We start from the raw sequence: 104,440 nt of genomic DNA on the forward strand, positions 1-104,440 counted from the left end.
TACTTGGTTCGTTTCTGTTTTATTCAGTTTTCAAAGGTCTATTTTGTTTCAGCTGTTCTTACGAGACAACTATTTAATTCTACCAAAACTTTTTTGACTTGTCAACACCTTTCTGAAAAGTTTTTTTTATTTTCTTTTCTTTCGTTCGTGACCTGTCGTTTTGAGTACTTTATTATCTTATCAAATCTGACTTAACATGTCAACACTTTTTTTATTTATTTGTCTTTTTTTATTTTTGAGGTCTTCGTTTTGAGGTTATTCATTGTATCTCTATGTTATTCATGGTATATTTTGAGCCATTCACGGTATAGCGACTTTTTATTTATTTTTTTACTTTATACTAGTAACTAGACATTGTTAATAGCACTTTTAGAAAAATGGAGTAAACAAATGGATAAAATTGAAACCATACTTAAAAGTATTGAATCGATTATTATGAACTGTCGGAAAAAAACTAAAATTCCTTCCTGGGAATTAGACGACTATATGCAGGAAGGGATGATTATTGCTTTAGAGATGTACCATCAACTCTTATTAGATCCACCAGATGATGACTTTAACTTCTATGTCTATTTCAAAGTCAGGTATTCTTGTTTCTTAATTGATAACTATCGCAAAGCTATGGCAGTCAAGAGAAAATTCGACCAGCTTGACTATTGTGAACTTTCTGAGTCTGTTAATCTTTTTGATCACAAACAAAATGTGTCTGAAAACGTCATGTATGACTTGTTGTGTCAAGAAATACACTTGGTTTTATCCCCGGAGGAGCTCCAGCTTTTTGAGGCACTTAAAAGAGGAGAGAAGATTGACCGTAATCAAAAGTTTCGTATCAAGAAAAAAATTATTGAGTATATTAAAAAGTTTTGGTGAGTATTAAATTGCGTAATAAAACACCCAGTAAATATACTGGATGTTTAAATATAATTTATCTTAATCTCTTACTCAAACAAGGAAAGCACGGGATTCGAACCCGCGCACATGTTGCCACGTCTAACGCCTTTCCAAGGCGTCCCCTTAACCCACTTGGGTAACTTTCCGCATAAAAATTCTCAATTGAAAACTTTTATTATACCTTCTTAAAATATAAATATATCAAAACAACTCATCTGAGATATTATATTATTCTTCAGTTTCACACGTTTTTTTCAGCTTCTTCGGAAAACTTACTAACGACTGCTTCAAGTTCTAAATCTTCTTCGTCACCTGAATAATTCTCATCACTAATCTCATCTAAATTCGCGTACATCTCAATGTGATTTTTAAAATTAGTTAGCGTAATTGGCGCATCGCCACCGTATTCTCCATCAAGATTAATCATCATACGGTCATCTGACTGGGGCTCAACTTTGATTTGGCTTGTTTTGATATACTCTATTTTTTTATCATCAATATGTTTACCACCATTAAGCACTAAACCAATTAGCCGAATCATTTCAAATAAGTTAGCTGTTTTAACTAAAATAAGTGTAAATAACCCATCATCAAGTTGGGCATCAGGAGCGATTTGTTCAAAACCGCCGACTGAATTAGTCAAGGCAGCAAAAAACATGGAAATTTCACCTTCAAATACGCCCTCATCATGTGTGATTTTAAGGGGGACCGCCTTAACACGAGGTAACAGTTCAGCACCTTTAGCTAGATAAGCTAAATAACCAAAAGCTGTTTTAAGCTGTGAAGGAACACTGTAAGTCAATTCAGTTAAAGAACCACCTGCAGCGATATTGATGAAGTATTTATCATCTCCCGTACAGCCAACATCCATATTTAAAGTTTGTTCCTTACCGATAATTCTTGCTGCAGCAACTGGATTATTACGTGGTATCTTTAATGCACGCGCAAAATCATTGGTTGTTCCTGCTGGAATAATCGCTAGTTTTGGCCGATTTTCAAGCGGTGAAATCCCATTAACAACTTCATTAATCGTCCCATCTCCACCTGCTGCAATAATCAATTCAAATCCAGCCTCTGCCGCACGTCGAGCTTCATTTTTTGCAGAGTGTTTTTCAGCAGTTGTCGCAAAAGCAGAAGTTTCATGGCCAAAATTTTCTAGGACATCTAAAATTTCAGCGATATTTTTTTTCATCGTCTCTTGCCCAGAGGTTGGGTTGTAGATTAGTCTCGTTCTCATAATTTGATTAACTCCTCTTCTGTCCAGATCTCAATGCCGAGGTCCTGTGCTTTCGTCAACTTGCTACCCGCGTCACTACCGGCAACAACAATATCTGTTTTTTTGGAGACACTACCACTGACATTTGCGCCTAAATTCTCCAATTTCTCTTTTGCCTCAGTTCGTGTTAATTGTGACAATTTCCCTGTTAAGACAACAGTTTTACCTGATAAAGGTGCATCATCTCGTTTAACTGGTCCTAGGTAATCAAAATTCACGCCCACAGCTTTTAATTCTGCTAAAAGTTTTTTTGTACCTTCTAGTGCAAAATATTTAGTTAAACTTTCAGCCAATACCGTGCCAATCGTTGGAATTTCTGATAGTGTATCAGCTGTTGCAGTCGCTATGCTATCCAAATTCAATAAATTCTCAGCAATTATTTTTGCTGCTTTTGAGCCAACATGACGGATACCTAATCCAAAAATCAATTTTTCAACTGAATTTTCTTTAGAAGATTGAATAGCTTGATACAGTTTCTCAGCTGATTTTTCTTTAACTTTATCTAGTTTTAGAAGGTCATCTATAGTAAGTTGATATAAATCAGCGACATCAGTAATGAGTTTTTTGTCAAAAAGTTGCGTTACCACTGCAATCCCAAGACCCGTAATATTCATGGCACCACGACTGGCAAAATGGATTAATTTCTCTCGAATTTGGGCAGGGCATAGCGGATTAACACAGCGCAAGGCAACTTCATCTTCAAAATGCAGTAAATCTGACTCACATTCTGGGCAATGTTTTGGAATATCTAGCTCAACAGAATCAGAAGGTCTTTTGTCCAAAAGAACGCGCTGAACAGCAGGGATGATGTCTCCAGCCTTGTAAATCACAACTTTGTCGCCTAATCGGATATCCTTTTCCTTGATATAATCAACATTATGCAAGGTTGCTCTTGCAACAGTTGTCTGAGCTAATAACACTGGCGTCATATTAGCAGTCGGTGTGACGACACCTGTTCTACCAACAGTCCAATCAACACTTAAAATTTCAGTTTCTGCCAATTCAGCTGGAAATTTGTAGGCAATCGCCCATTTTGGAAATTTCACAGTGAAACCTAACGCATCTTGTTGGGCCAATCGATTCACTTTAATGACAACACCATCTATGTCGTAGGCAAGTGAATCACGTTGAGCTGCAACCTTTTCAATAAACGCCCAAATTTCACTTATATTGGTCGCAAAAGCTCGCTGTTCATTGACAACAAGACCTAGTTTTTCTAGATACTCTAGGACTTCTTCTTGTGTGTCATTAGTCGCTGGGCTTGCTTCTTGATAGAGGAAAGTTGCAAGACCACGTTTGGCAACGACTTTCGTGTCGAGTTGTCGCAAAGTACCTGCTGCAGCATTACGCGGATTGGCAAATGACGGCAAGCCTTCTTCTTCACGTTCTAAATTTAATTTTTGAAAATTACGACGCGGTAAATAAGCTTCCCCCCTCACCACGATATCAATAGGTTCGCTCAAGACTAGAGGGACATCTTTGATACGTTTGACCTGTTCTGTAATATCCTCTCCTATACTGCCGTCACCACGTGTAGCCGCTGTCTCCAGTACGCCATTAGCATAGACCAGAGACAAGGATAAACCGTCAATTTTGAGTTCGCAAATATATTCAGGTTCTGGGATTTCTTTGCGTACGCGGGCATCAAATGCTTCAAGCTCCTCTTTTGAAAATGCATCTTGTAAACTGTAAAGCTGATAGTCGTGGGTATACTTTTTAAAGCCTGATAGCACGACATCGCCGGTTCGGTGCGTTGGCGAATCTGCTCGAACGAGATTTGGATTTTCAGTTTCCAATGTGACAAGTTCTCGGTAGAGACGGTCATATTCTGCATCTTCGACGACTGGATTATCTAATGTATAGTATGCATGTGCATATTGATTAAGTTGTTCGGTTAATGTTTTGATTTTTAATTCGGCATTCATACACTAATTTTAACACAATTAAGCGGAAAATATTATCTAAAACCGTGGCAATCCATACGCCCCAAATTCCCATACAAAATGCTGTTCCTAAAATCCAAGCAAGGCCTATTCGAATTATCCACATGCCAAACATCGTGGCATAAAAAGGTGTTTTCGCATCTCCCATAGCTTGCAGGGCAGCTGTATAGATAATGACGCCAGCAACTATCGGTTCGCTGACAAATGAAATCAAAATAACAACATGTGCCGCTGAAACGGCTACCACATCGGTGGTGAAGAAATTCAAAATAAAACTTGAAAAAGCAAAAATCATACCACCAACAAAGGTGCTGATAATCGCTGTCATGACAAAGGATTTTTTAGTCAACGTCCGTATTTCTAGACTATCTTTTGCACCGTAGGCTCTCGCAATTAAAATACTTGCTCCTGTTGCAAAACCAAATGCAGGAAGATAATTATAAGCTGTTATTGTCTCGCCAATAGCGTTACCAGCAAATACTTTACTACCATAAGCAATGACGATGACAAAAATTACAATATCCCCAAGTCGCATCATTAATCGCTCTCCCATAATCGGTAGCGCTCTTTTAACGATTTCAGTTTTGAAAAGCTGATATTTTAAACTAATCACGGGGCCTTTCAAACGATGTGTCGTTTTTTGTAGTTTATGAAAGAGTAAACCCACACCAATTAATCTGGAAAGCGCTGTGCCAATTCCTGCCCCCAGAATGCCAAGTCTTGGCAAACCAAATAAACCAAAAATAAGCACAACATCCAAACAGAAGTTTAGAATATTAACAACTAAATTAATGGTTAAAGGTGTTCTCGGTTGACCTGCAGTCCGGATCAACTGACCTAATACGGTCATTAAAACGATGAGGACACTCGTGCCAGCTATGACGCGAAAAAAAACAATCCCTTGCTGTAAAATTTCACCCCTTGCCCCCATTGCTTGTAAAATGGGTTGGGCTAAAACTAAGGACAAAATCGACAAAATCACGCCAATAACCAAAGACAGTGCTATAGATTGCCTAACGTTTTCTGAAACTTCTTTCGTTGCTCTGGCACCTGCAGCATTGGATACGACGGTTGCGACGGCGACGGCTAAGGCGATAAAAACCGCTTGATAGACAGCCATGACGCCATTGACAAGACTGACCGCAGAGACGGCGACTAGTGAGATTTTTGCGATTAGGACGCTATCCACAAAACCGACGCTCGTTTGCAAAATATTTTCAAACACAGCGGGAAGGGAATAATCGATTAAGCGACGCGTATTTTCTTTCATGGCGGACTTTCTAAATTAAAAACCGTTGACTACGGTTTCTATTATTACTTTGATTTGACTGCTCTACGGTTAATTGTTAGACTATTCTAACTTTTATTATACATGATTTCTAACCCTTTCTCAACACCTCTACCATTTTTTTGGTAAAATAATAGGTATGGATTATTACATATTAGCGAATCCCCATGCAGGCCCTGGGCATGGGCAGCAAGTGACGGATAAGCTGACAGCTTATTTGACGCAACAAAAGATTACTTATCATCTATTTAACACGCATCAACCGCTTGATGAGCATCGGTTGATGACGGATATTCTGGCACAAAAAACCAGGGATGATCGCATCATCATTATTGGTGGTGATGGCACAATTTCCCTGGCTGTTAATGCATTACCAGCAGAAAAGGCCTTTTCTTATATCCCTGCTGGTTCTGGTAACGACTTCGCCAGAGGACTTGAGGTGTCTTTGCAAGATACGATTGAAACATTTGACAATATTCACAAATCGACACCCCAAACGATTTATGTCCTGAAATATGAGTCTGAAGGTTTATCAGGTATTGCGACAAACAATTTCGGAATAGGGCTTGATGCGGCGATTGTTGATGCCACAAATCAAAGTCTAACCAAAGGGTTCTTAAATACTTTAAAACTGGGACAACTGGCTTATCTAACGACTGCTTTAAAAATTATTTTCTCCAAGAAACCATTCCAAGTGACTGTCAATGGCGTGACTTTTCCTAAGACATTTCTTTTTACTTTAACCAAACATCCTTTCTTTGGTGGTGGCGTGCCACTAGCGCCAGATGCTAGTCTCATGGATGCCGATATTCATTTAGTTGAAGTCGACCGCATTCATCTCCTAGGTATTTTTGCTTTGATTCCTAAAGTGCTGAAAGCCAAACATTTAGCTAATAAACATGTTCACCATATGGTAGACGGCTCCTTTACATTAGAGATTACAAGTGATCAGCCTGTGCAAATTGATGGTGAAATTCATCAACTTAAAGCGCATCAAACTTTACGGGTGACAACAGAAAAACGAACGATTCTTAGATAATCGTTCGTTTTTTTAATTATTTAATCCTGATTCAAATTGCGTAATAATTCATCAATTTTGCCACCATAGGCAACAGATTCATCTTTAGCAAAAATCAAATCTGGGATTTTATAAAGTGTCATACGTTTAGCCAGCTCACTTTTAATCGCGCCAGTTGCTTTTTTAAGACCGATTTTAGCTTTTTCATTATCTGATGCTAAATCAGATAAAAGGCTATAATAAACTGTCGCCTGGCTCAAATCACCTGTGATTTGAACATCAGAAATGTTGACTTCTTGGACACGAGGGTCGCAAATTTTTAAACGTAAAATATCATTAATTTCACGCATAAGTTCAACCGCAACACGGTCACTACGATGTGTATTAGACATATCTCTTTCCCTTCTGCGTTTTCATTTCAAGACATCTTGAAACTTAACCTATGTTGGCATTTCATCCAACCGAGGTCATTCTATCAAAAAATGCTTGCTCCTGCAAGCATTTTTAATTGTGCTTATAAATCTCGAGATAACTCGAACGTTTGATTAACGTTTAATCTCAACCATTTCGTAAACTTCAAATGTGTCATCAATAGCAATATCGTTGTAGCCATCAATCATAAGACCACCTTCATTACCTTTTCTGACTTCTTTGACGTCGTCTTTAAAGTGTTTCAGAGATGACAAGTTACCATCTGCGATTACAATACCATCACGAATAACACGGACACTTGCATCACGTTTAACTGAACCTGACAAGACCATAAATCCGGCAATAGTACCGACTTTAGAGACTGTGAAGGTTTCACGCACAACTGCTTCACCGATGACTTTTTCTTCAAACTCAGGGTCAAGCATACCTTTCATGGCAGTCTCAACTTCATCAATCACTTTATAGATAATGCTATGGAGACGAATTTCAACGGCGTCATTTTCAGCCTGTACGCGCGCAAGTGGTGTCGGGCGAACATTGAAACCGACAATGACAGCATTAGCTGCTTCGGCAAGTGAGACGTCTGACTCATTGATGGCACCAACAGCACTGTGGACGATATCAACTTTAACGCCTTCGACTTCAATTTTTTGAAGTGATGCTGCTAAAGCTTCCGCAGAACCTTGTACGTCAGCTTTAATGATGACGTTAACAGACTTGATTTGACCTTCTTTAAGGGTATCAAAGAGGTTCTCAAGACTGACACGATGGGTGTTGTTACGTTGGTTCAAGAGGGCACGTTTGGCACGTTCTTCACCAACTGAACGAGCTGTTTTTTCATCTTCAAAGACAGCAAAATGGTCACCAGCTTGTGGGACATCGTTCAAACCAGTGATTTCAACCGGACTTGAAGGACCTGCAGTTTTTTCACGACGGCCCAAGTCATTAACCATGGCACGGACACGTCCGAAAGTATTACCAACCACGATAGGGTCTTGTTGATGCAAAGTACCTTGTTGGACAAGGAGGGTTGCAATAGCACCTTTTCCTTTATCAAGACGTGCCTCAACAACCGTACCGATAGCTTTAACCGTTGGATCAGCTTTGAGTTCTTGGATTTCTGCAACCAAGAGAACAGTTTCTAGCAAGTCATCGATATTTGTATTGAATTTGGCTGAGATCTCAACGAATTCAGATTCACCGCCCCATGCTTGACTCATAACACCATATTCAGAAAGCTCTTGAATCACGCGTTGTGGGTTAGCACCTGGTTTATCAATTTTGTTAATCGCTACGATGATTGGCACACCGGCTGCTTTAGAGTGGTTAATCGCTTCAACTGTTTGAGGCATCACACCATCATCAGCCGCCACGACAAGAATCGTGATATCTGTGACAGACGCACCACGCGCACGCATGCTTGTGAAGGCCTCATGTCCTGGGGTATCCAAGAAAGTGATTTTTTTGCCACTTTCTTCGATTTGGTAGGCACCAATATGCTGTGTGATACCACCCGCTTCGCCACTTGTCACGCGCGAATTACGAAGTGTATCAAGCAAGGTTGTTTTACCATGGTCCACGTGACCCATGATTGTCACAACTGGTGGACGTTCAACAAGCTCGTCTTCATTGAGGTAACCCTCTTCAATAAAGAGACGTTCGATATCTGTCTTATCTTCTTCGACTTTTTTCTCAGGTGTGACACCATAGTCCAAAAGCAAGAGTTCAATCGTATCGCTATCCAAAGACTGGTTTTGTGTTGTCATGATACCCATCATGAACAATTTTTTCACAAGCTCAGCTGGTTCACGTTTCAAACGTTTTGCCAAATCTGCAATTGTCATACCTTCAGAATAAACAAGACTCTCAGGCAGCTCATGGAATTTACGTTGTACCACTGGTTGTGGCGCAACTTGTTGACCACCACGTTTGCCTTTTTTCTTCTTATTGCTATTCCAGTTAGAGTTACGGGCATTCCGAACTTGGTTACGGTTATCATTCACACGTAATGGTCCGCCTTGACGATTACCGCCACCTTGGTTACTTTGACCTTGACCTTGGGCGTTATTGCCATTATTGCGATTTTTCTTATTTTTATTGCGATTAGCGTTCGCATTACCTTGACTTGCTGGCGCAACATCAGCAGCACGTTGGATAACTTTGATACCACCATTTTTAGGCTTAATATCCTCTGCGCGCTTAATCACTTTTATCCCACCATTGGCCGGACGTTCAGGTTTCTTAGGTATTTCCGCTTTAGTTTTCGTTTCTACTTTACTATCTGCTTTCTTTTCTGATTTGCTGTCAGCTTTATTTTCAGCTTGTTTGTCTGCAACAGGTTGTGATGACTTGTTGGCTACGTTGTCCTGTTTTGCAGGTGCAGCTTGTTTAGTCTCATCTTTTGGCGTTTGTGTTGGTGCAACTGTTTTGCCACCTACTGAGATAACACGGCCACTTGACACTTCTTCATCTGACAAGACTTTTTTACCACCAACGACAATCGGGCGATTGCCTGTTTCTGTTTCAGATACCACTTTTTTGCCGCCAGCCACAATCACACGATTCTGAGACTTTGGTTCTTCTGTTGCTTTTGGCGTAGCCTTGGCAGTTTTTTCTTGTTTGCTACCATTACCCGCAGCTTTAAAAGAACTCAATAATTGTTTCGCTTGTTCAGCATCGATGCTTGAGCTATGCGATTTAACAGGTAAACCGATTTTTTGTGCGTGATCGACAAGTTCTTTATTGGTTAAGCCACTCTCTTTAGCAATTTGGTTAATACGTTTTTTTTCAGACATGTTGATGTCCTCCTTCTTAATCCGGTTCACAATGAGCAGCCCCTAATGAAAAAGATAAATCTAAGAACCTGCGCAAGCGCAGAGCCATGTGATTTCCTATTTTCATACGGCGCTAAGCGCTCATGATCACCTTTTTATTCTTATTTCATAAGACTCTCCATTTTCTTGGCAAATCCTTTATCTTGAACAGCGATGACTTTCCGGTCGCTACCAATAGCGTGAGAAAGTTCGGCCGCAGAAAAGATGTCTAGCATGGGAATTTCATAATAGGTTGTTTTATCAGTGATACGTTTGACAAGATTAGGTGCGCCATCATGGGCAACAAATACTAATCTTGCACGGTCTGCCTGGATAGATTTAATGACAAGTTCTTCACCTGTCGCTATCTTACCAGCTTTCTTGGCCATTCCTAGGGAATTTGCCAACTTTGTTTTATTGAAATCTGTTATTTCAGTCATATTTTAGCCTTAAATTTCTGGTGCCTCATCTATTGAGTAGGTCACCGTTGCTAATTTTTTACGTTCGACCTGATGATCGACGTAAACGATTAACTCGTCATAAAAACGATCCGCAATCTCCGTCTGAAACACACGATCAAATATCCGTTTTTGCTTGGCTTGTTTGGCTTCATCGTTTTTAATGGCGATATATGCACCGCGCCCTGCTGCTTTGCCTGTTGGGTCGATACTGATTTCGCCAGCTTTATTATAGACGATTCGCAACAATTCTTTTTTTGGAAATTGCTCGTTTGAGACAACGGATTTTCGTAAAGGAATTTTTTTGGTTTTCACCATCGTTAATCACTCCTCTCCTGATTCAAAATTTTAGTCAAGCACTTCGTCAGCAAAATCTGCTTCAACTTCTTCAGACACAACATCTGCAGCTTCTTGATCAAATTTTGTTTGAGACTTGATGTCGATTTTATTATTGGTAACGTGAGCCGCCAAACGGACATTTTGTCCACGTTTACCGATAGCCAATGATAATTGGTCATCTGGTACGACAACAACAGTTTCACCTGTTTCCTCATCGATAATCACATCTGAGACTTGTGCCGGTTTCAAGGCATTTTTAATCAATGTCGCACGGTCATCATTCCATTCGATGATGTCCATGTTTTCACCATGCAATTCATCAACTAAAGTCCGAATACGCGAACCGCGTGGGCCTACGATTGTACCGATAGCATCAACATTGGCATCGTTAGATTTAACAATGACTTTCGCACGATCGCCTGCCTCACGGGCAATGCTGACGATTTCAACAGTACCATCGTAAACTTCTGGAATCTCTTTTTCAAACATGCGTTTGAGCAACTCAGGATGTGTCCGACTGACATAAACAATAGGTCCTTTTTTCGACTGTTCAACAGCAGAAACGTAAACCTTAATTTTGTCACCAATTTGGTAGCGTTCACCAGGGATTTGATCACGTTTACCGAGCATGCTGTCAACTTTACCAAGATTGATAAAGATCGCACGATCGTCAACACGCTCAACGGTTCCCTGAATAATTTCATTTTCGTAACGTTTAAATTCATTATAGATGATCGTGTGTGATTCTTCACGCATTTTATTCATAATGACTTGTTTTGCTGCATTCGCTGCCGTACGTGCAAAATCTTTTGGTTTTTCTTCGAAACGGATTTTATCACCAATTTGATAGTGTGAATTGAGTGCGAGGGCATCCTCAAGGCTCATTTCTAAACGGCTATCAAAAACTTCATCCACAACTTCACGTGTTGAGTAGACGATAAAGTCACCTTTAGCATCATTGTACTCAATCGTCACGTTTTGTGATTGATTGTATTGTTTTTTGTAAGCTGCTGTTAAAGCTTCCGCAATGGCACCAATAACAACTTCAGGCGAGATGCCTTTTTCTTCCTCCAAAAGGGTGAATGCAGCTTGCATTTCCTTGCTCATGTGTCTCCAACTTTCTTTTTAATTTTAAATGCTTCTATTTTTATTGATGTTTATAATTTTACTTGCGTCCGTGCCTTAGCAATGTTTGATAACTCAAGTTCAACTGTCTTCTGACGTGTTTTGTCAAGATAAGTCAAGGTGATAAGATTGCCGTCAAAAGCTACTAAATCACCAACAAACTCTTTTTCTCCTGCTACTTTTTGGTAGAGTTTGACAAAAATGTAAGCACCAATATGCTTTTCAAAATCAGCTGGTTTTTTGAGTGGACGCTCGGCACCTGGACTAGCTACCTCAAGCATATACTCCGATGGAAAAAGATCCGGTGAAATTTTGTCCAATTCTGGACTAATGATTTCTGATAAATCAGCTGTGTCTTGTAATGTAATCCCTTCTGGCTTATCAACAAGTACTGATAAAACATGATCTGCACCCATTTTTGACCATTCGACATCCACCAACTCAAAGGGCTCAGGTAAGAGACCTTCAAGATGTGCCAACACAACTTCTGTGATATTTGTAGACATAATGTTTCCTTTCTACACTGATGATCTTAAGATCATTTATTTAAATTCAAACAACAGGAGCGCCCAATGTGAGCGCTCCTTTCTTTGTTCTTTAGAGTTATTATACCATAATTTTAACAGAATGCAAATTTTCGCCTTTATTTTAACTTTTCTACTCTATCTTTTCAGTTATTAGAAATTAAGAATTTTGAGTTTTTTTACATAAAATGGTATCATGAAGATATGACTATAAAAATATTACTTGTCTTAGTAGGCTTTGCACTGATTATCTTTGGTGCAGATGTCCTTGTCGATGGCGCAAGCAATATCGCCAAAAAATATAGAATTCCTGACGTCGTTATTGGTTTGACGATTGTCTCGCTCGGTACATCGTTTCCTGAAATGATGATTACCATTACTTCTGCCAAAAACGAATACCATGATTTAATCTTTGGTAACGCCCTTGGCTCAAATATTGTCAATCTTGGTTTAATTCTAGGAATTATTGCCTTAATCAAACCCGTCTATTTAGACCGTGAAACCAAGAACATCCACCTACCACTTGCTATCACGGCAACTGCAGTCCTTGCTTTTATGGGTAATGGTCTGATTGGCGAGCACTTCATGATTTCAAGATTAGAAGGTTGGCTCTTGATTGCCATGAGTATTGCGTACTTCATCGTACCTGCATATAAATCTTTGCACCGCATTCAGTTAACCAAGCACAACATACGCCCTAATACAGAAAACATCTCTGTTCCTAAGTCCATACTACTTATTGCCTTAGGCTTTATCGCCCTCAAATTCGGTGCAGATTTTGCCGTTGATAATGCTAAAATCATTGGTGAAACTATCGGAATCCCTGATAGCATCATTGGCTTGACCATTGTCGGCATGGGAACAGCACTCCCTGAATTAATCACATCCATTACAGCAACACTAAAAGGAACGGAAGGCTTAGCAATCGGTAACCTCATCGGTTCTTGCATCCTGAATCTCTTCTTGATTATCGGACTAGGTGCCGTGATTAACCCACTCACCTACCTTCCGATTTTCAACTTGGAACTCATGTTCCTATTCGGCCTCACCTTCCTCATCTGGGTCTTCTCATATATTGGGAAACGCAACACCTTATCTCGACTCGAAGGCAGCATCTTAATCCTTGCCTTTGTCGGCTACATGGTCGTGCTATTTATTAGGCTAAGACTGTAAACAAAAAAACTTCTGATGATTAAAACTCAGAAGTTTTTTTCTTGTCCTAAAGACTTATTTTATCTCATTTTCACAATCAACTTTATCCTGTTTCATCAGCTCAGACTGCTCTTGACCCGTTGGGACGAAACGAAAGACGATAAATTGGGCTGGTTCACTTGATTGATTTAATAGCCGATGAATACTTCGCTTAACACGTAAGACATCATTTTCTTGTACTGTTTGACTTGAAACATGGCCATTCTCCAGATACTCAACCGTAATTTCACCAGACGTCACGATTATATTTTCATCAAGTTGCTGATGTTTGTGCCAATCTTGGACAACACCGGTAGGTAAAATATTCACATGAATTTCAAACTCAGGATAGAGATAATAATCAACCTGGGTGCCACTTGATTTTGTTACCGAAATAGCTGATGCCTGTCTTGTAATGTCAATGGCATCGTTTTCTAAAGTCATAAGCCTATTTCCGTTTACGAGCAATTAAATGAATCGGTGTGCCTTCAAAGACGAAGGCTTTACGAATTTGATTTTCTAGCATCCGTGCGTAAGAGAAGTGCATGAGCTCTTCTTCATTTACAAAAACGACAAATGTCGGTGGTTTAATGGCCACTTGTGTGGCATAGAAGATTTTGAGACGACGGCCTTTATCGGTTGGTGTTGGATTAATGGCGATCGCATCCATGATAACGTCATTTAGCACGGCTGATGGAATCCGCATATTTTGTGCTTGGCTGACTGATTTAATCAAGTCAGGTAATTTGTTCAAACGTTGTTTGGTTTCAGCAGAGACGAAAATAATCGGTGCATAGCTGAGGTATTGGAACTCGTCTCGAATTTTTTCTTCCCATTTTTGAAGGGTTTTGTTGTCTTTTTCAATGGCATCCCATTTGTTGACAACGATGATAATGCCACGGCCTGCTTCATGTGCAAAGCCCGCAATCCTTTTATCGTATTCTCGGATACCCTCTTCGGCGTTCAGTACCATGAGGACGACGTCCGAACGATCAATGGCACGCATGGCACGCATGACTGAATATTTCTCTGTTGATTCGTAGACTTTACCACGCTTACGCATACCTGCGGTGTCAATCATGGTGAATTCTTGGCCTTCGGCATCGGTGAAATTGGTGTCAATGGCATCACGGGTAGTGCCTGCAATCGGGCTTGCGATGACGCGGTCTTCACCTAAGATAGCGTTAATCAAACTTGATTTGCCAACGTTTGGTCGGCCAATCAGTGAGAATTTAATGATATCTGGGTTTTCTTCTTCAGTTTCGACTGGTAGGTTGTCGATGATAGCGTCTAGGACGTCACCTGTACCAATCCCGTGAACCGCTGATACAGGGTAAGGTTCACCTAAACCAAGGCTGTAGAAATCGAAGATTTCCATGCGGCGCTCAGGGTTGTCGATTTTGTTGACGACGAGGATGACAGGTGTATCTGTTTTATATAGGATTTGTGCGACATACTCGTCTGCATCTGTCACGCCGTTTTCGCCGTCTACGACGAAAACAATGACATCAGCTTCGTCCATGGCAATCTCAGCTTGTGCCTTAATTTGTGCCATGAAAGGTGTGTCAGCCATTTCGATACCACCAGTATCAATCATAGCGAATTTTTTATTGAGCCATTCACTGGTTGTGTAAATCCGGTCACGCGTTACACCGGGTGTATCTTCGACGATCGAAATGCGTTCGCCTGCGATTCTATTAAAAATTGTCGATTTGCCAACGTTTGGTCGGCCGACGATTGCTACTGTAGGTAATGCCATTGTTTTCTTTTCTCCTTTATGTTGCCGTGCCTGTCCACTTGCTAAGCACTCAAGTCTAAGTATAACACAATATGTTTCGTCCTGCTCATCTTTTTTACGTTAGCTCGAGACAATAACAGATTAAGTTCATATAATGTGCTTATAATTAGTGTATAATTGCAATGTTTTGATTAGTATGATAACATTAATACAAGTATTAGTTAATTTATTTTTTCGCCCTATTTTTCTTATTTTATTTATCTAATTATAAACAAGCCTAAAGACACATGAGCAAATCTTGAACCTCACTAAAAGCTAAGTTAGGAGATTTTTATGAAATCTAAAACGCTTGCACTCACAAACGGTATCTTCGGACTTATCGGTGGTATTGCCCTTATTTTCGCACCATTATTCATTCTTGGTGGGATAACTAATGACGCGCTTAATGATGATGGCAGTGCTACTTCAACAGTCGTTCTATCAGTTATTTTCATTTTAGTTAAAATTGCAATTCTTGTTCTTGGTATTGTTGGTCTCGTTACTTATAAAGGAACTGGTCTGGTTAAAACTGCAGCACACGTTCTTTTAATCGTCGGTGGTGCGGTTGCTTTGATTCCACTTCTAGGCGTAGCCGGTGGTATCGTCTCTATCGTTGGTGGTGCTCTCTACCTTGCAAGTTTGAAAAACTTCAAAATTGATGCACAATAAATAAGGAATTGGGACAAAAATCCCTTCCAAAAAGGCTATGAATGATTTCTAATGTTAATAGAAATCATTCATAGCCTATTTTTTACCATTTGCCTCAAAAATGTAAAACAGCATGATGAGCCATTGAAAACAATGCGAAATTGGTAAGAAAAATGCTGATTTTGTACGAAATTAGTATTCTTTTGCCAAAACAATTCCAAATCGGTTAAAAAAATGCTAGTTTTGTGCGAAATCGGTATTCTTTTGCCAAAACAATTCCAAATCGGTTAGAAAAATGCTAGTTTTGTGCGAAATCGGTATTCTTTTGCCAAAACAATTCCAAATCGGTTAAAAAAATGCTGGTTTTGTGCGAAATCGGTATTCTTTTGCCAAAACAATTCCAAATCGGTTAAAAAAAGTTCATGGCATCAATAAGATGCATGAACTTATTTTTTTATTTATCAGCATTAACAAATGTAAAATCCTTTTCAGTTAAAGCAACTTTAACTGGTTTTTCTGTTGCTTTGGATAGAAATTCACCTAATGCTTTATTTGTATCTTTGACAACTTTTTGCTTGACTGTATCATCTTTTAAAGCATTTTCGCTGGCTGTCACATCGACACTTTTAAAATTATCTTGCATGAATTGATTGGCATCTTTTCTATGTGTAAAGATGTCAACAACCTTATCAAATGCACCATTACTGTCTTTTTCAATTTCTGTTTTGCTATAATCAATTTGTGAATCTACTTCAACAACAAGTGGTTCTGTCACGGTGAAAACATTGTTTTTCACCTTGATAGCATCATTCGAGATTTTCGACAAGTCTAAAGCAAAATCTGTTTCTACAACAGCTCTGATAGACATATTTCGCCCTGAAAAAATAGAAACAAGACCTTTCCCAAGCTCATTCCATTCCTTTACCAATTCTGGTTCTAAGGCGACTTTTTTAACTTCTTTTGAGGTTGTTTTTGTTACTTTTAGTTTAGCTTGCGACTCAATTTTTTGGATGACAAATTCTGTTGTTTCATCTTTTTTCAAAAATCCAAATTTAAAATGTGCCACTGTCGCACCTATTCCCAAGAGCACAATAATAACAGCTCCCCAGAAAATAGTAGCTTTGATTTTTTTCATTTCATTTCCCTTTTTTGATAGACTTTCTCAGCATTCCCCTACTGAAAAAGTAATCATGCTTTTATTTCATCAAACCCTTATCCTGCAAATTCGCAAGTGTGGCTGTTTGTGATGGCGTACCAAATTGCGCAGCGATTCGCTCACTCCAATCGCTACCAAGTCGACGGTCACCCGCAAACACACGTTGCATTTGGTCATAGGCTTTAATCACTTCTTCAGATTGTTCTTGATAACGTTCATCAAAAACAACTGCCTCATAAGGCAAACGCGGTTTAACATCATTTTGACGCGCAGGCACACCCAAAGCCAAGCCAAATATAGGATAGGTGTAGTCTGGTAAATGCAAAACCGCTGATAACTCTGCCGCTTGCTCCCGAATCAAACCAACAAAAACACCACCATAACCCAGACTCTCTGCTGCAAGTAAGACATTTTGCGCAGCCAGACTAGCATCCACCGATGAAATCAGCAAATTCTCAGTCCCTTCTGGGAAAAACTGGTCTGTATGTAATTTTGTCGCCTTTTCAGCCCGATTTAAATCACCCACAAACACAAGAAAGTTGGCCGCATTTTTAATCGACTTCTGTGGTTGCAACTCAAAAATCTTAGCCTTAGTTTCAGCCGTATGCACATTGATAATCGAATACGACTGAAAATTTTTCCAGGTTGACGCAGCACGCCCCGCATCAATTATCAATTTCAGGGTATCAGCAGGAATTTTATCAATCGTAAAATTTCTAACCGATGCATGTGCTTGCATCACCTTAATCATGTCATTAACCATTGCGCCGATTCTCTCCCTCCAAACGAAACTCTCTTGACAGCTTGCGGACACGCTCCATAACCCGCTTAGCAGGCCAAGTTTCATCCCCTTTTTTAGTCATAGCAAGCCGCATCTCAAGCTCGTCCATAGTTAAGTTTGACGTGAAAAATGTCGGTAAATTCTCCTGCATCCGATACTGCAAAATGACTTGCAAAATGTTATCGCGAATCCAGTCGTTATTACTTTCGGCGCCAATGTCGTCCAAGACTAAGACTTGGACTTTTTTAATTTCATTAGCCTGCCACTTTAACTCATCAAAGCCAGTGTTGTCAGAGATAAAAGACGGATAATGAATCAAGCTAGTAGAAATCCCCTTCTCTGCCAATTTATTCGCCATGGCAGCCATCATAAAGCTCTTGCCAACACCGAATTTACCGTAGAGATAGACACCGTTTTGATTGGGATAATCTGCTATGAATTCAGCAACTGCTTGATAGGCAGCAACGCGATTGGCATCATCTAATAGGACATCATCCCAATTGATATCAGCAAAATCTCTCGGCATGCCAATCAACTTAACCCGACGTTTTTTGCTGATTTCAGCCTCTTTTGCTAAGGTTTCTGCCGTTGCACGATAAGTCACATCAGCAAAACCTTCATTATTAAAAAGAATTGGCTCATAACCTGCTATTTTAGTGGGTTCACCTGCAACGAATTTAGCTTTTTCTTTCAGATATTCGTTAAACTTCGACAGAGATTTATTCACCTGTGTCGGCTCAAACGCATTGTCTAGAATAAAGGTTTTGATTTCAGGATTATCCAAAATCTTGGCAGTCAATTCCTGATATTTTTTGACGTCTAAACGATTTGCCATCGCATCTGCTATTGATTCCATTGCCATATTATTCTCCACCATTCATTTTTTCGAGTGCCTGACGTCTGATTTTTTCGAGCTCAGCCTGTTGATCAGTACTGGTTTCATTTTTATAATCAGGGTCATACCAATCCGGTGTTTTACTTCCAACGGGTGCTGCTTTTTGTTGGGGTTTTGTTTTTTTCTGTACTTTCTCTGTCTGCTTGCGCTGATAGGTTGCCAACCACTTGACTGCGAGTTCGGCTGATGTCACCTGGTCTTTCTTCCAGCGGTTAGCCTGCTCTTCTATATAGTCTGAGACATTAGAATAACCTCGAATTTCCAAAAAGTAGATAATCAGCATATTTTGGATTTCTGGTGCGACGCCATCACGTGAAAGGCGCACGAGGAGTTGCTTTTCTTTTTGGGTCGGATGACCGTCAAAACGGCGTTTTTTAATTTGCGATAGCAGTGCCTCTGGTTTTTCGGACTTGGCTGTTCTGATTAAGGCTTGTTCGGCTTTTGAGAAGTCTAATAAACGTGGTTGTTTTTGGTTTTGTGCGATTAAATGGCGAGACATATTGGCTGTGTTGAGCGTTTGGTCGGCATTTTTTGTCGTTTCTGCGATTTTAAAGAGTTTATACCAATCAAGGTCAAATTTATCTGCTAAGGCATAAAGTGCTAACGTGTCCTTGGTTTCATTGGCAAACTTGACGACTTGATCTTGCATGGCTGCCTTGAAAGCTGCTAGATCTAATGTCGTATCTGCAGGAACTGATATGACTGGTGTTTCAGGTACTTCCGCCACACGGTAGACATCTGAAAACTTTTTAGAGATTTTTTGACCTGAAAAGTCAGATTCTCTCACCAATTTGTCAACAGCAGGTTGGCCGATTTTATCCGTTAGCAATTGCTTGTACAGACCATCTGCCAGAAAAAGTTCCGGTGTCAAATGGCTTTGTAAATCAAGCGTCAGCTCGCCATGGTCCTCATAAATGTCTAGTAGATGTAAGGCTGATAGTTGGTCAAAACCATTAATCAGGTCATTCAGGCCGTAATCAAGATGATTGAGTAAGTCTGACAGGCGACCCTTGTGATTTGGAAAAGCACGCAAGAGTTGGTACAAAGCGAAACTTTCTCGTCCGATAATCGGTTGGTAGAACATGACAAAAACACCGGCATCAAAGCTGGTTTTGTCAGCGTTTTTAACTGTGAATTTATCAATAGGACGCATGGTCACTTCCTTACTTAGTTGTTAGTGAGTAGGGCTCATTATCAGCTTTTATCTTTTATCTATTTATTCTTATTCGTAATATTACGCAAGAGGTCTTCAAGATCGCTAACGTCTTTAAAACTGCGATAAACACTCGCGAAACGCACATAAGTGATTTCGTCTAGTTCTGCCAACTCTTCCATAACAAACTCGCCAATGGTGTCAGAATGAACTTCATTTTCCGCAAGCATCCGAACCTTGCGCTCAACACGCTCCACCGCTTTTTCAATTGACTCAGAAGAAACTGGTCGTTTTCGGGCACTGCGAACAATCCCTGTGATAATTTTATCACGGTTAAAGACTTCGCGGGTGTCATCTTTTTTGATGACTAACAAGGGCATTTCTTCAATACGCTCAAAGGTTGTGAAACGGTTGCCGCAATTTTCACATTCTCGGCGACGTCTAATCGCATTTTCAGCCTGACGACTGTCAACGACTTTTGATTCTTCTGATTGACATTTAGGACATTTCATATATTAAAACTGCGCCTCCACGCGGTAGATTACTTGGCCTTTAGAAGAAAATTTTGCCTCGTATTCTGTCATGACATTTTTTTCAGAAAATTCGGTATCTGCATGTAAATCCAACCATACTTGCTGCAAGGTCATACCATATTGACTCATTGATGCTAAAGAGTACTCAAACAAGCCACGGTTATCTGTTTTAAAATGGACTTGCCCATTTTTAACTAAAATTGTTTCATAGGTTTTCAGAAAATCTTTGTAAGTCAAACGACGTTTTTCGTGACGTGTTTTAGGCCACGGGTCTGAGAAATTCAAGTAAACTAAGTCGACTTCACCATCCGCAAAGTAATTGGTTAGACTACTACCATCAACATGCAAGAGTTGCACATTTGGCAGATTCATTTCAAGGACCTTATCCAAAGCGTAGGATAAGACCGTCAGCTGCATATCAATAGCGATATAGTTAATATCTGGATGTCGTTCTGCCATGCCAGTAATAAACGCCCCTTTTCCTGAACCAACTTCGATATGGATAGGATGGTTATTACCAAATTTCTCTGCCCATTTACCTTTAAAGGCCTCTGGATTTTCAACCACATATTGGGTATTGGCTGCCATCATTTCTGGGGCGCCTTTACGATTTCTAACTCGCATCTTTTTCTTTCACTCCTATGTCAACGCATGACGCAATTTATATTTTTTGAGTAGAAAAGCTTAAACACCTGGTTTAAACTTTTTCCCTTTAACTGAAACAAGGAGACGCTAGTCTCCCCATACATTATTTAAAAATGTTACAAAAATTTCGCAAACCTAGAATTTCTAAATTCGCAGCCTGTAAATTATCAGACCATAAATTTTCGTTGATTTGTTTTAAAAATGATAGTGTCCCATACCATTTTATTTTAACAAATGTTTCTTCATCCACCCGATAACCTGAGTATTCTAACCATTCCCGCCACTGATTCGGGGCAATGTAGTGGCTCAACAGATGTGCAACATCTACAAAGGCATCTGATAAAGCTACCGTATCCCAGTCTACTAGGTAAATTTTACCACTATGGTCATTTTTTAACCAGTTGTGGTGGTTAACATCACCATGGACGACGACAGCGTTTTGTGCGTCGAACCTAGGTGTCGCTTCGCGTAATTCTGATAAGGCATTCGACAAGTAGGAATTGTGGATCAAACTTCTATGTGCATGTTGATGTAATTTATCCACCAATTGTTTAGGTGTGGTCACATCGTTGCCGAATTTTTTGAAGGCTTCTACTAGCATTTTACTGTGATGGAGGGTAGCAAGCGTTTGATTGACTTGCATATCACCCATTTCAGTTGCTGCAAGGACCACGCCGTCAACCCAAGATTGTGCCGTTAACATGTCACCATTGCTATTGCGCTTGGTCCAAATAATTTTTGGCGTCAAACCTACTTGTGAAATTGATGCCAGAAGAGGGCTAGCATTGACTTTTACGAATGCCTTTTGGCTACCAAAAGTTGCATAAAAAACGTTATTCACACTTTGACCAAATGAGTTATTGAGTGGCACGTAGTGCCAATCTGCTTCGTTGCCTTGCATCATGCTGATAGACCCCTCCTTTCTTTCTGATATCAAATGACTGCCTTATCCTTTATAATGAATCAACATAGACTGCGTTAAAATGTCAGCGTACATATAAGATTCAACGATTTTTTGACCACGTGGCAATGTTTTTTCAACAACAAAATGTGTATCAAAAACTTCTGTCAAGGTCACTTTATGACGATTTTCACGTTTACGACCGTAATGGTCTGTAATCTCAACATCTTCACCTAAATGTGAGGCTACTTCTTTTTTAATTTCAATGATTTTTCCAACTTCTTGACTATCCATTATCGCTCTCGTTTCTTTGATTTCCTTAGGTATTGTAAGCCAATAAAGTCTCCTTTTTGTCAAGGCAATTTTCCATTGAACAAGGTATAAAAATCCTATTATAGCTGGCTACATGAGATATTTATAGTGTTGCACAACAGGCAATTTGCCGTCAAAAAGGTGAAAGTTATTTGTTTACAGTTCCTTAGTTCACATGCTGTGAACTTTTTACAGTATTTCTATTATAACATGAAAGGCATACTAAAATCTACACTAGATTTTAGTAGCCTTGACTTGCTTCATGATGCGTGTCAATGCTGGTAAACTTGGTAAATTGCCCCACCCACATTAACTCGGCAGTGCCAGTTTCACCTGACCGGTTCTTAGCAAATATAATCTCAGCTTTATTATCAATTTCGACTTCTGGATCATTGGCGTTTTGATAATAAGCCTCACGATGAATAAAGGCAACAATATCAGCATCTTGCTCGATTGAGCCTGACTCCCGCAAATCTGATAATTTAGGCCGTTTGTCTTCTCGTTGCTCAACACCACGGCTGAGCTGACTGAGCGCAATGACAGGGACTTTTAATTCTTTAGCTAAGACTTTCAACTGCCGTGAGATTTCTGATACTTCTTGTTGGCGGTTTTCTTTACCTGTGCCTGAAATCAACTGCAAATAGTCAATTAAAATCAAGCCTAGATTGCCTTGCTCTTGGGCCAATTTTCGTGACCTTGCTCGAATCTCTGTGATTTTAATACCGGGCGAATCATCGACGTAAATACTTCTATCCGCCAAGGCGCCTTGTGCAATAATTAAATTACTCCAGTCATCATCGGTTAACTTACCTGTTCGCAAAGAATGTGCATCAATTAATCCTTCTGATGAAACCATTCGGTTAACTAGACTTTCTGCGCCCATTTCCAGTGAGAAGATGGCAACAGTTTGTCCGAGTTTGCCGATATTTGAGGCAATGTTCAAGGCAAAGGCGGTTTTCCCCATGGCTGGACGGGCGGCTAGGATAATTAGCTCGCCTTCATGCAGACCGGTCGTTTTTTCATCGAGTGATGGAAAGCCAGTCGAAATGCCGGTTACCGTTGATTTTAGCTTGGAAAGGCGCTCAATTTCGTCGTAGTTGGTGTCAATGATTTCAGATATTTTACGAAATCCTGAACGTGTCCGACCTTCTGTGACGGCGACGATACCTTTTTCTGCCTCAGCGATAATGTCATCGGCAGCCTCTTCTTGCGAGTAGGCACGCTCGACTGATTCAGTTAATTGGCTGATTAACTTACGTAGTAAGGATTTTTCAGCGACAATTTTGGCATAGAAAACCGCGTGGGCTGCTGTTGGCGTACTCGTTGCCAATTCAGCGATATAAGAAATACCACCGATTGTTTCCAAATCGCCTTGGTTTTCCAAGAGGGAATGGACGGTTAAGACGTCAATTGGGCTGCGCTCATCTTGTAGGCGCAACATGATGCGAAAAATAATCTTGTGCGATGTCTTATAAAAATCATCAGCTGTGACGTATTCTGATACTTCAATCAAGCGGTCACTATCAAGGAAAATCGCCCCAAGGACAGCTTGTTCAGCTGCTAAATCTTGAGGCGGGGCCTTGAGCACATCAATATCTGCCATTTACTTCTCCGAAATTTTAACGCGAATCGTTGCCGTTACATCTTTGTGCAATTTAACTGGTACATCTTTCAAGCCGATAGCTTTAAGTGGGTACTCTAATTGAATTTTATGTTTATCTAGTTTGAGGTTGAATTGCTCATTGAGCGCATCTGCAATTTTTTTAGAATTGATGGCACCAAAGAGGCGACCGTCTGCTCCAACTTTTTCTTTGATTTCAACAATTGTTGATTCTTTTTCAAGTTCAGCTTTAAGCGCTTGTGCCTCTGCCAAAATTTCAGCCTCTGCTTTTTGCTCTGCTTTGACTTGACCTTTCAGTTCAGCCATAGCTTTGCCTGTTGCCTCTTTGGCTAGATTTTTTTTGATTAAAAAGTTTTGGGCAAAACCAGTTGGGACTTCTTTCACCTCACCACGTTTGCCTTTACCTTTAACATCTTGTAAAAAAATGACTTTCATTTTATATCTCCTTCATTACTAATTGTTTCAATCCTAAACTGACTCAATACCCTTTTATAATAAAATAAATGACGTATGCCCAACTCAACAAACCATGGATACAGGCCCAAGCGATACTGTGCCACTTGACATAAGATATGACGATCGCTAGTGCGCAGCCAAACGTAATACCGCTACTCGCAATTGAACGTGTTCTTTTATCTTGGTTGTTAAAAGCCATGCCTTGCCTCCCTTAGATAGTCTACACCATTTTAAGCTTTACGCTATTTAATTTTATTTTTATTCTCCGGAGCGATTTAAGAGTTTCAGTAAATCTTCTCTCACTTCAGTTGGGGTTTTCTCGTAAATCTGTGCTGCCGCATTATTGAAATGCCCGCCACCACCAAAACTTTCCATGATACGTTGCACATTGAAGTCTCCTGACGATCTAGCTGAAACAGCCACATAACCATTTTCATGGTTGACAATCGTAAAGGAGGCATCAATCCCCACCATATTTAGAAGTGTATCCGCTGCTTTTGCGATTGTAACATTGTCATACATCTTGCGGTAAAGCCCGACACCTATGGCAATGTTGTCATGAAATTCAGCGTTGAGGACAATTTCATTAATCTTCTTGTATTTGTCGAACTCTGTCGCAAGGAATTTTTTGATAAGATTGTTATCTGCACCTTGCGAACGGAGGAATGATGCTGCCTCAAAGGTCCTAGCTGTCGTGCCTTTAGAAAATTTCTGTGTGTCGACTGAAATCCCTGCAAGGGCAATCGATGCCTCGACTTTGGACATTTTTTGTTTCTGGTCATTTTGGTACTGTAAGACTTCGACAACCAATTCAGAGGCTGATGATGCCCCACTCTCGATGTAAGTCAGCAAGGCATTTTTCGGAAAGTCTTCATCACGACGGTGGTGGTCAATCACTACGACTTTATCGAAACTCTTATAGAAATCATAATCCATGGTTTGACTTGTTTTTGAATGGTCAACCATAATCAACAATGAGTTTGATTTTTTCAGCTCGCGTGCCGTATCCATTCGGATAATGTGGGCAAAGCCATCTTTTGATTCATTGAGCTTGGCAATGGCACGCTCAACGTCAGGCAAAAGTTGTTTTTCATCATAAACAACAAAGGCCTCTTTATCGTTCATATTGGCGAAAATCTTCGTAGCAACTGCTGCACCCAATGCGTCCATGTCTGGGTATTTATGCCCCATGACAAAGACGTTCTCAGACTCTAACACAATCGTTCGAAGTGCTGTCGCAATCGCTCTCGCTCGTGTTCGAGATTTCTGAATATGGCTGGCTGAATTGCCACCGAAATAAATTGGTTTGGCTGTGTTGATATTTTCTTTAATCACCACTTGATCACCACCACGAACGAGTGCCAACTCTAAGTTATCAAGCGCTGTTTTACCAATCTTAGAAAAGTTTTCTAAACCATAGGACATCCCGATAGACAAGGTCAGAGAGAAGTTTTTTTCTGTCGCCTCCTCACGAAAAGCGTTAACAAACTCAAACTTATCATCCATGATTTGTTTCAAAGATAGATAATTTGTATAAACATAGTAGCGACTGGCATTATACCGGCTAATATAAACATTATATTTGTTAGAAAAAGCATCGATTTTCGTCGCAATGAAATTATTAATAATCGTTCGACTACTGTCAGAAATCAAATCAGTCGTATCATCATAATTATCGACTGAGATAATCCCAATCACCGGACGGCTTTCACGCGTTATCGTTTTCGCCACAACCTCACTGGTCGCATCTATAAAATAAAGCAGTTTCTTTTTATGGTCAACTTTAACCGCATACTTTTTTTGTCCGACAGACAAGTATTGCATGCCTTGATCATCAATATCCTGCACAATTTCCTTTATTTTATCGGCCTCTAATTTATCTTCATCATTGGCAAAGATAATATCGACATACGGGTTAAACCACTCGGGCGTATAATCAAACTCAGAATACCGTAATACGCCTATCGGCATCGTGTCGAGTGTCGCGTTCAGAGAATTTTCTGCGCTTTCATTCAGCGCACGGATGGTATCCAGATTCTTAGCTGTCAACACTCGCGCGCGCGCTAATAAAATAAACATCACAATCAAATTCACAACTAGCAATAAGACCAGCTCAGTTTGTTGAAATTCTGCCAAGCGCAAGATAATCACTTCGCATAAATACACCACCGTCATCGAAATGATGATAATAAGTGGTAAAAATCTTTCATAACGTTTCACGTCTACCCACCCCGTTCTGAAGTCGCTGACTTTTGTTAACACAGTCATCAGCGCTTTTTGATACCTAACAACTAAGTCATAATGGTTCATTTTACCATGTTTTAGCCGTTTTTTCAACGATTCGAGGCGGTAACTTAGCGCAGACTACAAACGATCCGCAATCTCAGTTAAATTATCAAACAATTCATCCGCCCGCGACTGGTCTAAGCCAAACACATTGTCCTTAATTCCCCAGACCGTCGCACCCGAATCAACCCCAGCCGCAATACCCTTCTCACTATCCTCAATCACCAAAGTCTCCTCCGGCACCACACCTAACCGCGCCATTGCAACCTCATAAATCTCAGGATTCGGCTTAGACTCCTCAAAATCATCACCCGATAAAACTACTTCGAAATAAGGCAATAGCTCCGTCATCTTCATCGGCCTTAAAATCTCTAGTTTAATGGTACTAGACGCAAGCCCAAGTTTGTAGCCCTTGGCTTTCAAATCATCTAAAGTAGACTTAGCATCTGAAAATAAGAGTGTGTCATAAGGAATCGCATGGTCCAGCTTATATTGGGTGTATTCAGCCTTCAAAGCAGGCACATCCCACTTATCATAGTCATTTCTTAAAATCATATACCAAACCTGTTTCATATTGCCACCAATGAAATCAAGTGGTGACAAGTGGGCAATCGAAATCCCCTTGCCATTTAAAAAAGTCTGACGTCTCGTGTAATAATAAGGTTCGGTATCAATTAAAACACCGTCCATATCAAAAATAATCGCTTTAAATTTACTCATGAATACTATTTTACTAAATTTTTTGATATTTCGTATTGAAAGTTTTCAGAATTTTCGCTAAAATAGATATAATACAATCAAAAACCGAGCAACAGCTCGGCATCATGATACAATACCACCCCCTAAGCTGTGATAAGTTTCTACCTCAAGTAGCACAATCGTCACAACATCTTAGAACAATCAAAGGAAAATCTCATCTTGAAAGTTATTAAATTTGGTGGCTCTTCACTCGCAAGTGCCGAACAACTCACAAAAGTCCGCAACATCGTCAAAAACGACCCAACCCGTAAATTCGTCGTCGTTTCAGCACCCGGCAAACGCGATGCCAATGACACCAAAGTAACAGATGCCCTGATTGCTTACTATAAAGCCTACAAAAACGGTGATGACATCACAGCCAACCAAGACTGGATTATCGCACGCTATCAAAGCATTTGTGATGAACTGGGCATCACAGGCAACGTTATGACCAAGATTGCTGCAGACATCAAAGCCCTCGCCACACTGCCAATCAAAGGCAACAAATTCCTCTACGATACCTTCCTAGCCGCAGGCGAAAACAACAACGCCAAACTCATCGCCGAATATTTTAGCGAAAATGGCATTAACGCCAAATACATCCACCCACAAGATGCCGGCATCATCGTCACACCTGAACCAGGTAACGCCCGCCTCCTACCATCTAGTAACGAAAAAATCAACTACCTCAACGAACTCGAAGAAACCCTCGTCATCCCAGGATTCTTCGGTGTCACCGAAAAAGGCGACATCTGCACCTTCTCACGTGGCGGCTCTGACATCACAGGCTCAATCATCGCAGCCGGCGTTCATGCCGAACTCTACGAAAACTTTACCGACGTCGACGGCATCTTCGCCGCCCACCCCGGCATCATCAACCAACCAGCCTCAATCACCGAACTCACCTACAAGGAAATGCGTGAGCTCGCTTACGCCGGTTTCTCTGTTTTACATGACGAGGCTTTATTACCCGCCTACAGAGCAAGTGTGCCACTCGTGATTAAGAATACCAATAATCCTGAGCATCCCGGTACAAGAATCGTTGCTAAACGTAGCGTCACAGGCAGTCCAGTTGTCGGCATCGCAGCCGATGGTGACTTTACCTCGCTCAACATCTCCAAATATCTCATGAACCGAGAAATCGGTTTTGGGCGCAAAGTCCTGCATATCCTTGAAAATCTCGGCATCCGTTTCGAGCATATGCCAACAGGGATTGATGATATGAGTGTCATCATGCGCAACCGTTATTTAACAAAACAAATCGAGCGCTCAGTTATTCAAAATCTGACAGAAAGCTTGCAGCCAGATGTCCTACATTTTGAGAAAAATCTCTCAATCATCATGATTGTTGGTGAAGATATGAACGAACATATCGGGGTCACAGCCCGTGCAGCTAACGCCCTCGCCAAAGCTGGCATCAATATTGAAATGCTATCACAAGGCTCATCAGAAGTCTCAGTCATGTTTATCGTCAAATCAGACCAAGAAAAAGCCGCGATTAAAGCACTTTATGGCGCCTTTTTCCAAGATTGAACATATTTTAATGTGATGCCAAAAGATTTTTTTGTGGCAATATTTCAAAATCATCGAAAGAACAAAACAAACTAGCTATTCAAATACCTGATAACAATAAAGGTACTGGAACAATAACCATTTTAAAATAGGCTATGAACGATTTTTGATATTAATCAGAATCGCTCATAGCCTATTTCCGTATCACTTTTCGATAAATTGCTAATCAGAAAGAAAAGAGAAAAAAACAAGTATTCAATACTTGTTTCATGTCGTGCGCATAGAACTAAACATCCAAAATATGGGTGGTTATTATTGTTCGTCTTTCGCTTTGCTTAATTTACTCATAGCGACGCGAATTTGGCGCTCGAGTTCTGCCTCGATTTTACCTTCTGGGGCGTAGTCTGTTTCCCAGTTATCTGGTTTCATGACCTTATGCGTGACTGGGTCAAAATGTGGTTGACCGTCTGGGAAGATTTTTCCCATGTTGGCTTGATGCACGGCTTTGAAAATCGCGTGTGGGTCAACACCCATGAGGGCAAAAGAGCCATAGGTAAAGTAGAGTAAGTCCAAAAGCGCATCTACTTCGCCAGTCAAGGCGTTTTCGCCTTCTGGTATCGGTTTAGCCTTGACTTTAGCTGCTGCCTTGTCAATCGACTGGTGCAGATTTTCTGTCAGTTCGTCAAAGACGGGTACATTGGCATTGGCTGCCGCAAAGAGAAATTCGACGATTTCCTCAGCCTTGAAACCTGCTCGATTACTTGCCTCTTCTGGTAGAAAGACACGCGGCATTTCCTGTGTCTTGCCGTCCATGACGCGGTGAAATTCTTTGACTTTATTAAAGTTGTCGTCTTTACTGATGAAACTTGCGGCATGCTTAAAGTTAATCAAGCCAAAATGTGAGAGGGCTTTGGCGATACCGTCTGAGTTGTTATTATCTGTGATATAATTAGCGACTTTTTTGACGGCTGGTGTGGCATTGCCCATGCCGATGCCTAGTCCAACACCTGACAGCATCTCTAAATCATTATCCGAATCACCAAACGCCATGACTTGTGAGAGGTCAAAGCCGAATTTTTCCCCGACTTTTTCAATCCCTTTTAGCTTAGAATTGCCTTTGGTAATCAAGTCTGCGGAATAGGCATTGGAACGTGTGGCTTGTAATTCTGGGAAGTTGCCCATGATGACATCTGTTTCATCACTGGTTGCGACCATGATGACTTGATAGACTGGCTGTCTGATGTTATCGGCTAGATTTTTAGATTGGGGTTTGATTTTTCTAATGACATTTTTAAAACCACTTTTTGTTAAGCCTGACATTTTTTGTGGTAAAATGCCTGCAATCACTTGCGCTGTCCGCGTTTCACCGAATTTAACAAGTCCACTCCCATGGACACCGTCCGCCATGCCGAGAGAGACATCTCTGCCGTGCTTGCGAGAAAATTCAATGACGTCGCGCAGTGTTTTCTTGTCGATTGGCGAGGTTGAGATGACGGCCTCTGGCGTGAAGATGTACTGACCGTTGTAGGTTACGGCAAAATCGAGTCCCAGCGTTTCCATTAGAGGCAGGACAAAAGCAGGCCCACGCCCTGTGGCGACGCCGACTAGTGTCTTGTTTTTGTGGAGCTCAACAATCGCGCGTCTTGTCGTTGCGGCGACATTTCGCGTGCTGGTAAAGAGTGTGCCGTCTAAATCGAAAAAAACTGCCTTGATGTTCATGTCTATCCTTCTATCTGCCTGCTTAAAAAACTTCTATTTCTATTATACAATTATTTGTAGCAGATAACTGAAATGAATCATAAAATTTCTGAAAAGCTCAGTGCTTTGTTCGTGTTGAGGTTGAGGTTTATGTACGATTGCTTGTTTTTTACCATTTTTGTAATCTTTTTCAGAAAGATTACCGATTTCGCACGATAACAACGTTTTTTTCTACATTTTGGTAATCTTTCTCAGAAAGATTACCAATTTAGCACGATAGCAACGTAATTGGTAACAAACTGACACAAAAATAGGCGCTGTCCGATGCTGATGCGTATCGGATAGCGCCTATTTTAAAAATTATCGTGTTAACTTGAGCTTAGACTTTTGGGATAAAGAGATGACCTAAAGTCGCAGCCATGACTGCCTTGATTGCGTGCAGTCTATTTTCTGCCTCTTGAAAGACGACAGAATAAGGTGCTTTGAAAATCTCATCTGTCACTTCTAGCTCTGTCAAGCCTGATTTTGCGTGGATGGCTTGCATTGTCGTCGTTTCCAAATCGTGAAAGGCTGGTAGACAGTGCATAAAAATACAGTTAGGGTTGTTAGCTTGCACAAAAAGCGCGGCATTCACCTGATATGGCATGAGTTTCTCAATTCGTTCATCGTATTGGTCCTCTTCTCCCATGCTGACCCAGACATCCGTGTAAATAATATCAGCACCATTGGCCGCAGCAGTGTCAGCGGTAATCGTGATGTGACTGCCTGACTCAACTGCTTTTGATGCCGCAATGGCTTGGATGTCAGTTGCGGGCTGCAAGTCATCTGGTGCTATGATCGTGATGTTGACGCCTAGAATGGCTGAGGTGACTAGGAGAGAATTTGCCATATTGTTTCGACCGTCACCGATATAGACGAGGTTTTTACCTGTGTAATCACTGAAAATTTCTTTAATGGTCATGAAGTCTGCGAGCATCTGCGTGGGGTGCCAAGTATCGGTCAGACCATTCCAGACTGGCACGCCAGACTCAGCTGCTAGAATCTCGACATCGGTCTGCTTGAACCCACGAAATTGGATGCCGTCAAACATTGCGCCTAAGACTTTGGCTGTGTCTGAAGTCGACTCTTTTTTACCGAACTGAGCGTCCTTTGGTCCTAAAAATTCTGGATGCGCGCCCAAATCATTGGCTGCGACAGTAAAGGCAGCCCGCGTCCGAGTCGATGTTTTTTCAAACAAGAGGGCGATGTTTTTTCCAGACAGATACTGGTGAGGAATGTGCTGATTTTTGAGTGCTTTTAAATGAATGGCAAAATCAATAAGATATGCTAATTCAGCTTGGGTGAAATCAATTTCTTTTAGTAATGAACGTCCTTGAAACATAAAATAGACCTATCTTTCTGTCGTCAGCTGCGTGCTATCCTGTCTGGATAGAGCAACTTAAAGTGAATAATAAGTCTATTTTACTGTATATTTATGCAAAAGTCAAGCGTGAATCAAATCGAGAATGATCAATTCATACTTTTAAATTTCACCTTGTTTAAATCGTTTATTATTATGTTATAATTTATAATGACACCTCTTGGTCTAGGGAGGAGGTGTTTAAGATGTTAGAATTCACGCTAGAGGTATTGGCAAATGTCATTGCTGGCATTGTGCTTACTATCATTGATAAGATGATGCACAAGGACGAATAACCTAGACAAGGTTGTTCACACACGCTTAAAAAGTGCAAAAAAAGAGCTATGTATACCAGTACATAGCTCTTTGTGTTAGATTTCACGCTAGAAGTCTTGACTATATTATATCACAAAGCGACATGCTGTCAAATGAAAACTATATTTTCACGACAACAAAATATATTTGACTCAGTAACTAAATATAAATCAAATCGTAAAAGCAATGGCTTGATAAGGTTGCAACTGATTAGGCTGATGGGTTGCATAATTATTAATCAAAATCTCGCTATCTACAAAGTCAGCTAACAGTTCAAAATCAATAACTTGATTTGAAAAGTTAGTCAAAACAAGCAATTGACGACCTTCAAACTCACGGATGAAAGCATAAATATGCTCAGCATCTTGATAAGCTGCCTGATAGGTACCGTCTGAAATCAGCTGGTCAGATTTTCTCAGCTGAATCAACTGCTTATAAAACTGATATACTTCCCCTGATTGCTCATTTTCAACGTTAATCTCCGCATGATTCCCCGTTGCCAGCCATGGTGTTCCAGTTGAAAAACCAGCATTGGCTGTATTATCCCACTGCATCGGTGTCCGCGAATTATCCCGTGACTTGATTTGAATAATCTCGAAAGCCTGCTCTGGCGTATGCCCAGCATCCAACAAGGCTTGATAGGCATTAACCGACTCCACATCGACATAGTCTGACATGGATTTAAAATCTGGGTCAATCATCGCGATTTCCTCGCCCATATAGATATAAGGCGTTCCTCGGCTAAGATGGATACTGGCTGCCAGCATCGTTGCACCTTTCACTCGAAAGTTTTTGTAGTCTATGAAACGATTAATGGCTCGAGGTTGATCATGATTGTTCCAAAACAAAGCATTCCAACCTTGCCCTTCACTCATTTTTTCACCCCAAGTGTGAAAAAGGTGTTTGAGTTGGGCAAAATCAAAGGGTGACTTGGTCCATTTTTGTGCATTTGCATAGTCGACTTTCAAATGATGAAAATTAAAGGTCATTGATAATTCTTGACGGTCAGGACGGCTATATAAGATACAGTTATCAATCGTCGTTGAGCTCATTTCACCGACTGTCACACTCTCAGCATCCTTGCCAAAACTTGCGGCATTTAACATCTGTAAATAGTCATGCGTTAGCGGTTTATCTGTATATTCAGGCTTGCCTTCATTGACAGGATTTGATTTGAGTAAGGCGTCCTTACCAATCAAATTAATCACATCAAATCTAAAGCCGTGTAAGCCTTTTTCACGCCAGAAGTTGACGACATCAAAGAGTTCTTTTCGAACATTTTCATTGCGCCAGTTTAAATCAGCTTGCGTGACATCAAAGAGGTGGAGGTAATATTTACCTGTATCGCCAAAAGGCGCCCAGGCACTACCACCAAATTTTGAAACCCAGTCTGTGGGCTCGTCTTGGATGAAGAAAAAGTCTTGATAGTAAGGGTCTCCCGCTAAAGCTTTTTGGAACCACTCGTGTTTTGTCGATACATGGTTGAGCACCATATCAAGCATGAAATCAATGCCGCGTTTTTTCCCTTCCTGAATCAGTTCTTCAAAGTCAGACATGGTGCCAAATACAGGGTCAATTGAGACATAGTCTGATATGTCGTAGCCGTTGTCACGTTGTGGACTGGGATAAATCGGATTGAGCCAAACCATATCAATCCCTAAATCAGCTAGATAATCCAGTTTTGAGATGATGCCACGAAGGTCTCCGACACCATTTCCAGTTGTGTCGAGGTAAGATTTCGGGTAAATTTGGTATATTACTTGATTTTTAAATGTCATAAGCTTTCTATTTCTATCGCTATTTTTCGATACTAGCGTTTTTAAAATGCCAAAAGGGCGTTACCTTTTCGGTTAGCCCTTTGGTATGCAGTTATATTTTTGTTGCGGTTAGTAGGTCATCACCTGATTGGATGCGACGTGGTAACTGACCTGAAACGTCTGGTTGGAAACTATCTTGGTTGGTAACAATGACGGGTGTTTCAACGATTAACCCTTGACTTTTAATTAAGTCAATATCAAATGTGAGTAGGCGTTGACCTTGTGTCACATGGTCACCTTGGCTGACAAATGCTTCAAAGCCTTTACCGTCAAGTTTCACGGTATCCATACCGATGTGCATCAGAATTTCTACCCCAGCATCCGAAATCAAACCAATAGCGTGTTTAGTCGGAAAAAAAGCTGAAACGATGCCGTCAAACGGCGCTGTTAGTACCCCTTCACTTGGCTCGATGATAACACCTTGCCCCATAATGCCTTGGCTAAAGACAGGATCGGTTGCCGTTGCTAACTCACGAACTTCACCTGATAGTGGGCTAGTCACATTGACCAAAGTGCGTTTAGGAATTTCGGTTTTGGCGATTTGTTGCGCGCCTTCTAGGGTTGCAGGGTCACTTGCAAAGGCTGCATCTCCAGCGCCTACGAGGTCGATTTTGTTAAAGATGCCAGCTTGGCGGAAGAAGAAGGTCAAGATGATTGGGACAAATATCGCAATCACCATTGGAATGGTGAATTTCAACATGTCTTCACCGCGAATGGCAAGGATACCGGGTAGGCCGCCGACGCCGATAGAGTTAGCGCGAACACCCATGAGTGTTGAAACCATGCCTGCAATACCTGAGCCAATCATAGCGGCGACGAAAGGATAGAGGTATTTCAAGTTAATCCCGAACATGGCTGGTTCTGTAACGCCTAACCAAGCTGAGATTGTGGCTGGTACTGAAATTTCTGCTTCTTTTTTGTTTTTCTTGTGTAAGAGGTAGACTGCAAATACTGCTGCCCCTTGGGCGATATTTGACAAGTCAATAAGTGGCCATAAATTGGTTGAACCAAAGTCTGCGATGAGCTGTGAGTCAATGGCAAGTGTTGTATGGTGCAGTCCGGTAATAACAAGTGGCGCATAAAGAATCCCAAAGATACCACCGAAAAGCCATGAAAGTGATGATGTTAAGCCAGTGTTCACGACAAAGGAAATGCCTTGTCCGATTTTCCAACCGATTGGGCCAATGATAGCATGCGCTGCAATAATCGTTGGAATTAGAGCGAATAATGGCACGAAAATCATCGAAACGGCTTCTGGGATGTGTTTCCGGAAGAATTTCTCTAAATAAGCGAGTAGGAAACCGGCAGCCATGGCAGGAATAACTTGGGCTTGGTAGCCGATTTTATCCATGGTGAAAAAACCGAAGTCCCATGACCAGTTTTTAGCAATTTCAGCTGCTGATGTGCCATTTACGGCATAGGCATTAAGCAACTGTGGTGACACGAGCGTAATCCCGAGGACAATCCCTAGAATTTGTGTTGTGCCCATTTTACGTGTGACTGACCAGGCAATCCCGACAGGAAGGAAGTGGAAAATTGCCTCACCTGGTAGCCAGAGAAAACTATTGACACCTGCCCAAAACTGAGAGTTTTCGACAATTGTTGATCCACCAAATTGCACACCCTCAAGAATGTTTCGGAAACCGAGAATCAAACCACCAACAATAATGGCAGGTAAGAGTTGTGAAGATTTCCGATAACGTACCGACTAATCTTTGCACGACATTTTGATTTGATTTCGCCGCAGACTTAGCTGCCTCCTTAGAAACGCCTTCAATACCACTGACGGCAGAGAAATCGTTGTAAAAAGTAGCAACATCATTTCCGATAATGACCTGAAACTGACCCGCATTTGTGAACATCCCTTTAGTTGTCGAAATGTTTTCAATTCGTTTTTTGTCAGCCTTAGCGTCGTCATTTAAGACAAAGCGCATACGTGTCGCACAGTGCGTGACAGCAGAGATATTCTCCTTGCCGCCAATCGCATCCAGTAACTCCTGAGCTTGTTTTTCAAATTTTCCCATGGTGGGGCTCCTTCTTTAAAGTTTGAGTTGACAGGCTTTAAACCAAAGCCACTACTACTCAGATTAAGATTTTGAAACAAAAATTGCAATCATGATGACTTAGTCATCTTTTTGGTAACTTGTACGTACAAGTTGCTTTGTACCTTAATTCTAGCATAAAAAAAAATATTTGCAAGCGTTTTCTTTAACTTTTTTTAAATTTTTTTCAAAAAAAATGCCAAAGAAAAAAGACAACCTCACGGTCATCCTTCTAAACTACGACTTAACCAAGTCAAATACACTGTCAATCAGACTTAACACCTTTCGCACTTCATCATTTTTGACAATAGGTGCTGCACCATTTCTAAGCACATCATAAAAGTTTTGGTAAAATGACGGAAACTCTGGCAAGACTTCAGTGATTGCCACTTTTTTCGTCGCCTCCTCTGACGGTGGTGCCATCGTTTTCGTCAACCCAACACCCGCCTTAATTGGTGCTGGTGCTACAAGGTCTGCCTGATTAGTCGCCACAACGATTTCACCTGACAAGTCCCAATTATCAATTTTAGCAGCACCATTGAGTCCCTTGACATACCACCGTGGCAATTGACTGTAATTCGTCGTCCCAACTTCAATTAGGCTACGTATGCCATTCTCAAATGTTAGATAGAGAATGAACCCATCATCAACCTCCTGTCCGAGTACGTAAGAAAAATCAGCCGCCATGCTTTTAACCGGATTATCAATCAACCACAAAATTTGGTCAATCAGATGAACACCCCAGTCCAGCAACATACCACCACCATGCTCAGCTTGTTCTCGCCAGTCACCTGGAATCCCATTGGCACCCTGAACACGAGACTCAATTTGGAACAAATCGCCAATCTGACCATTTTGGTACAACTCACGAATGACTAGAAAATCAGGGTCCCAACGCCTATTTTGATGCACCATGAAGGTATTACCAGTCTCAGCCGCAACTGCTAGAATATCATCCAATTCTCCAACATTCATAGCAACAGGCTTTTCACAAATCACTTGTTTGCCGGCACGTAGCGCAGCAATCGACAAAGCCTTATGCACATCATTTGGCGTGGCAATCAAGACCGCTTCAACTGACGCATCCTTTAAAACCTGCTCAAGACTATCATAAACCGTCAAGCCAGCCTCACGCGCCTTATCCTGCGCCTTCTGAGCAATATCATAAACCCCAATCACATTAACCAACTCATGCGGCATCAATTCCTTTTGATGATAGCTACCCATGCCTCCATAGCCAATAATCACAATATTAATAGCTGTCATTTTCTTACCCCTTCTCAAACTAACAAGACGACCTCACAACCACCACGGATTTGCAGGCTGGTCATGAATCATAACCGAGCGCAAATTCGTAATCGCCCGATTAAGCCCCTCATCAATCGACATAATCGGATCCTCATGCTCAATACTCAACACATAGTCATACCCATAAATCCGCAAAGCCGACACAATATCAGACCAAACCTTCAAATCATGCCCACAGCCAACCGAGCGGAAAGTCCAAGCCCGCGTTGCCACATTATCATAAGGCTGCATATCCGTCAGACCGTGCATATTAATATTATCCTGATTCAAATACGTATCTTTCGCATGAAAATGGTGGATGGCATTTTTTTCACCTAGAATTTTGATAGCGTCGACAGGATCAATCCCCTGCCACCATAAATGACTAGGGTCGAGATTACATCCGATAGCATCACCAGCAGCGTCTCGCAAGCGCAACATGGTATAGGGTGTATGCGCCAAGAAACCACCGTGTAACTCAATCCCGATTTTAACACCAGCAGCAGCCGCATCCGTGTTAATACCTTGCCAATAAGGAATCAATTTCTTTTCCCATTGATAGTTGTAGGAATCATCATATTCTGTCGGCCAAGGCAGCACCGGCCAGTTGACTTGTGTATCTGTCGCATTACCACCTGCAACACCTGAGAATCCATTGACTACAGGTACATTCATTAGACTGGCTAGCTTGATTGTTTTATGCAAGAGCTCATCTGCCTCTTTGGCAACATTTGCGAGCGGTGAAATCGGGTTATTATGACAAGAGAGAGCTGATATTTCCAGATTTTTATCTGATAATTTATCTAGGTATTCTCTGCGCTCATCACTAGATGCCAAGAGTTTATCAATATCTAAATGCGCATTGCCTGGACTACCGCCAGTTCCGATTTCGACCGTTTGCAAGCCTTTAGAGGCAACCTCAGCAATCATCTCGTCAAATGTTAAATTGTTAAATAATGGTGTAAATACGCCTAATTTCATTGGTTTTCTCCTCAAATTTAAATCTTGAAAACTAGTGTCTTATAAATAAACAGGTTCTCCCGTTTTAGCAGACTGGTAAATACCTTCTAGGATTTGCGTCACGACTAAGGCTTGTTCGGGTTTCACCAGTGGCTCTGTATCATTCATCACCGCTGCATACCAACTCTCCGCTTCTTTTAAAGCGGGGTCGTCCCCTGCACCATCATAAAAATCAACGCCTCCTGTTTCCAACTCGACCTTTTTCTCGTAAAGTAAGCCGTGATCCTCGCCATTAATTGACAAGCCATTATTCATGTCGGCCCCTGCTTTTGTACCCATGAGGGTTGTTTTTGCCTCTTTGACGTCCAGCGAATTGATTGCCCAACTCGATTCCAGATAAATCGTCGCGCCATTTTCCATGATGACAAAACCAATGGCTGAATCTTCGACGGTGAACTTCTCAGGATCCCAAGGCCCCCAAGCATTGGCTGCGTTTTTCGTACTCGATAATTTATGGTAGGCATTGCCGACGACATACTTGGGTTTGTAATTATCCATCATCCAGAGTGTCAAATCAAGCGCGTGGGTGCCGATATCAATGAGCGGACCGCCACCTTGTGCCTCTTCGTCAAGGAAAACACCCCAAGTCGGCACAGCACGACGGCGAATGGCGTGCGCTTTCGCGGTGTAGACTTCACCTAGTTCACCCGCCTCGCAGACTGTATACAAATATTCTGAATCCGTTCTGAAACGATTTTGATAGCCAATTGTAAGTTTTTTACCCGTCTTTTCAGCTGCTGCAATCATGGCTTTAGCCTCTTCAGACGTTTTCGCCATTGGCTTTTCACACATGACATGACAACCAGCCTCAAGCGCCGCAATCGTGAGTGGTGCGTGTGAAGAATTAGGGGTTAAAACATGTACAGCATCTAAGTCAAGTTTTAACAACTCCTGATAGTCAGTGAAAACTACCGCATCCGCTGTCCCGTATGTCTGTTTTGCCTTTTCTGCACGCGCAATCTCTAAGTCGCAAAAAGCAACTAATTCAACAGATTCTACCTGCGCAAGCGCTGGCAAATGCTTGCCATTCGCAATCCCACCACAACCAATAATCCCAACTTTTAAAACCATGATAACCTCCAAATAATTTGTATTAATATTTCATTTGATACCTTTATTTTAGTAAAATTTCCTATCGAATACTTCCCAATTCCCTAACCAAAAGTTCCCAGATTTTGCGCTCATTTTTCTCTTAATAGCCTTCGGCATGTGTCTGGACTCATTGGTCGTTGATATGCTTTTGATATTGTAAAGGGGATATACCCTGTGACTTTTTAAAAACGTGATGAAAGGTTTTAACGCTTGAAAAACCAGACTTCTCAGCCACTGCAACCATAGGCAACCGTTCTTGACTCAAATATATCTCGTCTGCTCCAAACGATAATCACTAAGAAATTGAATGAAAGTTTGACCGATATGTTTCTTGAAAAAGCGCGTGAAATAATAAGGACTAAATCCCACTAAAGCGCTAATCGCATCAAGCGTAATATCCTCTTGAAAATGCGTCTCAATATAGCTGAAAATTTGATTCAGTAGGACCAAATCTTCTTTATATTTTAGCTCAGCATGGTGACCTGCTATTTTCTCAGTTGTTTCTTGAGGCAGTTGTTCTAAAAAAATCCCCATAAGCTGAATCAAATAACCAAGTTGCAAATAGTGAATAGAAATCGTTGGCACTAGCGTTGTTTGAAACAATTTATCTAGTAAATCAGACACAGTCTGCACCAACTCATCTGACCAATTTTTGCTGTCAACTTGCGCATGGTCAAATAACTGTATCAACTCAAGTTGACTAACGCCCAGTAATTTTTCATCGAATATCGCTAAATCAAACTGATAGACATAGCGCACACTATCTGGTGAAGATAAGAAGGCATGCGTCGCACCACTCGGAAAAATAATTATCTCTGATTCATCTAGGACCATCATCTCATTTTGATAGGCAATATTGACACAACCTTTTTTGACATAGATGATTTCGACTTCCTTATGAAAATGCGGAAAACTAGCTAAGGTGTTTTCGTTTTTAAAAATTTTCAGATTGACAGGACTGTCAAATTTCACCAACTCGATATAATGACTCATTTTTTCTCCAACTTATCACTTGTTGTTTACTTCACAGCACCATCTGCCATTCCTTTGATAATTTGTTTTTGCAAGAATAGGAAGAGAATGATAACTGGGATAACAGTAATCAGGACTGCTGGGAACATCAAATCCCAAGGCACTGAATAAGGACCATCTTTCATTTTAGCGTAGTAAAGGGCTAGCGTTAAGGTTTTATTTTCTGAATCCCCTAAAACTAGGAAAGGTAGGAGATAGTCATTCCAGACCCACATGGCATTGAGGATAATGACTGTTACTGTTGTCGGTTTGACAAGAGGCATGACAATTTTAAAGTAAACTTGGAAAACACTCGCACCATCTATAATGGCAGCCTCTTCTAATGAGGCCGGCACACTCTTCATAAACCCATGATATAAAAAAGTTGACATAGCTAGACCAAAACCACCATACATGATAATCAAGCCTGGCACATTTTTCAAACCAACATTTTCAAACATGGCAATGAGTGGATACATCACTGCTTGAAAGGGAATCAGCATTGATGAGGTGAAAAGCAAGAGCACAAACATGGCAAATTTACTTTTCACACGCACCATCATCCAAGCAGCACTTGAAGATAGAATGACAATAAAGCCAACAGCAAGAACTGTAATCAGGACAGTCAATAAAATAGAAGGTACAAGCTTGATTTCAGTCATAGCATGTGAGATATACTTAAAAGTAATCTCTTTTGGTAAAGCCAACGGTGAATCAACAATCTCAGCCTGAGATTTGAAAGAGTTCATGAACATGAAGGCAATTGGGAAAATCGTCACCAAACCCATGATTAATAAGATGATAAACATGACAACTTTGCCAAGCTTTTGTCCGGTTGTTTGTACTGAATTGTTCATTGCATTTCCACCTCTTTACCTTTCAAAATTACGGTTTGCGTAATTGAAATTGCTGCCACAACAAGGAAGAATATCACGGCCTCTGCTTGGGCAATCCCGTAATTACCATTGGTATCATTGGTCACTTTCAAAACTTGTGCCGCTAACATTCGGTAACCTTGCGGTGCGTTATTCGTCAGCGCAATATTTTGGTCCAACAACATGAAACATCTAGATAAGACGAGGAAGAAAACAATGGTAAAACTCGGCATGAGCATTGGAATGGTAATTTTAAAGAATTTTTGAAAGGCATTGGCACCATCAATTGATGCTGCCTCATAATAATCATCCGAAATGTTAGCAAGACCCGTCGTGTAAATGACCATCATATAACCCGACATCTGCCAAACTGCCATGATTAAAATCGCAAACATGAGTTTGTTGGGGTCTTTATCCGTCATATAAGTTAAGAACTTAATCGGAATCACCCCTTCTTTACCAAACAAAACCTTTGTTAAAATGTTGTTAAAGATAAACAACCAGATGAACCCTAAAGATAGCCCCCCTAATAAATTCGGTAGGAAAAAGGTTGCTCGAAAGATTCCGACAGCCTTCCCAATAGCATTCACCAAGAGCGCTTGTGCCAAGGCAACAACATTGACTGCAATTACTGCAAGTACCGTAAATTTCACCGAGAACAAGAAGGCTGAGCGAAAGGATTCTTGTTTGAAAGCTGCGATATAGTTTTTCAAGCCAAGAAAGGCCTCAAAGGGATTGGTCGTCCGACCATTTGGTCCCATAAAGAACGAGCCACGCCAGCCTGTAAATGAGTAGAAAATTCCGATTATGAAAGGAATTAAAACAACAATCAGAAAGACGGCAAAGGCAGGCAAAACAAATGGAAAGAACCATTTTTTATATAATTTTGACATTAAACTCTCCTTGATTCAGTTCGAACATCACTAGAAGATGCGAAAGATAAGCTGATAAGGCTGATAAACTTGAACACCCGTACTGTGTTAGACAATACGGGTAGTCAAGACTGCTTTAGCAGTAACATTTAATTATTGACCACTTTGTTCCTTGAAGTCCACCCAAGTTTTAACTGATTTATCGACATAATCGTCGTAGTCTTTTTCAGTCCATTTTTCTTTCGTCATGTAGTTTTTCTTCAAGAAATCACCAATGGTATCATTGAATGAACCTGGTGTGCCATCAAATGGATTGCCAAGTGTCGGACCTGCTGCGACATAGGCTGCAACTGCATTATTAAGTTTATTTGGCGATGTCGTGTCTTTCAAATCGTTATACATGATAAAGCCAGCCTCTTCTTTGAGGAATTTTTTACCACAGTCAGACGTATAAAGCCAAGCGAGGAAGTCAGCTGCAATCTCTTGTTGTTTTTTGCTTGCTTGTTTATTGATGATAAAGTAATTTGGTACAAAGGCTGGAATTGTCGTATTAAAAAGTTTCGCATCTCGGTCTTTGATTTTGATGTCACTATCTTGGACTGGCCATTTTACTGGAATCAAATCCATCGTGTCAATAATGCCTTTATCAAGTTTTAAAAGGTTCGGATAAATCCAGTTTCCTTGTTTTAAGAATAAACCTTTATGTGCGACAAAGTTTGCGAGTGATGCATCATAGCTCCCCGTAGCACTATCAATGAAGTCTGGACCACGTTTAACGGCACCATTTTTACCAGCCATGTAAGAATATTCAAAGTCAAGTCCTTTGATTTTAGATTTGAGTGCTGCTTTTGCATCCTTAATGCCTTCATCACCTTTGGCATAGTAGGCTGCAGATACATTTTCAAAGACTGTATTGAGTGGGAATGATACCCAGTGGTTTTGGTAAGTCCATAGTTCAGCACCAGATTCAACGAAAACGCCATTTAATTCTTTAGCCAAGCCTTTTTTCTCAGCTGCAAAAGTATAGGTATGACCATTAACAGTTACAGGAGAGACTGTACCGTCTTTGATATAAGTATCAACTGCTTTGACAAAAGTTTGCCATGACGTATAATCAGGTTCAGCTTTTAAGTCAGCTAATAAGGCATAGGTGTCTCCGTCAAACAAATCCTTCAAGACATTTTTATCAACTTGATAACCGTAACCTTCAATATTATAAGGTAATCCGAAGTTTTCACCATTCTTAGCTGTTAAACGTTGGGCTGCAGGAATCTCATCTGCCAATTTTTTAAGTTTAGCATTATCAATTTTATTGATATCTTGCATATAATCTCCCGAGTCAGGTCCCCAGTTAGTGAGTGTACCTGATGAGAAGATAGTTGGTGGTGTTTTAGAGCTAAACTCTGTCGTTTGAACTTCATTACCATTGGTTGTGCCAACAGATAAAGTATAGGTCTTAACCTTAATATTGTTTTCTTTACCGTACTCTTCTACGACTTTTTTGAGTGGGTCAGCGATTTCTCCCTTGCCATTAAAGACATATAGGAAATCATCTCCACCACTTTTTGAACCTGCATTGCCACATGCTGCCAATGACGTTACTGCTGCCACAGTCAGCAAACCTAAACCTAACTTTTGCCATTTTTTCATTCTAATTCTCCTTAAAAATACGAATCGTAATTATCACAAATATTACATCTAAACTTTTCTGTCAACCGTTTTCATAAACCACCAGATTTTATCCTTGTTTCATTTCTATCCTGCTAGCTAAGTTAGAATTGAACTTTCGTTTAAAATCCTGAAAACTGGTTCTGAATCTCCTCTCTGTCCTATTTTGAAAGCGCTTTCATTTTTTTATAGATGAATTTTACTATACTTCCATTTTTATGTCAACCCTTTTCATAAATTTTATTCACGAGCAAAAATCAGATCAAAAAATAAAGATTGTATATTTATATCTCTATTTCATAGGTTAAATAATGCAAATATTATATTAAATAGCACTATCTCGCATTATTGTCATCATATTTTGCCATTTAATATCATTAAATAATCAATATTTATTATTTAAAATATCTTTTAAAACGATAGCATCTTAGCTTTACTGTTTATACTTTTGTTTCAAATTATTTATTAAAGACAAATAAAACCATTATTGTGATAAACGTTTTCATATCCGATTCTAAAAAAAACAGCTGAAAGTCTCAAGCTGTTCCTCTGATAATTAATTTTGTGTTTAACTCTGGCCTTTCCGGTTGTTCACGGTGTTCAATATTAGCAATTATAAGCGCCGCCACATATTCACCCATTTCTTTTATCGGTTGCCTAACAGTTGTCAATCCTGGGTACAGTGCCTCTGCAATAGGTTGGTCGTCAAAGCCAATTATCGCTAGAGTTTCCGGTACTTTAATATTCAATAGATGACATTGGCTTAAAATTCCTGAGGCAACCTCATCGCTGATGACTAAAAGCGCGTCCGGTCGCTCCTCGCCTAGGGCTAAGACGTCTGTCAAGGTACTTTTTCCGTCGCTAATCGTTAACCGTCTCGGAAAGACACAATCTGAATTTAGTTCAATACCAAACTCTTTCAGAGCTTGTACATACCCTTCATAACGTGGGTCCACAGTCAACATACTCCCTCTGTTACCTGTCACATAGCCAATTTTCCGATGACCTTTCGAGAGTAAATAATAGGTCGCCTCATAGGTCGCCTTTTTTTCGTCAACATGAATCAGTGGGATATTTTGCTCACCCAGATAGCGATTGCAGACAACGATTTTTCCTGCCTCAATGAGTTTTAAGACTTCCGGACTATCGTCATCAAGACTAGTCATGATTAAGCCATCTAGCTGACGTTTTTTCAGCATCTCAATAAATTTTTTCTCACGCTCAGGTTCTTCCAATGTCTGCAAAATAACAATTTGGTAACCGACCTGATAAGGCGCTTTTTCAATCGCATCAACCAAGTAAGTAAAAAAAGGATTGGTCACAAAGGAGATAATCACACCTATCAACTTTGTCCCTTTGCCTCTCAGCTGTTGGGCAACGTTATTGGGATAATAATCTAACTCCTTCATAGCGTCAAAGATTTTCTTTTTAGTCTTATCTGAAACATAAGGGTGGTCATTAATTGCCCTTGAAATGGTCGTAATCGAATAGCCTGTTTTTTCAGCAACATCGCTTATTTTTGTCATCTTGCTTTACCTATATTTTCTATACACATCGTCTATCTTCTATGTCACTATTATTATAACGAAAAAAAGCCGAAAAGTCTCCCACCATGTGATAGCGCTCTCATTTAGATACCAAAAAAAACGCTACTCACGTTTTTCATCTCACTTATTATCTCTTATTGCCACTCGCCTGCTAAAATACGCTCAACTGCATGCGCCACACCATTCTCAATGTTCGTCACAGTCGTGTACTTAGCAATCGCTTTGACCTCTTCTTCAGCGTTAGCCATTGCGATCCCAACACCCGCTGCCTCAATCATGCTCATGTCGTTAAAATTATCACCAAGTGCTGCGACTTTTGACAAGGGAAGGCTTAATAGCTCTGTCACTTTTTGGAGGGATTGCCCTTTTTGCGCCGCCTCATGGTTAACTTCAATATTATTAGCACCAGATGATGTCACCGCCAAATTTGGAATCTGTGACAATTCTTCCTTAGCTAATAATAAAGCTGGATCATCAATTTGTCCCATCGCAAATATTTTCAAAACTGTTACTTCAGGATTATCCAGAACCTCTTTGAAATCAGCTACAAAATTAATTGGTAACGTCGCCATATGGCTTTTAGCGACTTCAAAAGCCTCAGCCTCAGACAAATTAGGCGACGTGCTTTTCAGCCAATGTGCCACACTGGCAATTCGGTCATCAATATTTTCAGTAAAGCCACCCTTATCCGTAAAAAGTTCAAAATAAATATCATGGCGACGCAAAATAGGCAAGGCTAAGGCAAGCTTTTCCTTTTCAATCCCAACAGTAAAGATATTTTGACCATTTTCATCAAAAATTTGCGCTCCATTTGACGTAATGTAGCGGCATTTAATTCCAGCTGACTCCAAGATTGGTTGCGCCTCTTCAATTGAACGCCCAGTTGCCACAACAAACTCTAACCCTGCTGCCTGTACTTTTTTAATCGCCGCAACATTTTCCTCTGAAATTTCCATCTCAGCATTAAGCAACGTGCCATCCATATCTGATGCAATAAGTTGAATCATTTTTCTTCCCTTTCTGCTCTTTCATTAAAATGAAAGCTTGAAACTTGACCTACACTAGCGTTCCGCCCAAGCTGGGTCATTCGCGACCTTCGTCCGCTCAAAGTCTTTCTGCGCTACTCTAGTGTTTCTTAAAATTCTGTTTGTTTTAGATAGCTTGCAAACGTTTCCCTTTCATTTTAACATATTTTGCTCTGAATTTTGGTAAAATAAAGATATGAAAAAATATGAACTGATTCTACATGACTTAGAATATAAAATAAAAAATAAAACGTATCAGGAAAATGACCTGCTACCAAGTGAAAATGAACTCGTCAAAATCTATGATGCCAGTCGTGCAACAATCCGACAATCCCTTCAAATTTTGGAAGAAAAAGGCTTAATCCAAAAACAAAAAGGACGCGGTTCTGTCGTCATCGCCTCAAGTAAACTTAATTTTCCGATTTCTGGCTTAACTAGCTACAAGGAGTTGCAAGACTCCCTCGGCTTTCAAAGTGTCACTGAGGTCATTAAATTTGAGAAAATCACTGTCGATAGTGAACTTGCTGCTCGTACACTTTTCGAGCCAGGTATTCCCGTCTGGCATATCATTCGCGTTCGTAAAATTGACGGCGAGGCAGTCGTCCTTGACCACGATTTTGTCAAACACGACATTTGTCCTGATATGAGCAAAGCAGATGTTGCCTTCTCCCTCTACGACTACCTTGAAAAACAGCTGAAAATAGAAATTTCCTTCGCCCAAAAAGAAATCACCATCGATTTTATCAATGACGAAGATCGACAACTTCTAGATCTCAATCAGCTAGACCGCCACATTGTCAGCGTCAAAAGCCATGTTTTTCTCAATGATGCCAGTGTTTTTCAATATACGGATAGCCGACATCAAGTTGATAAGTTTCGATTCACTGAATTTGCAAGACGACAAAAACGTTGAGTTACAAATAAGTTGATACAGACTGAGTAAAGATTGAAAAAAAGATAGCGTCAAGTTTGCTATCTTTTTTTCAATCTTTTTAAATTTCCGATACACTATTTTTGCAATCGCTTTCTTTTTGGTTTATAATAAGTGTGGTATTATTAATACTTGCGTGTTTATAAAAAAAGCACACATTTTTAAAATTATCGATTCAAAACGGAGGTGAAACGATTAGACGCAGTTAAGTACAAAACGAAACATATTTTACTTAGTTTCTACCAACTTATCATCGACTAGGCTTAGCGTATTCTTATGCGCTTTCGAATGATTTTCTTGATTTTTTCTGAAACTATTTCAAAACATTTGTTGCGTTTTCAGACTTGAACGCGTATACTTTTAATTAAGCTACAGCTACAAAACTTCTTCAATCGGCCAAATCATCTCAGGCCATGTCGCTAAAAGTAAAAGGGGCCACTCAGATAGATACAGCTAGTCAGACTTGTCTTAAGACACTTGTCTTACTTCAGTACCTGTCTCATGTTTAACGTATCAAGCGCACCTCTAAAAAAGAAAAGGAAACCTACTACCTATGAAAACAGTTATTATTGGTTCAAACCATGCAGGAATCGCTGCTGCCAATACACTCCTTGACAATTATCCTGGCACTGAAGTTGTCTTAATCGACCGCAATACTAACCTCAGCTATCTCGGCTGTGGTACAGCACTTTGGGTTGGCCGTCAAATCGATGGTTATGAAGACCTCTTTTATACAAACGAAGAAGCTTTCCGCAAAAAAGGTGCTAAAATCTTCATGGAATCAAGTGTGACTAGCATTGATTTTAATAATAAAATCGTTTACTTTGAAAATAAAGCTGGCGAGAAATCTGAAGAAAGCTATGATAAATTAATCTTGGCAACTGGTAGTAAACCAATCATTCCAAATATTCCCGGTAAAGACCTTGAAGGCTTACACTTCTTGAAACTTTTCCAAGAAGGACAAGAAGTTGACCACGATATGTCACGTGAAGATGTCAAAACTGTTGCTGTCATCGGTGCTGGTTATATTGGCGTTGAAATCGCAGAAGCTGCTAAACGTCGTGGTAAAAATGTCCTCCTCTTTGATGCCATGCCAACGTCTCTTGCGTCTTACTACGACCCTGAATTCACACACAACATGGACAAAAATCTTGAAGAAAACGGGATTGAACTTCATTTTGGCGAACTCGCTACTGAATATAAAGGTGATAAACGCGTAACACAATTAGTTACAGATAAAGGCACTTACGATGTGGATATGGTTATCAATGCCATTGGTTTCACAGCAAATTCAGATTTAGGTAAAGACCACTTGGAAACTTTCCGAAATGGTGCTTACCTTGTTGATAATCATCAAAAAACAAGCGACGATAGCGTCTATGCTGTTGGAGACTGTGCGACAATTTATTCAAACGCCCTTGAAGCGACAACTTATATTGCCCTTGCGACAAATGCTGTTCGTAGCGGTATCGTTGCGGGTCATAACGTTGGTGGTACGGAACTTGACGCTATTGGCGTACAAGGCAGTAACGGTATCTCAATCTTCGGCTATAACATGGTGTCAACAGGCCTTTCTGTTGCTGCTGCTAAAAAAGCTGAAATTGATGTTGACTACACTGACTTTGAAGACTTACAAAAACCTGGTTTCATCAAAGAAAATGCACCAGTTAAAATCCGTATTGTCTACGAAAAATCATCACGTCGTATCGTTGGTGCACAACTTGCCTCAACTGAAGATATTTCAGCTAACATCCATATGTTCAGCTTAGCTATCCAAGAGCACGTGACGATTGATAAATTGAAACTATTGGACATCTTCTTCTTGCCACATTTCAATCAACCTTACAACTACATCACAATGGCTGCACTTCGCGCAAAATAATTACTTGAAGACACCTGACTGTTTAGCATTTGGCTAATCCATCAGGTGTTTTTTTGATTATTTTTCTGTAACTGACTCAAGTTCACAAAAAAGAACCTCACAAAAGGTTCTGATTTTTGATTTTTAATTTTTAATTTTATAGGTGACGTCTTGATTAATCAATTCCAATCTCTTCACGAACAACTGCAACGATCGTATCCACATACTCATCTACTTCTTTATCAGTTGGCGCTTCTGCCATAACACGTAATAAAGGTTCTGTCCCACTTGGGCGAACAAGAATACGGCCATTACCTGCCATTTTTTCTTCCATTTTAGCAATGATATTCGCAATCTCAGGCACTTCCATTGCTTTAGATTTCATGCTGTTTTCAACACGAACATTGACTAATTTTTGAGGATAAATTGTGACTTGCGCTGCCAATTCTGATAGTTTTTTACCGGTTTCACGCATAACTTTTACAAGTAAAATCGCTGAGGCTTGACCATCACCTGTTGTATTATTATCAAGATAAATGATGTGACCTGACTGCTCACCACCAAAGTTATGACCATTTTTCTTCATTTCTTCAACGACATAACGGTCACCAACAGCTGTAATCACACTGTTAATCCCTGCAGCCTCCAAAGCTTTATGGAAACCAAGATTAGACATAACAGTCGTCACGACTGTGTCCTGAGCTAATAAGCCCTTCTCATGCAAGTGCTTAGCAACGATGAACATAATCTTGTCACCATCAACAATAGCCCCTGTTTCATCAACAGCAATCAAGCGATCACCGTCGCCGTCAAAAGCCAAACCTAAATCTGAACCATTTTCAACAACTGCTTTCGCCAGATTCTCTGGGTGGGTTGAGCCAACACCTAGGTTGATGTTCAGACCGTCAGGTGTTTCACCAATGACATTGAGGTCAGCAGAAAGGTCACTAAAAACTGTACGAGCGCTAGTATAAGTCGCACCATTGGCTGTATCAAGGGTAATTTTAAAACCGTCAAAACTACCTTCTGCAGTATTTTTCAAAAATTCATCGTATTTCCGAACTGCTTCAGAATAATCATGTAAGATACCAAGTCCTTGTGCTGAAGGGCGTGGCAAAGTGTCACGCTCAGCATCTAACAAGGCTTCAATTTCGAGTTCTTGACTATCTTCTAACTTAAAGCCGTCTGCTCCAAAGAATTTGATACCATTATCCAAGGCAGGATTGTGGCTGGCAGAAATCATGACACCCGCAGATACACCATCTTTTTTTACAAGATAGGCTACACCTGGTGTCGCAATGATACCAAGGTCGTAGACTTCAATCCCAACGCTCAAAAGCCCTGAAATCAACGATGTGCCTAACATTTGACCTGAAATCCGAGTATCACGCGCAACGTAAACTTTCGGTGTTCCAATTTCGTGCTGTGACAACACATAACCACCAAAGCGACCGAGTTTAAAGGCTAATTCAGGTGTTAACTCAACATTTGCCTCGCCACGTACGCCATCAGTTCCAAAATACTTACCCATTTATTATCTCATTTCCTTTTTTTGTGCTACATCTATTATAACTTACTTTTTATTTTATAACTATTATAACCTATTTTTTAACCGGTGTCACTATCACATCAATCACATTTGGCGAAATCGTCACATTATCTTGTGAAAGTGGCACTTTGATTGTCGTTTCTTTTGTAATATTCGTCACGTCGATATTAGCTGTAATACTTGACACATCATCAATGAATTTCTGCTCACCCGAAATATTCGCAGTATCTTTTGAAAGTTTGAAGTTATAATTTGTGAAGGAATTATCTTTTTTACCCGTTATCTTGCCCACTATCGGAACATCTTTGTTAGGTAATTCAACAGCCACTTTCATATTAACAGACGTTGGTGATAATTTTGCTGGTAACACTTTACCTGACTTATCGATAGCTTGTAGATATACTTTACCAGAGTAATCATTGTCCAAAATCACATCACTAGGTAGAACGGCTTGCAATTTATCAATCTGCGTAATAATAGAGGCTCCAGACGTCACCTTAACCGTGTCCTTATCAATGCTGACATTTTTCAGTTGGTAGCCTTCTGGTAATAATTTAAGAGAAACGACTGGGGTAATATCAAAAGTCTTTTCTGCTTTTTTCTCAACTGTTACTGAAATGTTACCTGGGTCAACTTGGGCATTGACACCTGTTGCCAATTCGACTACTCTAACAGGGACTTCAACTGTTCCCTCTTTAACCTTCGTCAAATCAACAACCAGATGAAAACTACGCGTATCTGATGATTTTTCAGCATTGAGTCGAACGAGATTATAAGATGTCAGATAAACATTGGCACTGCCGTCAAAGCCTGAGACAAAATATTTATCGTGATCATATTTCAGTTCAATTGGTACATCATAAAGCGTCGTTGAATGTGTTTCTGACGCATTCGTTCTATCGTTAGAATTTTTCAGTAACACCGTATTGGCATTGAAAAATAAGACAATCGCAAAGAAAAGACTAACAAGTATGTAGATAAATTTTGATGATACGAAATCTTTATTTTTCATTTGATTGACCTCTCTTTGACTTTAATTTCTTCAAGAGTCTATCTCGTTTGTTTGTTTTATTGGTATCTTCTATGTTTTTAATCAAAAAGTCATGAAACTCGCTTTTTGAGAGGTCTGAGTAAAATTCACCATTTTTGGTAATTGACAGGCCTCCTGTTTCTTCCGAAACAATCAGAGTAATGGCGTCTGAGACCTCAGAAATACCTATCGCCGCACGGTGGCGGGTCCCGAATTCTTTAGAAATCTTACTATTTTCGGTCAGTGGTAAGTAGGCTGACGTTACCGCAATTTTATCGCCTTGAATGATAACTGCACCATCATGCAAGGGGGTATTGGGGATAAAGATGTTAATGAGTAACTCGGCTGTAATGTCTGCATCCAGTTTAATCCCGGTCGAGATATATTCTTCAAGGGTTTGAGACTGTTCGATGACAATCAACGCACCGATTTTGCGCTCACTCATGTAGTCGAATGATTTCTCATAGGCTTTGATATGGCTCGATTGTTTTTTCTTGTCGTCCGATAAGCTAAAACTGAAAATATTCGTGGTACGACCGAGACTTTCAAGACCGCGACGAATTTCTGGCTGAAAGACGATAACGGCGGCTATCACACCATAGGTAATCACTTGGTTCAAGAGCCACTCAAATGTGCCCAGTCCTAGCCAACCACTTATGATTTTTAGCATGATAAATAAGAGGACACCGCGCACCAATGTCATCAATTTTGTCCCTTGCACACTCCGCAAAGCGCTATAAATCAAAAAGGTAATCAGACTGATATCGACAATAGCGATAAAAAGTCGCCAAGGGGTCATATTCAGCTGAATTATTTCCTGCCATGATTGCAGGTTGAAAATTTGATTAAAATCATTCATGTTTCAATTCTACCATTTTTGTTTTTTTTTAACAGCGAAAAGAGATGATTCTCTTGAATTTATTTTGAATTAATATAATGTTTTACCAACGAAGTTTGCTTTATAAATCAAGTGTGGCACTTAAACTTCCCATGACAAGATACCCAGAAAATGGTGCCTTTGCTTTTCCGGTGGCGCTGCCTCAAATTTAGCAACATAGGTCTCACTAATCATTTCTGAGCGTTGAGCGACTGTCAAAAGAAAGGCCTGGATAGTAGAGAAATCAAAGGGTTTACCGTAATGTTGCTGTCGATTAAGTTTAAGCAATGGAATTTGATAGTCTTGAAACCAGTCTATTTTAGGATTTTCTAACGGACTTTTCAGGTAAATCAAACCATCAATTCTTCGAGATACTTTAGGCATATCTTCTATTGACAACATGTGGTTATAGCCAAATAAGAGCCTGATATCATAATCACCTTGAGGCTGAAACTGATATAGATTTTCTAGACCATATTTTTCTTGAACAACTCTTAACCCCATACTTTCAAAAGAATGGACCAATTGCTTGGCAACATCACCTTTTCGGTCCAAGCCAGTTAATAAAAGTTCAATATTTTTATCGGCATTTTTCGTTTCAATCATGGCTGCCGACAGATATGAGCGCTCCAAATCCAAATCAACAAGTTCATCCAACAAATCACTCGATGCCCTAACTCCCGCCATTGTCCCAAAAATCTTCTTATCAATTAATTTGACGATAATCGGGTATTCCTTTAATACCACCTATTTTAAGGGCAATAGATAAGCAACTTGAGGCGCTATTAAGATAACATCGATAAACTGATTGAGCTCGAAAGCATTCTCTGGACTGATGACATCAACCCCACCATACACTAATATCAAGTCATATTTATCTCGATAGGTCGTCTCTTTCGACATGACAGTGTCTAAATGTGCTGACGTTACTTTTAAAGCGGGATACATTTCATTCAATGCTGTTACCATTCTGATACAAAATAGACTAGATGACATTCCACCAGCACAACAAATATAAACAAACATTTTTTCTTACCTTTTCATCTCTTATTCACTTATTTGAAAGCGTTTTCTTGTGGTGATTGTAACATAAACATCTAGTAAATGTCTTGACATAAGGGGTGGGACAAAAATCCCTCCCCAAAATTGTAAAACAACATGATGATTCACTGAAAACAATACGAAATTGGTAAAAAAGTGCCGTTTTTTGCGAAAATCGGTATTCTTTTGGCAAAACAATACGAAATTGGTAAAATAAGTGCCGTTTTTGTGCGAAATCGGCATTCTTTTGGCAAAACAATACGAAATTGGTAAAAAAAGTTGTGATGATATGAAAAACTCGGATTCATTCAGTAAATAATATAAAAAAAGAGAAAAGCAAACCTGCCAGTTTACTTTTCTCTTTTGGCGACTGAGGACTTTTATCCCTGCTTTTTTACATTAATCGTTATTTTCGATTGTTAGGTTACTTTCCTGCGCGTTTAGCGGCACGCTCTGCACGTTTGGCAGCACGACGAGCCTCAGCTTCAGGGTCTTTTTCACGCTTTGGAGGCTCTACTTTAGCAGAAGTGACAAGGACTGTTTCTTCACCCTTAGCCTTGGCTTCCTTAGCTAGGAATTTATCTAAGTCTCCAGACATCCGTGCATAGCGAACAAATTTACGACGCGCATCTGCAGTCGTCTTATCAAACAAGGCTTGCGCTGCTTCTGGCTTGATGCGTTGTAGGCTTGCAAATCGAACTTGTTGAGTCATGAACCCTGTCATCTTATCAAAATCAGGTTTCTTAAAGTCTAGCGTAAGGGGATTTTTCCCCATATCTTCCAAGTTTGGATTATAGCGATAAAGTTGCCAATATCCAGACTCTACAGCTTCTTTAGCTTCTCGAATGGTTTGTGACATACCACCACGTAAACCGTGTGAAATACATGGTATGTAGGCGATGATGATTGACGGCCCATTATGACGTTCTGCCTCTTCAAAAGCCTTAATCGTTTGCATTTTATTAGCACCCGAGGCGATTTGGGCGACATAGACATTACCATAGGTCATGGCCATGAAACCTAAATCTTTCTTAGCTGCGGCTTTCCCTGCTGCTGAGAATTTTTCAATCGCAGAGCGTGGTGTGCCTTTAGAAACTTGACCACCGGTATTGGCATAGACTTCATTATCCATGACGAGCATATTCACATCTGCACCAGAGGCAATGACATGGTCAATCCCTCCAAAACCAATATCATAAGCCCAACCATCGCCACCAATCATCCATTGAGTAGGTTTGACAAATTGGTCTTGGCGTGCTCGAATACTGTCAAACTCTGGGCCTAAGTCTGCTAGGGCACTTTTGAGTTTCTCAGCACGTTGGCGTGTGCCTTCAGATTCATCTTTATGGTCAATCCAGTCTTGCATCAGGGCTGCTACTTCTTCTGATACTGCTACTTCATTAAGCAGAGTTGTCAAATCCTTGGCCAACTTCGTGCGGCGCGCTTGCGACGCCAACCACATGCCATAACCAAATTCCGCATTATCCTCCAAAAGGGAATTGGACCAGGCAGGGCCTTGACCAGCATCATTTGTTGTGTAAGGGCTGACAGGTGCTGCGCCACCCCAGATAGATGAGCAACCTGTGGCATTGGCAATCATCATGCGGTCGCCAAACATTTGTGTGAGGAGTTTAACGTAAGGCGTTTCGCCACAGCCAGCACAGGCACCTGAGAATTCGAGTAATGGCGTGTTGAACTGTGTGCCAATAACAGTGTTGGGCTTAGCTGGATTAGCTTTGGTTTTCAGGGTCATTGAAAAGGCCCAATTTGCAGCCTCTGCACGGACTTCTTCATAAGGTTTCATTTCGAGCGCTTTACCTTTGGCAGGACAAGCCTCGACACAGAGACCACAGCCAGTGCAGTCTTCGACAGAAACCTGGATCCGATACATGAGACCATCAGCGCCACGATAATCTTTGACGAGATAACCTTCAGGTGCTTCGTTTAGTTCATCTTCATCCAGTAGGAAAGGTCGAATCGCTGCGTGTGGGCAGACAAAACTACACTCATTACACATGGTACATTTGTCAACATCCCATACGGGTACTTCTAAGGCAACGCCACGTTTTTCAGAGGCGGTTGTGCCGAGTGGCATGCGGCCATCTGTCATGTCGTTATCAACTAAATCCCCAACTGACAGGTTATCGCCTTCTTGAGCGTTGACGTTATTGACGATTTGGAAGACATATTTCTTAACTTTTTCACCACCAACTTCAATGGCTTGTGGCGCTTTTGCTGTTGCCCAATCGGTTGGAATCGTCACTTTGTGCAACCCATCCACTGCCAAATCCATAGCTTGCCAGTTTTGCTCAACAATCTTCATAGATTTGCGAGCATAACTATCATGTGCATCTTGTTTGAGAATGCTAAAGACATCATCAAAAGGCATGATTTGTGATAATTTAAAGAAACCCACTTGCATGGCAGTATTAATCCGTCTACCAAGGCCAGCCTTACCCGCAATTTCAACAGCATTCATGGTATAAAATTGAATGTCGTTTTCAGCGATATAACGTTTCATCCGACTTGGCAAATGATGATTAAGTTGCTCATCAGTCCAGACCGTATTGAGCAAGAAAGTGCCACCTTTTTTGAGCCCTTTCAGAACATCATACTGGTGAACATAACTGGCTGTTGATAGGCTGACAAAGTCGGCGTGTTGAATCATATAGGTTGACTTAATCGGTGTATCACCAAAACGCAAGTGACTAACTGTCAAACCACCAGATTTTTTAGAGTCGTAGGCAAAAGCACCTTGGACGTATTTATCTGTATGGTTACCGATAATTTTAATAGCAGATTTATTGGCACCAACAGTGCCATCAGAACCAAATCCCCAGAACTTAGCTTGAAACGTTGAACTTGGTGTCAAATCAAGCGAAAGGCCTAAGTCGAGCGACAAATTCGTCACATCATCCGTGATACCGATTGTGAAACGTTTTTTAGGCGCGTCTTTAACCAATTCATCAAAAACAGCAACAATTTGGCTTGGCGTCGTATCTTTCGAGCCAATCCCATAACGCCCACCAATCACTTTGATGTCAGATGCATGGTCATACAAAACAGACTTAACATCCAGATAAAGTGGCTCACCATCAGCACCTGGCTCCTTAGTTCTATCCAAGACAGCGATTTTTGTCACAGTTTTAGGGAGCTTTTCAAGAAAATTTTCTGCTGGAAATGGTCGATATAGATGCACATTTAAGAAACCAGTCTTGCGACCTTGTGCATTCAAATAATCCACAGTCTGCTCAATCGTTTCGCCGACAGAGCCAATTGACACAATCACTTCCGTCGCATCTGCTACCCCGTAGTAATTGATCAAATCGTAATCTGTGCCACGCAAATCGTTAATCTTGCCCATGTATTTTTGAACAATCGCAGGCACTTTATCATAGTGACTATTGGTCGTTTCACGCTGTTGGAAATGGATGTCAGCATTCTGATTAGTCCCCGAAACTGTCGGGTGATCAGGATTCATAGCTCTATCACGAAATTCTTGCAACTTTTCTTGATTGATCAGTTGACCCAGATCCGCATAGTCTAAGACCTCAATCTTTTGTAGTTCATGTGAGGTTCTGAACCCATCAAAAAAGTTCATAAATGGCACAGAAGATTCAATCGTCGCTAAATGTGCCACAGCTGACAAATCCATGACTTCTTGAACTGAAGACTCTGCCAACATGACATACCCCGTTGCACGCGCACTCATGACATCTGACTGGTCACCAAAAATATTAAGAGCATTGGTCGAAACCGCACGTGCCGCAACATGAATCACGCTAGGGAGTAGTTCTCCAGCGATTTTATACATGTTTGGCAGCATCAATAGCAAGCCTTGCGACGCTGTATAGGTCGTCGCAAGTGCCCCTGCTTTGAGTGCCCCGTGAATGGCGCCTGCGGCGCCCGCCTCAGACTGCATTTCACTAATCGAGACAGTATCGCCCCAAATATTTTTCCGCCCCGCAGCCTGCCACTCGTCCGTGTACTCTGCCATAGGACTAGACGGTGTGATTGGATAGATAGACGCCACTTCTGTGAAGGCATAAGCCACATGAGCTGCTGCCATGTTTCCGTCCATTGTTTTACGCATGTTTACCTCTTTCTGTGATGTTAAAATCAGGTCTATGAGTATGCTTACTTTGACTAAGTTATACTTTTCTATTCTAACATTTTTTTGAGGCAATTTTTAGTGTTTTTAGATTAAAATTTTGACTATTTTTCATATGTCAAATACCCTTGACATATTTAAAGACCCTTGGTAAATTTGAATTTTCTTGTCCATCAATCAAAATACCAAAAATGAGAAAATATCAGAAATAAACTTTTACGTCTACTTAACCTTTAATATCCTTGCCATGATCCTATTCTATTGGAAATGTTTCTTTTTTAGAAAACTTGGCAATAATTGTCTCATACTGGACATATCTTATCCTATTCGATTCAAGCCTAACTCAATAATAAGACCATGATCAAAACAGTCTTTGCATTGTTAACTAGATGAATGGCAATATTCGTACCCAAACTATCCATTTTACAGTAAGTAAAAGCTAAAACAACACCGGTCCCTCCATACAGAATCCAGCTGCCTAAATTATTCGGACTATGAACGAGAGCAAAAATAATGACCGAAACCACAACTCCAGCCCATTTGTACTTGGGCGAAAGTTTACCAATTATCAGACCACGAAAAATAAATTCTTCCACGACTGGCGCAAGCAATACGGTTACTAAAACATAAGGGATTAAGGGGACTGTTTTTAATAAATTATTAAGCAGTTGTTGATTAACTGAGGTTGCCTCACCACCATTTGTAATTATAATACTACCAATCGCCATAACAATGGAGATCACAACAGCACTTAGGACGACAACGCCAATAAATTTTGGTATCCTCATCTTTAATTTAAAATCCGTTAAATTCATTTTATTCGCTAGCCAAAGTGTAAGTAGACAAAATGCCACAGTCAAACTAGAGAGAATTACCGTTAATGTTGTCGTATATTTTAGATTAAAAAGTTGCGGAAACATGACAACTGAGGTTAAAGTCTGGTCTGCTAAAAACATACCTAACGCGATAAAGACATAGCCTAATTTTAAAAGCGTTACTTTTAGGACTCTTTGAAAAAGATTTGTTTCAATTTCCATATTTCATTTCTCCATTCCTTATTTAAAAATATTGCAAGCGCTTATATGTTAGTATATCGTATTTTTTTCAACTTTTTATCCTGATACCATAAACGACCCGAAATATGCCTCGAATGACCTATAAATGTTACTTTAATGCTCTTAAAAAATATCCAAATCAATCCTAATTTGAATGTTTTCTAGTCCTAGTTATCATCGATACGTGTTTAGGCTGTATTGCAATGGCATATATTTTTTAATGCCCATGAACTGTTGCGCCAATGACGTAACCAACAAATTCCCAAAAACTACCATTACTCCTACCAAGCATATTTTGAGGTATAAACTATTTATGAGTTATGTCATAAATAAGATGAATTAATGAAAGTACACCCATAAAAGTAATTAATATATCAGATATATTAACACTAAAATATTCTTCCCATATAAATTTTATAATCCATAGACAAACCGCTACAATAACTAGTCCATACCTTATAAATTCATCCAATTTCATAATCATGGTTCCTATCAACATTGTTATTAAATTGCTTACCTCTTTGCAGCATCCTTATAACCATTGTAAATCACCAAATTAAAGCTACTTTTAAAAGTGATTGTTTATCAATTCAACAAAAGTTATAATAGCTCATAAAGTTAGTGAAATATCTAATAAATTAATTGATATTTATAACCAAAAACATCCAAACTAAACGTTTAGATGTCCTTAACTTATCGTAAATATCGTAGATATATTCATGAAAAGTTAACAATTTACTTCACAGTTATTTTTTAGCCTTCTAATCACTAAAAATTAATTGTGTTTAAAATTTAATTAACCAGAAAACAGCAGTCATCACAAATTATAAATCGTAAGAAAGAAAATGATGACAAGTGGCGGAGGCAATAAGTTTGCTAAATAATTTGAGTCTATCACATCTCCCACTATTATGGTAAGAATGTAGATGATAAACAGTCCCAAAAAAAATTTCTGTCGATTTTTTTTAACGCTTAGCAATATCTTTTCCAATCGTATAACCCGCCATAAATAACGCAAGAACAAGACCAGGAGTAATTCCGCCTACTACTTCGGTGAGTTCCGTTTCGTCTAATTGGTTAAAATTATTGAAATTAAATACTTGTGTTGACATTTGTCTACCTCCTTCATTATCTGTTTACTAAATATCCTATACCTAGCCCTGCAGCAACTGCTGTTACCCCAATAATAACACCTTTAGAAATTACAATTCCTCCAATAACAATTGGAAGTATGCCACCTTCAACCATTACCATCTCATCTTCAGTAAGCACCGGAAATTTATCTAATGCAACGACATTGTTCAACGTTTTGTTTGTCATATGATTTTTCTCCTACAATTTCTAACTCTATTCCCTAAATACGAAATCTAGTCAATTTCAAAATATGAATTTTCATTCACTGCAACAGCCGACTAAAATAGTTTTTATCAAAAACGATATAACTATTTTAATCAGAAAACAAAATCACTAGTTGGCCAACTATTTACAACTTTTTTGTTTGTGTCCTTAGTATATCGCAATTTCATACTATGAAAATCAAAATGTCATGAACGGTATGAAAGATGACAAATATGACCAAAACTTTGTATGAGTGACTTTCTTATATCACGAATGACCTACTTTTCTAAAAAATAATGTAAAAAAAGAGGATGAGACAAAAGGTCTCAGTCACCAAAAAAGGAAAGTAAACCTGCCAGTTTATTTTCCTATTTTTCCGCATTATTGGGTGAATGAATCCAATTTTCTCACGAGAAATAGCTTATTTTTACCGATTTCGTATTGTTTTGGCAAAAGAATACCGATTTCGCACAAATATGGCACTTTTTTTACCGATTTCGTATTGTTTTGCCAAAAGAATACCGATTTCGTAATTGTTTTCTACGAATGAATTATAATGTTGTTTTCCAATTTTTTCGGAATCGGAAAATGACACAAAAATAGGCTATGACCGATTTCTATTAACATTAGAAATCATTCATAGCCTATTTTGGGAGGGATTTTTGTCCCAACATCTTTTAACCAACATATAAATTAACATAATATGTTCGGACGTCATACGCTGTATGATGATAACGGAAACCGCATTTTTCTTGAACACGCTGAGACTTGACATTACCTTCATAATAAGCACACCACAAGTCAGTCACTTCGAGCGTATTCAGGGCATAATCAATGACAGCCTCAACTGCCTCAGGCATCAAGCCTTGCCCCCAAAATGGTTTGCCAATCCAGTAGCCAATCTCAGCTTCTTGCTTCGTCAATTTAAGGCTACTCTGTTGCCCAATCTTTAGACTGATACTACCGACAACACGGTTTTCACTTTTTAAGTAGATGGCAAAATTACCCGACTCTTGAAAAACAGTGTCAATAATCTCTAAACTATTCTCGACACTCGTATGAACAGGAAAACCAGCAATTGGCCCAATCTCAGGGTCGCTTGCATAGCGATAAAGATCTTCTGCATCCGTTTTTAACCAAGGTCTGAGCATCAGACGCTCTGTTTCCAGTCTTGTCATCCTAATTTCTCCTTCAGATACTTACCTGTATAAGACGCGTCAACCTCAGCTACTTCTTCTGGTGTACCAACCGCCAAAATCGTACCACCACCGATACCACCTTCAGGACCTAAGTCAATGATATGGTCAGCTGTCTTAATGACATCTAGATTATGCTCGATAACGACAATCGTATTTCCTTGCTCAACCAAGCGATTCAAGACTTCAAGCAATGTGGCAATATCCTCAGTATGTAAACCAGTTGTTGGCTCATCTAAGATATAGAATGACTTACCAGTCGAGCGTTTTTGTAGCTCACTTGCCAGTTTCATCCGTTGGGCTTCACCGCCTGAGAGTATCGTGGCAGGCTGTCCTAAAGTCACATAACCCAAACCAACGTCAACAATCGTTTGTAGTTTCCGTTCAATCTTCGGAATGTGCTTGAAGAAATCAACCGCATCAGACACGCGCATCTCAAGCACTTCTGAGATGTTTTTCTCTTTATAGTGCACCTCCAAAGTCTCAGAGTTGTAACGTCTACCATGACAAATTTCACATGGTACATAAACATCTGGTAAAAAGTGCATTTCAATTTTGATAATTCCGTCACCAGAGCAGGCTTCACAACGCCCACCCTTGACATTAAAGGAGAAACGACCTTTTTTATAACCACGAATCTTAGCCTCATTGGTATTAGCAAACAAATCTCGAATATCGTCAAAAACTGAGGTATAAGTCGCTGGATTGGAACGTGGTGTCCGACCAATTGGACTTTGGTCAATATCAATCAAACGCTCAATTTTTTCATAACCTGAAATTGACTTGTATTTACCAGGCTTATCACTGTTATGATTGAGTTTTTGTGCCAAGGCTTTTTTAAGAATGGCATTGACCAAGGTTGATTTACCAGAACCTGAAACGCCGGTTACTGCTGTCATCACACCTAAAGGAAAGGCAACGTCTAAGTTTTGAAGATTATTTTCTGCTGCTCCTTTAACGACAACAGCTTTCTCTAGGTCTATCGGTCGACGAACTTCTGGTACTGGAATTTTTCGTTTACCAGACAAATATTGGCCGGTAATTGATTTTTTATTTTTAGCGACCTGTTTTGGTGTGCCTGCAGCGATAATTTCACCACCCAAATCACCAGCACCCGGACCAATATCAATCAAGTAATCTGCCGCCATCATCGTGTCTTCATCATGTTCAACGACGATGAGCGTATTCCCTAAATCGCGCATTTTCTTCAAGGATTCAATCAAACGATCATTATCACGCTGATGCAAACCAATCGACGGCTCATCTAAAATGTAAAGGACACCGGATAGATTTGAGCCAATCTGCGTTGCCAAACGAATTCGCTGACTCTCACCACCTGACAAAGTCCCAGAATTACGAGATAGGGTCAAATAGTCCAGCCCCACATTTTTCAAAAAACTCAAACGGTCGCCAACTTCTTTGACAATCGGACGTGCAATCATCTCTTCATTTTCTGATAGAGTCAGTGAATGAATCAGCGCCAAATGCTCACCAATCGGCAAATTAGACAAGTCAGCAATATCATAGCCTGATTCACCATTCAACTTCACAGACAAAGCCTGTTCATTCAACCGCTTGCCATGACAAGTTTGACAGGGTAAAGCATTCATATAAGCTCGCATTTGGGTTTTCGTACTATCAGAACCCGTTTCGTAACGTCTGAAGATATTGGGCACAATCCCAACAAAAGCCATGTCCAAATCACGCAGACCAAAATCTCCCTCGTGATAGAAATGGAATAGCTTGTCGCCTGAGCCATAAAAAATCAAGTTTTTTTCATCTTCTGTTAGTTGCTCAAAAGGGGTATCCAAATCAACTTTAAAAGCCTTCATGGCCTGCTCTAAAACAGCGGGATAATAAGTCGAAGTCCCTGAATACCACGGTACAACCGCACCTTCACGAATTGTCTTAGTCCCATCTGGCACAACCAAATCAAGGTCAACTTCCAAGCGCATGCCAAGTCCATCACAATCCGGACAAGCACCTTGTGGCGCATTAAATGAGAACAAACGCGGCTCAAGCTCAGGCACAGAAAAGCCACAAATAGGACAGGCATAGTATTCACTGAACAACAACTCATTGCCATCCATAGTATCGATTTTGACATAGCCATCACCCTGACGCAAAGCAGCCTCAACCGAGTCAAACAAACGCCCACGAATCCCGTCCTTGAGCACAATTCGGTCAATCACGATATCAATATCATGCTTCTTATTCTTCTCCAGCTCAGGAGCTTCAGACACATCATAAACCTCGCCGTTGACCCGCACACGGACATAGCCGTCCTTTTGGATTTTCTCGAAAATCTTCTTATGTTGCCCTTTTTTTGCCCGGACAATGGGCGCTAAAATCTGGAGCCGTTGCTTTTCAGGTAAGGCTAAAACACTGTCGACAATTTCCTCGACAGATTGTGCTGTAATTTTACCATGACCGTTGATACAGTATGGTGTGCCAATCCGTGCGTAAAGCAGGCGCAGATAGTCATGAATTTCAGTTACCGTGCCAACCGTTGAGCGTGGATTCTTAGACGTCGTCTTCTGGTCAATCGAAATCGCAGGCGATAAGCCGTCGATACTATCAACATCTGGCTTATCCATGTTCCCAAGGAACTGACGAGCATAAGCTGAGAGACTCTCAACGTAGCGTCGCTGTCCTTCGGCATAAAGTGTATCAAAAGCTAGTGATGATTTTCCCGAGCCTGAAAGTCCTGTCATCACGACTAATTTATCTCGCGGAATCGTGACGTCTATATTTTTCAAATTGTGGGCGCGAGCGCCATGAATTACGATATTTTCTTGTGCCAAGTTAGCCTCTTTCACGCATCTTATTTGGTATCACTTTTAACTGGAAAGCAATACTTAACTACCACTATTATAACATTTTAGCAATTGAATAGGCAGCATTTGAGTTTTCTCTCTAACAAATTCCCACCTGCTTTAACTCTTGCAGTTTCTCAACCAATCGCTTGATTTCATCACGATTTAATCGCGCAATATTAAGCCGAATGGCAGGTGTTTTATCGCCGAAAACAAAACTGGGCAGACACAAAATACCAGCCGATAAAAAGGCATCCATCTGTTTTTTTGTCAGCGTATCTGTTGACAATTTCAGCCAGACATAAAAACCTCCAGCCGGGCGATGACAGGTGAAATCTTGACCAATCAAGTCTAAGAAATAAGTCATTCTAACATTGATTTGAGCACGCAAACTGGCAAGTTTATCTTGGAAAGTCACATCTGACAAAGCGTAATTAGCCAAGACTTGCGGAAAAATACTGAGCGTCAAATCCAAATCTTGCCGAGCGATTGATAATTTCTCTAACACTGCTAGCGGCGCGCTAATCCAACCAATTTTTGTCGTTGAGCCGATAATTTTAGACAAAGAGCCAATGTAGATGACATTTTGCGGGTCTAATTTTTTTAAAGGTGGGACATTCGTTCGCTTGTCAAATGGTAGCAGGCCAAAAGCATCGTCTTCGATAATCGGAATCTTGTAAGTCTGACATAATTTAATTAATGCCTGTCGGCGTGCTAAAGACATGGTCGTGCCAGTGGGATTTTGAAAGGTTGGGTTGAGCATGACTAACTTGACACGATGCTTTAGTATCTCATTTTCGAGAAAATCTAGGCGCATCCCTTGTTCATCCATCGGTACACCAAATAGGCGAATACCCGCAGTCTGAAACAGATTCAAGGCATATAAAAATGAAGGCTGACAAATCGCAACTGCATCGCCACTATTAAGTAAGGCTTGAACAATCAAAAAAATCGCCTGATGCCCTCCTGAGGTAATCATCAGATGCTCAACTGGTAGCGTGAACCGATAATCTTGTGCCACGAGATTTGATATCGCTTGACGGAGTGGAAAGTAGCCTAGCGCATCTTGGTTTTTATCAGCTTCAATAAAATCTCGCCAATTTGACTGAGGCAAATCAAAAGCCGGTACTAAATCAAGCGGTAACTCACCTGTATAGGCGTCAATCACACCTTCTTCCTGACTTTTTTCTTTGATTTGTGTCATCAACAGTTGATGTTCATCAGTCTGCTGCCCCTGAATCAACTGGTGCCAATCTACTACTGGTTCTTGACTTAACCCCCATTTATCGTCATTAACCATTGTCCCACTGCCTTGTTGACGTTTGATAATGCCTTTAGCCTCTAGCTCGGCCATAACTCTTACAATCGTTGAGCGATTGACACCAATTATGGCTGCCAGTTTTCGCTCAGAGGGTAATTTTTGGCCTGGTAATAGCTGACCATTTTGGATATTTTGGGTAATGTGTTTCATGATTGACTGATAGATAGGTGTTTTTTGTGTTCTCTCGATGTCCCAATTCATCTTGCAAGCCTTTCTTGTAAATTGGATGGTTAAAAAACAATCCAATTGGTTGTTCCATTTAGCATACCAAATGCTAGAATAGATTGCAAGAGAAAAATAAAATAAGAAATGAAGATAAGAGATGAAAACAAAGAAAAAAACACTAACTATTGCCGGAAGTGATGCGACAGGTGGCGCCGGCTTACAGGCTGACTTAAAGACTTTTCAAGAATATGGTACTTTTGGTATGAGTGCCATAACGTCAATAGTGACGATGGATATTAATGATAATTGGTCGCATACCATTGAAACGATCGAACCAGAGATTGTTGGGCGCCAATTAGACACTATTTTTGCGGGTGGCAAGCCAGATGCTCTTAAAACAGGCATGTTGGGCGATATTCGAACGATTGCAGTCGTGCGCGATGCGATTGAACGCTATCAACCGAAAAATATTGTCATTGACCCAGTATTGGCTTGTAAAGGAACAGCCGGCATTCTGCTTTCCGAAAACGCAGATAGCATCCGAGAATTGCTCTTTCCTGTTGCTGATGTGACCACGCCAAACTTAGTCGAGGCAGGTATTTTATCCGGACTTGGTGAACTTAAAACAGTTTCCGAAATTGAAAAAGCAGCTATAATCCTTCATGGCTACGGTGCTAAAAACGTGATTATCAAAGGTGGTCGTCGTTTTGATAATCAGCACGATGAGGCATTAGATGTATTCTATGACGGCCATGACTTTCATCATCTCAAAAGTCCACTCGTTCATTCCGATAACAATCACGGAGCCGGCTGTACTTTTGCTGCTGCCATTACCGCAGGACTTGCTAATGGACAATCAACTCTTGATGCCGTAACAACTGCCAAAGCATTCGTCCATGCAGCGATTACAAACGCCCAGCCCTTTAATCAATATCTCGGACATATTTGGCACGGTGCTTATCGAGATAATGGTCGTTTCAAATTCTGAAATACTCACAATTTTTTCAGCCATTGGCGAATATTTCAGGCTAAGTTGTAAAAATGTAGTAGGTTTTATAATTCAATCAAAAAATACAAGATTAATAAACTGGAGATTATTTATGAATTCTAACAATAAAAAACTTATCTTATTAGCAATCATAATCGCTTTAAATGTTGCAATTTCAAAAATATTATTAATTCCAACACCGGGAGGGTTTATCACGGTAATGGACGGTTTAGTTTTTACTGCAGCATCTCTTTTCGGAAAAAAAGAGGGGGCTATTGTCGGAGGACTGAGTGGTTTTTTACTTGATATCGTGAGCGGCTATCCGCAGTGGATGTTATTTTCACTTGTCATTCACGGGGCCCAAGGTTACTTATCTGCTAGTACCAAATCACGTCCTTTAAATTACCTTCTTGCAACTACTCTTATGGTCATCAGTTACGGTCTTGCAAATATTCTTTTTTATGGACCTGGTGGATTCTTGCCTAGTCTAATTCCTAACCTTTTACAAAACATTTCAGGAATTATCATTGCAACAGCACTTGTACCAGTCTTACAACGTGTTTTAAAACTTAGCACACCATAAGCATCAAAAAGGAGACATCTCATGACAACACGAAAAAATTCTCAAACTACAGTTTTTCTTCCCATCACCCAAAATAAAACAAAAAAAGTCATCTTAGCTGCGCTTTTCGCAGCACTCGCATACGTCTCAATTCAGTCGCTTCACGTTGCTATTTTTGCCCCGATTGGCGCACCATTTTTCCATGTTGGTAATGCCGTTGTGGCACTCGCGGCACTCTATTTAGGTTTTGGCTACGGTACTTTTTCAGGTGCTATTGGTCTTGCAATTTTTGATATTATCAATGGCTACGCTGTTGAAATGCCTATTGTGTTTTTAGGTAACGTCTTAGTTGCTTTAACAATTCAGATTGTGTATAAAGCTTTGCAACAAGTCTTTTCCGATAAACTCTGGTTAGTCACAATCGCTGTATCATCTGGTGTCTTGGTCAAACTATTAACAGATTTTTTAAAAGGCCTCATTCGTGCCTTAGTTGCTGGGGCTAGTTTAGAACCCGCAGCTGCTGCAGCCTTTACTTCTCTTCTTGCCACTGCCATTAACGGGATTGGCACAATTATTTTAGTGACACTTTTATATTTGCCACTGAAAACCATTCTTACCAAATTCGTTAAATAAAAAGAGATTGGGACAAAAGTCTCTAACAAATATGTTGTTTTCATGCCAAATTCGCATTCTTTTGGCAAAACAATACGAAATCGGTAAGAAAATTGACATTTTTATGCGAAATTCGCATTCTTTTGCCAAAACAATACCCATTTGGTAAAAAACATTTACTATTTCGTGATAAACTGATATTCTTTCTGGAAAATTATGTGAATAAAAAAGCAGACTCAGACAATCAATTTGATTTTCTGAGTCTGCTTTTCTCTTTTAGTGACTGAGAGCTTTTGTCTCCGTCTCTTTTTTAGTTGACAATAATTTTATCTTCTAAAGTAGTTGCCAGCTATATATCAGCATCGGTAACGTGGTATCGTTGTATATTGTTTTTATCTCTAATAATCTATTTCCCCAAATAAGCTATGACTTCAACTTCAACCAAAACATCTTTAGGTAATCTGGCAACTTCGACGGCTGAACGTGCTGGAAATTCTACACCAAAAGCTTTAGCATATTCAGTATTAAATGGTACGAAATTTGTCATATCACTCAAAAAACAAGTTGTCTTAACCACATGATTAAAGTCTGTACCAGCTTCGGCAAGAATCGCCCCAACATTTTTCATGACTTGTTGTGTTTGTTCAGTGATTGTCTCACCTACAATATCACCTGTTTTTGGGTCTAGTGGAATTTGACCTGATGCAAAAAGAAAATCACCGACAATTTTGCCCTGAACATAAGGCCCAATAGCTCCTGGTGCTTGGTCTGTTGCGATAGTTTTGATTGGCATAATATTTCTCCTCTGATACATCATATTTTGATATAGTACTTGTTCCTAGTATAACAAATTATCAGAAAATTGTGTCAAAAAGAACAATAAAAAAAGTAGATGTTTTTCAACAGCCACTATTTTTATTAAATCATTAATTACCAACAGAGGCCATAAAACTTGCCTCTGTTTGACCATAAGATACGCGGACACGATTAAGGGCAAAGAGACCATTTGCACTACTAGCAAGACCTGGATTAGTCGTTAAGCCAAGCTTATAGCCAGCCGCTTCAGCAAGTCCAGCAGTTTCAGTGTTATAGCGCCCTGCCGGATAACAAATGACAGACGTGTCTTGGTGTAACAAATTATCCAGATACTTCTTAGAATCAACCAATTCAGCATTGGCCGCTTCATTACTTGAATATTCCAAATCTGGATGACTAACGGTATGACTACCGACAGACATGAGCGGATTGGCTTTCAAATCTGACAACATCACATCCGTCATCGTATCTTCATTCCCCAAATTTCCGGTAATAATGAAGAAACTGCCTTTCATCCCAAGTGCCGTGAGAATCGGCATGGCCGTATCATGCGCATTTTTGTAACCATCATCAAAAGTCACCCAGACAATTTTTTCTGCTGGCTTTTCATTGGTCGTCAAGACACGATAGGCTTCCTCAGGACTCAAAGTATAATATCCAGCATTCTTGAGTGCAGTCATCTCCATTTTAAATTCATCAGCCGGTACAAATAAGGTATTGCCATCAACAACATCTGCAATGTGATGATACATCAAAATTGGAAACTCGATTGGCGTATCAGACTTGACCCATTTGTGTTCTGGTTTCGCTTGTTCTTGCTCACTAGATGTCGACGACTTAGCTTTCTCACTGCTTTCACCAACGACCTTATCAGCCACAGATTTTGTCACTTTTATCGGTCGATTTTCAAGCCTTGCTGATTTTCCTGATACCATTTTGAAAAAAATCATACCAACTAAGGCAACTAGTATGACTACAATCGAAATTTGTAACACTTTTTTCATATTGGTTGATTTCCCCTTAAGGTTTCAAACGGTGGAGGAGACGTGGAAACGGAATCGCTTCGCGGATATGTTCATTGCCTGTGATCCAAGTCACTGCACGTTCTAATCCGAGTCCAAATCCTGAGTGTGGCACACTACCATATTTGCGAAGGTCGAGATACCAAGCGTATTCTTCTTCTGATAGACCAAATTCAACTAATTTGGCTTTGAGATACTCATAGTCTGTCGCACGCTCACTACCACCAATGATTTCGCCATAACCTTCTGGTGCTAACAAATCAGCACAGATGACCACATCATCACGTGTTGGATGTGGTTTCATATAGAAGGCTTTGATCGCTTTTGGATAGTTGAGGATGAAGGTCGGCACACCGAAATGATTTGAAATCCATGTTTCATGCGGTGAGCCAAAGTCATCTCCCCATTCGATTTTTTCATAGTCATTATCAGCCTGATGCTCTTGTAACAAAGCGACAGCATCGTCGTAAGTAATCTTTTTAAATGGTGTCTCGATGTATTTTTCAAGCACTGTTACATCACGGTCAAGCTCATTTAATGCATAGCTTTGATTGTCTATGACAGCCTTGATAATGTGTTTCACATAAGCTTCTTGGACGTCAAGAGATTCTTCATGTGTCGTGAAAGCCATCTCAGGCTCAATCATCCAGAACTCTGTCAAATGACGACGTGTTTTCGATTTTTCAGCACGGAAAGTTGGCCCAAAGGTAAAGACTTTGCCAAAGGCCATAGCACCTGCCTCAGCATAGAGCTGACCAGTTTGTGACAAGAAAGCAGGCTGACCAAAGTAGTCAGTTTCAAACAATTCTGTCGTCCCTTCTGGTGCTGAGCCTGTTAAAATCGGGCTATCAATCTTGATAAAGCCACGCGCATTGAAAAATTCATAAGTCGCACGAATAATTTCATTTCTGACAAGCATAATCGCATGTTGTTTACGGCTACGCAACCATAAATGACGATTATCCATAAGGAAGTCTGTTCCGTGGTCCTTAGGTGTGATTGGGTAATCCACAGATTCACCAATGACCTCAATATCTGTCACATCAAGTTCGTAGCCAAATTTGCTACGATCATCAGCTTTAACAGTCCCTGTAATTTTCACAGAAGTTTCTTGCGCTAAATGTTTGATGATATCAAACTTAGCAAGGCCTTCTTCTTCGCCAAATTTTTCAATGAAATTTGGTTTGAAAGCAACTGCTTGAAAATAAGCTGTCCCATCACGCAATTGTAAGAAAGCAATCTTACCCTTCCCTGATTTATTGGCTACCCAAGCGCCAATTGTGATTTCTTGATCGACATAATTTTTAACGTCAACGATTGATACAAAGTTTCCCATTTTTTCTATTTCCTACTTTCTGCGCTTTCATTTCATGAAAGCTTGAAACTTGACCTCCGCTGGCGCGCCGTCCAAGCTGGGTCATTCACGAACTATCGTCCGTTCAAAGTCTTTCTGCGCTTCCATTTCGTGAAAGCTTGAAACTTGACCTCCGCTGGCGCGCCGTCCAAACTGGGTCATTCACGAACTACGTCCGTTCAAAGTCTCAACTAAAATTATTTTACTTCACAAACTGCATAATAATGGCCATCCGGGTCTGCAAAATTAAAGACACGACCTAAACCTGGTGCTACTACAATTTCACCAACTGCATCACTTACCTCTGTCACTTTAGCATGCAAGGCATCAAAGTCATTGGCTTGAAACATGAGTGATGCCACATTGTCAACAACTTCTGGTGAGACTTCACGGATGAATGCTTTAGCATACAAATTCAGCGTAACTTGACTATCTGCGGCAGGTTTAATTGTCGCTGCGTTATCATCTATTTTTTGACCGACAAAGCCGATCCCTTGCCAAAAGTTTAAAGCATCGTTGATATTTTCAACATAGAGCATGATAGCTAATTCTGATTGAAACATCCTATGCGCCTCTTTTCATTTCTAATTTAGGCTGTCATATATGCTTTAAGGCGATTGACAGCATCTACTAAAGTTGCCATATCTGTTGCGTAACTCATTCGAAGATTGTCGTCAGCACCAAATCCAGCACCTGTTACAACGGCAACACCAGTTTCTTCTAAGATATCATCACAAAAAGCTGTAACATCTGTAAAGCCTTTGATTGCCATAGCTTTGGCTACCTTTGGAAAGAGGTAAAACGCCCCTTGTGGTTTGATAGTTTCAAAGCCAGGAATTTCATTGACTAACGGATAAATCGTATTTAAACGTTGTTCAAATTCTGCCCGCATGGTTTCAATGGCGGTTTGGTCTCCAGTTAAGGCTTCAATCGCTGCGTACTGAGCAACTGCCGACGGATTAGATGTCGTCTGGCTGACGATTTTACTCATGGCACTGATAATCTCAGGATTGCCGACGGCAAAACCAATCCGCCAACCTGTCATAGCATAAGTCTTTGAAACGCCATTGATAATCAAAGTCTGGTTTTTAATGGCATCTGAAAGGCTAGAGATTGGTGTAAAGGCATTACCATTATACACCAATCGGCCATAGATATCATCGGCCAAGATTAAAACATCATTGTCTACTGCCCAATTCCCAATGGCGCGCAATTCGTCTGAGGTATAAATCATACCTGTCGGATTTGAGGGTGAATTAAGGATTAAAACGCGCGTTTGAGGCGTTTTGAGGGTATCAAGTTGGTCAACCGTTACTTTAAAGTCTGTTTCTTGTGTTCCAACGGCAAAGACTGGCACACCACCGACCATTTTAATCTGATCTGCGTAACTTACCCAGTAGGGTGTTGGAATGATAACTTCATCACCAGCATCTAAGACACTCGCAAAGAAAGCATAGAGGGCAAATTTCGCACCAGTTGTCACAACAACTTCTTGACGCGCAACACCATAGCCATAGTATTTTTCGAAATAAGTACCAACAGCATCTTTAAGTTCAGGTAAACCGCCTGCTTGGGTATAGAAACTTGCTTTTCCTGAATCAATCGCTGCTTTTGCTGCTGCTGCGATATTATCAGGTGTTGTAAAATCAGGTTCACCAATGGTTAGCATCAGAATATCTCTGCCTTGCGTTTGCAACTCCTTAGCACGCGCAGAGGCTGCTAGTGTCACCGATTCTTCTAAATTATTGACTAGGCTTGATAATTTCATAAGGTATCCTCTCCCAACTTGAACTACAAAAATTTGCGATTACCTAGAATTATACCAAAAATACCTTGAAAAATCAGCCTTTCCTTGCGATATTCTCAATTTATTCTCAAATACAAAGGCATCCTTTAACACATTACTATTTTTAATATTACTTTGATGTTTTATGCCTTGTATGACTTTAACCTTTTATTTTTTCACCGGTATCAAAAGCATACAAGACCATATCTTTAGTTTGCCAAGCGACTTTACCATCGTAAAGGGTCAATGCTGCTGTTTTTTCAGTTAAATCACTTTTATTATCTGCTAGTTTGACTACTTTAATCTCACCACCCTTAGCAGGCATTAAAACACCCAGTGCTTCTCCTTTACTATCTTGACCAATGAGACTATAAGTCGTTGTCAACGTCGTCGTGATTTCAAAATTCGTAACTTCTTTGACAGGTGTTTTTGCTTTGGCAAGGCTAATAGCATCTGACTTAGCACGACTGTAAGGACTCATAGCTTGCATATAAAAGAAGATTGTACCAATCAAAAGAGACAGGATAATTAATAGCACACCAATCCAAATTTGACTGATTTTTGTCATTCGTTTTTTCCTCATAACTGCCTTTCTTATACTACAAAAAATCTTTTGTTTCTTGTAAAATATCCTCTATCTTGGCAAAATCCACACGACTGGCTTGTCGTAAATTTTTGACCATTTTTTTGGCGTAGGTTTTACCTGCCAAGCGTTTGTCGAGGATAACGACCACTGATTTTTGGTCTTTTCGACGGTTAACACGTCCAATTGCTTGTTTGAGTTGCAAGGTTGCCAAAGGGACAGAAAAATCATAGAAGGGATTCTTGAACCGCTTGGCATATTTTCGAATTAAAATATCATCAGGGACTGTAAATGGCAGTCTCGTCACAAGCAAAATGAGCTCATCTTGTCGTTCAAAATCGACACCTTCCCAGAATTTTTTACTTCCCAAGAGAATAGCCCGTGCACGCTCATCAAATTTTTTCTTAATTCGACTGGCATCCCCTGATGCATCAGCTTGGAGAAAGTCAACTCCCGCTGCTTCTAAAGCTTGCGCTGTTAGCGCAAGGCTATCATTGCTCGTAAACAAGACAACCATTGGCTTGCCAAGTTTTGCGAATGTTTGCACTCGTTCAGCAATAAAATTAGCGTAGGCTTCTGGTGAGAGACTTGTAATATCGGCACTGTCTGTTGCCACAAAAACTTGCTGATTATCGTTTTTTTCCTGGGGCATGGTGTCAAAGGTGTAATCAGTAAAACCTAAAAGCTCTGGAAAAACAGCCTTTTTATCCGACATAGACAAGGTTGCGCCAATCAAATAAGTCTTGGTTTGTTGGGGAATCATGGCCGCAAAATTTAGAAAGTCTGTTGGGCTAGACTTGAGCACATGATTTTGAATCCAGACAAAATCTTCCGGATTGGCAAGGACATCTGTAATCGCTGTTAGACCTAGTTCTTGCGCATCCAAACGGATTTTATCAATATTTAGTTGTCGCCGTGACAACTGATGCGTGAGACTTTCTAACAATCGTTTATGTAACTGCGAGGTATGACGGTTGACTTTGACAAGCTCATCTAAGAGTTTAACTGATTTTTGTTGCGCATTTTCTAAAACAGAAAAGAGTTGTTGCGCTTCATCCACTACTAAAACTTTATCTTCAAACATCTCTGTTTGGTCTGCTATTCGTTCCGCTAAATAAGCATGGTTCATAACAATGACCTGAGCATTCTCAGCTTTCTTCTGCGTTAACTGCCAAAAATCTTGCTCAAAATAGAGTTGTCCTGGACTCACAACGCCCGTATGACGAATGCTATCCAGATAAGCATGACTAGTCATCGTGAGACTCAATTCATCGAGTTCCCCTGTTTTTGTCTCTGTCAGCCATACTAGCACTTTCATCTTGAATATTTCAAAATTTTTGCCTTCATCTGCTCTATACAGTAATTTGCTGAATTTCTCTAATGAAATATAGTTGGCTGTTCCGAGTACTTTAGCAAAGTTAACACCAAATTTCGCCTTAAAAATAGGGGCTAAATCCTGCATGAGTTGATCCTGTAAGATTTTCGTCGGCACTGACAAAATCAGCTTTTTGCCTTGACCTAATAGTGTCAATAAATATGCATAGGTCTTTCCGATGCCTGTTGGCGCTTCAATGAAAGACGCAGCATCATCTGCAAGCCGTGCCTTCACCACTTCCGCAAAAGCTTTTTGTTGCGGGCGTTCTGTTAAGTTAAGCATCTTCAAATTTTGTCTAAAATTCTTTTTGACTAAATTTTTATTTTCCGCAAAATAAGGTTTCAATGTCGAGATATGATTGACCTTAATCATATCGGCATGCTTGCGCTTGGCTTCTGGTAGCTGTTCAGTGATGACAACTTTTGTTTCATAGATGAGATTATCAGCGTGCTGCTCAATTTCTGTCAAAACATTTTTGGGTAGATGACGCATTTTTTCTTGCAGTTTAATCAAAAGTTTGGCTGTCGCATAGGCATCCGAAAGTGCTTCATGTGGTTTATCATGCTGCAAGTTCAGAACACGCGAGAGTGTCTCTAGTCCATACTTCTCCAGAGTTGGGAAGAAAACCCTTGCCAGTTCGACCGTGTCGACTCTAGGCATATCAAGGTTAACACCATGTTGCGCAAAGGTATGAGCTAAGAGATGATAGTCGAATTTCACATTATGCGCGACAAAAACACAGTTTTTCAGGATAGCTGCAACGTCAGAGAGGACATCATAAAAATCAGGCGCGGCCTGAGCTTGAGCCGTTGAGATGCCTGTTAACATGGAGATATGGTAATCCAACGTCTCATGTGGATTGACGTCAGTTTGATAGGTTTGTATGATTTTGCCGTTTTCGACCACGGCAATACCAATTTGGATAATTTTACTCGTGTGGCTAGCGCTTGTTGCCTCTAAATCCACTACTGCGTATTTGGTCATAATTTTCGTTTTCTATCTATAAATAAGTTAAATCCATTATAACATATATTGTTTTTTGATATAATGAGGGAAACAAGCAATAACAAGAAAAATCACTTGCTACGGCTTTATTCTAACGTGATACATCTCAAAGGAGTTTTTATGAACATTAAAATGATTACTAATCCTATCGCCTATGAAAATACTTACTTTCTATCCAACGATGAGGCAACACTCGTCATCGATCCAGGTAACGACACGGACACGATTCTCAGCGTTATCCGAGACCTCGATAAGCCTGTCGCAGCGATTCTTTTGACCCACACCCATTACGACCATATTATGAGTGTCGAGGCTGTTCGTGAGGCAACTGGCGCACCAGTTTATGTCAGCCCACTCGAGGCCGATTGGCTCTACACACCAACACTTAACCTCTCAGGATTACCGCGTCATGAACATGATTTACCCAATGTCGTGGTCAATGCTGCAGAACACACTTTTTCAGAAGGCACAGCTTATCACATCGGTGGCTTTGACTTCACTGTCCTTGCAACACCTGGTCACTCCCAGGGTGGTGTTTCTTTCGTTTTTGAGAAGGAAGAGATTGTCTTTACAGGAGATGCCCTTTTCTCAGGTACCATTGGTAGAACTGATTTGAACACTGGCGATATAGAAGTACTTAAACACTCTATCCGCACGCAACTCTTTACATTACCTGATAATTACCGTGTCTTTCCCGGACATGGCCCACAAACTAGAATTGGTGCTGAAAAACTGCACAATCCGTTTTTCTTAGATTAAGTCAATAAACAGTAGTCAATAGCTGCTGTTTATTTGATTCCCTAACTTTTCTTTCATCATTCTAAACACTATTTATCAATAAACCGACAATTAAATCTTTTACATGTTATACTGAGCATAGCGTCCTTACTAGAAACCATCAGTAGGCGTCCCTCGAATGGAGACTCATGGTCACAAAACAAACAATCGGCTTTTTAAAAAGTCACAAGCCAAATGAACATCGCATTGCCCTACTCCCACAAGATTTAACACACATTACCCATCCTGAAATGATTTACCTGGAAACAGGTTATGGACAAGATTTAGGAATTTGTGATACGAGTTATTCAGACCTAGGCGTACAAATCGTCCCACGTCAAACCGTTCTTGAGCAGAGTATCATTTGTGAACCTAAAATCGGTGAGTCTGATATTCTAAGTCAGCTCCAAGCGCATCAAACCGTCTTTGGCTGGATTCACGCCAAGGAAAGTCTTGATATTACAAATGCCCTACTCGCAACTGGTGTCCGCGTCATCGCTTGGGAAGAAATGTCTGATAACCAACAACATACTTTTTGGAGAAATAATGAGCTTGCTGGAGAATCCGCTATCCTGCATGCCTTTCTATTAACCGGTCAAATGCCGTATGACACAAAAGTCGCTCTGATTGGCAGAGGAAGTGTCGCTTTTGGTGCAACACGTGTCCTGCAAGGTCTTGGCGCCGATGTCACCGTCATTCGGCGCAATCAGGAAAGCTTACTCAGACAGACCCTCGGGAACTTTGATGTCGTTGTGAACGCATCGCTCTGGGATGTGAATCGTGAAGACCATCTAATTACAATAGAGGATTTAGCTTTGATGCAACCTGGTAGTCTAATCATTGATATTTCCGCTGATGCCGGTGGTGGGATTGAAAGTTCACATATCACTACCATGTCATCACCCACCTATGAGGTTAATCAAGTCACACACTATGTTGTCGACCATACGCCAAGTATATTATATAAGACGGCTTCAAAAAGTATTTCACAAGCCATCTCACCGTTTTTAAATGACTTAATCAGAAATCGAGAAAATAGCGTTTTAACTCAAGCAACAATTATTGATAAAGGTAAAATATTAGACTTGGATATTTTAGATTTTCAAGCCTTATAACATCATATAAAAAAAGCAGGAACTGACAACGAAATGTCAGTTTCTGCTTTTATGTTTAATCGTTTGATGCGACTACTTTTGAGTAGTTGGCAACATCAGCTGTGATGGCTGCGACAAAGTCAGTCAAGCTAAATTCAGATGTTTCTTTGCTACCATAGCGACGAACATTGACAGATTTGTCAGCTTGTTCTTTATCACCTACGATAATTTGGTATGGAATTTTATTAGTTTGAGACTGGCGAATCTTGTATTGCATTTTTTCATTGCGCTCGTCTACGTTGACACGGATACCGACGTTTTTCAAAACATCAGCAACTTCCCAAGCGTAATCAACGTGTGCATCGTTGGATACAGGAATCACGGTTACTTGTGTTGGGGCAAGCCATGTTGGGAAAGCACCTTTATAAACTTCAGTCAGATAGGCGACGAAACGTTCCATTGTTGAGACGATACCACGGTGAACCATGACTGGACGGTGACCTTCACCATCAGCACCAACATATTCAAGTTCAAACCGCTCAGGGAGCAAGAAATCAAGTTGAATAGTAGATAAAGTTTCTTCGTTACCAAGTGCTGTCTTAACTTGCACGTCGAGTTTCGGTCCGTAGAAAGCTGCTTCGCCTTCTGCTTCAAAATAGTCCAACTCAAGCTCATCCATGGCAGCTTTCAACATAGTTTGGGCATTTTCCCACATCTCATCATTATCAAAATATTTATGTGTATCTGCAGGGTCACGGTAAGATAGACGGAAACGATAGTCTGTGACATTGAAATCTTCATAGACATCAGTCATGAGTTGCAATGTCCGTTTGAATTCATCCTTGATTTGGTCAGGGCGAACGAAAACATGGCCATCATTGAGGGTCATTTCACGCACACGTTGTAAACCAGAAAGCGCACCAGATTTTTCATAGCGGTGCATCATGCCAAGCTCGGCAATCCGAATCGGCAATTCACGATAAGAATGGACATCATTTTTATAAACTTCGATATGGTGTGGACAGTTCATCGGACGCAAGACTAATTGCTCACCTTCACCCATGTCCATTGGTGGGAACATATCTTCATGATAGTGATCCCAGTGACCAGATGTTTTATAGAAATCAACACTCGCCATAATTGGTGTATATACGTGTTGGTAGCCACGCGCGATTTCTTTGTCAACGATATAACGTTCAATCGTCCGACGAATTGTTGCACCGTTTGGTAACCAGAAAGGCAGACCAGATCCAACTTCAGGGTTAACCATAAATAGATCTAGCTCCTTACCGAGCTTGCGATGGTCACGTTCCTTAGCTTCCTCACGCATTTTTAGGTAGGCTTTAAGGTCTTTTTTATCAAACCAAGCTGTGCCATAGACACGTTGCATCATGGCATTGTCGCTGTTACCGCGCCAATATGCGCCTGCAACATTTAAGAGGTGGAAGATTTGGATGCGACCAGTAGATGGTATGTGTGGGCCACGACAAAGGTCTGTATATTCGCCTTGACTGTAGATGGTTAAGCCACCTTCATCTTCGTTATGTTCTTCAATCAATTCAAGTTTATAAGGGTCAGCTGCAAAAATTTCTTGCGCTTCAGCTTTTGTCACTTCACGACGAATAGATGGCAGATTTTCTTTGACGATTTTCATCATTTCAGCCTCGATACGTGGGAGGTCTTCATTAGAGATTTGACCTTCAGCGTTGTCTGTATCATAGTAGAAACCATCCTGGATTGAGGGACCAACGCCTAACTTGATGTCAGGAAAAAGACGACGTGCTGCTTGCGCAAACAAGTGAGCTGCTGAGTGACGAAGTAAAGGTAAGGCATCTTCGTGGTCAGGTGTCACAATTTCAATTGTCCCATCTTCAGTGATCGCACGGTTTGTATCAATCAACTTGCCATTAAATTTACCGGCAAGTGCTTTTTTAGCTAGTGATTTACTGATCGACTCAGCAATTTCAAAAGTTGTCACGCCACTATCAAAAGATTTGACAGCGCCGTCTGGGAATGTGATTTGTATCATTTACTAATCTCCTTAATTAAGATGTTGAGGCGACTGCTTTGGTGTGTAGGATTTTTCCCCGCGACGAGTAATCGCAGGGGTGAATTAGGAAAAAGACGTCAAGACACGACAGTGTCTTCATCCTTTTTATCTATTTCCCTAACACCAAGGAGTCAAAACTCAGTTGATTAAAAATATAAAAACGTCCTGCGTTCAATTATGAACACAGGACGTTAACACGTGGTACCACCTGACTTTATTTCCATCTCAAAAAGATGAAAAACTCTCTAGCCGTAACGTGGCAACACGTGATTTTTTTCAAAATCAGGTTCAAATAAAGTAGTATTAATATCTTGATTTCACAGTGTTCTCACCATCCACTGCTCGCTAGTTGATACTCCCACATATCTTTGTGAGAACACCTCAAATCAATCAATATTAACTTGTCTTTACTGTTTCATTATAAAACTTTATTGATTCTTTGTCAAAAACAAATCGCGATTTATTTTCTTCCTCTCGATGCGTTCTAAACTTGTCAACTAAAACTTAAAATAAATATTTTTTGTAAAAAAGAGAACTAATTCATAATAACTTAGTTCTCTCTTACCAATGTTCACTTACTGATGTGGCAACCACAAGTTGCTATTTCCAAAAGACATGCCATCAAAATCCTCGTGTTGCAACCCGATGTACATAAAGAAATACTTGTAGTCCGTGGTTGAATTTTTAGTGCAGTACTTGAGACTTTTACGTTCAAATCACAATCTGAAATAATAGCTTAATTCAAACGACTTGATTGAAATACTAAATTATCTTCCAATTCTTTCGAACTATGATAAGTTAATAAATTATGCTCACGAATATCTTCAAGTGTCGGATAATCAATTATTTTGCCATCCGTTAAAATCATTTGAGTAATTTTATAACCAACAGCATTTTCACTCTTAACACTTTTAACGCCATAGACCATCATTGTTGCGTCAATATTTGGTTGTACTTTAATGGCAATCATAGTCCCAACAATAAAAACAATTGGTATTAATGTATACAAAATACACCACCCATTAGATAGAAATTTCTTTTTGAACATTGATTTTCTCCTTAAACATTTTTTTAAAATGGTCTTTACCACCTCAACAATTTAAAATTTACTGTAAAAATATCAAGATTTTATCAAGAAATTAATTATTTTTTAGATTTTTTTCAAACGATACAAATGGTATTTTCAGAAGTACCATTGCACCTGAATGATTACCGTTCATAATGACTAACTCTCCTTCATGCTTCATCATTACTTCTTTTGCAAAAGTAAGACCGATACCGAAATGTCCATTTCTTTCTCTACTATTGTCCCCACGATATAAAAATTCAGTCGCATGTTGTAGCGTTTTCTCATCAAATCCCGAACTATCATCACAAATCGTTATTTCTATCCCTATTTGAGTCGTTTGCAAATTTAAGATAACTTTTTCTTTAGCATGCTCCATTGCATTCATTAAGACATTTAGAATGGCACGATTAACGAGTTCTAAATCTATCAAAAGATTTCCATCGTATTGAAGTGAAAATGTCAAATCAATTTTATTACCTTTATTGAAAGTATGGATTAGATAGGTAACGTTGAAAAATCAATAAAACCTTTGAAATCCAAATCTGTGGCATCCGACTATTTGTTGAGAAGTATGTATAGTACCTCGTCTCTCTTTTTTCAGATTTATCCATGCTACCAGATAAGATTGCAAGAATACACGGAGACAAAAGAATAAACCAGAGATAACTTACCTGACCTTGAAAAAAAGTTGTACCAAGTAAAAATGAGAAGATACTTAATCCTAATGGTAGAAAAAAGAGTTGTTTCAAGGAACTTTGTCCTTTGCTAGAAAGTTTTATAGCTTTAAAAGTATTTTTTAACATCTACTTCACACTCCATTCCTTAACATTTTCCATAAACAGTTCCGTTAAATCTTTTGATCTCTCAAATTTTTCTTGATAAACTAACCGTCCTTCTCGTACAATCCCAATTGTGTCTGCAATCTCTTGCACTTCACTCAAAATATGACTAGAAATAATAATCGTAATCCCTTGCTCTTTAAAGCTCAAGATTAAATCGCGCATTTCTTGAATCCCAATCGGATCCAAACCAATCGTTGGTTCATCTAAAATTAATAGCTTGGGATGATTAATTAAAGCTAACGCAATTCCTAAGCGTTGTTTCATACCAACAGAGAAATACTTGTATTTCTTTTTATTTGTATCAGACAAATCAACAATTTTTAAGACTTCGTCAATATCTTCATAGGGTAAATTCAATAAATCACAACGAACCTGTAAATTTTCTAGTGCAGTCAAATTACCATATAATGGTGCAAATTCAATTAAACTACCGATTTTTTCCAAATTTTCTCGACGCCAAGGATTTTCTTCAAATAATATTTTACCCCGAGTTGGTTTGAAAATCCCAACGAGCATTTTTAATATGGTACTTTTTCCTGCGCCGTTAGCACCTAAAAGAGCATATACTTCTCCTTCGGGAACTTTTAAGTTGATATCATCTACCAATGTTACGTGCTTAACTTCTTTAGTTAAGTTGACTGTCTCTAATATATAGTTTGTCATTTGTATTTCTCCTCTTTATTATTAACAATTTTACTTTTATATGCTAAAGGATACCTTGCCATAAATATGCCCAAGTCATTGTATTTCATAGATTTCCTCCTATTTCTATGTGCTTTTACATATTGTAATTCTCTCAAAAAAATATCAAGATTTTATCAAGAAATTTCTCTCGCACCATTTTCTGAGTTTACAACATGACAAATTTTTCTCAACTTCAATATATTTATTTTTTCAGAAACATATATCAGACATCCTCCCAATAAAAGGGCTAAACACTCTAAAAAATACTTTCAAACTATCATGAGGGCGTACTAAATACCCAAGACCATCAGGTTGGGTAGCGATATCATACTTGTTTGGCTTATATTCTTGCATTGAGTAAAAGAGTTTATAAAAAGTAAAAATGTGAATCATCCCAAAAACGTGAGTGACATTAAATGTTGCGGCGATAATTTTTTATCGGAATAAGTATTCAATACTTTTTTGATAAATATGCCTATTCAAAATATCCAATTATTAAAATTGAAATAGTATCATTCACAAAATATCTTTTCATCTAAAATAAAAAAGAAAACAAAAAAGAAAACAAAAAAGTGGCTGTTAAGTGCAAACATTTTGCAACCTACAACCACTTTTTAATAGTTTTCTATTTTTAATATTTTATAATTCCCTTTATATCAAGGCTCCGTTACGATATAGTCATTTGAAGTAATTCCACCTGACTTTATTTCCACCTCAAAAAGATGAAAAATCCTCAAGTCGTAACGTGGCAACGCGTGATTCTTTGTCAAAAACAAATCGCCTTTTAATTAACATCCGCATCGCAAAATTTAATAATCAGACAATCCCTGATGAATTTTATCTAAATTCCACTTCATCATATCGTAGTAAGTATCACCAATTTCCCCTTTTTTAGCCAGAGAATCTGTCAATATTTTAGAGTAAATTGGTAGGCCCGTTTCTTTTGATACTTGTGCCATTGACTTAGGTGAGACAGATGTTTCAACAAAGAGTGCCTTGACTTCTGACGCTTTAATTTTGGCGAGCACCTCAGCCATTTGCTCTGGGGTGCCTTGAGATTCTGTATTGATTTCCCAGATGTAGGCGGGTGTCACGTGATAGGCTTTTGAAAAATACTTAAAAGCCCCTTCTGATGTGACTAGTAAGCGCTGATTTTCTGGAATATCTAGAAACTTTTCTTTGGCTGCTTCATCCAACTTTTTAAGTTTAGCAACGTAAGCATCTGAGCGATCCTGATAATAACTAGCATGTTTCGGATCTTTAGCCTTTAAAACAGCTGTAATCGTATTGACATACCTGATGCCATTGCCTAAATCCAACCAAGCGTGTGGGTCTTGCTCGGATTGATTCGTTGTTAAATATAGAGGCGTAACAGATTCACTCGCCTCAAAAACTTGCTCCCCATCTTTTTTACGGGCTGTTTTAATCAGCTTGTTGAACCAACCACTCCCACCAGTTTCAAGATTCAAGCCATTGTGAAAAATCACATCAGCCTGCGTCGTCGCCGAAATATCGTTCGGCTTAGGCTCATATTCATGCGGATCAACACCACGCGCAACAATACTGTGAATCACAACCTTGTCGCCCGCGACCTGCCGCACCATATCTTCTAAAATTGAATTCGTGGTCACAACACGCAGTTGCTCACTTACTTGCTGACCAACAGACTTTTGATGATTAACGAAATAGAGGACTCCCCCTAAAAGCATGGCAAGTGGCATCATCGTCAGAATAAGTTTTTTTAACACGCTAAAATTCCTTTTTTCTAATTTATGGTTGTGACAACTTAAAGACCAATCCTTGTTTGGGTGAGAAGATGAAGGATACACCGAAAATGAAGGCTGCCACAAGTACAATAGCTGGACCTGATGCCCAGTTAAAGGTATAACTCAAAAACAGACCAATCAGAGCCGCAAGCGCCCCAAAGATTGCCGAGTCAACGAGCATCCAATGCAATTTATTGGTCCATAGAAAAGCCGTTGCCGCCGGTGTAATCAGCATAGCCACTACTAAGATGATGCCAACAGTTTGTAGTGACGAAACCGTTACAAGCGTTAACATTAACATCAAAGCATAGTGCACCATTTGTGTTTTCAAACCATAAGTTTGCGCAAAAGTCTCGTCAAAAGATGTAATGAGTAATTCTTTATAGAAAATCACGACAAACAAAATGACAGCAATCAACACACAAGTCGTTGTAATCAAATCATTATCACTGACTGCCAAGACATTTCCAAAAAGAATATGGTGTAAATTACTAGAACTCTCGGCGAGTGAAATTAAGATGAAACCTAAGGCATAAAATGCACTAAATACAATCCCAATCGCTGTGTCATTTTTAAGTTTACTATGACTTGCGACATAGCCAATCAGCATGGCAGCTAAAATACCAAAAATTGATGCCCCAAAAAGCAAGTTAATCCCTAACATATAAGCAACTGCAACACCTGGTAACACCGCATGAGAAATAGCATCTCCCATTAAAGACAGACCTCTCAAAATGATAAAACTGCCAATTACACCACTCATAATACCAACTAAAATTGCTGTTATAAGCGCTGTTTGTAAAAAGTTATATTGTCCTAATGCCGATAAAAATTGACTGATACTAGACATGGCCTTCTCCCGTCATATCTTGCTCAAATAATAGTTTGCCAAAATCCAAACTAAAGGCTTTCTGAATATTGACCATTTGATAGGTCTCAGAAACCGGCCCTTGCGCAATGATGCCACGATTAATAATCACCAAATCATCAAAATATTGCGTGACTTTGTTCAAGTCATGGTTGACAACAATCATCGTTTTGCCTGCATCAGACCATTGTTTTAAGATTGCCATAATCTTCTGCTCACTCGCCATGTCAATTCCAACAAAAGGTTCATCTAAAATGACGACAGCCGCGTCTTGAACGATCGCACGCGCAACAAAAACACGCTGCAACTGACCGCCTGACAAACTGCCTATTTGACGGTCTTTAAAATTAGCCAAATCAACTTGTGCGAGTGCGTCAAGTGCTGCTTGTTTTTCAAGTGGACCAGGACTTTTAAAAATCCCCAACTTAGGATAAGTCCCTGTCAATACAAGGTCTAAGACATTGATTGGGAAGGTCAAATCAACAGCAGAGCGTTGTTCAACATAAGCGACTTGATCTCGAACTTTTGTTAAAGGTTTTCCGTTAATGAAAGTTTGACCACTTTGGCTTTTAATTAAACCCAAAGCCCCTTTGATTAAAGTTGATTTCCCAGCACCATTTGGTCCGATAATACCTGTAATTTTCCCTTTTTGACATGTCAATGACACGTGTTCCAAAATCAGTTCCCCTTGATAAGCTACCGTCAGATTTTTGATTTCAAACATTTTTTTACTTTCTAAAATATACCTATGGTGTCAAAAGACTATCTTGACTTAATAAAACATATCTATGATTAACTTGATATTTAAAATCGTCAAGGCAATCGCCGCAAACCACCCCAGACCAGCAATGATTTTTTTATTTTTAAACCGTTTGCCCATAATTTTTTCACTAGAGGTAAAATAAACCAGTGGAATCATTGAAACAGGTAAGGCAATGGACAAGAAAACTTGTGAGCGAATCATCAAGGTATCAAGGCCACCTTCACGACCGTGATAATAAATCGCGGCAATCAAAACTGGAATGACTGATAAGCCACGAGTGATTAAGCGACGTGCCCATGTTGGTACTTTTAAATTAATGAAACCTTCCATGACAATTTGACCAGAAAGCGTCCCTGTAATCGTTGAGTTTTGCCCTGATGCCAATAAGGCAACCGCAAATAAAGTGGACAATACGGGACTCGCAACAGCGCCTGCTAATTTATGGTCTTGCAAGGCGTTATATAGTGAGGTAAAAGTTCCTAGACCTTCACCACGACCGAAAAACATGGCAGCGCCCAAGACGAGTAATAAGGTATTAATAATAAAAGCAACGGTTAATTGAATGTTAGAGTCCCAAGTTAAAAAACGGACGGAACGTGCCACATCATCTTCATCTTTACGGTCATAGCTTCGAGTTTGGGCAATGGATGAATGCAAATACAGATTATGCGGCATAACGGTTGCCCCCACAATCCCTAGAGCCATCGTCAACTGACCACGATTAAAGATTTCCTTTTGGGGGACAAAGCCTTTGAGCATGTCCGCAAGGACGGGATTAGAAATAGCGACTTCATAAACAAAGACGACCATAATCACGAGAATGAGGGTGATGACGATAGCTTCTATCTTGCGAAAACCGAGTTTCATCAAAAAGAGTAAAAGTAGGACGTCAAATACAGTCAAGATGACACCCCAAATGATAGGCAGACCAAATAATAAGTTCAGGGCAATGGCGCCACCGATAACTTCGGCGATATCTGTTGCCATAATGGCGAGCTCCGTAATAATCCAAAGGATGAACCCTACTCTTCTGCTAGTGTGTTTCCGTGTGGCTTGTGCTAAATCCAGCCCCGTGACGATGCCGAGTTTAGATGCCATATATTGTAAGAGCATGGCGATTAAACTTGACACGAGAACAACAGATAAAAGGAGATAGCCGTACTGAGCGCCGCCACCAATTGAGGTAATCCAGTTACCTGGGTCCATATAACCTACTGCGACCAGAGCACCCGGTCCTGAAAAGGCGACAATATTTTTCCAAAAACTATTGTTTTTAGGGATTGGTACTGTATCATTAATCTCCGCCAAACTTGGACCATTGGCGTACTCGACAAATTTCTTATGTTCTTTCATGACAACTCCTATTTAAGATATTCAGACAACTATTTTGCCTGAACTCGGTTTGATTCCTGTTAATGCTAGTGTGCTTTAAGATAGGTATTTTAATGACTATAGTATTTCAACTGCCAACCATTCTTTTGAAAATGAGGAATGACAAATCTAACATCATCATCTGTTCTGACAATGACTGACCCATCACTCAAAACACTTGATAGTGTCATAAATTTAGGTTGGTCTTGATTCAAACAAACTAAAAAGTCCTTTACTTCTTGTGAGAGCGATACAACTTCATAGCGATGCCCAACTTCTGCATGATTTAAATCATGCGTGATAATTTCACCTTCCCAGAAACGTTCTGCTGGAATTTCTGAGCCATGTGGGTCAGTTTTGGGAAAATGCATGAGCGTATACAAGCGTTCTACTAATCTTTTAGAAGAGGAATGCTCCAAATTCTCCGCTTCTTCATGGACTTCATCAATCTGATAACCAGCTTGTTCAACTAAAAAAGTCTCCCAAACACGATGTGATTTGATGATAAACCTAGCTTCTCGATAGCCTTCGGGTTTTAAGAGTACGCCGTAATATTTTTTATGCTCGACTAATTTTTTTTTAGCCAAACGCTTAATCATCTCGGTTGCACTAGGCGCAGAGACTTTTAGATAATTGGCAACATCTGTAATACCAACCATCTTATCCGTTTTTTCTTCAAGCTGGTAAATAGCTTTTAGATAATCTTGTTCAGTTTTTGAAAATTCATCCATATCGTACTTTCTAAATGTTTATAGTTGATAGTTTAGCACTACCTAAAATATTTGTCAAGGATTTTAAGGATTAATTTAGCAGAGATTTTACATATAAATTGATAAGATACAATGGTTCGGTACAGATTTTTTCAGTATTTTAAACTAATAGATAAAATTTAACTACCGATAATTTAGTACTACCTAATCTTTGCTAATAGCAATATTTATAGGTAACACTAAAAAAAGCCTGACTAGTCGTCAGACTTTAGATTTCTAAAAAATATTAATAATAAGAAAATTTTACAGATTTTTCTAATAGATGCTTTAGTTTGGGATACTTGGCTATATATGCAAAACCTTGTGGTGCATTTACACCCAATTCCCTCATGTCAGAAAGAAAAATAGGTTTTATCAGCTCTTCAAAACTAACAATCTCATATGCACGCATACCCCGTTTAATATTTTCGATAAATTTATAGTTTCCAAGACCATATTCTTGGTCAGTACAAAGTTCAGAAATCGGATGTTTTACGGTCATCTTATATTTTATCGCCATAGTTGGTCTTGTTTCATAAACCCACATAACTAAATACTCTGAATCAAATTTTATATCCCAAGAACGAAATTCAAAATTTTTCTTTTTAATTTTTATCAGATCGTTATAATATGGATAAATGCTTAATAAAATCTCTATATTGTTCATAGACTATCTAAATATCTCGTAGAGTTCATTCTAATATATTCAAGATAATTTTCTTCCGTCAAAAGTTCTAAAAGTATATCATCAGCATTGATTAGTTCTGTCAACGCTCTCCAATTTGGTATTGGAATATCCAATCCAGTAGCGACTCTAGGCTTTTTCAAACGATTCCATTTTTTTATTTCAGTCCCCGCTCTTATAGCTGAACTTGAACTATTTTCAGTATTATATTTATTTTTTACTTGTAAAAGAATTATATTATCTTGACTTAGATAGCAGAAGTCGACTGCCCTATAAATTGAGCCAGCACACCAATACCAACCATATGGCTCAAGAACTTCTGAAAGATATTCCTCTAAAATCGCACCATTCATATTTTCAGCACTCATATAAACGAAATGCCCGAATAAATATTTTTCCAAAGTTTCTTCATCGTCACCAGTGTTAGTGGCAACTCTTTGCATTAGTGCAGAATCCCTTTCACCATATACTTTTAAAGGACGCTGTAAAGCTGGATTTTCCCGATCATCTACGTATTTCTTAAACCACTGAAATAAATATAATTCACACATTTCTAATAGAGAGTTTGTTTCCTCTACTCGAATTTTTATAAATAACGAACCACCAGTTGCAACTGCATACTCAAAAAGAGTTTCCAAATTTAATCTATATTCTTCTGACTCAACTGATCCAATTGTTTCGTTAAAACATTCATACGCCTCATCAACAGTTAATCCTTTACTAAACAAATCCTCAATATTGATATTTAATTTCACCATTTTAACACCTCTTTTATAAAATGTATACGCATACAAATATTATAACAACTTAATCAATAAATTACAACTTAGTTAAAATTATAGGACTGTAAATTGTAATATAGTTTATTTTAAAAAGAAAATATAATATGATATAATATAAAAGAAGGGTCTAATAAAAGTTTCGCACGAGGTAGTTAATGAAATTATATGTTGAAGACGTAGCTAGTCAGTTAAAAATATCAGAGCAGTATGCCCGTAGAATAATGAAAGCTAACAAAATAAAGTCTATAAATGAAAATCGGAGTTGGCATACAACTCAAGATGAAATCGATAAATTTTTAGAATCTGGAGAATATGTTGTTAATCCAGATGATAGAAAAAGAAAATCTAATACCCTCCCCGAAATTGTTGCTTTATCTTTTTTTAGCGGAGGAATGGGATTGGATATTGGAATTAAAAACTCTGGAATAGAACCACTTCTTGCATGTGAAATCAATAAAGATGCTCGCGCAACAATTGTAGCTAACAATGATGAAATAGGATTAATCGGAGATATCTGGCAATGTAGTCCTGAAAAAATACGAAAGTATGCACGTATCCCTAAAGATAAACAAATTGATTTTATATTTGGAGGACCTCCATGCCAAGCATTTTCAACAGCAGGTAACCGAAAAGGATTTGAAGATGCTCGAGGAGATGTATTTATCCGTTATTTAGACATCATTACTGAAATGAAACCCAGATATGCAGTTATCGAAAATGTTAGAGGTCTACAAACAACAGAAGCAGTATTAAATGATACAAATGGTCTGCCTGTAAAAGGCGGTGTTCTACATTATGGAATTGATCGTCTTAATAAAGCAGGGTATACTGTTTCATTCGAATTATACAATGCTGCAAATTTTGGTGCTCCTCAAAAGCGAGAACGTTTTGTCATTATTGCTAAATTAGGAAATGAAAAAGTTCCTTATTTAACACCAACTAATTCAGAAACAGGGGAATTTGGACTTCCTTTATGGAACACTCTTGGTGATGCAATATCAGACATACAACAAAAAGAAATGACTTATACAGAAATTCCTAAAAATAGACGAGAGTGGTTTAAAAAAATACCTGAAGGTGGAAATTGGAAATCATTATCAGATAAAGAACAGCGTGAAGCCATGGGTAGAAAATACTATATGGGAGGAGGTAAAACTGGATTTTTTAGAAGATTATCTTTTAGTCAGCCTAGTCCAACTTTAGTTACTGTTCCAACCATGCCTGCTACAGACTTAATACATCCTACAGAATTACGTCCTTTATCAATTGAAGAATATGCACGTATACAAGGATTTCCAGACGATTGGAAATTTTGTGGGAAAATTCAGGAAAAATATAAACAAATCGGAAATGCAGTACCTATTAAATTGGGTGAGGCTATTGGTCACACAATTTTAAATGATATGAAAGGGATAAATGATAACTACTATGCGGGATTTAAATATTCTCGTTATAAAAACACTTCTGACACTTCATTTCCTAACTTATATAAAAAAAATTTCGAAAAAGTTATTCAAAATTCTAAAAATGAACAATTATTGCTTACGTTTTAAAATTCTACCTCAATACTAAGGACTCAAATTAAAAATATTCAGAACAATGAAAACCGTATGGAAATCGTTTATTTTAACGTTAATTCCATACGGTTTTCCTATTTTAAAATAATCTGAATTGGATTATTTTTTCAACTTTTATTTCTATATCTATATCTTATTCTTATAAATCAAACTTATCAATGATATTTCTATCTAATTTTTTCATAAATTCAACTTATTATCAGACTTTTGTTTTTTATACCTATCGCTTTACTCGAACCAGCTATCAACGGTTTTAGCATTAGCTTTAATCCATTTATCAGCCGCTTCATCCGGTTTCATACCTGATTGAATATCAAGCATGACACTTTCCATATCATCCGTTTCCCATTTAAAGTTTTCCAAAACTTTGTAAACTTCAGGATGTTCAGATTTTAAATTCTTACGAGCGAGGGTTTTAATGGCTTCATTGCCACCCATTGCAACTTTAGGGTCTTCCAGATAATGTAGTTTATACTTACTAAACATCCAGTGTGGTGACCAACCAGTGATGACAATATCTTCTTTATTTTTATAAGCTTTTTCAAGTGCTGAAACCATGGCACCACTTGATGAGGCTTGTAAACTCCAACCTGAAAGGTTAGGATATGCCTTGATTGTATTTTCAGTAGAGGCCATAATACCTGCACCTGGTTCAATCCCAGTAATAACTTGTTTAGCTTGAGTTGTCAAATCTGAAATAGATTTAGCTGACATATAATCTGGTACTACAAGTCCTGTTTTTACACCATTTAAGTTCGTCCCAACGACTGTTAAGTCGTCTTGATATTTCTTAAGAAGAGGACCATGTGTATTAGGTAACCAGGCTGATAAGGTGGCATCAATTTGACCATTGGCGACTGATTGCCAGAGAACAGCATTATCAAGTGGCGTTAAGCTAACATCATAACCATGTTCTTTGAGCGCTTGTGCTAGTACATTTGTACTGGCAACTTCCGAATCCCACTCAACATAACCAAGGCTAATTTTTTCATGACTTTGACTAGTTGTCGCAAATGAATTCACGACACCACCACCGACCATCACTAATAATGTTGCGATAACAATCCAACGACGTTTGCGATTTTGTGGCAATTTTTGACCAGGTTTCGTGTTCAATTTTTGTGCAAAACGGTCCATAATAATGGCTAGAATAACCAAGGCAAGACCATTAACAAAACCTGCACCTATATCAGCATGTTGAACTGCTGATAAGACACCACGACCAAGTCCTGGTGCACCAATCATACTTGCGGTAACAACCATTGATAGAGCCAACATAATTGTTTGATTGGCACCTGCTAGAATAGTATTTTTAGCATTTGGTAATTCAAGTTTTAATAATTTTTGCCAAGAGGTTGCCCCAAATGAATCCGCCGCTTCAACCAAATCAACTGGTACTTGACGAATCCCAAGATTGGTCATACGAACTACTGGTGGCAAAGCAAAAATAATAGAGGCAAAGACACCCGGTACAACACCGATACCAAAGAAGGCAACGGCAGGAATCAAGTAAACAAAACCAGGCATGGTTTGCATAAAGTCCAGAATTGGTTGTACAATGGCTTGTGTGCGGTCAGATTTTGCCATACCAATCCCAAGTGGTACACCGATAATTAAAGAAATCAGGGCTGACATGATAACCAAAGTCATGGTATTCATCAAATCTGACCAGAGTCCTTGGTTAGCGATTAGCAGTAAACCTGCTAAAGCAAAAATCGGAAAACCCCATTTTTTAGGTGATGTGACGACAGCGATTAAAAAGATACCTGCAATCATCAAAAACATCGGAATAGCAATTAATCCATCAGTCATGGCTGACATGAGTGCGTTACCGCCATTTTGGATGACATTAAAGAATCCTGACAGATGTTGCGTCAACCAGTCTACGCCATTTGTCACCCATTTTTCTACGGGTAGTTGGCTTACGAGTAAATTATGCATCTTGCGCTTCCTCCTTTTCAATCACTTCAGTTACCATTGTCTCTGTTTCATTAGATTTAATTTCACTAGATTCTGTTTCAACAGCATCCTCATCTTCAGATTCCGTGTCTGCTAAAGCCTCAAGTACAAGTCCTCTAATGATGACACCGCGCAAACGACCCTCTTCAACAACGGCTACTGGCGTTGTCGCATCGTAGATAATTGGTAGAATATCTGAGATTAAAGTATCTGGCGTAATAATTGGCATGTCTACAATGACGTCCAACAAAGGCAATCGTTCTTTACGTGCACGAACTGCCGCATCTGCTGATAGATAACCACGGAAATTCCGATGTCTACCCACTGCAACAAGACCTGAGACTTCCTCCTCTTGCATTCTACGAAGTGCAACAGTAGGTCCATCCACTGCGACATTGGTCGTCAAGGCCGGAATCATGATATTCTCTGCGACAAGGACCTTAGAGCGGTCAACACCTTCTGTAAAGGTTCTGACATAGTCGTTTTCAGGGTTGGTTAGGATTTCTTCACCCGTACCCACCTGCATGAGCTTACCATCTTTCATAATGGCGATGCGGTCACCGATACGCAATGCTTCATCTAGGTCATGTGTAATGAATACAATCGTTTTCTGAACGTTGGCTTGCAAATCTAAGAGCTCATCTTGCATTTCTCGACGAACAAGTGGGTCTAGTGCTGAGAAGGCCTCATCCATGAGCAAGATATCTGGATCATTGGTTAAGGCGCGTGCCAAGCCGACACGCTGTTGCATCCCGCCTGATAGTTGAGCTGGATACTGGTCTTTAAAGGCTAATAACTTAGCATTATCAAGGGCTTGTTCTGCACGTTTTTGACGTTCTTCTTTTGGAACGCCTTGAATTTCAAGACCAAACTCTGTATTTTCCAAGATTGTCCGATGTGGCAACAAGGCAAAGTTTTGGAAGACCATAGACATCTTACGACGTCTAATATCTAGCAACTCTTTTTTATTCAATTTCGTGATATCTTGACCATCAATGATGAGCTGTCCTGCTGTTGGCTCAGACAAGCGATTCAATAGTCGAATCAAGGTAGATTTACCTGACCCTGATAGACCCATGATGACGAAGATTTCACCTTCATTAATAGATAAATTAATGTCGTAAACACCGACAGTACTACCTGTCTTTTTAAGAATTTCGTCTTTACTGACATTTTGTTTGACTAACTCCAGTGCTGCCTTACGGCGCTTTCCGAATATTTTAGTCAATTGTTTAATTTCAACTTTCGGCATAAATTCCCCCTTTTTATTCCGCTTTTGTGATAAAATTATTTTATAAGTGACAACCCTTTTAAAAAAACAAGTTGCCTCCAAGTGACATTTTTAATTTTACACACAAATTGTCACTTTGTCAACCTTTTTTACTTTTAACGGATTTTTAAGTACTTCGTCAATAGAAAGACCCGATATATGAAAACAATTCGAGAACCTCGCTACCGTCAAATTGCTTATGCTATTGCTGAAAAAATCGCTAATGGTGACTATCCAATTGGAACTAAGTTACACGCTAGATCAACACTTTCTGCACAATTTGGTGTCTCATCCGAGACAGCACGTAAAGCCATCAGCATTTTAAGTGACCTTGACATTGTCCAAGCTGTCCATGGCTCTGGTGTCAAGATTTTATCTCAGGAAAAGGCTAAAAATTTCTTAAACCAGGCAGAAGAAACTTCTACAATCCAAACCTTACACGCTCAAATCGATAATATTATGACTGTTCAGAAAACGGCGATTGAGAATCTATCAGAGTCACTTGCCACTTTATTTGAACAAACAGCACGCGTTCAGAAGAAAAATCCGTTGGCACCACATGAACTCCTACTTTCTGAAACATGTGAATATATTGGTCAATCGATTTCGCAGCTTAATTTTTGGCAAACAACAGGGGCCACTATCGTTGCTTTTTTACACAACGATGAATTGGTCTTATCGCCTGGTCCCTATGCGATTTTAGAAAAAAATGATACGATATATTTTGTCGGAAATGAAACAACTTTTCAGAATGTAAAAACTTTCTTTTATCCTTCGTCGGATTAAAGATTTAGCTAATAAAAATGAGGTCGGAACAAAACTTCCTCCTCAAATAAGTTATAAACGAATTCTAATGTAAATAGAAATCGTTTATAGCTTATTTTTGTGTCATTTTCCCAAAAATGTAAAACAACATTATGAGTCATTCAGCGCATAATACGAATTTGGTATTCTTTTGGCAAAACAGTACCAAATTGGTAAGAAAAGTGCCGTTTTTGTGCGAAATTGGAATTCTTTTGGCAAAACAATACGAGATCGGTAAAAATAAGTTGTTTTTTGTGAAAAATTCGGATTCACTCAGCGTATAATACAAAAAAAGAGAAAAATAAACTGACAGGTTTACCTTTCTCTTTTGGTGACTAAGAACTTTTGTTCTAGTCTACTTTATTTTGGATTAAGTATTAATTTAGTTTTGTTTTAAGCGCCAAATACTTTAAAACGATCTTCATCAGCCATAAATTCTTTAGGACCAACTTCTGATTCAGGAGAGCCAACAACAAGTTGACCACGAAGGTTCCAAGATGCTGGAATACCATAAGTTTTAGCAACAGTTGCATTAATCACTGGATTATAGTGTTGCAAATTAGCGCCAAGACCAAGCTCGCTCAAAGCAACCCAAGCATTTACTGACGCGATCCCTGTTGATTGTTCAGACCAAACTGGGAAGTTATCCGCATAAAGTGGAAATTGTTCTTGCAAGCTTTTCACGACATCAGTATCTTCAAAGAAAAGCGCAGTCAAGCCAGCAGCTGCAAAGCTATCTAATTTAGCTTTAGTGCCTTCCCAAGCTGATTCTGGTACACCTTGACGATCCATTTCAGCTTTAAGGTCAGTGGCAACAATTTCTTGCCAAAGTTTATTATGCTCAGCACCAGCTAAAATCAAAACACGTGATGTTTGACTGTTAAAAGCTGATGGTGACAATTTAACCGCTTCTTTAATTGTTGCTGTTGCTTTTTCAACATCAACAGCTTTTCCTAAAGCGTAGATAGAACGACGATTTGCTAATGATTCCAAGAATGACATAATTTTTCTCCTAATTTGAACTTCAAGCTAACTTCCAATCAACGCCTAAGCGACAAATCGCAAAGGCACGTTGCCTCTAGTATTTTCGTAAACCACTAAAGTGGCAACTACAATACCATAGAAAAATAGATGATTTGTAGAACCTACGCAATCGCAGGAGCACCTTCAAATCCCTAATTTTCTACGGAAATTTGCGACCGCGTCGCACCGCTTTCAGTATCATCCGTTAAAATAAATTTAATTTTTTAGGAGACGTCTTCTATGTGGGTTCGCGATTCATTTGAAATCTCAAACACTTTAATACCCTCGTCTCACGTTTACAAATGTAATTTTATCACATTAATTTACACTTGTAAACAATTTAGCTCAGAAAATTTTCTTGACTCCCAATACACGTCCTGAGTCACAAAAGAATACAAAAAAGGATTAGCTACCTAACCCTTTAAATTGACAAATTTTATGAGGCGTCACCCCCGAAGTCTTAGCATATGGCAGCCGATTCTCAAAAGTCTCTACTGGATGCCACTCTTCTAAAAGCGCCAAACCATGATACTGTTGCAAATCCTCTGCACATTCCGTACACCACCGTTTCTCAGACTTCACCCAAAAAGCCGACAAAAAATCTTCCTGACTTTTAAACTCCGGATAATCATGTGCTAAGCGTTGCCACTCCTGCTTATAGGCCTTCAACGCATCGTAAAAATTATCAAATTCATATTTAGCGACAATGTCATCTCGCCAATTTTCAAAAAACCACCATGGCTCATTATCACCACGCATTTCAACTACTCTGTACATATCCCAACCTCTTATATGTTCTCTATTTTACAGAAAACATTAAGATTTTTCATCAAATTTGCTCAGAGATTTTCTCAAGGCAATAATTGGCTAGAAAGGCAACCCTATCGTGCTTGTGGGTCAAATGGTTGAAACCAAAGATAGCCTCAAAACCAGTTGAGATTCGATAGGTGACGACATCCGTGTTTTTGGCTGTCGTTTTACTATGCGCATTGCGCCCTCGCTTGAAATAGACTAGCTCTTCCTCTGTCAAAATATCATCTTTTCCCATTTCAGAAATGAGAAATGCTTGCGCTTTTGCACTGACAAACTTCACCGCAGTTTTTTGTAATTCACCAGGTTTCGTAATCCCCTGTGATAGCAAATAGTCTCGTACAAATACTTCATAGACAGCATCACCAGCATAAGCTAGAGCAATACCATTTAATAAATCAGCTCGAAATTCAGTCACGTGTCCACCTCACACCATCTGGTGTATCTAATAAAGCAATCCCTTGTGCTTTTAAATCATCACGGATTTTATCTGACAAGGCAAAATCACGATTTTCTCTTGCAATTTGTCGCTCAGCAATCAATTGTTCAATCTCAGCATCTAACATTTCTTCTGGTTCAAATTGAATGCCGATAATAGACAGGATTTCTTCAAATAAACTCCGCGCTTCCATAGAAAAATTACCTTGATTGATATATTTTATCAATTCATAAAAAACAGTTAAACCATTTGAAATATTAAAGTCATTGTCCATTTCTTTGATGAAATCCTGACGAAAACCATCAATTTCCTGGTCTGGAATTTGTGCCGCCACTGGATTCTGCGCAATTTCAAATGTTAATTTATCATAAGCATTTTTGATTTTTTTGAGATTATTTTCAGCATCTTTAACCGTATCATCACTGAAAGCAAGTGGCTTACGATAATGTTGTGATACTAAGAAAAAGCGTAAAATTTGCCCATCAACGGCTTGCAACATATCATGAACAGTTTTAAAATTCCCCAGAGACTTAGACATTTTTTCACCGTCTGCTGCTGTTACAAAACCATTGTGGAGCCAATATTTGGCAAAGGTATGACCCGTTTTCGCCTCAGACTGGGCGATTTCATTGGTGTGATGTGGGAATTCTAAGTCCGCACCACCACCATGAATATCAATCGTATCGCCTAAAATACTTGTCGCCATGACAGAACATTCAATATGCCACCCTGGTCGACCAGCGCCCCATGGACTTTCCCATGAGGGCTCGTCTGCCTTACTTGATTTCCAGAGAGCAAAATCAAGCGGGTCTTCTTTGTTAAGCTCAACTGTATCCGTCCGACCAGAAGCTCCAGCTTCTAATTCGTCCAAGTTTTTATTAGCCAAGCGCCCATAGTCCGCAAACTTTTTAACGCGGAAAAATACATCACCATCTGAAACGTAAGCAAAGTCCTTTGCAACCAAAACTTCAATAAAAGCAATGATTTCTGGCATAAATTCAAGCACGCGTGGATTTCTTGTTGCTGCTTTCACTCCAAGCGCTTGTGTATCTGCAAAGAAAGCCTGAATATAAGTCTCAACCAAAGTTTCAATTGACACATTAGCAGTCTTAGCCGCCTGAATGATTTTATCATCCACATCTGTAAAATTAGATACAAAAGTCACCGCATAACCGCGATACTCTAAATATTTACGAATTGTATCAAAAGCTACAACTGACCGGGCATTTCCGATATGAATGTAGTTATAAACGGTCGGGCCACAAACATACATTTTAACCTCACCTGAAACAAGTGGAACAAAATCTTCCTTTTCACGAGTTAAGGTGTTATAAAGTTTAATCATTTCATTCTCCTTGAGTTTATTACCCTCTATAAAAGAAGTGTCTCCTTCATCTGACGACATCTGCAGTAGATAAATTACTAGATGCCACCCATATGGTCATAAAAACTCACGTGGCGTTCACGTTCAAGTTTAGCACGATCACGCTCAGGTGTCACTGGTCCGTGTACACGAACAATCTTAGCAGGCACACCTACAACCGTTACAGCTGTGGGCACATCTTTTGTCACAACAGCACTAGCACCAACTCTGGCATTCTCACCAATCTCAATCGGCCCTAATAATTGGGCATGAGCCGAAATCAAAGCACCACGTCTGACACTTGGATGACGTTTGCCCGTATCTTTTCCTGTTCCTCCCAATGTCACGCCGTGATATAATTTAGCCCCAGTCTCGACAACAGCTGTTTCACCAATGACAAGGCCAGAACCATGGTCAATGAATACGCCATTTTCTATCACGGCACCTGGATGTATTTCAATCTGTGTCAAAAAACGCCAAAATTGCGAATGCATACGACCCAGTAGTTTAAAATGGTGACACCACAAAAAATGCGAAACTTTGTGTGCCGCTAATGCCTTAATTCCTGGAGATGTCAAAAGTATCTCAAAATTATAGCGTGCGGCAGGATCATTTTCCTTCACAGCCTCAAACGCTTCTTGCCAAAAACCCATTGTGTTCTAAACCTCCTGTTCTCTTGTCAAAAAAGTCAAGACAACTATCAACCTCTGCTAATCATTAGCCTCACTTGAAATATTTAAAGCATCCCAGAGAATGACAGACTTTTCGTAGTCAACTGCATCAAAAGGGTCAACCGCAACACCTAAAACGTCTTCTAAATCATTGATGCCCATGCTTGGATGTTGTAAGTCCTTTAACTGCCAAATTAGCACTAAGCCATCATGCTCTTGAAAAGGAATGCCAAAATCAGCATGGTTATACCATTTGGCAAAACTTAGAATATTAGTAAATACTGGTACAAAACTTTCACCATTAGGCTTAGAGAGTGTCGCAAAAATTCGCGCAGTCTCACCATCCGCTGTTGTTCTAGCAAAAGCAGGCATCAAATAATACCGCTCTATTTGTGATTTACCCTGACTAGCAGAGCCTAGGAGTTTATTTAAGACATCCGTATAATAATTAAGAAAAGCAACTAAGTCACTACGGCCTAACATAATCGCATTGTTTGCATCTTGTCCGGTAGGTTGTAAGTTAAAGGCAATCGCATCAAATTCTTGTGACAATAAGTTATCAACAACAGTCATGAATGGTTGATTGACAAAAGTTAAAGGTTCTGTCACGCGTTCTTGAAAGTTTGATAAAGCATCCGCTGATGTAAAAACAGGGATAACATTTTTATCTTCAATCGGTAGGACAAATGGTTCTGCAATTCCAACAACGGTATAGGTATGTAGGGCGTGAACAAAGCCAATATCTATCACAAAGTTACCTGAATCCGCGATAAAATCTCGTAGGCGCTCATCAAGTTCTGGGCTAAATTGGTAATCAGTCATTTTTTCTCATTTCTGGATATCTTGTCTTTTTCTATCTGTTACATATCATGTTTGTGCAATTTATTAGACTTTTTTCAACATCTGACAAGTATCAATTTGATATTATTAGTCCTATTTTACCATAAAATTGCTCTATTTTTGACATCTAGTCACTAAATTAACTTGAACAAAAAAACGCCATCTTGGCGTTTTAAATTGGAAACTTTGATTATCCAATATTATTCAGCTGCTTTAACTTCTGTTTTACCAGTTACGTCATATTTAGCAGTTGCATCTAATTTATTATAAGCATCAAGTTGTTCTTGTGTTGCAAAGTAAAGATTACCATCAATCTTGGCCGTTACTTGTTTGCCATCAACATCTTTACCATTTTGTGCAGCAAAACCAATTGCAGATTTAGTCACATAGACATCACCTTTGATACCACCGTTAGAAATAACTGTAAATGGTGAATTAACAATAACTTTCTTAACAGTTAAAGTATATGTTTTCGTAACTTGATGTTTGTCGTTTTGTGTATAAAGACCAACCTTACGGGCAATTTCTCCTTTAGAACCAAGGAAAGTACCATCAATGGTTAAAGTTTTATCAGAAGCATCGATATCAGCAGTTGCCGCACCAAGCCATGCACCATTTTTACCAAGTGTATCTGCTAAATCATCAAATTTTTCAGTGCCTTTTGTTGCGCCTGTTTTAACGTCAGAAACTTTATCGTAGCTGATAGCGCCACCTTTAGCTGCAACAGAAATCGCACCTGGTTTCACTGTCGTTACATCAGAAGCTTCAACTTTAACTTCACCAGTTACAGTCCCTTTATCAGCAGCATCTAGTGCTTCATAAGCTGTTTTTAGGTCGTCAGAGGCAAAAATCAAATTACCATCAATTTTACCAGTACCTTCAAATTTAAAACCTGATGCATTGACGTACACGTCACCTTTAACTGTACCTTGAGCAATTGCAAAACCTGGTGATTTTACAACTAATTTTTTAACAGTTAAAGTAAAAGTTGCTTCTGGTTTATGGTCAGCACCTGATTTGTAAAGGGCAAGTTCACGGTTGACTTGACCGTCTCCTGCAAATAAACCTTCAACAGTCAAAACTTTGTCAGATGCATCTACATCTTTTGTCACTGCATTTAACCAAGCACCATTAGCTGCAAAACCTTTTGACAAGGTGTCAAAGCTATCTGTTCCTTGTGTTGCGCCAGTGAAAGCTTCAGCAGTCTTAGCTGAATCAGTTGTTTTGTCATCAGTTGTTTTGTCACTTGAACCGCCACAAGCAGTCAAGAATGTCACTGATAACGCAGAAACTGCCAAAAGTGAGATTAACTTCGTTTTTTTCATGAGATAGGCCTCCTTTTTTAGTTCACCGTACAAATAACGGTGAAACTTGCCCTAAATATAATTTTAGTATAGATAAACTTTCAGAAAAAACTCATCTTTTTCTGAAATCGTTTACACATGTTATTTTAGCACTTCCTATTTTTAAAGTCAAGTCATATCCTAATTGCTCATAATCCCCTCCTCATGCCTGATATTATAAGCCTTTTTTCGTCTGAAAATTTACTCAATATTATGGTTTAGTTGTCATTTCCTTAGATGAAACTGGGTATTTTATGCACTTATACTGACAACATTATCTCACAATAAGATAAGACTACTCTTTTCCTCTTTTTTTTGGTAAAATAGAGTCAGTAAATTTATTTGTAGAAATGGACGAAAATGACTTACAAAGACAAGCATATCAAACTCTTCTCACTTAACTCAAACTTAGAATTGGCGCAAAAAATTTCTGAATGCGCGGGTATTCCCCTCAGCAAAATTGAATCTAAACAATTTTCTGACGGCGAAATCCAAATCAACATTGAAGAAAGTGTCCGTGGTTTTGACATTTTCATCGTTCAATCGACATCTTATCCTGTCAACACACATTTGTGGGAATTACTCATCATGATTGATGCCTGTAAACGCGCCAGTGCTAATACAGTCAACATCGTGATGCCATACTATGGCTATGCACGTCAAGACAGAACAGCATCACCTCGCGAACCCATTACGGCTAAATTGGTGGCTAATATGCTGACAACTGCAGGCGCTGACCGTATTTTAACGCTTGATTTACATGCTGTTCAAGTCCAAGGTTTCTTCGATATTCCTGCTGACAATCTCTACACTGTTCCTTTGTTTGCTGAATATTATCAGTCACAAGGCTTAGTAGGCGATGATGTTGTCGTTGTAGCCCCTAAAAACTCTGGTATTAAACGCGCACGTTCATTAGCAGACTATCTGGAAAGCCCACTTGCAATCGTCGATTATGCAGATGACGACCAAAAACGTGAAAATGGCTACATTATTGGCGATGTCAAAAACAAAAATGTCATTTTGATTGATGATATTTTGAACACAGGTAAAACCTTCTCTAGCGCTGCAGTCATCGCAAAAGATGCTGGTGCTATGGATGTCTATGCCGTTGCATCGCACGGCTTATTCACGCCAGGTGCTGCTAACCGCCTAAACGCTGCACCAATTTCAGAAGTACTTGTTACAGACTCTGTCAAAACTGAAACACCTAAACCTGATGTAATTAAATACCTTAGTGCGGCACCTCTACTCGCACACGCCATCATCCGTATCCACGAAAATAAACCTGTCAGCCCACTCTTTCAATACAATAAAGCAACTGATTAACTGACATAGAAATGATAATTAAAGCTCAGGTATTTGACCATATCACGGTTGAATACCTGAGCTTTGATGCAATAGGTAATAACATGATTTATCTTGATAATGCTGCAACCACACCTGTTCTACCTGAAGTTTCACAAGCAATGTTAAACACCCTCAACACAACATTTGGTAATCCGTCCAGCATCCATAGCTACGGTCGTTCTGCCGGTAAAGTGATTCGCGAAGCCCGTAAAACAATTGCAGCTATCTTAGACGCTCCCGCTAGAAACATCATCTTCACATCTGGCGGCTCTGAAGCTAATAACCAAGCTCTTATCGGTTATGCCCTAGCCAATCGAGACAAGGGTAACCATATTGTCGTGACAGCAATAGAACATCACGCTGTACTTCACACCGTCCAATATTTGCAAGACCGCCACGGCTTTGATATCACTCTCGTTAAACCTAACCCAGATGGTAGCTATACTGCAGATTTAATCACAAACGCTCTAAGAGACGATACCATTATGGTCTCAACCATGTATGCCAACAACGAGACGGGTCAAATCCTACCAATCGCTGAAATTGCTAAGCGCTTAAAAACACATCAAGCTGTCTACCATGTTGATGCCGTCCAAGTTATGGGGAAACTATCCGTTCATCCCATCGCACTTGGCATTGACTTCCTCTCTGCTTCCGCCCATAAATTCCATGGACCAAAAGGCGTCGGATTCCTCTACCACGGTGATTTAAAATTCGATAACCTCATACATGGAGGTGAGCAAGAAAACGGACGACGTGCAGGTACTGAAAGCATTCATAATATTGTCGGCATGGCTACAGCACTTGAGATTTCAGCTCAATATCTTGATAGCAATTATGACAAAGTCTCAGCACTCAAGACACACCTTCTCTCTGAACTAGACGGCCTTGACTACTATATTAATGCCTTTGGAGAAACCATGCCACACGTACTTAATCTCGGTTTCCCTGGCTTCAATCAAGATCTTTTACTGATGAAATTAGACCTGCAAGGCGTTGCCATCTCCACTGGTTCTGCTTGTACCGCAGGTGCCATTGAACCTTCACATGTCCTTGAAGCAGTCTACGGCAAAACATCTGCTAAACTCAAAGAATCAGTCAGGGTCTCTTTATCAGATTTAACAACCCCTGAGGATATCTCAGAATTTGTCCGCATCTTGAAATCAATCTTAGCACAAAAATAATCGTATATATTAGAAAGGAGATTTGATTGGTCTAGCTAATTAAACCAATCAAAAACCTACCCATGGCATTTGTCACTGAAAAACACTTGGATGATAGTCAATACACTTATAAACTCTCACCTAGCATCAAAAAATACACACTCATGGATACAACCTTTATTAAAAATAAACTTGGTAACTATGAGCTTACTCGCATTTTAGAAAACGTCCCCAACTCAGGTGACGGCCCACTGCTTAAAATCATCGTCAAATCTGATTTATCAGGTTTTAAACTTTCTATCACTGATAAATCAGGTCTGAAAAACATGAATATTTTCAAATCAGCTGACAACAAAATGATTCAAGAAAAATTCTATTTCCAAATGAATGCACTTGTTGACTGCGGTGTCTTTGTTAAAGCATAATAAAAGGCTCTATAATAAATCGTGTGGGAAAATTTCCCAGGCGATTTTTTTGCATAAAAAAATCCTTCCTTCTATAATGTGAGTTACTAAGCAACACAAAAGAGAAGGAAAGACATGTTTAATTATATCTTA

The 104,440-nt window shown here is 39.6% G+C and carries 93 protein-coding genes, 1 tRNA gene and 1 pseudogene; 17 read left to right on the plus strand and 78 right to left on the minus strand.

Annotated elements, in window-relative coordinates:
• Positions 1-390: 390 nt before the first annotated feature.
• The gene (locus HZR21_RS04845; RefSeq protein ID WP_180746689.1) at positions 391-870 is read left to right on the plus strand and encodes a hypothetical protein; all 480 of its coding nucleotides are present in this window, start codon (positions 391-393) and stop codon (positions 868-870) included.
• Positions 871-949: 79 nt separating this feature from the next.
• Here the strand turns inward: HZR21_RS04845 and HZR21_RS04850 are convergent.
• From HZR21_RS04850 to HZR21_RS04865, 4 genes are all read right to left on the minus strand, one after another.
• A tRNA-Ser gene (locus tag HZR21_RS04850) sits at positions 950-1,037 on the minus strand.
• Positions 1,038-1,132: 95 nt separating this feature from the next.
• Positions 1,133-2,128: a diacylglycerol kinase gene (locus HZR21_RS04855; RefSeq protein ID WP_180746690.1), complete on the minus strand. Its 996-nt coding sequence runs from the start codon at positions 2,126-2,128 to the stop codon at positions 1,133-1,135.
• Positions 2,125-4,092: an NAD-dependent DNA ligase LigA gene (gene ligA / locus HZR21_RS04860; RefSeq protein ID WP_180746691.1), complete on the minus strand. Its 1,968-nt coding sequence runs from the start codon at positions 4,090-4,092 to the stop codon at positions 2,125-2,127. The genes HZR21_RS04855 and ligA overlap by 4 nt, the downstream gene beginning before the upstream one ends.
• Positions 4,049-5,380 (minus strand): MATE family efflux transporter, encoded by a 1,332-nt coding sequence (locus HZR21_RS04865; protein ID WP_180746692.1) that lies wholly within the window; start codon positions 5,378-5,380, stop codon positions 4,049-4,051. Before HZR21_RS04865 ends, ligA begins: the two co-directional genes overlap by 44 nt.
• Positions 5,381-5,537: 157 nt before the next feature.
• Here HZR21_RS04865 and HZR21_RS04870 point away from each other — a divergent pair, with 157 nt between their 5' ends.
• On the plus strand, positions 5,538-6,437 hold the full coding sequence (locus HZR21_RS04870) for a diacylglycerol/lipid kinase family protein (RefSeq protein ID WP_180746693.1): 900 nt from the start codon (positions 5,538-5,540) through the stop codon (positions 6,435-6,437).
• A 20-nt stretch (positions 6,438-6,457) separates the two neighbouring features.
• Here the strand turns inward: HZR21_RS04870 and rbfA are convergent, their stop codons facing one another.
• From rbfA to rimP, 6 genes are all read right to left on the minus strand, one after another.
• Positions 6,458-6,808 carry a 30S ribosome-binding factor RbfA gene (gene rbfA / locus HZR21_RS04875; RefSeq protein WP_180746694.1) on the minus strand — a complete coding sequence of 117 codons (351 nt, stop codon included), beginning with the start codon at positions 6,806-6,808 and terminating at the stop codon, positions 6,458-6,460.
• A gap of 153 nt (positions 6,809-6,961) precedes the next feature.
• A complete protein-coding gene (infB, locus tag HZR21_RS04880; protein WP_180746695.1) occupies positions 6,962-9,643 on the minus strand; it encodes a translation initiation factor IF-2 in 2,682 nt (893 codons plus the stop codon).
• A gap of 140 nt (positions 9,644-9,783) precedes the next feature.
• Positions 9,784-10,101 carry a YlxQ-related RNA-binding protein gene (locus HZR21_RS04885; protein WP_003138352.1) on the minus strand — a complete coding sequence of 106 codons (318 nt, stop codon included), beginning with the start codon at positions 10,099-10,101 and terminating at the stop codon, positions 9,784-9,786.
• A 9-nt stretch (positions 10,102-10,110) separates the two neighbouring features.
• Entirely contained in the window at positions 10,111-10,437 is a 327-nt protein-coding gene (rnpM, locus tag HZR21_RS04890; protein ID WP_003138350.1) for an RNase P modulator RnpM, read from the minus strand.
• Between the two features lie 30 nt (positions 10,438-10,467).
• Entirely contained in the window at positions 10,468-11,565 is a 1,098-nt protein-coding gene (gene nusA / locus HZR21_RS04895; protein WP_003138349.1) for a transcription termination factor NusA, read from the minus strand.
• 50 nt (positions 11,566-11,615) lie between these two features.
• A complete protein-coding gene (gene rimP, locus HZR21_RS04900) occupies positions 11,616-12,089 on the minus strand; it encodes a ribosome maturation factor RimP (RefSeq protein ID WP_180746696.1) in 474 nt (157 codons plus the stop codon).
• Between the two features lie 222 nt (positions 12,090-12,311).
• On the opposite strand from rimP, the gene HZR21_RS04905 reads away from it, so the two are divergent.
• Positions 12,312-13,280: a sodium:calcium antiporter gene (locus HZR21_RS04905; RefSeq protein ID WP_180746697.1), complete on the plus strand. Its 969-nt coding sequence runs from the start codon at positions 12,312-12,314 to the stop codon at positions 13,278-13,280.
• Between the two features lie 54 nt (positions 13,281-13,334).
• Here the strand turns inward: HZR21_RS04905 and HZR21_RS04910 are convergent, their stop codons facing one another.
• Both HZR21_RS04910 and der read right to left on the minus strand, forming a co-directional pair.
• The gene (locus tag HZR21_RS04910; protein WP_180746698.1) at positions 13,335-13,742 is read right to left on the minus strand and encodes a cupin domain-containing protein; all 408 of its coding nucleotides are present in this window, start codon (positions 13,740-13,742) and stop codon (positions 13,335-13,337) included.
• Between the two features lie 4 nt (positions 13,743-13,746).
• Positions 13,747-15,057 carry a ribosome biogenesis GTPase Der gene (gene der, locus HZR21_RS04915; protein ID WP_031366754.1) on the minus strand — a complete coding sequence of 437 codons (1,311 nt, stop codon included), beginning with the start codon at positions 15,055-15,057 and terminating at the stop codon, positions 13,747-13,749.
• Positions 15,058-15,369: 312 nt separating this feature from the next.
• Between der and HZR21_RS04920 the strand changes: the two genes are divergently transcribed.
• Positions 15,370-15,744, plus strand: coding sequence for a hypothetical protein (locus HZR21_RS04920; protein ID WP_180746699.1), 375 nt, complete (start codon positions 15,370-15,372; stop codon positions 15,742-15,744).
• A gap of 433 nt (positions 15,745-16,177) precedes the next feature.
• On the opposite strand, the gene HZR21_RS04925 is transcribed toward HZR21_RS04920, so the two are convergent.
• The 12 genes from HZR21_RS04925 to HZR21_RS04980 form a co-directional block, all read right to left on the minus strand.
• On the minus strand, positions 16,178-16,858 hold the full coding sequence (locus tag HZR21_RS04925; RefSeq protein WP_180746700.1) for a DUF4230 domain-containing protein: 681 nt from the start codon (positions 16,856-16,858) through the stop codon (positions 16,178-16,180).
• A gap of 61 nt (positions 16,859-16,919) precedes the next feature.
• Positions 16,920-17,642: an NADPH-dependent oxidoreductase gene (locus HZR21_RS04930; protein WP_180746701.1), complete on the minus strand. Its 723-nt coding sequence runs from the start codon at positions 17,640-17,642 to the stop codon at positions 16,920-16,922.
• On the minus strand, positions 17,635-18,516 hold the full coding sequence (gene dnaI / locus HZR21_RS04935; RefSeq protein WP_180746763.1) for a primosomal protein DnaI: 882 nt from the start codon (positions 18,514-18,516) through the stop codon (positions 17,635-17,637). The genes HZR21_RS04930 and dnaI overlap by 8 nt, the downstream gene beginning before the upstream one ends.
• Before the next feature lie 7 nt (positions 18,517-18,523).
• On the minus strand, positions 18,524-19,708 hold the full coding sequence (locus HZR21_RS04940; protein WP_180746702.1) for a DnaD domain protein: 1,185 nt from the start codon (positions 19,706-19,708) through the stop codon (positions 18,524-18,526).
• 59 nt (positions 19,709-19,767) lie between these two features.
• Positions 19,768-20,220, minus strand: coding sequence for a transcriptional regulator NrdR (gene nrdR / locus HZR21_RS04945; protein WP_003138334.1), 453 nt, complete (start codon positions 20,218-20,220; stop codon positions 19,768-19,770).
• Between the two features lie 3 nt (positions 20,221-20,223).
• The gene (trmB, locus tag HZR21_RS04950) at positions 20,224-20,865 is read right to left on the minus strand and encodes a tRNA (guanosine(46)-N7)-methyltransferase TrmB (RefSeq protein ID WP_003138332.1); all 642 of its coding nucleotides are present in this window, start codon (positions 20,863-20,865) and stop codon (positions 20,224-20,226) included.
• A 124-nt stretch (positions 20,866-20,989) separates the two neighbouring features.
• Positions 20,990-21,790 (minus strand): phosphotransferase family protein, encoded by an 801-nt coding sequence (locus HZR21_RS04955; protein ID WP_003138331.1) that lies wholly within the window; start codon positions 21,788-21,790, stop codon positions 20,990-20,992.
• Positions 21,791-21,832: 42 nt separating this feature from the next.
• Positions 21,833-22,081, minus strand: coding sequence for a Veg family protein (locus HZR21_RS04960; protein WP_180746703.1), 249 nt, complete (start codon positions 22,079-22,081; stop codon positions 21,833-21,835).
• Positions 22,082-22,340: 259 nt separating this feature from the next.
• Positions 22,341-23,702, minus strand: a complete 1,362-nt coding sequence (dnaB, locus tag HZR21_RS04965) for a replicative DNA helicase (protein ID WP_180746704.1) — start codon at positions 23,700-23,702, stop codon at positions 22,341-22,343.
• Entirely contained in the window at positions 23,703-24,155 is a 453-nt protein-coding gene (gene rplI, locus HZR21_RS04970) for a 50S ribosomal protein L9 (protein ID WP_003138328.1), read from the minus strand.
• Positions 24,156-24,434: 279 nt separating this feature from the next.
• Entirely contained in the window at positions 24,435-26,513 is a 2,079-nt protein-coding gene (locus tag HZR21_RS04975; protein WP_246307809.1) for a GGDEF domain-containing protein, read from the minus strand.
• A gap of 27 nt (positions 26,514-26,540) precedes the next feature.
• Entirely contained in the window at positions 26,541-27,182 is a 642-nt protein-coding gene (locus HZR21_RS04980; protein ID WP_180746705.1) for an HAD family hydrolase, read from the minus strand.
• A 198-nt stretch (positions 27,183-27,380) separates the two neighbouring features.
• On the opposite strand from HZR21_RS04980, the gene HZR21_RS04985 reads away from it, so the two are divergent.
• On the plus strand, positions 27,381-28,733 hold the full coding sequence (locus tag HZR21_RS04985; RefSeq protein WP_180746706.1) for an aspartate kinase: 1,353 nt from the start codon (positions 27,381-27,383) through the stop codon (positions 28,731-28,733).
• 291 nt (positions 28,734-29,024) lie between these two features.
• Here the strand turns inward: HZR21_RS04985 and HZR21_RS04990 are convergent, their stop codons facing one another.
• From HZR21_RS04990 to HZR21_RS05055, 14 genes and pseudogenes are all read right to left on the minus strand, one after another.
• Positions 29,025-30,431, minus strand: a complete 1,407-nt coding sequence (locus HZR21_RS04990; protein ID WP_180746707.1) for a Cof-type HAD-IIB family hydrolase — start codon at positions 30,429-30,431, stop codon at positions 29,025-29,027.
• A gap of 358 nt (positions 30,432-30,789) precedes the next feature.
• A complete protein-coding gene (argF, locus tag HZR21_RS04995) occupies positions 30,790-31,791 on the minus strand; it encodes an ornithine carbamoyltransferase (protein WP_180746708.1) in 1,002 nt (333 codons plus the stop codon).
• Between the two features lie 503 nt (positions 31,792-32,294).
• Complete coding sequence (gene treC, locus HZR21_RS05000; RefSeq protein ID WP_180746709.1) at positions 32,295-33,902, minus strand: alpha,alpha-phosphotrehalase; 1,608 nt, start codon at positions 33,900-33,902, stop codon at positions 32,295-32,297.
• A 91-nt stretch (positions 33,903-33,993) separates the two neighbouring features.
• Positions 33,994-35,965, minus strand: a pseudogene (treP, locus tag HZR21_RS05005) (PTS system trehalose-specific EIIBC component).
• Between the two features lie 255 nt (positions 35,966-36,220).
• The gene (locus HZR21_RS05010; protein WP_180746710.1) at positions 36,221-37,249 is read right to left on the minus strand and encodes a Gfo/Idh/MocA family protein; all 1,029 of its coding nucleotides are present in this window, start codon (positions 37,247-37,249) and stop codon (positions 36,221-36,223) included.
• A 33-nt stretch (positions 37,250-37,282) separates the two neighbouring features.
• Positions 37,283-38,251, minus strand: a complete 969-nt coding sequence (locus HZR21_RS05015; RefSeq protein WP_180746711.1) for a sugar phosphate isomerase/epimerase family protein — start codon at positions 38,249-38,251, stop codon at positions 37,283-37,285.
• A 39-nt stretch (positions 38,252-38,290) separates the two neighbouring features.
• Complete coding sequence (locus tag HZR21_RS05020; RefSeq protein WP_180746712.1) at positions 38,291-39,361, minus strand: Gfo/Idh/MocA family protein; 1,071 nt, start codon at positions 39,359-39,361, stop codon at positions 38,291-38,293.
• A gap of 148 nt (positions 39,362-39,509) precedes the next feature.
• Positions 39,510-39,626: an AraC family transcriptional regulator gene (locus HZR21_RS12145; RefSeq protein WP_374940019.1), complete on the minus strand. Its 117-nt coding sequence runs from the start codon at positions 39,624-39,626 to the stop codon at positions 39,510-39,512.
• Positions 39,627-39,643: 17 nt separating this feature from the next.
• Complete coding sequence (locus tag HZR21_RS05030; protein ID WP_180746714.1) at positions 39,644-40,375, minus strand: helix-turn-helix domain-containing protein; 732 nt, start codon at positions 40,373-40,375, stop codon at positions 39,644-39,646.
• Positions 40,376-40,401: 26 nt separating this feature from the next.
• The gene (locus HZR21_RS05035; RefSeq protein ID WP_031366731.1) at positions 40,402-41,250 is read right to left on the minus strand and encodes a carbohydrate ABC transporter permease; all 849 of its coding nucleotides are present in this window, start codon (positions 41,248-41,250) and stop codon (positions 40,402-40,404) included.
• A complete protein-coding gene (locus HZR21_RS05040) occupies positions 41,247-42,161 on the minus strand; it encodes a carbohydrate ABC transporter permease (protein WP_180746715.1) in 915 nt (304 codons plus the stop codon). The genes HZR21_RS05035 and HZR21_RS05040 overlap by 4 nt, the downstream gene beginning before the upstream one ends.
• 132 nt (positions 42,162-42,293) lie before the next feature.
• Positions 42,294-43,790, minus strand: a complete 1,497-nt coding sequence (locus HZR21_RS05045; RefSeq protein WP_180746716.1) for an ABC transporter substrate-binding protein — start codon at positions 43,788-43,790, stop codon at positions 42,294-42,296.
• Positions 43,791-44,344: 554 nt separating this feature from the next.
• The gene (locus HZR21_RS05050; protein WP_180746717.1) at positions 44,345-45,334 is read right to left on the minus strand and encodes a LacI family DNA-binding transcriptional regulator; all 990 of its coding nucleotides are present in this window, start codon (positions 45,332-45,334) and stop codon (positions 44,345-44,347) included.
• 155 nt (positions 45,335-45,489) lie between these two features.
• The gene (locus HZR21_RS05055) at positions 45,490-46,362 is read right to left on the minus strand and encodes a Cof-type HAD-IIB family hydrolase (protein WP_180746718.1); all 873 of its coding nucleotides are present in this window, start codon (positions 46,360-46,362) and stop codon (positions 45,490-45,492) included.
• 214 nt (positions 46,363-46,576) lie between these two features.
• Between HZR21_RS05055 and treR the strand changes: the two genes are divergently transcribed.
• The gene (gene treR, locus HZR21_RS05060) at positions 46,577-47,293 is read left to right on the plus strand and encodes a trehalose operon repressor (protein WP_180746719.1); all 717 of its coding nucleotides are present in this window, start codon (positions 46,577-46,579) and stop codon (positions 47,291-47,293) included.
• A gap of 571 nt (positions 47,294-47,864) precedes the next feature.
• A complete protein-coding gene (nox, locus tag HZR21_RS05065; RefSeq protein ID WP_180746720.1) occupies positions 47,865-49,193 on the plus strand; it encodes a H2O-forming NADH oxidase in 1,329 nt (442 codons plus the stop codon).
• Positions 49,194-49,347: 154 nt separating this feature from the next.
• Here nox and glmM read toward each other — a convergent pair whose 3' ends face one another.
• The 12 genes from glmM to HZR21_RS05125 all read right to left on the minus strand — a co-directional run bounded on the left by glmM (position 49,348) and on the right by HZR21_RS05125 (position 65,707).
• The gene (glmM, locus tag HZR21_RS05070; RefSeq protein ID WP_180746721.1) at positions 49,348-50,703 is read right to left on the minus strand and encodes a phosphoglucosamine mutase; all 1,356 of its coding nucleotides are present in this window, start codon (positions 50,701-50,703) and stop codon (positions 49,348-49,350) included.
• 70 nt (positions 50,704-50,773) lie between these two features.
• Positions 50,774-51,733, minus strand: a complete 960-nt coding sequence (locus tag HZR21_RS05075; protein WP_180746722.1) for a CdaR family protein — start codon at positions 51,731-51,733, stop codon at positions 50,774-50,776.
• Positions 51,723-52,610 carry a diadenylate cyclase CdaA gene (gene cdaA, locus HZR21_RS05080; protein ID WP_180746723.1) on the minus strand — a complete coding sequence of 296 codons (888 nt, stop codon included), beginning with the start codon at positions 52,608-52,610 and terminating at the stop codon, positions 51,723-51,725. The genes HZR21_RS05075 and cdaA overlap by 11 nt, the downstream gene beginning before the upstream one ends.
• Positions 52,611-52,730: 120 nt before the next feature.
• Positions 52,731-53,375: a hypothetical protein gene (locus tag HZR21_RS05085; protein ID WP_180746724.1), complete on the minus strand. Its 645-nt coding sequence runs from the start codon at positions 53,373-53,375 to the stop codon at positions 52,731-52,733.
• Positions 53,376-53,654, minus strand: coding sequence for a PTS sugar transporter subunit IIB (locus tag HZR21_RS05090; RefSeq protein ID WP_180746725.1), 279 nt, complete (start codon positions 53,652-53,654; stop codon positions 53,376-53,378).
• 439 nt (positions 53,655-54,093) lie between these two features.
• On the minus strand, positions 54,094-57,762 hold the full coding sequence (nifJ, locus tag HZR21_RS05095; RefSeq protein WP_180746726.1) for a pyruvate:ferredoxin (flavodoxin) oxidoreductase: 3,669 nt from the start codon (positions 57,760-57,762) through the stop codon (positions 54,094-54,096).
• 356 nt (positions 57,763-58,118) lie between these two features.
• Entirely contained in the window at positions 58,119-58,817 is a 699-nt protein-coding gene (locus HZR21_RS05100) for a CPBP family intramembrane glutamic endopeptidase (RefSeq protein ID WP_003137661.1), read from the minus strand.
• A gap of 983 nt (positions 58,818-59,800) precedes the next feature.
• Entirely contained in the window at positions 59,801-59,947 is a 147-nt protein-coding gene (locus HZR21_RS05105; RefSeq protein WP_003137660.1) for a class IIb bacteriocin, lactobin A/cerein 7B family, read from the minus strand.
• Positions 59,948-59,963: 16 nt separating this feature from the next.
• Complete coding sequence (locus HZR21_RS05110) at positions 59,964-60,155, minus strand: hypothetical protein (RefSeq protein WP_003137659.1); 192 nt, start codon at positions 60,153-60,155, stop codon at positions 59,964-59,966.
• A 695-nt stretch (positions 60,156-60,850) separates the two neighbouring features.
• Positions 60,851-61,351: a GNAT family N-acetyltransferase gene (locus HZR21_RS05115; RefSeq protein ID WP_180746727.1), complete on the minus strand. Its 501-nt coding sequence runs from the start codon at positions 61,349-61,351 to the stop codon at positions 60,851-60,853.
• Positions 61,348-64,173 carry an excinuclease ABC subunit UvrA gene (uvrA, locus tag HZR21_RS05120; RefSeq protein WP_180746728.1) on the minus strand — a complete coding sequence of 942 codons (2,826 nt, stop codon included), beginning with the start codon at positions 64,171-64,173 and terminating at the stop codon, positions 61,348-61,350. The genes HZR21_RS05115 and uvrA overlap by 4 nt, the downstream gene beginning before the upstream one ends.
• A gap of 112 nt (positions 64,174-64,285) precedes the next feature.
• Positions 64,286-65,707, minus strand: a complete 1,422-nt coding sequence (locus HZR21_RS05125) for an aminotransferase-like domain-containing protein (RefSeq protein ID WP_180746729.1) — start codon at positions 65,705-65,707, stop codon at positions 64,286-64,288.
• Between the two features lie 121 nt (positions 65,708-65,828).
• Here HZR21_RS05125 and thiD point away from each other — a divergent pair, with 121 nt between their 5' ends.
• From thiD to HZR21_RS05140, 3 genes are all read left to right on the plus strand, one after another.
• Positions 65,829-66,659: a bifunctional hydroxymethylpyrimidine kinase/phosphomethylpyrimidine kinase gene (thiD, locus tag HZR21_RS05130; RefSeq protein WP_180746730.1), complete on the plus strand. Its 831-nt coding sequence runs from the start codon at positions 65,829-65,831 to the stop codon at positions 66,657-66,659.
• Positions 66,660-66,771: 112 nt separating this feature from the next.
• Positions 66,772-67,242: an ECF transporter S component gene (locus HZR21_RS05135; RefSeq protein ID WP_180746731.1), complete on the plus strand. Its 471-nt coding sequence runs from the start codon at positions 66,772-66,774 to the stop codon at positions 67,240-67,242.
• 21 nt (positions 67,243-67,263) lie between these two features.
• On the plus strand, positions 67,264-67,854 hold the full coding sequence (locus HZR21_RS05140; RefSeq protein WP_180746732.1) for an ECF transporter S component: 591 nt from the start codon (positions 67,264-67,266) through the stop codon (positions 67,852-67,854).
• Between the two features lie 385 nt (positions 67,855-68,239).
• Here HZR21_RS05140 and HZR21_RS05145 read toward each other — a convergent pair whose 3' ends face one another.
• From HZR21_RS05145 to HZR21_RS05175, 7 genes are all read right to left on the minus strand, one after another.
• Entirely contained in the window at positions 68,240-68,626 is a 387-nt protein-coding gene (locus tag HZR21_RS05145; RefSeq protein ID WP_180746733.1) for a RidA family protein, read from the minus strand.
• Between the two features lie 133 nt (positions 68,627-68,759).
• Positions 68,760-69,653, minus strand: a complete 894-nt coding sequence (locus HZR21_RS05150; protein WP_180746734.1) for a polysaccharide deacetylase family protein — start codon at positions 69,651-69,653, stop codon at positions 68,760-68,762.
• Between the two features lie 16 nt (positions 69,654-69,669).
• Complete coding sequence (asnS, locus tag HZR21_RS05155; RefSeq protein ID WP_180746735.1) at positions 69,670-71,007, minus strand: asparagine--tRNA ligase; 1,338 nt, start codon at positions 71,005-71,007, stop codon at positions 69,670-69,672.
• 215 nt (positions 71,008-71,222) lie between these two features.
• The gene (locus HZR21_RS05160; RefSeq protein WP_003139630.1) at positions 71,223-71,588 is read right to left on the minus strand and encodes a VOC family protein; all 366 of its coding nucleotides are present in this window, start codon (positions 71,586-71,588) and stop codon (positions 71,223-71,225) included.
• Positions 71,589-71,614: 26 nt separating this feature from the next.
• Positions 71,615-72,793 (minus strand): pyridoxal phosphate-dependent aminotransferase, encoded by a 1,179-nt coding sequence (locus HZR21_RS05165; protein WP_180746736.1) that lies wholly within the window; start codon positions 72,791-72,793, stop codon positions 71,615-71,617.
• 178 nt (positions 72,794-72,971) lie between these two features.
• Positions 72,972-73,379 (minus strand): cell wall elongation regulator TseB-like domain-containing protein, encoded by a 408-nt coding sequence (locus tag HZR21_RS05170; RefSeq protein ID WP_180746737.1) that lies wholly within the window; start codon positions 73,377-73,379, stop codon positions 72,972-72,974.
• Between the two features lie 31 nt (positions 73,380-73,410).
• Positions 73,411-75,753, minus strand: a complete 2,343-nt coding sequence (locus HZR21_RS05175; RefSeq protein ID WP_180746738.1) for a helicase C-terminal domain-containing protein — start codon at positions 75,751-75,753, stop codon at positions 73,411-73,413.
• Between the two features lie 141 nt (positions 75,754-75,894).
• Here HZR21_RS05175 and HZR21_RS05180 point away from each other — a divergent pair, with 141 nt between their 5' ends.
• Together HZR21_RS05180 and HZR21_RS05185 are read left to right on the plus strand one after the other, a co-directional pair.
• Positions 75,895-76,533, plus strand: coding sequence for an MBL fold metallo-hydrolase (locus tag HZR21_RS05180; protein WP_180746739.1), 639 nt, complete (start codon positions 75,895-75,897; stop codon positions 76,531-76,533).
• A 167-nt stretch (positions 76,534-76,700) separates the two neighbouring features.
• Positions 76,701-77,666, plus strand: coding sequence for a Rossmann-fold NAD(P)-binding domain-containing protein (locus HZR21_RS05185; protein ID WP_180746740.1), 966 nt, complete (start codon positions 76,701-76,703; stop codon positions 77,664-77,666).
• Positions 77,667-77,721: 55 nt separating this feature from the next.
• Here HZR21_RS05185 and thrS read toward each other — a convergent pair whose 3' ends face one another.
• From thrS to HZR21_RS05245, 12 genes are all read right to left on the minus strand, one after another.
• Positions 77,722-79,674 carry a threonine--tRNA ligase gene (thrS, locus tag HZR21_RS05190; protein WP_180746741.1) on the minus strand — a complete coding sequence of 651 codons (1,953 nt, stop codon included), beginning with the start codon at positions 79,672-79,674 and terminating at the stop codon, positions 77,722-77,724.
• Positions 79,675-80,266: 592 nt separating this feature from the next.
• Positions 80,267-80,410 (minus strand): lantibiotic nisin-A, encoded by a 144-nt coding sequence (locus tag HZR21_RS05195; protein WP_219605574.1) that lies wholly within the window; start codon positions 80,408-80,410, stop codon positions 80,267-80,269.
• A 21-nt stretch (positions 80,411-80,431) separates the two neighbouring features.
• On the minus strand, positions 80,432-80,743 hold the full coding sequence (locus HZR21_RS05200) for a hypothetical protein (protein ID WP_180746742.1): 312 nt from the start codon (positions 80,741-80,743) through the stop codon (positions 80,432-80,434).
• Between the two features lie 91 nt (positions 80,744-80,834).
• Positions 80,835-81,227, minus strand: a complete 393-nt coding sequence (locus HZR21_RS05205) for an ATP-binding protein (RefSeq protein WP_180746743.1) — start codon at positions 81,225-81,227, stop codon at positions 80,835-80,837.
• A 340-nt stretch (positions 81,228-81,567) separates the two neighbouring features.
• Positions 81,568-82,269, minus strand: coding sequence for a lantibiotic protection ABC transporter ATP-binding subunit (locus tag HZR21_RS05210; protein WP_180746744.1), 702 nt, complete (start codon positions 82,267-82,269; stop codon positions 81,568-81,570).
• Between the two features lie 830 nt (positions 82,270-83,099).
• Positions 83,100-84,014, minus strand: coding sequence for a metal ABC transporter substrate-binding protein (locus HZR21_RS05215; protein ID WP_180746766.1), 915 nt, complete (start codon positions 84,012-84,014; stop codon positions 83,100-83,102).
• A 46-nt stretch (positions 84,015-84,060) separates the two neighbouring features.
• Positions 84,061-84,906 carry a metal ABC transporter permease gene (locus tag HZR21_RS05220; protein WP_180746745.1) on the minus strand — a complete coding sequence of 282 codons (846 nt, stop codon included), beginning with the start codon at positions 84,904-84,906 and terminating at the stop codon, positions 84,061-84,063.
• On the minus strand, positions 84,899-85,648 hold the full coding sequence (locus HZR21_RS05225) for a metal ABC transporter ATP-binding protein (protein WP_180746746.1): 750 nt from the start codon (positions 85,646-85,648) through the stop codon (positions 84,899-84,901). Before HZR21_RS05225 ends, HZR21_RS05220 begins: the two co-directional genes overlap by 8 nt.
• Before the next feature lie 48 nt (positions 85,649-85,696).
• Positions 85,697-87,040, minus strand: coding sequence for an Nramp family divalent metal transporter (locus HZR21_RS05230; RefSeq protein ID WP_180746747.1), 1,344 nt, complete (start codon positions 87,038-87,040; stop codon positions 85,697-85,699).
• A gap of 89 nt (positions 87,041-87,129) precedes the next feature.
• Positions 87,130-87,789 (minus strand): metal-dependent transcriptional regulator, encoded by a 660-nt coding sequence (locus HZR21_RS05235; RefSeq protein ID WP_180746748.1) that lies wholly within the window; start codon positions 87,787-87,789, stop codon positions 87,130-87,132.
• Positions 87,790-88,054: 265 nt separating this feature from the next.
• Positions 88,055-88,474: a hypothetical protein gene (locus HZR21_RS05240; protein ID WP_180746749.1), complete on the minus strand. Its 420-nt coding sequence runs from the start codon at positions 88,472-88,474 to the stop codon at positions 88,055-88,057.
• On the minus strand, positions 88,471-89,250 hold the full coding sequence (locus HZR21_RS05245) for a SinI family restriction endonuclease (protein WP_180746750.1): 780 nt from the start codon (positions 89,248-89,250) through the stop codon (positions 88,471-88,473). Before HZR21_RS05245 ends, HZR21_RS05240 begins: the two co-directional genes overlap by 4 nt.
• A 179-nt stretch (positions 89,251-89,429) precedes the next feature.
• Here HZR21_RS05245 and HZR21_RS05250 point away from each other — a divergent pair, with 179 nt between their 5' ends.
• Entirely contained in the window at positions 89,430-90,827 is a 1,398-nt protein-coding gene (locus HZR21_RS05250; RefSeq protein ID WP_180746751.1) for a DNA cytosine methyltransferase, read from the plus strand.
• A 252-nt stretch (positions 90,828-91,079) separates the two neighbouring features.
• Here HZR21_RS05250 and HZR21_RS05255 read toward each other — a convergent pair whose 3' ends face one another.
• Together HZR21_RS05255 and HZR21_RS05260 are read right to left on the minus strand one after the other, a co-directional pair.
• The gene (locus tag HZR21_RS05255) at positions 91,080-92,792 is read right to left on the minus strand and encodes an ABC transporter permease/substrate binding protein (RefSeq protein WP_180746752.1); all 1,713 of its coding nucleotides are present in this window, start codon (positions 92,790-92,792) and stop codon (positions 91,080-91,082) included.
• Entirely contained in the window at positions 92,785-94,062 is a 1,278-nt protein-coding gene (locus HZR21_RS05260; protein WP_180746753.1) for a quaternary amine ABC transporter ATP-binding protein, read from the minus strand. Before HZR21_RS05260 ends, HZR21_RS05255 begins: the two co-directional genes overlap by 8 nt.
• A gap of 177 nt (positions 94,063-94,239) precedes the next feature.
• Between HZR21_RS05260 and HZR21_RS05265 the strand changes: the two genes are divergently transcribed.
• Complete coding sequence (locus tag HZR21_RS05265) at positions 94,240-94,866, plus strand: GntR family transcriptional regulator (RefSeq protein ID WP_180746754.1); 627 nt, start codon at positions 94,240-94,242, stop codon at positions 94,864-94,866.
• A gap of 411 nt (positions 94,867-95,277) precedes the next feature.
• On the opposite strand, the gene HZR21_RS05270 is transcribed toward HZR21_RS05265, so the two are convergent.
• The 7 genes from HZR21_RS05270 to HZR21_RS05300 all read right to left on the minus strand — a co-directional run bounded on the left by HZR21_RS05270 (position 95,278) and on the right by HZR21_RS05300 (position 101,355).
• Positions 95,278-95,886, minus strand: coding sequence for a nitroreductase family protein (locus tag HZR21_RS05270; protein ID WP_180746755.1), 609 nt, complete (start codon positions 95,884-95,886; stop codon positions 95,278-95,280).
• 426 nt (positions 95,887-96,312) lie between these two features.
• Positions 96,313-96,684 (minus strand): DUF1033 family protein, encoded by a 372-nt coding sequence (locus tag HZR21_RS05275; protein ID WP_180746756.1) that lies wholly within the window; start codon positions 96,682-96,684, stop codon positions 96,313-96,315.
• Between the two features lie 52 nt (positions 96,685-96,736).
• A complete protein-coding gene (locus tag HZR21_RS05280; protein ID WP_180746757.1) occupies positions 96,737-97,135 on the minus strand; it encodes a Mini-ribonuclease 3 in 399 nt (132 codons plus the stop codon).
• Positions 97,128-98,501, minus strand: a complete 1,374-nt coding sequence (gene cysS, locus HZR21_RS05285; protein WP_180746758.1) for a cysteine--tRNA ligase — start codon at positions 98,499-98,501, stop codon at positions 97,128-97,130. Before cysS ends, HZR21_RS05280 begins: the two co-directional genes overlap by 8 nt.
• A 77-nt stretch (positions 98,502-98,578) precedes the next feature.
• Positions 98,579-99,172, minus strand: coding sequence for a serine O-acetyltransferase EpsC (gene epsC, locus HZR21_RS05290; RefSeq protein ID WP_003137076.1), 594 nt, complete (start codon positions 99,170-99,172; stop codon positions 98,579-98,581).
• Positions 99,173-99,229: 57 nt separating this feature from the next.
• A complete protein-coding gene (locus tag HZR21_RS05295) occupies positions 99,230-100,012 on the minus strand; it encodes an SseB family protein (protein WP_180746759.1) in 783 nt (260 codons plus the stop codon).
• 218 nt (positions 100,013-100,230) lie between these two features.
• Positions 100,231-101,355: a hypothetical protein gene (locus HZR21_RS05300; protein ID WP_180746760.1), complete on the minus strand. Its 1,125-nt coding sequence runs from the start codon at positions 101,353-101,355 to the stop codon at positions 100,231-100,233.
• 378 nt (positions 101,356-101,733) lie between these two features.
• Between HZR21_RS05300 and HZR21_RS05305 the strand changes: the two genes are divergently transcribed.
• The 3 genes from HZR21_RS05305 to HZR21_RS05315 all read left to right on the plus strand — a co-directional run bounded on the left by HZR21_RS05305 (position 101,734) and on the right by HZR21_RS05315 (position 104,308).
• Positions 101,734-102,699 (plus strand): ribose-phosphate diphosphokinase, encoded by a 966-nt coding sequence (locus HZR21_RS05305; protein WP_180746761.1) that lies wholly within the window; start codon positions 101,734-101,736, stop codon positions 102,697-102,699.
• An 83-nt stretch (positions 102,700-102,782) separates the two neighbouring features.
• Positions 102,783-103,904, plus strand: a complete 1,122-nt coding sequence (locus HZR21_RS05310) for a cysteine desulfurase family protein (RefSeq protein ID WP_180746767.1) — start codon at positions 102,783-102,785, stop codon at positions 103,902-103,904.
• A 62-nt stretch (positions 103,905-103,966) separates the two neighbouring features.
• Positions 103,967-104,308 carry a DUF1831 domain-containing protein gene (locus HZR21_RS05315; protein WP_180746762.1) on the plus strand — a complete coding sequence of 114 codons (342 nt, stop codon included), beginning with the start codon at positions 103,967-103,969 and terminating at the stop codon, positions 104,306-104,308.
• Positions 104,309-104,440: the final 132 nt, after the last annotated feature.

The organism is Pseudolactococcus laudensis (assembly GCF_013449735.1).
Classification (GTDB): Bacteria; Bacillota; Bacilli; order Lactobacillales; family Streptococcaceae; genus Pseudolactococcus; species Pseudolactococcus laudensis.

Excerpts from the sequence above, each read along its gene's own strand:
- HZR21_RS05040 (WP_180746715.1), bottom strand. The coding sequence starts at position 42,161 with ATGTCAAAATTATATAAAAAATGGTTCTTTCCATTTGTTTTGCCTGCC.
- HZR21_RS04940 (WP_180746702.1), bottom strand. The coding sequence starts at position 19,708 with ATGCGTCCTATTGATAAATTCACAGTTAAAAACGCTGACAAAACCAGC.
- HZR21_RS05090 (WP_180746725.1), bottom strand. The coding sequence starts at position 53,654 with ATGTTTGTTTATATTTGTTGTGCTGGTGGAATGTCATCTAGTCTATTT.
- HZR21_RS05275 (WP_180746756.1), bottom strand. The coding sequence starts at position 96,684 with ATGTACAGAGTAGTTGAAATGCGTGGTGATAATGAGCCATGGTGGTTT.
- ligA (WP_180746691.1), bottom strand. The coding sequence starts at position 4,092 with ATGAATGCCGAATTAAAAATCAAAACATTAACCGAACAACTTAATCAA.
- HZR21_RS04930 (WP_180746701.1), bottom strand. The coding sequence starts at position 17,642 with ATGGTTAATGACATGATTAAGGTGATGCAAGCACATGCATCGGTTAGA.
- thiD (WP_180746730.1), top strand. The coding sequence starts at position 65,829 with ATGAAAACAAAGAAAAAAACACTAACTATTGCCGGAAGTGATGCGACA.
- HZR21_RS12145 (WP_374940019.1), bottom strand. The coding sequence starts at position 39,626 with ATGGTTGCAGTGGCTGAGAAGTCTGGTTTTTCAAGCGTTAAAACCTTT.
- HZR21_RS05150 (WP_180746734.1), bottom strand. The coding sequence starts at position 69,653 with ATGAAAAAAGTGTTACAAATTTCGATTGTAGTCATACTAGTTGCCTTA.
- HZR21_RS05055 (WP_180746718.1), bottom strand. The coding sequence starts at position 46,362 with ATGATTCAACTTATTGCATCAGATATGGATGGCACGTTGCTTAATGCT.
- HZR21_RS05035 (WP_031366731.1), bottom strand. The coding sequence starts at position 41,250 with ATGAACAATTCAGTACAAACAACCGGACAAAAGCTTGGCAAAGTTGTC.
- HZR21_RS05010 (WP_180746710.1), bottom strand. The coding sequence starts at position 37,249 with ATGACAGCTATTAATATTGTGATTATTGGCTATGGAGGCATGGGTAGC.
- epsC (WP_003137076.1), bottom strand. The coding sequence starts at position 99,172 with ATGGGTTTTTGGCAAGAAGCGTTTGAGGCTGTGAAGGAAAATGATCCT.
- HZR21_RS05135 (WP_180746731.1), top strand. The coding sequence starts at position 66,772 with ATGAATTCTAACAATAAAAAACTTATCTTATTAGCAATCATAATCGCT.
- HZR21_RS05045 (WP_180746716.1), bottom strand. The coding sequence starts at position 43,790 with ATGAAAAAATGGCAAAAGTTAGGTTTAGGTTTGCTGACTGTGGCAGCA.
- HZR21_RS04870 (WP_180746693.1), top strand. The coding sequence starts at position 5,538 with ATGGATTATTACATATTAGCGAATCCCCATGCAGGCCCTGGGCATGGG.
- HZR21_RS04885 (WP_003138352.1), bottom strand. The coding sequence starts at position 10,101 with ATGACTGAAATAACAGATTTCAATAAAACAAAGTTGGCAAATTCCCTA.
- rimP (WP_180746696.1), bottom strand. The coding sequence starts at position 12,089 with ATGTCTACAAATATCACAGAAGTTGTGTTGGCACATCTTGAAGGTCTC.
- HZR21_RS05230 (WP_180746747.1), bottom strand. The coding sequence starts at position 87,040 with ATGAAAGAACATAAGAAATTTGTCGAGTACGCCAATGGTCCAAGTTTG.
- HZR21_RS04920 (WP_180746699.1), top strand. The coding sequence starts at position 15,370 with ATGAAATCTAAAACGCTTGCACTCACAAACGGTATCTTCGGACTTATC.
- HZR21_RS05140 (WP_180746732.1), top strand. The coding sequence starts at position 67,264 with ATGACAACACGAAAAAATTCTCAAACTACAGTTTTTCTTCCCATCACC.
- cdaA (WP_180746723.1), bottom strand. The coding sequence starts at position 52,610 with ATGAATGATTTTAATCAAATTTTCAACCTGCAATCATGGCAGGAAATA.
- HZR21_RS05240 (WP_180746749.1), bottom strand. The coding sequence starts at position 88,474 with ATGAACAATATAGAGATTTTATTAAGCATTTATCCATATTATAACGAT.
- HZR21_RS05145 (WP_180746733.1), bottom strand. The coding sequence starts at position 68,626 with ATGCCAATCAAAACTATCGCAACAGACCAAGCACCAGGAGCTATTGGG.
- treC (WP_180746709.1), bottom strand. The coding sequence starts at position 33,902 with ATGACATTTAAAAATCAAGTAATATACCAAATTTACCCGAAATCTTAC.
- HZR21_RS05220 (WP_180746745.1), bottom strand. The coding sequence starts at position 84,906 with ATGTCTAGTATCAGTCAATTTTTATCGGCATTAGGACAATATAACTTT.
- HZR21_RS05310 (WP_180746767.1), top strand. The coding sequence starts at position 102,783 with ATGATTTATCTTGATAATGCTGCAACCACACCTGTTCTACCTGAAGTT.
- dnaI (WP_180746763.1), bottom strand. The coding sequence starts at position 18,516 with ATGGAATCAATAGCAGATGCGATGGCAAATCGTTTAGACGTCAAAAAA.
- HZR21_RS05110 (WP_003137659.1), bottom strand. The coding sequence starts at position 60,155 with ATGACAAACAAAACGTTGAACAATGTCGTTGCATTAGATAAATTTCCG.
- HZR21_RS05200 (WP_180746742.1), bottom strand. The coding sequence starts at position 80,743 with ATGTTCAAAAAGAAATTTCTATCTAATGGGTGGTGTATTTTGTATACA.
- HZR21_RS04845 (WP_180746689.1), top strand. The coding sequence starts at position 391 with ATGGATAAAATTGAAACCATACTTAAAAGTATTGAATCGATTATTATG.
- HZR21_RS05245 (WP_180746750.1), bottom strand. The coding sequence starts at position 89,250 with ATGGTGAAATTAAATATCAATATTGAGGATTTGTTTAGTAAAGGATTA.
- HZR21_RS05175 (WP_180746738.1), bottom strand. The coding sequence starts at position 75,753 with ATGACCAAATACGCAGTAGTGGATTTAGAGGCAACAAGCGCTAGCCAC.
- HZR21_RS05225 (WP_180746746.1), bottom strand. The coding sequence starts at position 85,648 with ATGTTTGAAATCAAAAATCTGACGGTAGCTTATCAAGGGGAACTGATT.
- HZR21_RS05255 (WP_180746752.1), bottom strand. The coding sequence starts at position 92,792 with ATGCATAATTTACTCGTAAGCCAACTACCCGTAGAAAAATGGGTGACA.
- HZR21_RS05165 (WP_180746736.1), bottom strand. The coding sequence starts at position 72,793 with ATGAAATTATCAAGCCTAGTCAATAATTTAGAAGAATCGGTGACACTA.
- nifJ (WP_180746726.1), bottom strand. The coding sequence starts at position 57,762 with ATGCGTAAAACAATGGACGGAAACATGGCAGCAGCTCATGTGGCTTAT.
- rplI (WP_003138328.1), bottom strand. The coding sequence starts at position 24,155 with ATGAAAGTCATTTTTTTACAAGATGTTAAAGGTAAAGGCAAACGTGGT.
- HZR21_RS04990 (WP_180746707.1), bottom strand. The coding sequence starts at position 30,431 with ATGAACATCAAGGCAGTTTTTTTCGATTTAGACGGCACACTCTTTACC.
- HZR21_RS05125 (WP_180746729.1), bottom strand. The coding sequence starts at position 65,707 with ATGAATTGGGACATCGAGAGAACACAAAAAACACCTATCTATCAGTCA.
- HZR21_RS05260 (WP_180746753.1), bottom strand. The coding sequence starts at position 94,062 with ATGCCGAAAGTTGAAATTAAACAATTGACTAAAATATTCGGAAAGCGC.
- HZR21_RS05100 (WP_003137661.1), bottom strand. The coding sequence starts at position 58,817 with ATGGAAATTGAAACAAATCTTTTTCAAAGAGTCCTAAAAGTAACGCTT.
- HZR21_RS05160 (WP_003139630.1), bottom strand. The coding sequence starts at position 71,588 with ATGTTTCAATCAGAATTAGCTATCATGCTCTATGTTGAAAATATCAAC.
- trmB (WP_003138332.1), bottom strand. The coding sequence starts at position 20,865 with ATGCGAGTTAGAAATCGTAAAGGCGCCCCAGAAATGATGGCAGCCAAT.
- HZR21_RS05215 (WP_180746766.1), bottom strand. The coding sequence starts at position 84,014 with ATGATGCCACTTGCCATGCTTTTAGGGGGAGTCCTCTATTTCGTTAAT.
- HZR21_RS05270 (WP_180746755.1), bottom strand. The coding sequence starts at position 95,886 with ATGTCATTCTTGGAATCATTAGCAAATCGTCGTTCTATCTACGCTTTA.
- HZR21_RS05030 (WP_180746714.1), bottom strand. The coding sequence starts at position 40,375 with ATGAGTCATTATATCGAGTTGGTGAAATTTGACAGTCCTGTCAATCTG.
- HZR21_RS04910 (WP_180746698.1), bottom strand. The coding sequence starts at position 13,742 with ATGACTTTAGAAAACGATGCCATTGACATTACAAGACAGGCATCAGCT.
- HZR21_RS05105 (WP_003137660.1), bottom strand. The coding sequence starts at position 59,947 with ATGTCAACACAAGTATTTAATTTCAATAATTTTAACCAATTAGACGAA.
- rbfA (WP_180746694.1), bottom strand. The coding sequence starts at position 6,808 with ATGTCTAATACACATCGTAGTGACCGTGTTGCGGTTGAACTTATGCGT.
- der (WP_031366754.1), bottom strand. The coding sequence starts at position 15,057 with ATGGCATTACCTACAGTAGCAATCGTCGGCCGACCAAACGTTGGCAAA.
- nusA (WP_003138349.1), bottom strand. The coding sequence starts at position 11,565 with ATGAGCAAGGAAATGCAAGCTGCATTCACCCTTTTGGAGGAAGAAAAA.
- HZR21_RS05185 (WP_180746740.1), top strand. The coding sequence starts at position 76,701 with ATGGTCACAAAACAAACAATCGGCTTTTTAAAAAGTCACAAGCCAAAT.
- HZR21_RS05020 (WP_180746712.1), bottom strand. The coding sequence starts at position 39,361 with ATGGTTTTAAAAGTTGGGATTATTGGTTGTGGTGGGATTGCGAATGGC.
- HZR21_RS05210 (WP_180746744.1), bottom strand. The coding sequence starts at position 82,269 with ATGACAAACTATATATTAGAGACAGTCAACTTAACTAAAGAAGTTAAG.
- dnaB (WP_180746704.1), bottom strand. The coding sequence starts at position 23,702 with ATGGCAGATATTGATGTGCTCAAGGCCCCGCCTCAAGATTTAGCAGCT.
- HZR21_RS05180 (WP_180746739.1), top strand. The coding sequence starts at position 75,895 with ATGAACATTAAAATGATTACTAATCCTATCGCCTATGAAAATACTTAC.
- thrS (WP_180746741.1), bottom strand. The coding sequence starts at position 79,674 with ATGATACAAATCACATTCCCAGACGGCGCTGTCAAATCTTTTGATAGT.
- HZR21_RS04960 (WP_180746703.1), bottom strand. The coding sequence starts at position 22,081 with ATGGATAGTCAAGAAGTTGGAAAAATCATTGAAATTAAAAAAGAAGTA.
- HZR21_RS05015 (WP_180746711.1), bottom strand. The coding sequence starts at position 38,251 with ATGAAATTAGGCGTATTTACACCATTATTTAACAATTTAACATTTGAC.
- treR (WP_180746719.1), top strand. The coding sequence starts at position 46,577 with ATGAAAAAATATGAACTGATTCTACATGACTTAGAATATAAAATAAAA.
- HZR21_RS05075 (WP_180746722.1), bottom strand. The coding sequence starts at position 51,733 with ATGAAAAATAAAGATTTCGTATCATCAAAATTTATCTACATACTTGTT.
- HZR21_RS05050 (WP_180746717.1), bottom strand. The coding sequence starts at position 45,334 with ATGACAAAAATAAGCGATGTTGCTGAAAAAACAGGCTATTCGATTACG.
- nox (WP_180746720.1), top strand. The coding sequence starts at position 47,865 with ATGAAAACAGTTATTATTGGTTCAAACCATGCAGGAATCGCTGCTGCC.
- infB (WP_180746695.1), bottom strand. The coding sequence starts at position 9,643 with ATGTCTGAAAAAAAACGTATTAACCAAATTGCTAAAGAGAGTGGCTTA.
- HZR21_RS05115 (WP_180746727.1), bottom strand. The coding sequence starts at position 61,351 with ATGACAAGACTGGAAACAGAGCGTCTGATGCTCAGACCTTGGTTAAAA.
- HZR21_RS05250 (WP_180746751.1), top strand. The coding sequence starts at position 89,430 with ATGAAATTATATGTTGAAGACGTAGCTAGTCAGTTAAAAATATCAGAG.
- HZR21_RS05300 (WP_180746760.1), bottom strand. The coding sequence starts at position 101,355 with ATGAAAAAAACGAAGTTAATCTCACTTTTGGCAGTTTCTGCGTTATCA.
- nrdR (WP_003138334.1), bottom strand. The coding sequence starts at position 20,220 with ATGAAATGTCCTAAATGTCAATCAGAAGAATCAAAAGTCGTTGACAGT.
- glmM (WP_180746721.1), bottom strand. The coding sequence starts at position 50,703 with ATGGGTAAGTATTTTGGAACTGATGGCGTACGTGGCGAGGCAAATGTT.
- rnpM (WP_003138350.1), bottom strand. The coding sequence starts at position 10,437 with ATGGTGAAAACCAAAAAAATTCCTTTACGAAAATCCGTTGTCTCAAAC.
- HZR21_RS05295 (WP_180746759.1), bottom strand. The coding sequence starts at position 100,012 with ATGACTGATTACCAATTTAGCCCAGAACTTGATGAGCGCCTACGAGAT.
- HZR21_RS05265 (WP_180746754.1), top strand. The coding sequence starts at position 94,240 with ATGAAAACAATTCGAGAACCTCGCTACCGTCAAATTGCTTATGCTATT.
- HZR21_RS05315 (WP_180746762.1), top strand. The coding sequence starts at position 103,967 with ATGGCATTTGTCACTGAAAAACACTTGGATGATAGTCAATACACTTAT.
- cysS (WP_180746758.1), bottom strand. The coding sequence starts at position 98,501 with ATGATTAAACTTTATAACACCTTAACTCGTGAAAAGGAAGATTTTGTT.
- HZR21_RS04980 (WP_180746705.1), bottom strand. The coding sequence starts at position 27,182 with ATGAGTAAATTTAAAGCGATTATTTTTGATATGGACGGTGTTTTAATT.
- asnS (WP_180746735.1), bottom strand. The coding sequence starts at position 71,007 with ATGGGAAACTTTGTATCAATCGTTGACGTTAAAAATTATGTCGATCAA.
- HZR21_RS05235 (WP_180746748.1), bottom strand. The coding sequence starts at position 87,789 with ATGGATGAATTTTCAAAAACTGAACAAGATTATCTAAAAGCTATTTAC.
- HZR21_RS05305 (WP_180746761.1), top strand. The coding sequence starts at position 101,734 with ATGACTTACAAAGACAAGCATATCAAACTCTTCTCACTTAACTCAAAC.
- HZR21_RS04925 (WP_180746700.1), bottom strand. The coding sequence starts at position 16,858 with ATGAAAAAAATCAAAGCTACTATTTTCTGGGGAGCTGTTATTATTGTG.
- argF (WP_180746708.1), bottom strand. The coding sequence starts at position 31,791 with ATGTTTCAAGGACGTTCATTACTAAAAGAAATTGATTTCACCCAAGCT.
- HZR21_RS04955 (WP_003138331.1), bottom strand. The coding sequence starts at position 21,790 with ATGATGCAAGGCAACGAAGCAGATTGGCACTACGTGCCACTCAATAAC.
- HZR21_RS05170 (WP_180746737.1), bottom strand. The coding sequence starts at position 73,379 with ATGACAAAAATCAGTCAAATTTGGATTGGTGTGCTATTAATTATCCTG.
- HZR21_RS04905 (WP_180746697.1), top strand. The coding sequence starts at position 12,312 with ATGACTATAAAAATATTACTTGTCTTAGTAGGCTTTGCACTGATTATC.
- HZR21_RS04865 (WP_180746692.1), bottom strand. The coding sequence starts at position 5,380 with ATGAAAGAAAATACGCGTCGCTTAATCGATTATTCCCTTCCCGCTGTG.
- HZR21_RS04855 (WP_180746690.1), bottom strand. The coding sequence starts at position 2,128 with ATGAGAACGAGACTAATCTACAACCCAACCTCTGGGCAAGAGACGATG.